Origin of the sequence: Stakelama sediminis (assembly GCF_014199335.1) — a bacterium.
GTDB classification, from domain to species: Bacteria; Pseudomonadota; Alphaproteobacteria; order Sphingomonadales; family Sphingomonadaceae; genus Sphingomonas; species Sphingomonas sediminis.
The window spans coordinates 1011151-1124869 of the sequence record NZ_JACIJI010000001.1 but is presented as its reverse complement, the minus strand read 5'-3'; the positions used below and the strand labels follow the sequence as shown (position 1 = coordinate 1124869).

The 113719-nt window shown below is 62.1% G+C and carries 111 protein-coding genes, 1 tRNA gene and 1 other RNA gene (2 of these 113 running past the window's edge); 51 read left to right on the top strand and 62 right to left on the bottom strand.

What is annotated here, in order from left to right; translation table 11 throughout:
• The 9 genes from FHR23_RS05750 to FHR23_RS05710 form a co-directional block, all read left to right on the top strand.
• Window positions 1-440, top strand: the 3' end of a protein-coding gene (locus FHR23_RS05750; protein ID WP_246359688.1) for a GH92 family glycosyl hydrolase. Its footprint begins 1960 nt before the window's first position; 440 of the gene's 2400 nt are visible here — the last part of the coding sequence; the start codon falls outside the window, past its left edge; its stop codon occupies window positions 438-440.
• A gap of 119 nt (window positions 441-559) precedes the next feature.
• Window positions 560-2518 (top strand): glycoside hydrolase family 2 protein, encoded by a 1959-nt coding sequence (locus tag FHR23_RS05745; RefSeq protein WP_221227350.1) that lies wholly within the window; start codon window positions 560-562, stop codon window positions 2516-2518.
• A 255-nt stretch (window positions 2519-2773) separates the two neighbouring features.
• Window positions 2774-5815: a TonB-dependent receptor gene (locus FHR23_RS05740; RefSeq protein WP_221227349.1), complete on the top strand. Its 3042-nt coding sequence runs from the start codon at window positions 2774-2776 to the stop codon at window positions 5813-5815.
• 98 nt (window positions 5816-5913) lie between these two features.
• Window positions 5914-6990: a glycoside hydrolase family 43 protein gene (locus tag FHR23_RS05735; protein WP_184001910.1), complete on the top strand. Its 1077-nt coding sequence runs from the start codon at window positions 5914-5916 to the stop codon at window positions 6988-6990.
• Window positions 6987-9344 (top strand): GH92 family glycosyl hydrolase, encoded by a 2358-nt coding sequence (locus FHR23_RS05730; protein ID WP_184001909.1) that lies wholly within the window; start codon window positions 6987-6989, stop codon window positions 9342-9344. The genes FHR23_RS05735 and FHR23_RS05730 overlap by 4 nt, the downstream gene beginning before the upstream one ends.
• A gap of 11 nt (window positions 9345-9355) precedes the next feature.
• The gene (locus tag FHR23_RS05725) at window positions 9356-10789 is read left to right on the top strand and encodes a glycoside hydrolase family 125 protein (RefSeq protein ID WP_184001908.1); all 1434 of its coding nucleotides are present in this window, start codon (window positions 9356-9358) and stop codon (window positions 10787-10789) included.
• A gap of 11 nt (window positions 10790-10800) precedes the next feature.
• On the top strand, window positions 10801-13134 hold the full coding sequence (locus FHR23_RS05720) for a GH92 family glycosyl hydrolase (protein ID WP_184001907.1): 2334 nt from the start codon (window positions 10801-10803) through the stop codon (window positions 13132-13134).
• Window positions 13135-13269: 135 nt separating this feature from the next.
• Window positions 13270-14220, top strand: coding sequence for an ROK family protein (locus FHR23_RS05715; RefSeq protein WP_184001906.1), 951 nt, complete (start codon window positions 13270-13272; stop codon window positions 14218-14220).
• A 29-nt stretch (window positions 14221-14249) separates the two neighbouring features.
• Complete coding sequence (locus FHR23_RS05710) at window positions 14250-16631, top strand: GH92 family glycosyl hydrolase (RefSeq protein ID WP_184001905.1); 2382 nt, start codon at window positions 14250-14252, stop codon at window positions 16629-16631.
• A 106-nt stretch (window positions 16632-16737) separates the two neighbouring features.
• Here FHR23_RS05710 and FHR23_RS05705 read toward each other — a convergent pair whose 3' ends face one another.
• From FHR23_RS05705 to infA, 8 genes are all read right to left on the bottom strand, one after another.
• Window positions 16738-17517, bottom strand: a complete 780-nt coding sequence (locus tag FHR23_RS05705; protein WP_184001904.1) for a hypothetical protein — start codon at window positions 17515-17517, stop codon at window positions 16738-16740.
• Window positions 17514-17738, bottom strand: coding sequence for a helix-turn-helix domain-containing protein (locus tag FHR23_RS05700; protein WP_184001903.1), 225 nt, complete (start codon window positions 17736-17738; stop codon window positions 17514-17516). Before FHR23_RS05700 ends, FHR23_RS05705 begins: the two co-directional genes overlap by 4 nt.
• The gene (locus tag FHR23_RS05695; RefSeq protein WP_184001902.1) at window positions 17738-18253 is read right to left on the bottom strand and encodes a DUF2975 domain-containing protein; all 516 of its coding nucleotides are present in this window, start codon (window positions 18251-18253) and stop codon (window positions 17738-17740) included. Before FHR23_RS05695 ends, FHR23_RS05700 begins: the two co-directional genes overlap by 1 nt.
• A gap of 293 nt (window positions 18254-18546) precedes the next feature.
• Window positions 18547-18622: transfer RNA gene (locus FHR23_RS05690), tRNA-Phe, on the bottom strand.
• Window positions 18623-18653: 31 nt separating this feature from the next.
• A complete protein-coding gene (locus tag FHR23_RS05685; protein WP_184001901.1) occupies window positions 18654-18860 on the bottom strand; it encodes a DNA gyrase inhibitor YacG in 207 nt (68 codons plus the stop codon).
• A complete protein-coding gene (locus FHR23_RS05680) occupies window positions 18838-19824 on the bottom strand; it encodes a ribonuclease (protein ID WP_184001900.1) in 987 nt (328 codons plus the stop codon). Before FHR23_RS05680 ends, FHR23_RS05685 begins: the two co-directional genes overlap by 23 nt.
• Window positions 19817-20401, bottom strand: a complete 585-nt coding sequence (locus FHR23_RS05675; RefSeq protein WP_184001899.1) for a Maf family protein — start codon at window positions 20399-20401, stop codon at window positions 19817-19819. The genes FHR23_RS05680 and FHR23_RS05675 overlap by 8 nt, the downstream gene beginning before the upstream one ends.
• Before the next feature lie 34 nt (window positions 20402-20435).
• Entirely contained in the window at window positions 20436-20654 is a 219-nt protein-coding gene (gene infA, locus FHR23_RS05670) for a translation initiation factor IF-1 (RefSeq protein ID WP_003049127.1), read from the bottom strand.
• Between the two features lie 244 nt (window positions 20655-20898).
• On the opposite strand from infA, the gene FHR23_RS05665 reads away from it, so the two are divergent.
• Together FHR23_RS05665 and FHR23_RS05660 are read left to right on the top strand one after the other, a co-directional pair.
• On the top strand, window positions 20899-22536 hold the full coding sequence (locus FHR23_RS05665) for a S10 family peptidase (RefSeq protein WP_184001898.1): 1638 nt from the start codon (window positions 20899-20901) through the stop codon (window positions 22534-22536).
• Between the two features lie 242 nt (window positions 22537-22778).
• Entirely contained in the window at window positions 22779-23042 is a 264-nt protein-coding gene (locus FHR23_RS05660) for a hypothetical protein (RefSeq protein WP_221227348.1), read from the top strand.
• A 28-nt stretch (window positions 23043-23070) separates the two neighbouring features.
• Here the strand turns inward: FHR23_RS05660 and FHR23_RS05655 are convergent, their stop codons facing one another.
• The gene (locus FHR23_RS05655; RefSeq protein ID WP_184001896.1) at window positions 23071-23946 is read right to left on the bottom strand and encodes a LysR family transcriptional regulator; all 876 of its coding nucleotides are present in this window, start codon (window positions 23944-23946) and stop codon (window positions 23071-23073) included.
• An 88-nt stretch (window positions 23947-24034) separates the two neighbouring features.
• On the opposite strand from FHR23_RS05655, the gene FHR23_RS05650 reads away from it, so the two are divergent.
• From FHR23_RS05650 to FHR23_RS05625, 6 genes are all read left to right on the top strand, one after another.
• Window positions 24035-25189 (top strand): isovaleryl-CoA dehydrogenase, encoded by a 1155-nt coding sequence (locus FHR23_RS05650; protein ID WP_184001895.1) that lies wholly within the window; start codon window positions 24035-24037, stop codon window positions 25187-25189.
• A complete protein-coding gene (locus FHR23_RS05645) occupies window positions 25186-25557 on the top strand; it encodes a DUF1801 domain-containing protein (RefSeq protein ID WP_184001894.1) in 372 nt (123 codons plus the stop codon). Before FHR23_RS05650 ends, FHR23_RS05645 begins: the two co-directional genes overlap by 4 nt.
• Window positions 25554-27155: a carboxyl transferase domain-containing protein gene (locus FHR23_RS05640; RefSeq protein WP_184001893.1), complete on the top strand. Its 1602-nt coding sequence runs from the start codon at window positions 25554-25556 to the stop codon at window positions 27153-27155. The genes FHR23_RS05645 and FHR23_RS05640 overlap by 4 nt, the downstream gene beginning before the upstream one ends.
• Window positions 27156-27216: 61 nt before the next feature.
• On the top strand, window positions 27217-27741 hold the full coding sequence (locus tag FHR23_RS05635) for a nuclear transport factor 2 family protein (protein ID WP_184001892.1): 525 nt from the start codon (window positions 27217-27219) through the stop codon (window positions 27739-27741).
• Window positions 27738-28046, top strand: coding sequence for a DUF3088 family protein (locus FHR23_RS05630; protein ID WP_184001891.1), 309 nt, complete (start codon window positions 27738-27740; stop codon window positions 28044-28046). Before FHR23_RS05635 ends, FHR23_RS05630 begins: the two co-directional genes overlap by 4 nt.
• Window positions 28043-29980, top strand: a complete 1938-nt coding sequence (locus FHR23_RS05625; protein ID WP_184001890.1) for an acetyl/propionyl/methylcrotonyl-CoA carboxylase subunit alpha — start codon at window positions 28043-28045, stop codon at window positions 29978-29980. The genes FHR23_RS05630 and FHR23_RS05625 overlap by 4 nt, the downstream gene beginning before the upstream one ends.
• A gap of 145 nt (window positions 29981-30125) precedes the next feature.
• On the opposite strand, the gene FHR23_RS05620 is transcribed toward FHR23_RS05625, so the two are convergent.
• From FHR23_RS05620 to FHR23_RS05605, 4 genes are all read right to left on the bottom strand, one after another.
• On the bottom strand, window positions 30126-30506 hold the full coding sequence (locus tag FHR23_RS05620) for a hypothetical protein (protein WP_184001889.1): 381 nt from the start codon (window positions 30504-30506) through the stop codon (window positions 30126-30128).
• A 259-nt stretch (window positions 30507-30765) separates the two neighbouring features.
• Window positions 30766-31821 carry a ribonucleotide-diphosphate reductase subunit beta gene (locus FHR23_RS05615; protein ID WP_184001888.1) on the bottom strand — a complete coding sequence of 352 codons (1056 nt, stop codon included), beginning with the start codon at window positions 31819-31821 and terminating at the stop codon, window positions 30766-30768.
• A gap of 16 nt (window positions 31822-31837) precedes the next feature.
• Window positions 31838-32110 carry a hypothetical protein gene (locus tag FHR23_RS05610; RefSeq protein ID WP_184001887.1) on the bottom strand — a complete coding sequence of 91 codons (273 nt, stop codon included), beginning with the start codon at window positions 32108-32110 and terminating at the stop codon, window positions 31838-31840.
• A complete protein-coding gene (locus tag FHR23_RS05605; protein ID WP_184001886.1) occupies window positions 32107-32328 on the bottom strand; it encodes a hypothetical protein in 222 nt (73 codons plus the stop codon). The genes FHR23_RS05610 and FHR23_RS05605 overlap by 4 nt, the downstream gene beginning before the upstream one ends.
• An 86-nt stretch (window positions 32329-32414) precedes the next feature.
• Here FHR23_RS05605 and FHR23_RS05600 point away from each other — a divergent pair, with 86 nt between their 5' ends.
• Window positions 32415-32666 carry a DUF2171 domain-containing protein gene (locus FHR23_RS05600; protein WP_184001885.1) on the top strand — a complete coding sequence of 84 codons (252 nt, stop codon included), beginning with the start codon at window positions 32415-32417 and terminating at the stop codon, window positions 32664-32666.
• A gap of 242 nt (window positions 32667-32908) precedes the next feature.
• On the opposite strand, the gene FHR23_RS05595 is transcribed toward FHR23_RS05600, so the two are convergent.
• Window positions 32909-34810 (bottom strand): ribonucleoside-diphosphate reductase subunit alpha, encoded by a 1902-nt coding sequence (locus FHR23_RS05595; RefSeq protein ID WP_184001884.1) that lies wholly within the window; start codon window positions 34808-34810, stop codon window positions 32909-32911.
• Window positions 34811-35262: 452 nt separating this feature from the next.
• Window positions 35263-37563: a TonB-dependent receptor gene (locus tag FHR23_RS05590; RefSeq protein WP_184001883.1), complete on the bottom strand. Its 2301-nt coding sequence runs from the start codon at window positions 37561-37563 to the stop codon at window positions 35263-35265.
• A gap of 177 nt (window positions 37564-37740) precedes the next feature.
• Here FHR23_RS05590 and FHR23_RS05585 point away from each other — a divergent pair, with 177 nt between their 5' ends.
• On the top strand, window positions 37741-39360 hold the full coding sequence (locus tag FHR23_RS05585) for an amidase (protein ID WP_184001882.1): 1620 nt from the start codon (window positions 37741-37743) through the stop codon (window positions 39358-39360).
• Window positions 39361-39387: 27 nt separating this feature from the next.
• Here FHR23_RS05585 and FHR23_RS05580 read toward each other — a convergent pair whose 3' ends face one another.
• Window positions 39388-39807 (bottom strand): DUF4345 domain-containing protein, encoded by a 420-nt coding sequence (locus FHR23_RS05580; RefSeq protein ID WP_184001881.1) that lies wholly within the window; start codon window positions 39805-39807, stop codon window positions 39388-39390.
• 355 nt (window positions 39808-40162) lie between these two features.
• Here FHR23_RS05580 and FHR23_RS05575 point away from each other — a divergent pair, with 355 nt between their 5' ends.
• Both FHR23_RS05575 and FHR23_RS05570 read left to right on the top strand, forming a co-directional pair.
• Window positions 40163-41254, top strand: a complete 1092-nt coding sequence (locus FHR23_RS05575; protein ID WP_184001880.1) for a GNAT family N-acetyltransferase — start codon at window positions 40163-40165, stop codon at window positions 41252-41254.
• The gene (locus FHR23_RS05570; protein ID WP_184001879.1) at window positions 41241-41435 is read left to right on the top strand and encodes a hypothetical protein; all 195 of its coding nucleotides are present in this window, start codon (window positions 41241-41243) and stop codon (window positions 41433-41435) included. The genes FHR23_RS05575 and FHR23_RS05570 overlap by 14 nt, the downstream gene beginning before the upstream one ends.
• 24 nt (window positions 41436-41459) lie before the next feature.
• Here the strand turns inward: FHR23_RS05570 and trmB are convergent, their stop codons facing one another.
• From trmB to lnt, 3 genes are all read right to left on the bottom strand, one after another.
• Window positions 41460-42140: a tRNA (guanosine(46)-N7)-methyltransferase TrmB gene (trmB, locus tag FHR23_RS05565; protein WP_184001878.1), complete on the bottom strand. Its 681-nt coding sequence runs from the start codon at window positions 42138-42140 to the stop codon at window positions 41460-41462.
• Between the two features lie 108 nt (window positions 42141-42248).
• Complete coding sequence (gene metK / locus FHR23_RS05560) at window positions 42249-43472, bottom strand: methionine adenosyltransferase (RefSeq protein WP_184001877.1); 1224 nt, start codon at window positions 43470-43472, stop codon at window positions 42249-42251.
• Between the two features lie 68 nt (window positions 43473-43540).
• On the bottom strand, window positions 43541-45082 hold the full coding sequence (gene lnt / locus FHR23_RS05555) for an apolipoprotein N-acyltransferase (RefSeq protein WP_184001876.1): 1542 nt from the start codon (window positions 45080-45082) through the stop codon (window positions 43541-43543).
• A 59-nt stretch (window positions 45083-45141) separates the two neighbouring features.
• On the opposite strand from lnt, the gene FHR23_RS05550 reads away from it, so the two are divergent.
• Genes FHR23_RS05550 through FHR23_RS05540 form a run of 3 tightly spaced genes read left to right on the top strand, consistent with a single transcriptional unit; the run spans window position 45142 to window position 46213 of the window.
• A complete protein-coding gene (locus tag FHR23_RS05550) occupies window positions 45142-45582 on the top strand; it encodes a VOC family protein (RefSeq protein WP_184001875.1) in 441 nt (146 codons plus the stop codon).
• Window positions 45579-45881, top strand: coding sequence for a polyhydroxyalkanoic acid system family protein (locus FHR23_RS05545; RefSeq protein ID WP_184001874.1), 303 nt, complete (start codon window positions 45579-45581; stop codon window positions 45879-45881). Before FHR23_RS05550 ends, FHR23_RS05545 begins: the two co-directional genes overlap by 4 nt.
• Window positions 45882-45931: 50 nt before the next feature.
• The gene (locus FHR23_RS05540) at window positions 45932-46213 is read left to right on the top strand and encodes a hypothetical protein (RefSeq protein WP_184001873.1); all 282 of its coding nucleotides are present in this window, start codon (window positions 45932-45934) and stop codon (window positions 46211-46213) included.
• Here the strand turns inward: FHR23_RS05540 and FHR23_RS05535 are convergent.
• The 4 genes from FHR23_RS05535 to FHR23_RS05520 all read right to left on the bottom strand — a co-directional run bounded on the left by FHR23_RS05535 (window position 46198) and on the right by FHR23_RS05520 (window position 50256).
• On the bottom strand, window positions 46198-47571 hold the full coding sequence (locus tag FHR23_RS05535; RefSeq protein WP_184001872.1) for a PQQ-dependent sugar dehydrogenase: 1374 nt from the start codon (window positions 47569-47571) through the stop codon (window positions 46198-46200). The genes FHR23_RS05540 and FHR23_RS05535 overlap by 16 nt on opposite strands.
• 158 nt (window positions 47572-47729) lie before the next feature.
• Window positions 47730-48632 carry a hemolysin family protein gene (locus tag FHR23_RS05530; RefSeq protein WP_184001871.1) on the bottom strand — a complete coding sequence of 301 codons (903 nt, stop codon included), beginning with the start codon at window positions 48630-48632 and terminating at the stop codon, window positions 47730-47732.
• 9 nt (window positions 48633-48641) lie between these two features.
• Window positions 48642-49154, bottom strand: a complete 513-nt coding sequence (gene ybeY, locus FHR23_RS05525) for an rRNA maturation RNase YbeY (RefSeq protein ID WP_184001870.1) — start codon at window positions 49152-49154, stop codon at window positions 48642-48644.
• A gap of 94 nt (window positions 49155-49248) precedes the next feature.
• A complete protein-coding gene (locus FHR23_RS05520; protein ID WP_184001869.1) occupies window positions 49249-50256 on the bottom strand; it encodes a PhoH family protein in 1008 nt (335 codons plus the stop codon).
• Window positions 50257-50625: 369 nt separating this feature from the next.
• Here FHR23_RS05520 and FHR23_RS05515 point away from each other — a divergent pair, with 369 nt between their 5' ends.
• Entirely contained in the window at window positions 50626-51102 is a 477-nt protein-coding gene (locus tag FHR23_RS05515; RefSeq protein ID WP_184001868.1) for an RcnB family protein, read from the top strand.
• A gap of 45 nt (window positions 51103-51147) precedes the next feature.
• Here the strand turns inward: FHR23_RS05515 and miaB are convergent, their stop codons facing one another.
• From miaB to FHR23_RS05455, 12 genes are all read right to left on the bottom strand, one after another.
• Window positions 51148-52458 carry a tRNA (N6-isopentenyl adenosine(37)-C2)-methylthiotransferase MiaB gene (miaB, locus tag FHR23_RS05510; RefSeq protein WP_184001867.1) on the bottom strand — a complete coding sequence of 437 codons (1311 nt, stop codon included), beginning with the start codon at window positions 52456-52458 and terminating at the stop codon, window positions 51148-51150.
• Window positions 52459-52513: 55 nt separating this feature from the next.
• On the bottom strand, window positions 52514-52795 hold the full coding sequence (locus FHR23_RS05505) for a hypothetical protein (protein ID WP_184001866.1): 282 nt from the start codon (window positions 52793-52795) through the stop codon (window positions 52514-52516).
• A gap of 12 nt (window positions 52796-52807) precedes the next feature.
• Window positions 52808-53629 carry a lysophospholipid acyltransferase family protein gene (locus FHR23_RS05500; RefSeq protein ID WP_184001865.1) on the bottom strand — a complete coding sequence of 274 codons (822 nt, stop codon included), beginning with the start codon at window positions 53627-53629 and terminating at the stop codon, window positions 52808-52810.
• Window positions 53601-54023, bottom strand: a complete 423-nt coding sequence (locus tag FHR23_RS05495) for a Fur family transcriptional regulator (protein WP_184001864.1) — start codon at window positions 54021-54023, stop codon at window positions 53601-53603. The genes FHR23_RS05500 and FHR23_RS05495 overlap by 29 nt, the downstream gene beginning before the upstream one ends.
• A gap of 107 nt (window positions 54024-54130) precedes the next feature.
• Window positions 54131-54544: a Ros/MucR family transcriptional regulator gene (locus FHR23_RS05490; RefSeq protein WP_184001863.1), complete on the bottom strand. Its 414-nt coding sequence runs from the start codon at window positions 54542-54544 to the stop codon at window positions 54131-54133.
• A 106-nt stretch (window positions 54545-54650) separates the two neighbouring features.
• Entirely contained in the window at window positions 54651-55133 is a 483-nt protein-coding gene (locus tag FHR23_RS05485; RefSeq protein WP_184001862.1) for a GNAT family N-acetyltransferase, read from the bottom strand.
• Window positions 55130-55747, bottom strand: coding sequence for a tRNA (adenosine(37)-N6)-threonylcarbamoyltransferase complex dimerization subunit type 1 TsaB (gene tsaB, locus FHR23_RS05480; protein ID WP_184001861.1), 618 nt, complete (start codon window positions 55745-55747; stop codon window positions 55130-55132). Before tsaB ends, FHR23_RS05485 begins: the two co-directional genes overlap by 4 nt.
• Window positions 55748-55753: 6 nt before the next feature.
• On the bottom strand, window positions 55754-56347 hold the full coding sequence (locus FHR23_RS05475) for a malonic semialdehyde reductase (protein ID WP_184001860.1): 594 nt from the start codon (window positions 56345-56347) through the stop codon (window positions 55754-55756).
• Between the two features lie 30 nt (window positions 56348-56377).
• A complete protein-coding gene (locus tag FHR23_RS05470) occupies window positions 56378-56953 on the bottom strand; it encodes a NifU family protein (protein ID WP_184002200.1) in 576 nt (191 codons plus the stop codon).
• 162 nt (window positions 56954-57115) lie between these two features.
• Window positions 57116-57313: a hypothetical protein gene (locus tag FHR23_RS05465; RefSeq protein WP_184001859.1), complete on the bottom strand. Its 198-nt coding sequence runs from the start codon at window positions 57311-57313 to the stop codon at window positions 57116-57118.
• 31 nt (window positions 57314-57344) lie between these two features.
• Window positions 57345-58367 (bottom strand): SMP-30/gluconolactonase/LRE family protein, encoded by a 1023-nt coding sequence (locus FHR23_RS05460; RefSeq protein WP_184001858.1) that lies wholly within the window; start codon window positions 58365-58367, stop codon window positions 57345-57347.
• An 11-nt stretch (window positions 58368-58378) separates the two neighbouring features.
• On the bottom strand, window positions 58379-59242 hold the full coding sequence (locus FHR23_RS05455; protein WP_184001857.1) for an S-methyl-5'-thioadenosine phosphorylase: 864 nt from the start codon (window positions 59240-59242) through the stop codon (window positions 58379-58381).
• Window positions 59243-59349: 107 nt separating this feature from the next.
• On the opposite strand from FHR23_RS05455, the gene FHR23_RS05450 reads away from it, so the two are divergent.
• The 3 genes from FHR23_RS05450 to FHR23_RS05440 all read left to right on the top strand — a co-directional run bounded on the left by FHR23_RS05450 (window position 59350) and on the right by FHR23_RS05440 (window position 62778).
• Window positions 59350-61710 (top strand): HAD family hydrolase, encoded by a 2361-nt coding sequence (locus FHR23_RS05450; RefSeq protein WP_184001856.1) that lies wholly within the window; start codon window positions 59350-59352, stop codon window positions 61708-61710.
• 83 nt (window positions 61711-61793) lie between these two features.
• Window positions 61794-62369: a superoxide dismutase family protein gene (locus FHR23_RS05445; RefSeq protein ID WP_184001855.1), complete on the top strand. Its 576-nt coding sequence runs from the start codon at window positions 61794-61796 to the stop codon at window positions 62367-62369.
• Window positions 62370-62448: 79 nt separating this feature from the next.
• On the top strand, window positions 62449-62778 hold the full coding sequence (locus tag FHR23_RS05440) for a DUF2171 domain-containing protein (protein WP_184001854.1): 330 nt from the start codon (window positions 62449-62451) through the stop codon (window positions 62776-62778).
• 96 nt (window positions 62779-62874) lie between these two features.
• On the opposite strand, the gene FHR23_RS05435 is transcribed toward FHR23_RS05440, so the two are convergent.
• The 3 genes from FHR23_RS05435 to FHR23_RS05425 are packed head-to-tail and all read right to left on the bottom strand — an operon-like array spanning window position 62875 to window position 65777.
• Window positions 62875-63852: a hypothetical protein gene (locus tag FHR23_RS05435; protein WP_343043013.1), complete on the bottom strand. Its 978-nt coding sequence runs from the start codon at window positions 63850-63852 to the stop codon at window positions 62875-62877.
• On the bottom strand, window positions 63852-64568 hold the full coding sequence (locus tag FHR23_RS05430) for an HAD family hydrolase (RefSeq protein WP_184001853.1): 717 nt from the start codon (window positions 64566-64568) through the stop codon (window positions 63852-63854). The genes FHR23_RS05435 and FHR23_RS05430 overlap by 1 nt, the downstream gene beginning before the upstream one ends.
• 6 nt (window positions 64569-64574) lie before the next feature.
• The gene (locus FHR23_RS05425; RefSeq protein WP_184001852.1) at window positions 64575-65777 is read right to left on the bottom strand and encodes a toxic anion resistance protein; all 1203 of its coding nucleotides are present in this window, start codon (window positions 65775-65777) and stop codon (window positions 64575-64577) included.
• 181 nt (window positions 65778-65958) lie between these two features.
• On the opposite strand from FHR23_RS05425, the gene FHR23_RS05420 reads away from it, so the two are divergent.
• The gene (locus tag FHR23_RS05420; protein WP_184002238.1) at window positions 65959-67173 is read left to right on the top strand and encodes a hypothetical protein; all 1215 of its coding nucleotides are present in this window, start codon (window positions 65959-65961) and stop codon (window positions 67171-67173) included.
• Between the two features lie 19 nt (window positions 67174-67192).
• Window positions 67193-67762, top strand: coding sequence for a fasciclin domain-containing protein (locus FHR23_RS05415; protein ID WP_184001851.1), 570 nt, complete (start codon window positions 67193-67195; stop codon window positions 67760-67762).
• Window positions 67763-67816: 54 nt separating this feature from the next.
• On the opposite strand, the gene FHR23_RS05410 is transcribed toward FHR23_RS05415, so the two are convergent.
• Window positions 67817-69376: a S10 family peptidase gene (locus FHR23_RS05410; RefSeq protein WP_184001850.1), complete on the bottom strand. Its 1560-nt coding sequence runs from the start codon at window positions 69374-69376 to the stop codon at window positions 67817-67819.
• 185 nt (window positions 69377-69561) lie between these two features.
• Here FHR23_RS05410 and typA point away from each other — a divergent pair, with 185 nt between their 5' ends.
• From typA to FHR23_RS05390, 4 genes are all read left to right on the top strand, one after another.
• On the top strand, window positions 69562-71394 hold the full coding sequence (gene typA, locus FHR23_RS05405; protein WP_184001849.1) for a translational GTPase TypA: 1833 nt from the start codon (window positions 69562-69564) through the stop codon (window positions 71392-71394).
• Between the two features lie 82 nt (window positions 71395-71476).
• Window positions 71477-71836, top strand: coding sequence for a carboxymuconolactone decarboxylase family protein (locus FHR23_RS05400; RefSeq protein ID WP_184001848.1), 360 nt, complete (start codon window positions 71477-71479; stop codon window positions 71834-71836).
• 25 nt (window positions 71837-71861) lie between these two features.
• Window positions 71862-72437 (top strand): hypothetical protein, encoded by a 576-nt coding sequence (locus FHR23_RS05395; RefSeq protein ID WP_184001847.1) that lies wholly within the window; start codon window positions 71862-71864, stop codon window positions 72435-72437.
• A 153-nt stretch (window positions 72438-72590) separates the two neighbouring features.
• Window positions 72591-73799, top strand: a complete 1209-nt coding sequence (locus FHR23_RS05390; protein WP_184001846.1) for an MFS transporter — start codon at window positions 72591-72593, stop codon at window positions 73797-73799.
• 153 nt (window positions 73800-73952) lie between these two features.
• Here the strand turns inward: FHR23_RS05390 and FHR23_RS05385 are convergent, their stop codons facing one another.
• Complete coding sequence (locus FHR23_RS05385) at window positions 73953-74354, bottom strand: EVE domain-containing protein (RefSeq protein WP_184001845.1); 402 nt, start codon at window positions 74352-74354, stop codon at window positions 73953-73955.
• 167 nt (window positions 74355-74521) lie between these two features.
• Between FHR23_RS05385 and FHR23_RS05380 the strand changes: the two genes are divergently transcribed.
• From FHR23_RS05380 to FHR23_RS05370, 3 genes are all read left to right on the top strand, one after another.
• On the top strand, window positions 74522-74881 hold the full coding sequence (locus FHR23_RS05380) for a hypothetical protein (RefSeq protein WP_184001844.1): 360 nt from the start codon (window positions 74522-74524) through the stop codon (window positions 74879-74881).
• A gap of 107 nt (window positions 74882-74988) precedes the next feature.
• Complete coding sequence (locus tag FHR23_RS05375) at window positions 74989-75267, top strand: DUF3297 family protein (RefSeq protein ID WP_184001843.1); 279 nt, start codon at window positions 74989-74991, stop codon at window positions 75265-75267.
• Between the two features lie 105 nt (window positions 75268-75372).
• A complete protein-coding gene (locus FHR23_RS05370; RefSeq protein WP_184001842.1) occupies window positions 75373-76041 on the top strand; it encodes a ZIP family metal transporter in 669 nt (222 codons plus the stop codon).
• Between the two features lie 55 nt (window positions 76042-76096).
• On the opposite strand, the gene gyrB is transcribed toward FHR23_RS05370, so the two are convergent.
• A complete protein-coding gene (gene gyrB / locus FHR23_RS05365; RefSeq protein WP_184002198.1) occupies window positions 76097-78592 on the bottom strand; it encodes a DNA topoisomerase (ATP-hydrolyzing) subunit B in 2496 nt (831 codons plus the stop codon).
• A 420-nt stretch (window positions 78593-79012) separates the two neighbouring features.
• Window positions 79013-80329 carry a DEAD/DEAH box helicase gene (locus FHR23_RS05360; protein ID WP_184001841.1) on the bottom strand — a complete coding sequence of 439 codons (1317 nt, stop codon included), beginning with the start codon at window positions 80327-80329 and terminating at the stop codon, window positions 79013-79015.
• Between the two features lie 552 nt (window positions 80330-80881).
• Between FHR23_RS05360 and FHR23_RS05355 the strand changes: the two genes are divergently transcribed.
• Window positions 80882-81166, top strand: coding sequence for a GIY-YIG nuclease family protein (locus FHR23_RS05355; protein ID WP_184001840.1), 285 nt, complete (start codon window positions 80882-80884; stop codon window positions 81164-81166).
• Window positions 81167-81212: 46 nt separating this feature from the next.
• On the opposite strand, the gene FHR23_RS05350 is transcribed toward FHR23_RS05355, so the two are convergent.
• From FHR23_RS05350 to mscL, 4 genes are all read right to left on the bottom strand, one after another.
• The gene (locus tag FHR23_RS05350) at window positions 81213-82310 is read right to left on the bottom strand and encodes an ATP phosphoribosyltransferase regulatory subunit (protein WP_184001839.1); all 1098 of its coding nucleotides are present in this window, start codon (window positions 82308-82310) and stop codon (window positions 81213-81215) included.
• A 19-nt stretch (window positions 82311-82329) separates the two neighbouring features.
• Complete coding sequence (gene serA / locus FHR23_RS05345; RefSeq protein ID WP_184001838.1) at window positions 82330-83907, bottom strand: phosphoglycerate dehydrogenase; 1578 nt, start codon at window positions 83905-83907, stop codon at window positions 82330-82332.
• Window positions 83908-84014: 107 nt separating this feature from the next.
• Window positions 84015-85187, bottom strand: a complete 1173-nt coding sequence (locus FHR23_RS05340) for a phosphoserine transaminase (protein ID WP_184001837.1) — start codon at window positions 85185-85187, stop codon at window positions 84015-84017.
• A 117-nt stretch (window positions 85188-85304) separates the two neighbouring features.
• On the bottom strand, window positions 85305-85757 hold the full coding sequence (mscL, locus tag FHR23_RS05335) for a large conductance mechanosensitive channel protein MscL (RefSeq protein ID WP_184001836.1): 453 nt from the start codon (window positions 85755-85757) through the stop codon (window positions 85305-85307).
• Window positions 85758-85863: 106 nt separating this feature from the next.
• Between mscL and FHR23_RS05330 the strand changes: the two genes are divergently transcribed.
• The 4 genes from FHR23_RS05330 to FHR23_RS05315 are packed head-to-tail and all read left to right on the top strand — an operon-like array spanning window position 85864 to window position 88545.
• Window positions 85864-86448 carry a LemA family protein gene (locus tag FHR23_RS05330; RefSeq protein ID WP_184001835.1) on the top strand — a complete coding sequence of 195 codons (585 nt, stop codon included), beginning with the start codon at window positions 85864-85866 and terminating at the stop codon, window positions 86446-86448.
• Window positions 86449-86453: 5 nt separating this feature from the next.
• On the top strand, window positions 86454-87338 hold the full coding sequence (locus FHR23_RS05325) for a TPM domain-containing protein (protein WP_184001834.1): 885 nt from the start codon (window positions 86454-86456) through the stop codon (window positions 87336-87338).
• Window positions 87338-88009 carry a TPM domain-containing protein gene (locus FHR23_RS05320; protein WP_343043010.1) on the top strand — a complete coding sequence of 224 codons (672 nt, stop codon included), beginning with the start codon at window positions 87338-87340 and terminating at the stop codon, window positions 88007-88009. Before FHR23_RS05325 ends, FHR23_RS05320 begins: the two co-directional genes overlap by 1 nt.
• Window positions 88006-88545: an NUDIX hydrolase gene (locus tag FHR23_RS05315; RefSeq protein ID WP_184001832.1), complete on the top strand. Its 540-nt coding sequence runs from the start codon at window positions 88006-88008 to the stop codon at window positions 88543-88545. The genes FHR23_RS05320 and FHR23_RS05315 overlap by 4 nt, the downstream gene beginning before the upstream one ends.
• A gap of 15 nt (window positions 88546-88560) precedes the next feature.
• Here FHR23_RS05315 and FHR23_RS05310 read toward each other — a convergent pair whose 3' ends face one another.
• The 3 genes from FHR23_RS05310 to FHR23_RS05300 form a co-directional block, all read right to left on the bottom strand.
• On the bottom strand, window positions 88561-88842 hold the full coding sequence (locus FHR23_RS05310; RefSeq protein WP_184001831.1) for an NADH dehydrogenase ubiquinone Fe-S protein 4: 282 nt from the start codon (window positions 88840-88842) through the stop codon (window positions 88561-88563).
• A gap of 37 nt (window positions 88843-88879) precedes the next feature.
• Entirely contained in the window at window positions 88880-91354 is a 2475-nt protein-coding gene (gene hrpB, locus FHR23_RS05305) for an ATP-dependent helicase HrpB (protein ID WP_184001830.1), read from the bottom strand.
• Between the two features lie 70 nt (window positions 91355-91424).
• The gene (locus FHR23_RS05300; RefSeq protein WP_184001829.1) at window positions 91425-92438 is read right to left on the bottom strand and encodes a polyprenyl synthetase family protein; all 1014 of its coding nucleotides are present in this window, start codon (window positions 92436-92438) and stop codon (window positions 91425-91427) included.
• Between the two features lie 107 nt (window positions 92439-92545).
• Here FHR23_RS05300 and FHR23_RS05295 point away from each other — a divergent pair, with 107 nt between their 5' ends.
• Window positions 92546-92830 carry a chorismate mutase gene (locus tag FHR23_RS05295; RefSeq protein ID WP_184001828.1) on the top strand — a complete coding sequence of 95 codons (285 nt, stop codon included), beginning with the start codon at window positions 92546-92548 and terminating at the stop codon, window positions 92828-92830.
• Window positions 92831-92839: 9 nt separating this feature from the next.
• Here the strand turns inward: FHR23_RS05295 and FHR23_RS05290 are convergent, their stop codons facing one another.
• The 5 genes from FHR23_RS05290 to FHR23_RS05270 form a co-directional block, all read right to left on the bottom strand.
• Complete coding sequence (locus tag FHR23_RS05290) at window positions 92840-94594, bottom strand: GGDEF domain-containing protein (RefSeq protein ID WP_184001827.1); 1755 nt, start codon at window positions 94592-94594, stop codon at window positions 92840-92842.
• A gap of 85 nt (window positions 94595-94679) precedes the next feature.
• The gene (gene smc, locus FHR23_RS05285) at window positions 94680-98096 is read right to left on the bottom strand and encodes a chromosome segregation protein SMC (RefSeq protein WP_184001826.1); all 3417 of its coding nucleotides are present in this window, start codon (window positions 98094-98096) and stop codon (window positions 94680-94682) included.
• A 25-nt stretch (window positions 98097-98121) separates the two neighbouring features.
• Window positions 98122-98859: a DsbA family protein gene (locus FHR23_RS05280; protein WP_184001825.1), complete on the bottom strand. Its 738-nt coding sequence runs from the start codon at window positions 98857-98859 to the stop codon at window positions 98122-98124.
• 47 nt (window positions 98860-98906) lie between these two features.
• Window positions 98907-99584 carry a DsbA family protein gene (locus tag FHR23_RS05275; protein ID WP_184001824.1) on the bottom strand — a complete coding sequence of 226 codons (678 nt, stop codon included), beginning with the start codon at window positions 99582-99584 and terminating at the stop codon, window positions 98907-98909.
• Window positions 99584-100120, bottom strand: a complete 537-nt coding sequence (locus tag FHR23_RS05270) for a DUF721 domain-containing protein (protein ID WP_184001823.1) — start codon at window positions 100118-100120, stop codon at window positions 99584-99586. Before FHR23_RS05270 ends, FHR23_RS05275 begins: the two co-directional genes overlap by 1 nt.
• 27 nt (window positions 100121-100147) lie before the next feature.
• Here FHR23_RS05270 and FHR23_RS05265 point away from each other — a divergent pair, with 27 nt between their 5' ends.
• From FHR23_RS05265 to nudC, 3 genes are read left to right on the top strand one after another with little or no spacing between them, the layout of a single operon-like run.
• Window positions 100148-101194, top strand: coding sequence for an NUDIX domain-containing protein (locus tag FHR23_RS05265; protein WP_184001822.1), 1047 nt, complete (start codon window positions 100148-100150; stop codon window positions 101192-101194).
• A gap of 1 nt (window position 101195) precedes the next feature.
• Window positions 101196-102524: a serine hydrolase domain-containing protein gene (locus FHR23_RS05260; RefSeq protein ID WP_246359686.1), complete on the top strand. Its 1329-nt coding sequence runs from the start codon at window positions 101196-101198 to the stop codon at window positions 102522-102524.
• Complete coding sequence (gene nudC, locus FHR23_RS05255; RefSeq protein WP_221227345.1) at window positions 102470-103420, top strand: NAD(+) diphosphatase; 951 nt, start codon at window positions 102470-102472, stop codon at window positions 103418-103420. Before FHR23_RS05260 ends, nudC begins: the two co-directional genes overlap by 55 nt.
• A 9-nt stretch (window positions 103421-103429) precedes the next feature.
• Here the strand turns inward: nudC and arsB are convergent, their stop codons facing one another.
• From arsB to FHR23_RS05235, 4 genes are all read right to left on the bottom strand, one after another.
• Complete coding sequence (arsB, locus tag FHR23_RS05250) at window positions 103430-104497, bottom strand: ACR3 family arsenite efflux transporter (RefSeq protein WP_184001820.1); 1068 nt, start codon at window positions 104495-104497, stop codon at window positions 103430-103432.
• On the bottom strand, window positions 104497-104919 hold the full coding sequence (gene arsC / locus FHR23_RS05245) for an arsenate reductase (glutaredoxin) (RefSeq protein WP_184001819.1): 423 nt from the start codon (window positions 104917-104919) through the stop codon (window positions 104497-104499). The genes arsB and arsC overlap by 1 nt, the downstream gene beginning before the upstream one ends.
• A gap of 12 nt (window positions 104920-104931) precedes the next feature.
• Window positions 104932-105258, bottom strand: coding sequence for an ArsR/SmtB family transcription factor (locus tag FHR23_RS05240; protein WP_184001818.1), 327 nt, complete (start codon window positions 105256-105258; stop codon window positions 104932-104934).
• Window positions 105259-105334: 76 nt separating this feature from the next.
• A complete protein-coding gene (locus FHR23_RS05235; protein ID WP_184001817.1) occupies window positions 105335-106225 on the bottom strand; it encodes a prephenate dehydratase in 891 nt (296 codons plus the stop codon).
• A 116-nt stretch (window positions 106226-106341) separates the two neighbouring features.
• On the opposite strand from FHR23_RS05235, the gene FHR23_RS05230 reads away from it, so the two are divergent.
• Window positions 106342-107028: a c-type cytochrome gene (locus FHR23_RS05230; protein WP_184001816.1), complete on the top strand. Its 687-nt coding sequence runs from the start codon at window positions 106342-106344 to the stop codon at window positions 107026-107028.
• 307 nt (window positions 107029-107335) lie between these two features.
• Window positions 107336-107656 carry a hypothetical protein gene (locus FHR23_RS05225; protein WP_184001815.1) on the top strand — a complete coding sequence of 107 codons (321 nt, stop codon included), beginning with the start codon at window positions 107336-107338 and terminating at the stop codon, window positions 107654-107656.
• Between the two features lie 106 nt (window positions 107657-107762).
• Here the strand turns inward: FHR23_RS05225 and FHR23_RS05220 are convergent, their stop codons facing one another.
• Genes FHR23_RS05220 through FHR23_RS05210 form a run of 3 tightly spaced genes read right to left on the bottom strand, consistent with a single transcriptional unit; the run spans window position 107763 to window position 109816 of the window.
• Window positions 107763-108644: an LOG family protein gene (locus FHR23_RS05220; RefSeq protein ID WP_184001814.1), complete on the bottom strand. Its 882-nt coding sequence runs from the start codon at window positions 108642-108644 to the stop codon at window positions 107763-107765.
• A gap of 58 nt (window positions 108645-108702) precedes the next feature.
• Window positions 108703-109371: an extensin-like domain-containing protein gene (locus FHR23_RS05215; RefSeq protein WP_184001813.1), complete on the bottom strand. Its 669-nt coding sequence runs from the start codon at window positions 109369-109371 to the stop codon at window positions 108703-108705.
• Between the two features lie 13 nt (window positions 109372-109384).
• Window positions 109385-109816, bottom strand: a complete 432-nt coding sequence (locus FHR23_RS05210; RefSeq protein WP_184001812.1) for an RrF2 family transcriptional regulator — start codon at window positions 109814-109816, stop codon at window positions 109385-109387.
• A gap of 47 nt (window positions 109817-109863) precedes the next feature.
• Between FHR23_RS05210 and ssrA the strand changes: the two genes are divergently transcribed.
• Window positions 109864-110204, top strand: a transfer-messenger RNA (tmRNA) gene (gene ssrA, locus FHR23_RS05205).
• A 254-nt stretch (window positions 110205-110458) separates the two neighbouring features.
• Window positions 110459-112096: an ATP-binding protein gene (locus tag FHR23_RS05200; RefSeq protein ID WP_246359746.1), complete on the top strand. Its 1638-nt coding sequence runs from the start codon at window positions 110459-110461 to the stop codon at window positions 112094-112096.
• 186 nt (window positions 112097-112282) lie between these two features.
• Here the strand turns inward: FHR23_RS05200 and FHR23_RS05195 are convergent, their stop codons facing one another.
• On the bottom strand, window positions 112283-112978 hold the full coding sequence (locus FHR23_RS05195; protein ID WP_184002196.1) for an HAD family hydrolase: 696 nt from the start codon (window positions 112976-112978) through the stop codon (window positions 112283-112285).
• A gap of 116 nt (window positions 112979-113094) precedes the next feature.
• Between FHR23_RS05195 and FHR23_RS05190 the strand changes: the two genes are divergently transcribed.
• Window positions 113095-113719: the 5' portion of an ABC transporter permease gene (locus tag FHR23_RS05190; protein ID WP_184001810.1), read on the top strand. 473 nt of this gene lie beyond the right edge of the window; only the first 625 of its 1098 coding nucleotides appear in the window; it begins with the start codon at window positions 113095-113097; its stop codon lies beyond the right edge, outside the window.

The following is a 113719-nucleotide window of genomic DNA, read 5'->3' as shown; positions in this document are numbered from 1 at the left end:
GGGGCGGCGAGCCGTGGAAAACCCAGCAGCTGACACGCCGGATTCTGGCGGAAACCTATGGCAGCGACGCATCGGGCTATGCCTATCCCGGCATGGACGATCAGGGGGCGACTTCCTCCTGGTATGTTTTCAGCGCAATGGGCTTTTATCCCGTCGACCCGTCCAGCCCCGATTATATCATCGGCAGCCCGGTCTTTGACGACGTGAAGATGCAACTGGGTAACGGCCGGACGCTGGAAGTGGAGGCGAAGAACAATTCGCCGACGAACCCGTACATCCAGTCGGCCACGCTGAACGGCCGGCCCTGGAACAAGCCGTGGTTCAGCCATGACGATATCAGAAACGGCGGAAAGTTCGTCTTTGTCATGGGGCCAAAACCGAACAAGGCATGGGGGGCGAAACCCGCGGATGCGCCCCCGTCCATGTCGCGACCGCATTGAATCGAGCACCCAGCCGTGTGTCCTCCCCCAGTATGCACGGCAACTCGAGTCCCGGACGACTTGTCCAGACGGCGTCCGGGACTCCTTTTCTCAACACGGGCCGGGAAGCGAGCCGTATCATGCGCACCATAAAGATCGTGATGACATGCATTGCTGTGGGAATGGCCCTGACGCAGTCGGCTGCACACCCGGTTGCAAAGCCCGCCTCCGACCATGCCTATACCAGCACGTTGATGACGCGCTGGGGCAGGAAGGTGACGCCGCAAAATGCATGGCGCAGCTATCCGCGCCCCCAGATGCAGCGTGCACGGTGGATGAACCTCAACGGGTTGTGGGACTATGCCATCCGGCCAAAGGCGATTGCCGATCCGAAACGGATGGACGGCAAGATCCTTGTGCCCTTTCCTGTCGAATCGAAATTATCGCGCGTGGCGCGCAAGGTGACGCCGAATGACCGGATCTGGTATCGCCGCAGCTTCACGATCCCGGCCGACTGGCACGACCAGCATGTGATGCTGAACTTCGGTGCGGTGGATTATCAGGCTACGGTACTCGTCAACGGCGCGGTCGTGGGTGCGCACAAGGGCGGGTACGACACGTTCAGCTTCGACATTACCGACTATCTGAAACCGGGGGCGAACCGGCTGACTGTCGAGGTGACCGATCCGACCAGTGCGGGGAATCAGCCGCGCGGCAAGCAGATCCTCGATCCCGATGGCATCTGGTACACAGCGGTCAGCGGCATCTGGCAGACCGTATGGCTGGAGCCGGTATCGCCGCTCCACATCGCTGATATCCGCGCCACGTCCGATATCGACCGGGGCGTGGTTGACGTCGATGTCGCGACCAATCGCGGCACCGACGGGACGGCTGCCGTCCGCCTGACCGCCAGTGCGGGCGGCAAGGTCATTGCGCAGACGATCGTGCGCGCGAACCGGCATGCGACGCTCAACATCCCCGATGCGCATCTCTGGTCGCCGGAAGATCCGTATCTCTATGACCTGAAAGCCGAACTGGTGCGGGTGAAAAATCCCTATAGAGGCGCAAAAGATCCCAGGCATGCCGCCTATGACGCCCGGTTCACGGCGGCTGAGCAGCGGGCTTATGCCGATGCGGCAGTCACGGAAACACCGATGGACACCGTCGACGGCTATTTCGCCATGCGCAAGATTTCGATCGGACCGGGCGGACTGCATGGCCAGCCGGTGATGCTGCTCAATAACAAACCCTATTTCGAAAACGGGACGCTGGATCAGGGCTGGTGGCCCGATGGCCTCTACACGCCGCCGTCGGAAGCGGCGATGAAAAGCGACCTCGTCTTCCTGAAAAAGGCCGGGTTCAATATGGTGCGCAAGCATATCAAGGTGGAACCGGCGCGCTATTATTACGATGCCGATCACCTCGGTATGCTGATCTGGCAGGACATGCCGTCTGCGGGCAGTGACCGGGAGGACCAGTTCGTTACCGGCAGCAGCAAGGTGCAGGCGGTGTTTTCGTCCGACGACATGGACGAGCAGCAGAATGAGCTGGCGCATATGATTGGCGATCTGCGCGCTTTTCCTTCCATCGTCTTGTGGGTGATCAACAATGAAGGCTGGGGACAATATAATTCGGCCATGCTGGCGCGCTATGTGAAGGGTATGGACCCCAGCCGACTGGTCGATGCGGATACCGGCTGGCTGGATGTCGCGCCGGGAGTTTCCGACGTGTTCGATATCCATACCTATGAAGATGTCCCGCACACCCCCGCATTTCACGCAAGGCGGGCGATCGCGCTCGGCGAATATGGCGGTATCGGCTACCCGATCCGCGGGCATCTGTGGCGCGAAAACCAGACCTGGAGCTATCAGGTCGCCGGGACGCCGCAGGATTATCTCGACCGGTTCCGCCGCAAGATGCAGCAGGTAATCAAAGAAGCGAAAGAGGACGGACTCAGCGCTTCCGTCTACACGCAGACGAGTGACGTCGAAGGCGAGATCAATGGTCTCCTGACCTATGACCGGGCGCAGTCGAAGGCGCCACCTGAGGCGCTGGCCAGAATTGCGGCGCCGTTATGGGACGATGATTCGCATCCCTGATTCGTTCTGCACCCGGCAATGTAGCGGGTGAAGCCGGAAGCGGGCGCATCGTACCACTGCAACGCCGTCGAATTTCTGATGGGTTTTTAAGGAGGTTTCGGGCTGCCGCACCTGCATTTCTGTTCATCAAACATTTATTTGACAAATTGCTTTTAATATTCTGAAGTCATGAGGCGACGGGTTGGCGAGCATCGCTGAGAGCCGTCTCAGAATAAAAGCCGGAGCGATAAAGCTCCTAAGAATGGGAGGGATTACATGAAAAGGGCACGACAGGTTTATCTGCCAAAAAGCAATGCGCGCGCACGGTTGATCCGCAGTCTGATGGTGAGCGCGAGCATGGTTGTCGGCTTTTCCGGTGTTGCGCATGCGCAGACGACCACGGCGAAAGACCAGACCAAGACACAGCAATCCACACAATCGACGCAGCCAGCGCAGACGCAGGGCGTCGCCGCGACGCAACAGGGCAACGATATCGTCGTCACCGGGTATCGGCAGTCGATCGAGGCCAGCCTGGAGCAGAAGCGTGAGGCCAATGCCTTTATCGATGTCATCACCGCAGAAGATGTCGGCAAGTTTCCCGACAAGAATGTTGCTGATTCACTACAGCGCGTTCCCGGCGTCATCATTTCGCGCGACGGTGGCGAAGGAAGCAGGGTCAGTATTCGCGGGCTCAGCTCCGACCTCACGCTGACCGAACTTAACGGCAATTTCATTGCATCTGCCGATGACGGCGATCCGTCACGTTCGTTCAATTACCTGTTGCTGCCGTCGAACCTGATCGCCAGCGTCGACGTCTATAAATCGCCCGAAGCGCGGCTGGATGAAGGGGGCGTTGGCGGTGTCATCATCATGCACACCCGCAAGCCGTTCGACCTGAAACCCTGGTCCGGCAATATCTCGGTCGAGGGTACCTATTCGGACGTTACCGATAAGGTGGAACCGCAAATCTCCGGCCTGTTGTCCTGGCACAATGCCGACAAGACCCTCGGCTTCCTTGTCGGTGCTACCTATCAGAAGCGCACCAACCGCTCGCTGGGTGCGAATACCGAAAGCTGGCACTGGTGGGCCGATGATCCCAGTGCGACACCGGCGACGGACGTCAACGGCAACACCTATTCCGACGATAACGCGATTTCCTATTGGGGCGGCGGTGGTACGACCACTCAGGATGGTACGCACTATAATGGCTATTGGGCGCCGCAGTCGGTGGACGAGTCGGTATTTATCCAGCAGCGTAAACGGCTGGGCATTCAGGCGACCGCGCAGATGCGGCCGTTCGACAATCTGACCATCACCGCGAACTATTTCCGGTTCCAGCTCGATGGCGACTACGTCAACAATACCCTCAAAATCCCCGAATGGGGATATGGCAACTTCTTCACCAACGCGACGTTTGATCCAAGCGGCACTATCCTTCAGTCGGCCACGTTTCAGGTGCCCGCAGACGGTACGGGATGCCGGACAGCCACGGCGGACCATCCCAACCCATGTACGATGGAAACGCCGGCGATGCAGAGTTCTTACAGCCGCGAAAAAACCGTCTCCAGCACCTATGACGTACATGGGGAATGGAATGTCGGGCGGCTCGACGTTTCCTTCAAGCTGGGCAAGACCAGGGCCACCGGCGGCCCGTCTTTCCAATTCTTTGCGCAGGCGAAACCGCGCATGGTGACCGGTTCCGGCTTTGACGGAAACGTCAACGGCAATCTGTTGAGCCAGTGGTCGTTCACCAACCAGTCGGTGGCAATGCAGTTTTCGCCGGACCTGCAGCAGAATTTGATGAACGGCATATCGCAGGTCGATCTGGGTTCGACCGGGTCGGGCTATACCAACAGTATCATTCAGCAGCGCTATGCGCAGATCGACATTACCCGCCATTTCGACAGCTTCATCGATTCGATTCAGGTCGGGGCCAAATGGCGTGACGGCTTCGTCCAGCGGACGACCGGTGAATTCGACTGGTATTCGGATGATGCCAATACGCTTCGCTATCAGGACACTGCGGGTGCTGCTGTTACCCAGCCCGGATTTTTTCTGAGCCAGCCGATCGGCAATATTGCCGGGGGCTTTACGACGAACGTCTTCCCGGCGTTCAACATGGACAATTATCTGGCCTATCTGAACCAGACCTATAACGGGCCGGTTCGTGTTCCCCAGCCGCAGAATCGATATGATATCAACGAACGGATCTGGGCCGGATATGCGCAACTCAACTACAAAACGGACAGGTTGCGCGGCAATATTGGCGTTCGCTTCGTCAATACCAAGCAATCGGGTGTTTCCACCGACGTCATCTATTATGAAGACGATTATTGTGTGAACACGAACGGGGATCCGTTTGTGCCGCCGCCGGTGGGTCCGGACGGCAACTGTCTGGTGCTTCCGCAAAGCCAGCGCGAACGGCGTGTGTATAGCCCGAACAGCGAGGCCAAGAGCTATTCTGACATCCTGCCGAGCTTTAACATTTCCTATGACCTGACCCGCAACCTGCTGATCCGCGGTGAAGTTTCCAAGGTGATGTCGCGCCCCGGCTATGGCGATCTTGCCGGATCGCGTAACCTGACCTTCAATTCCGACGCATTCGTCTATGACCGTGCGCAGTTCGGGGCCTTACCGGGCTGGTTCGGAAGCGGCGGAAACTTCGACCTGAAGCCGTTCAAGGCATGGCAGTATGATGTCGGTGTGGAATGGTATTTCCATCCCGGTTCGGTGCTGGGCGGGACCCTGTTCCGCAAGGACGTGTCCGACTTCATCGTGCCGCTTGTACTTGATGTGCAGCAGCAGGTCGCTGGCCAGACGGTTACGATCCAGCAATATTCGACACAGGCGAACGGTTCGAGCGCGGTATCGCAGGGCGTCGAACTTTATGCCCAGCACACCCTGCCTTTCGGTCTGGGCGCGCAGGTTAACTTTACCTATAACGATACCTCCGTCGCCGATATCAGCCTGAACGGTACGAAGGTCGGCACCTCGCCGCTCGTTGGCAGCGCCAAGACGCAGGTCAACGCATCGGTTTTCTATGAAAACAGCAAGCTGTTGCTGCGTGCGTCCTATAACCGGCGCGGCGAAGTGGTCGGTGGCATTCAGTCGGGTTTGAACGTGTATCAGGACCCGTATGAGCAGGTCGACCTGAATGCTTCCTACAACTTCTTCAAGAACCTGCAATTGACGGCGTCGGTGATCAACCTGACCAAGTCGGAACAGCGTTCGCATCTCGGCAACGACACCAAAGACCGGTTCATTTCGAACAGCTATTCGGGTCGTCGCTTCTATATGGGGCTTTCCTTCAAGTTCTGAGGAAGGCGATGGGCGCGGTGTCGGCAATGAGAGGCAACTCCTGTCCGGCCCGGCGCTGCGTCCATGCCCATCGACCCGTTGTTTGCCCAAGAGGTTTCATGAGGACGCTTTGCACGATAGTCTTTGCCGCATGGATGCTGGCGTTGCCCGGCAGTGCATCTGCGAAGAATCCGATCGTGCCCGGCTGGTATGCCGATCCGGAAATCCGCATTTTCGATCATCAATACTGGATCTATCCGACCTATTCCGACGATTGGAAAAAACCGGACGTGTCGGCGCATTTCACGCCCGCACAGATGGCGGCGCGTCGCCGCCATCACGTTCGCCCATCCTATGTGAAACAGACGTTCTTCAATGCCTTTTCCTCCCCGGACCTGGTGCATTGGACGAAGCATGAGCATGTGCTGGATGTCGCCAATGTGCCGTGGGCGGCCTATGCCGTCTGGGCACCTTCAGCGATCGAGGTCGGCGGCAAATATTATCTGTTCTTCGGCGCCAATGATATTCAGAACGACAAGGAAACGGGTGGGATCGGCCTGGCGGTTTCGGATCATCCGGGCGGGCCGTTCAGGGATGCGCTGGGCCATCCGCTGATCGGCGCGTTCCACAATGGCGCGCAGCCGATCGATCCCTTCGTCTATCGCGACGATGACGGGCAGATCTACCTCTATTATGGCGGCTGGGGCCATTGTAACGTGGTGCGGCTTTCGCCCGATTTGCGCCATGTCGAGGAATTTCCCGACGGCTCCATCTACAAGGAGATTACGCCGCCGGGCTATGTCGAGGGTTCATTCCTGATCAAGCGCAAGGGCGTCTATTATCTGATGTGGTCCGAAGGTGCATGGACCGGCCCCGATTACAGCGTCGCCTATGCGATGGGGCCGAGCCCGACCGGGCCGTTCAAGCCGATGGGCAAGATCCTGAAACAGGATTTCAGGATCGCGCGCGGGGCGGGGCATCATTCGGTGGTGAACGTGCCCGGCACCGATGACTGGTATATCGTCTATCATCGCCGCCCGCTTGGCGATGACAAGGGGGAACACCGCCAGCTTGCGATCGACCGGATGCACTTCAATCCCGACGGGACGATTGCGCCCGTCAAGATGACAAACAGGGGCGTCATGCCCAGGCCGCTGCCCGCAGCCGCGGCACGAGGGGGAGTTTCGACGAAATGAAGCTGATTGCATCCACCGCGCTGAATTGCGCCGCCGCCGCTCTGATTGCGACAAGCGCGCTTGCACCGGCGGCTGAGGCCCGGACTGCACAGGCGCAGGCGGCGTCGCCGCAACCGCAACTGGTCGATCTCATCAACCCGTTGATGGGCACCGACAACAGTTACGAATTATCCTATGGCAATGTGTACCCCGCAATTGCGGTGCCGTGGGGGATGAACAGCTGGTCGCCGGTGACGGGGAAGATGGGCAGCGGCTGGGGCTATACCTATGAAACGCACAAGATAAACGGCATCAAACAGACTCATCAGCCCAGCCCGTGGATGAACGACTATGCGGCCTTTGCGCTGTTCGCCGAAACCGGCCCGCTGAAAATCAAGGAAGCGGATCGCGCCTCCTGGTTCAGCCACAAGGCGGAAGTCTCTCACCCCTATGATTACAAGGTCTATCTCGCCGATTATGACGTGACGGCGGAAGTCGCGCCGACCGCGCGCGCGGCGCAGTTTCGCTTCACCTTTCCCAAAAGCGATGACGCCCATATCCTGATTGACGGCTATGCGGGCGGTTCGATGGTGAAGATCGAGCCGGAGAAACGCCGGATCATCGGCTATGTCCGCAACAACCATGGTGGCGTGCCGAAGAACTTCCACAATTATTTCGTTGCGCAGTTCGACCATGATTTCACTGTCACGCGTACCTGGGACGATAATGGGCAGGTGACGGCGGATACGTCGCGCGAAGGCGACCATGTCGGCGCGGTGGTCAGCTTCAGAACCACCAAGGGCGAACAGGTGCATGTCAAGGTTGCCTCGTCGTTCATCAGTCCGGAGCAGGCCGAACGCAATCTCGACCGGGAGATCGGCAGCGACAGTTTCGACACGACCGAGGCAAAGGCCAAGGCGGCCTGGGAAAAACAACTGGCGAAGGTGCGTGTCGATGACCCAAATCTCGACAACCGCCGCACCTTCTATTCCGCGCTGTACCGGATGCTGCAGTTTCCGCGCGAATTCTTTGAATATGATGCGCAGGGAAAGGTGGTGCACTACAGCCCCTATGACGGGAAAGTGCACCCCGGCTACATGTATACCGACAACGGGTTCTGGGACACCTGGCGAGCGGTATTTCCTTTCTTCGCGCTGATGTATCCTGAACGCGACAGCCAGATGATGCAGGGGCTGGTCAACACGTATAAGGAAGGTGGCTGGCTGCCCGAATGGGCAAGTCCCGGCTATCGCGACGTGATGATCGGCTCCAACTCCGCCAACATCATCGCCGACGCCTATATCAACGGCGTGCGCGGGTTCGACGTCAACGCGCTGTATGACGCGATGATCAAGAACGCGACCACCGACAAGGGACGACCGACCGACAAGAAGGGCAATGTCATCAGCGCGGTCGGGCGCGAAGGCGTCGATTGGTACAACAAGCTGGGCTATGTCCCCTATGATGTCGGCATCAACGAAAATGCCGCGCGCACGCTGGAATATGCCACGGCCGATTTTTCGATCTCGCAGCTTGCAAAGGCGCTGGGCAAGACGAAAGACGCGGCATTCTATGCGCAGCATGCCCAGAATTACCGCAAGCTCTATGATCCCGCGAGCGGATGGATGCGCGGGCGTAATCGGGACGGATCGTGGGAAACGCCGTTTAACCCGTTCAAATGGGGCGATGCGTTCACCGAAGGCAATGCATGGCATTATAGCTGGGCGGTGATGCAGGATGTGCAGGGACTGATCAACCTGATGGGCGGTCGGCAGAAGTTCGTCGACCGGCTGGATTCGGTCTTCACCACGCCGCCGGTTTTCGATGACAGCTATTATGGACAGGTCATCCACGAAATCCGCGAAATGCAGATTGTCGATATGGGTCAATATGCCCATGGCAATCAGCCGATCCAGCACATGATCTATCTGTACGACTGGGCAGGCGCGCCGTGGAAAGCGCAATATCATGCGCGCGACGTGATGAAGAAGCTCTATTCGGCGACCCCGGACGGCTATCCGGGGGATGAGGATAATGGGCAGACATCGGCCTGGTATGTCTTTTCCGCGCTGGGTTTCTATCCGGTCACGCCCGCCAGCGGCCAATATGCGATCGGCAGCCCGCTGTTCCGCCATGTCACGCTGACCATGCCGAGCGGCAAGACGCTGACCATCGATGCGCAGAATAACAGCCCGGCCAATGTCTACATTCAGTCGGTGACGCTGAACGGCAAGCCGCATGCCAGGACCTATCTGACCCACGATGCACTGGAACAGGGCGGTGCGCTGACCTTCGTCATGGGGCCGAAGCCGAACAAGCAATGGGGGGCGTCGCCCGCCGACGTGCCCTTTTCGATGAGCGCACCGGCCAAATGAAGAAGAGCGCGATGACCCCCAGCCGACGCGAGATCATGGCCGGAACGGGCGTGCTGACACTCAGCGCAGCCCTGCCGTCGATGGCGCGCGCGGCGGCACGGACCAGCAATCGCCCGCCGCTGGCGAAACGCAACTTCACCAGCCCCGCCATCGAGGCGGAAATTGCGCGGGTGAAGGCGAAGATCGCCGATCCCAAACTCGCATGGATGTTCGAGAATTGTTATCCGAACACGCTCGACACCACGGTCGAGCTGGGCATGGTCGACGGCAAGCCCGATACCTTCGTCATCACCGGCGATATCGACGCGATGTGGCTGCGCGACAGTTCGGCACAGGTGCAGCCCTATGTCCATCTCGCGGCGCGCGACGCGAAGCTGCGGCAGATGTTTCAGGGGCTGATCCAGCGTCAGGCGCGCTGCATCCTGATCGACCCCTATGCCAATGCGTTCATGAAGGATCCCGGCGCCATGTCGAACCTCGACTGGTCGCAAAAGGACAGGACCGACATGAAGCCCGGCGTGGCCGAGCGGAAATGGGAAATCGATTCGCTATGCTATCCGATGCGGCTTGCGCACAGCTATTGGATGCGTACGCGCGACAAGACGCCGTTCGACGACACCTGGAGCCGGGCGGCGAAACTGTCGGTGGAAACCTTTCGGGTGCAGCAGCGCCTGCACGGTCCCGGCCCCTATCATTTCCAGCGCGAGGCGTTTGTCCCGTCCGACAGCCTGATGCTGAGCGGCTATGGCCGTCCGACACGCAAGATCGGGCTGATCCATTCGATGTTTCGCCCCTCCGACGATGCCTGCCTCTATCCCTTTCTGATCCCCTCGAACCTGTTCGCGGTATCGGCGCTGCGCAAGGTCGCGCAGCTTCACCGGGAGACGCGCAGGGACGAACAGGCGGCGGCCGATGCCGAGGCGCTTGCCAAAGAGGTGGAGACGGTGCTGCACGCCCATGCGCTGATTCCCGATGGCCAGGGCGGGCAGGTCTGGGCCTATGAGATTGACGGGTTCGGCAACTGGGTATTCATGGACGATGCCAATGTCCCCAGCCTATCGGGTCTGGCGATCATCGATGCGGTCGATGGCGACGATGCCCTGTTCCGCCGCACCGCCGAACGCGCATGGTCGGACCGCAATCCCTATTTCTTCAGGGGCAAGGCTGCGGAAGGAATAGGCGGGCCGCATATCGGCCTGAACATGATCTGGCCGATGTCGATCATCACCCATGCCATGAATGCAAAGGATGATGCCACCGTCCGGCAATGCCTGCACTGGCTGAAGACGACGGATGGCGGCACCGGCTTCATGCATGAATCGTTCAACAAGGACGATCCCACCGATTTCACACGCAAATGGTTCGCCTGGGCGAATGCCTTGTTTGGCCAGCTCATCGTCGAACTGGCGGATCATCGTCCCGCACTTCTTTCCGGCACGATATGAAAGGGATGGCCATGCTCACCACCAACCGCCGACAGCTTCTTGCAGGCACCGGACTGGCCGCAATCGGTGCGGGCGTGCCGCATCTCGCCCGATCGGCGACCACGCCTGCGTCAGGACGCCCCAACCTCTTTGTCGGCACCGGCGGGCACGGCCATACCTTTCCCGGTGCCAGCCTGCCCTTCGGGATGGCGCAGCTAAGCCCCGACACCAATAATTACGGCTGGGATGCCTGTTCGGGCTATCATCAGGACGATGGCTCGATCATGGGGTTCAGCCACACCCATTTGTCGGGCACCGGTGTTGGCGACATGCTCGACGTGCTGGTAGTGCCGACCCGGCAGAAACTGATGCTGACGCCGGGGCCGAAAGAGCATCCAGAACAGGGTTATCGTCAGCGTTTCAGCCAGGAATATGCCGAACCCGGCTATTATCGCGTGGCGCTGGAATCGGGGGTTCAGGCGGAACTGACCGTTACCGAGCGATGCGGCCTGCATCGCTATCGTTTTGCCGAGGGGCCGGGTCATATCCTGATCGATTTCACCCATGCGGTCGTCGATAAATGGGATGCCGGACAGAAAAATGCACTGGTCGAGAACGCAAGCCTTGCCATCGATCCCGACGGAACGATTACCGGCGGGCGTAAGGTCAATCGCTGGGCCAAGGGGCGGCACATCTATTTCGCGATGCAATTGTCGCGCAAACCCGATCGCATCCGGTTCTATGGCGACGACGACAAGCCGATGTCGGCTGAGGCCACCGATGTCACCGGCAATCGGCTGAAGCTTGCCTTGTTTTTCGACAATGCCGGTGGCGATCCGATCCTGATCAGAACCGGCCTGTCGGCAGTCGATGTGCCGGGCGCGCGTGCAGCGCTGGCCGCGGAAGCGCCGGGCTGGGATTTCGACCGTGCCCATGACAATGCGCGCAAGCGCTGGGGCGGTCTGCTTGACCGTATCCGCGTGTCGGGAGGAACACCGGCGCAACGCACCATCATGGCAAGCGCGCTCTATCATGCGTTTTTGGCACCTACGCTCTTCACCGATCGCGACGGGCGCTATGTCGGGCTGGACCGGCAGGTGCATCAGGCACCGAAGGGCGAAGCGGCATTCAGCACCTATTCGACCTGGGATACCTATCGTGCGTTGCACCCGTTGCTGACGCTGGTGCATCCCGAACAGGCGGCCCTGCTGGTGGGCGATCTGTGTCGTCAGACGGCCGAAAGTCCCTATGGTCCGCCGGTCTGGCCGTTGCAGGGCGTGGAGACCGGCACGATGATCGGCTGGCACGCCGCCTCGATCATGGCGGAGGCGAGCGTCAAGGGGATCAAGGCAGACTATAAGGCGGCATGGCCCAAGATCCGGGCGCGCGCCTTCGACCGCAATTTCAAGGATTCCGACAGCTCGCTGGGGCGCGGTTTCTACTACGATCTCGGCTATATCCCCTGCGACAAGGTGTGGGAATCGGTCAGCCGCACCCAGGAATATGCCTATGACGACTGGGCGATGGCGCACCTTGCCGAAGCCGTCGGCGCCACCGAAGACGCACAGGCGCTGCGTAAGCGTTCGCAGAATTACAGGAATGTGATCGATGCGAAGATCGGCTTTGCCCGGCCGCGTTTTGCCGATGGCCATTGGTGGAAAGACTATGATCCCATTCAGCTCGGCCACGATCCCGACAAGTGGCGCGATTATACCGAAGCGAATGGCTGGCAGGCGACCTTCCTCAACCAGCATGACGTTTATGGCCTGATCGAGCATTTCGGCGGCGACGCCGTGTTCGAGAAAAAGCTCGACGGGCTGTTCAACGCGCCCTCGACGCTGCCGAAAAATGCCCCGCCCGACATTTCCGGTCTGGTCGGCCAATATGCCCATGGCAACGAACCCGACCAGCATGTCGCCTATCTCTATGCCTATTGCGGCGCGCCGTGGAAGACGCAGGCGATGGTCCGGCGCCTGCTGACCAGCATGTACAAGGACGATCCTGACGGCGTGATCGGCAATGACGATTGCGGCCAGATGAGTGCGTGGTTCATCCTGTCCGCGCTCGGTTTCTATCCGGTCGACCCGGTAAGCGCAGTCTATGTATTCGGTTCGCCGCTGTTCGATACGGCTAAGGTCAGCCTGGGCAACGGCAGGTCGCTGACCGTCCGCGCCAACGGCAATGGTCCCGACAGCCCGTATGTTCAGTCGGTACGCTGGAACGGGCAGCGTCGGACGCAGAACTGGATTGCCCATGCCGACCTTGTTGCCGGTGGTGAACTGGTGTTTGAAATGGGAACGAAACCATCGCGTTTCGGAAGCGCAAAACGCGACCGGCCGCCATCGTTCGGGATGAACCGGGGATGAGGGCACCCGGCACCCAGTCCACAGCCGTGGAGGAAAACCGGTCGGTGTTGCCGGGATACAGGGCAGGCACTTTGCGCCTGTCCGGTGCAGTTGATGTAATCCGGTATTGCTCCGGCCCGAGTTGGGGGAAAAATTTTGAACGTTGATGCGACCTGGTCCGCTGGTCGGGAAAGACAGCCCCTTGCCGGTGTCGAACTGGGCGGAACCAAATGTATCTGTACCCTGGCCACCGGTCCGGATGCGATTCTGGATCAGGAAACCATTGCCACCACCACGCCTTGGGAAACCCTGCCGGCCATCGTGGAAACGCTTGAAAACTGGCAGCGATCTTCGGGGTTTTCCGCGCTGGGCATCGCCTCGTTCGGTCCGCTAGACCTGAACGAGAGGTCCGACAGTTTTGGCCACATCCTTGCGACCAACAAGGAGCATTGGCCGAATGCGGACCTGCTTGGTACGTTGAAAGCGCATTTCGATCTTCCGATAGGTTTTGATACCGATGTCAACGGCGCAGCGCTCGCGGAAATTCGATGGGGAAGCGGCGTCGGTATGGACGACTTTGCCTATGTGACGGTGGGCACCGGCGTCGGCGTCGGCCTGATCGTGCATGGGCGACCCACACGGGGGCTTGGGCACAGCGAGATCGGCCATCTTCGCGTGCCGCGTTTTCCCGGCGATGATGCGCGAAGCGTCTGCCGTTATCACGCCGATTGTATCGAGGGGCTGGCGTCGGGTACGGCGTTGAAATCCCGATTGGATGGGCGGGAGATTTCCGACCTTATGCCCGACGATCCGATATGGGATGCGATCGTTCATTATCTGGCGATCATGGCGCATGATCTGGTCTGTGCCACCGGCCCCTTGCGGATTGCGATGGGCGGCGGCGTGGTTTCCGGTCAGCCGCACCTGCTGGGGCGGGTTGATGCAGCGCTGAGGGAAAGCATGGCGGGGTATATGCCCTTGCCCGACGATGGACCGTATATCGTGGCACCAAAGCTGGGAACGATGGCCGGGCCGCTGGGATCGATCGCGCTTGGGCTCGACGCCCTTGATGCTGCGGCGCAACCGCTTCGCCGCGCGGCAGAATAAGCGACAGGACAGCAATGCCGGAGATAGGAATGGTACGCACACTGGGTTTGATTGCGCTTTCGGCGCTGATGCCGATGCAGGTCGTTGGCCATGATGTCGATACCGCCGATCCGGCGGCTGAGGTCAATCCGTTCATCGGCACCACCAATGGCGGCAACCTTTATCCCGGTGCGACGATGCCGTTCGGCATGGTGGCGTTCAGCCCGGAAGAAACGCCGCTTCCCGGCAAGCGGTTTCCGATGGCCGCGCCGGGCGGGTATGAATGGCGCGATAATGGCGTGCGTGGTTTCGCGCTGACTCATCTGTCCGGAACGGGCTGTGCAGGGGCGAGCGGCGACATCCCGATCATGCCGGTCACCGTGCCGATCACGACATCTCCGTCGTCCGTTCAGGCGGGGCTGATGTATGCCAGCATTCTGGAGCATGACAAGGAAAGCGCCAGCCCCGGTGCCTATTCGGTCAAACTCGATAATGGTGTTCAGGCCGATCTTTCGGCAACCGACCGCACGGCGGTGGGGCAGTTCGCCTTCCCGAAGGATAAACCCGCGAACCTGCTCTTCCGGACCTCGGACAGTGAGGTCGGCAGCACCGCCTCCACCATCCATATCGACGCAGCGCATCGCACCGTCACCGGGTCCGTGACCAGCGGCAATTTCTGCGGCTATCTGTCGAAGGACAAGCGCCAGAGCTATTATACGCTGCACTTCGTAGCGGTGTTCGACAAGCCGTTCAAAGCGGGCGGTACCTGGCACGACGATCAGGTCGATACAGGTTCGACCGATGGCTCGGGCGGCACCAGCTATGGTAGCGAGGGGCATCCGCCGCTGGGCAAGGGGGCCGGTGGATGGATCAGCTTCGATCCCGACCGGTCGTCGGTGGTCCATGTCCGTATCGGCATATCCTATGTCGATGCAGCCGGAGCCCGCGCCAATCTGGACAAGGAAAGCCCGGGGGGAACCACACTGGCCGCAACCCGTGCTGCCGCGCGTGCCGCATGGAACCGCGCGCTGGGGCAGGTCCGGATCACCGGTGGCAGCGGCGACAACCGCACCGTCTTTTACACCGCGCTCTATCACACGCTGCTCGAACCCAATCTCTATAGCGACAGCGACGGACGCTATCGCGGCTTTGACGGCAAGGTGCACCAGTTGTCGCCCGGACAGCATGCGCAATATGCGAACTATTCCGGCTGGGACGTCTATCGCTCGCAACTGCAACTGGTCACGCTGCTCGATCCGCAACGCGGGTCCGATATCGCCCAGTCCCTGCTTAATCAGGCCGACCAGAATGGCGGTGTGTGGGACCGCTGGACGCATCTGACCGGCGCCACCAGTGTGATGAACGGCGATCCGTCGCCGCAGTCGCTGGCGGCGGTCTATGCATTCGGCGGGCGCAGCTTCGATCTGAAGCGCGCCTATGCCTCGCTGAAACGTGCGGCAACCGTTCCGACACCCGGCGATCTCAGTCATACGGGATGCCCGGTGCTGTGCGTGGGTCAGCGTCCCGGCCTCGATCAATGGCTGAAGCTGCATTACATGCCGGCCGGTGCCCCCGGCTGGGGCGGTGCGGCGGACACGCTGGAAATGACCGCCGCCGATTTCGGCCTTGCGCAACTGGCGCGCGATGCTGGCGACCGGGCAGGTGAGCGCGCATTCCTTCGGCGCTCCGGCTGGTGGCGAAACCTGTTCAATCCGAAGGCGACAGCGCAAGGCGGCTATATTCAGCAGCGCAACGCCGATGGAAGCTGGACGCAGTTCGATCCGGCGTCGGACGACGGTTTCGTCGAAGGCAGCGGCGCGCAATATCTGTGGATGGTGCCGTTCGACCCGGCCGGTCTGGCAAAGGCGCTGGGCGGCAAGCAGGCGATGGCAGCCCGGCTCGACGCGTTCTTCCGTACTCCCGACGGCAAATGGGCGGTGACCAAATCGGGGCCGTTGCATGCCGAACTGGACAATGAACCGTCGGTCGGTTCGCCCTGGCTCTATAATTTCGTCGGTCAGCCATGGAAGACGCAAGCCACGGTGCGCGCCGCCATGCGGCAGATCTGGACCAACCAGCCGGACGGGATTTCGGGCAATGACGATCTGGGTGAAATGTCCTCCTGGTATGTCTGGTCGGCACTCGGCCTTTATCCGCTCTATCCCGGCCGGGCCGAGCTGATCGTCGGCAGCCCACTCTTTCCTTCCGCAACGATCGATCGCCCCGATGGCCGGATCGAAATTCAGGCCGATGGAGCAGCACCCGATTCGCCGTATGTGCAGGCCCTGAAGGTGAACGGTGCATCGAGCGACCGCGCCTGGTTGCCCGCATCGTTCGTTGCGAAAGGCGGTACGCTGCATTTCACCCTCGGCAAGATGCCCGACAAGCAATGGGGGTCCTCGTTCTTACCGCCGTCTTTTAGCGGCAGTTGAGGGTTCGCTATCGAAGTCGATACAACAGCCTTTGCGGTTATGCGCTGCGCGGCGAAGGCAGGGGGCTGTCGGTCATGCCCCTGCCCGCAGTCTTCATTGCAGTCGATCAGACGCGCTGCATGGAAAGGCTGTCGATATGGGGGGCGAGTTCCACGCCTCTGGCTTCAGCGGCGCGACGTGCCCCCAGCCAGATGGGGGCCGTCATGGTCAGGGCGAGAATCCCCACAAGAAATGCATCCACGATGAGCATCGGCCAGATCAGCCAGTTCGGGCACCCCATCGCACCGTAACCGAGTGCATAGTGCACCACCATCAGCGGCAGAACGCCCGTCACCATGTACACTACCGTACGCCAGAAATAGCCGTTCATAATCGCGACCGAGCGCAGCGGACCGATTGTCGCGTTGCCAAGCGTCCAGGCAATGATCCATGCCGACAGATAGACGCTGAGAATCGACCATCCCCCTGACACGGCGGTTCCGAAATAGGTGCCGACCGATCCCGTCAGCCCAAGCGCTTCGCCCAGCGGCGGTCCGAAAAGAGAATAGAGTGAGAGGGTCAGATTGAGCGTGAAGAGGATCGACCATAAAGCCAGCCCGACCGGTTCGATCCGCCGGGCGGCGTGCGGGTCATTGCCGGCGGCAAGATAGCGGACGAACCAATAGCCGGGCAGCATCAGGGCGATGATCTTGGCTACCGCAAAGGTCATGCGCAGCGGTGAATCCGCCACGGCCCGGGCACTCGCAAGGCTGTGATACATGCCGATATGGATCTCGGCCACATGCTGAGCCATCTCGACAAACACCGGGATCAGAAACAGCAGTGGACAGGCAATCATGAACGTCCATGCGCTGCGATAGATGGATTTAATGTCAGTCCACATCATACTGCCCCCTCTTCCTCATCATCTTCGAACACGATCAGATCGCCCGGCTGGCACTGCAGGACACGGCAGATCGCTTCGAGCGTCGAAAAGCGGATCGCCTTGGCCTTGCCGGTCTTCAATATGGAAAGGTTGGCCAGCGTAATGCCCACGCGTTCGGACAGTTCGGTGAGCGTCATGCGCTGTTGGTGCAGTTGCTCGTCGAGCCTGATCTGCAAGGGCATTATACAGTGCCTTCAAGGTCGTCGCGCATCGCGACACCTTCGGAAAAGATCCGCGCCAGCACGAACAGCAGCAGTGCCAGCAGCCAGCCCATGAGCGAAGGGGTGGATCCTTGCCAGTCGGCGTGCAGGCTACCGGCATAGATGCCAAGCGCTGAAAATATAAGGTCGGCCACCTGCAGGCCGAGAACCAGCCACCCCATCAGACGCAGGCGCTGCGCATTGATCGCGACGAAGGGCGTACCCGCCCGCACTGTTTCGATCATACGCAACAGCATCGCCAAAATCATTCCGACCGGAGCAGCCGTAAGAATGCCAAGGAGAAGCGCCGCTTGCATCAGTTCGCGTATCTCATTCGCTTTACCGGAACCATATTTTGCGCCGAGGATCGACTCGATCCAGTGCGGGCTGACACTCCACCACAGGAGCAGCGCCACAAAAGCAGCGGCGAGAACGATATTCAGCCAGAACAATATACGAACCAGCAAGCGCGATAGCGTGAGAGCATTGAGTTTCATATCGTTCCTCAATGAATGTCTTATTGAATAACGATATGTTTGATCATGCTCGCAGTCAATGATTTTATCGAATCTCGATACATACCAGTCGACGCATCATGACCTGGATATGGATAAAGCGGGATAGCTGCCCGTTTTGATTGCACTTTGGGTCTGGGCTTTGCAGCCGGCATAGCTCCGGGAACGCATGCCTTCTGGCATGGGCCATCCATCAATATGGAGCAGTTCAGCGCTTGTGTGTCGCCGAAATAGCGAAAAGGTCAGCGCATGCTGATGACTTCGAAAGGGAAAAATGGTGCCCAAGGGCGGAATCGAACCACCGACACTGCGATTTTCAGTCGCATGCTCTACCAACTGAGCTACTTGGGCACGCCGACATATCTGCCGGAGAGGGGGCCTCTTAATCGGGCAGGTCGTCGCTGTCCAGCCCGCTTTCGCGATTGAGGTGTGATTGTGCGTCCGCGGTTGTGCCGGGCAGGCGATAGCCTTCGCCCAGCCAGTTCAGCAAATCGCGGTCGCGGCATGCGCGGCTGCAAAAGGGGGCGTGATCCGCCACGGCGGGATCGCCGCACAGCGGGCATTTTTCACGGGAAACGGGCCTGGACATGGCCTGCGGATATGGCAAGTGCCGGATCGGCCCGCAAGACCGCCTGTGCCCCCATTCGCTGTTCCAGCGCCCCGCGCCAGTCGGGAATCGCCTCGATTGCCTCCAGCACCGCCGGATGTGCCGCAAGGATGCGTTCACCGGTCCCGGTGCTGCGCTCCGCCTGTCGCAGCAGTGCGCGGGCGTACCAGCCCTGCGGGTCGCCAGCATGAAGTTCGGGCAGCGACAGGCGCGCGCGCCGCCGCACAATCTGGACGAAGCCGAAACCGTTGACCGCGGTTCGCTCGAACGGTTGCGGCAGGTTGGCGTCGATCGCATCGGCAATCGCGAGCCGCTGTGCCTTGTCGGCGACGGTGGGCAGGTCGATGCCGATCGACCCGCCGATATCGAGGCGCCGGATTGCCCGTGCCGCCGCAGCCGCGCCCGCTTGCGCCAGCTCAAAGGCGGGCAATTCGCCGTCCACATCGAACAGCGTCATGGCAGGCGTCAGCGACAGCGTCAGCCCCCCGCCGGGAAAGGCAATGCTGCGGGTTTCCGCCTCTTCGCATAATTCCGCCCAGCCATGGCCATCGAACAGGGCGCTGTCCTGCCAGGCGAGTATCCGTACCGGCCCGTTCAGACCGGCGAGCGGGTCGGGCCGGCCGCCGGGTTTTGCGTCCGCCGCCGCCGGACGTGCCAGCGCGCGCTTGGGCTTGCCCGGTTCGGGCAGCGGCGGGCGGGTGATTTCGATGGGGAGCGTCGCGCCTTCGGTCACGCTGCGGGGCAGCGGTGACAGCAGCGCTTCGCCATCGGGCCATGCGATAATGCCCTGATTGCGCGCGGGGATGCGCCGGACGAGGCGCGCCTCCAGCACGCTTCCGGCAAGCAGCATCGTGTCGGGAAGGATGCGCGCTTCCGCAATCCTGCCCTGTTCGACCAGCACGGCGCGGGCTTCCCCGATCCCGCGCTCGACCCACCATTCAGCCAAGACGGTATCCGCTTGCTTGCAGCAGCGCGCGCGTTTCGAACAGCGGCAGGCCGACGACACCCGAATGGCTGCCGGATAGGAAGCGTACGAACACTTCGGCGCGGCCCTGAATGGCATAGCCACCCGCCTTGCCCATGCCTTCGCCGCTGGCGGTATACCAGTCGATATCCTGTGCCGTCAGCCGCTTGAACGCGACGACAGTATCGCTCAATCGCACCCGGACGCGACCCTCGCGGTCGATCACGCACACCGCCGACAGGCAATGGTGCCGCCGCCCGGAGAGCAGCGCCAGCATCCGGCGCAGATCGCCTTCATCCTCAGGCTTGCCGAGGATTCTGCGGCCCAGCGCAATGGTGGTGTCGCCGGCCAGCACGATTTCACCCGCGTCGCGCTGCACGGCCTGCGCCTTTTCGCGGGCCATGCGCAGCACATAGTCGCGCGGCCGTTCGCCGTCGTGCGGGTCTTCGTCGATATCGGGGGCGGCAAACCGGTCGGGCGGCGCGCCGATGCGCGTCAGCAGATCGTAGCGGCGGGGGCTGGTGGAGGCGAGGACGAGCCGGACGGGGGTATAGGCCATGGCAGGGGCGCTCCCTGACGCCGGTCCGCGCGGATCACTTGAAGCGATAGGTGATACGCCCCTTGGTCAGATCATAGGGCGTCAGTTCGACGAGCACTTCATCGCCCACCAGCACGCGGATGCGGTTCTTGCGCATCTTACCGGCGGTATGACCAAGAATTTCATGGTCATTTTCCAGCCGGACGCGGAACATCGCGTTGGGCAGCAGCTCAACGACCTGTCCGCGCATTTCAAGCAATTCTTCCTTGGCCAAGAAAACCTCTTCAATATCTGTCAGAAATACGCAGCGGAGCCTTACTCCGACTCCGCCGGAAAGAAAAGCACCGGTCTGTACCGCTTCGGCCATGGCCAAACGGCAGATTGCATGCACCGATGCTGTTTCGAATACCGAGGATATGGGGAGTGATCGGCATTCCGACAATATTGCGCTGCGGCATTGCCTGTCCGGAGCGAATATGTAACATCGTAACATTATTGCGCATCAAGGGAGAACGCAAATGAAGGGGTTCAGGCTGGCATTACTGGGAAGTGCGATGGCGATGGCGATCGCTATTCCGGCACAGGGCGAGGCAAAGGATACGCCGCCGCCTGCGAAGCATGATGAGGCGCATGCCGACGGCCCGCCTTCGCTTTTCAAACCGCACAGTGTTACCAGCAACGGAACCGTCACGGTCGGCGGGCAGCGGATCGATTATCGCGCCGAAGCGGGAACAATTGTCGTGCATCCGAAGGGATGGGATGATTCCGACTGGCGTAGCAAGTCGCCAAAGGATCTTGCCGATAAATCCAATGCTTCTCCCGAAGCGTCGATGTTCTACGTCGCTTATTTCAAGAACGGTGCGCCGTCACCTGATCGTCCGATTACCTTCCTTTATAATGGCGGCCCCGGTTCCTCGACCGTATGGCTGCACATGGGTGCGTTCGGTCCGCGCCGGGTAGTGACAAAGGATGACAGCCACACTCCCGCCGCGCCGTACAGCGTCGTCAACAACTCCGACAGCCTGCTCGATGCGTCTGATCTGGTGTTCATCGATGCGCCGGGTACGGGGTTCAGCCGGATCGCGGGCAAGGACAAGGAAAAGGCATTTTACGGCATCGATGCCGACGCCCATGCTTTTTCCGAATTCGTCAAGGCGTTCCTGACCAAATATAATCGCTGGAACTCGCCCAAATATCTGTTCGGCGAAAGCTATGGTACGCCACGCTCGGCGGTGCTGATCAACGACCTGACGACCGACGATGATATCGATTTCAACGGTGTCATCCTGTTGTCGCAGATTCTCGACTTCCACCTGTTCGCCGGACTTCAGGCGGGCAATCCGGGCGCGGTCGAAGGCTATGTGGTGCAGGTGCCGACCTATGCAGCGACGGCCTGGTACCATAATCTCGTCCCCGGCGGCCGTCCGGCGGAACTGGAACCCTTTCTGAAACAGGCGGAACAGTTTGCGACCACCGAATATGCGGCCGCACTGGCGCAGGGGTCGGAAATCGACCCCGCCACCAAGCAGGCAGTGGCGAAGAAACTCGCCTATTTCAGCGGCCTGCCGGTCGATTACATTCTGAAAGCAGATCTGCGTGTCGACGGACCGGAATATTCAAAGGAACTGCAACAGGCGCGCGGGCTGACCACCGGGCGGCTGGATACGCGCTTTTCCGGCCCTGACATGGACCCGCTGTCCAAAGATGCTGAATATGACCCGCAGTCGGCGGCGCTCAGTTCGGCCTATGTTTCGGCCTTCAACCAATATACGCGCAACAGCCTGCATTATGGCGAGCATCAGGCGTACAAGCCCAGCATCAACGTGTTCCAGTATTGGGACTGGAAACATGATGCGCCGGGCGTGCCGTCGATTCCCGCGATGGGCAGCAGCGTGATGCCGGATCTCGCCACGGCGATGAAATACGATCCGCAGCTCAAGGTGATGGTCAACGGCGGCTATTACGATCTCGCCACGCCCTTCTATCAGGGCTGGTATGAGATGCATCACCTGCCAATCCCCGACAGCCTGCGCGGCAATATCGAATATCATTATTATCAGTCGGGGCACATGGTGTACGCGCACGCCGAGTCGCTCAAGAAACTGCACGACAATGTCGTGGCATTCATTCGCAAAACGGACAATCTGAACAACTGATCCAGACTGACCACTCACGCCGGAGATAAAATGGCACTTTTCACCTATAACAGGTGAAAAGTGCCATTTTTATTTGTGCAGGACTAAGGTGGAATATTTCTAAAATAAGAAACATACAATAAAACAGTAGCTTATAGTGTATGGCATACATAATGCACCAATACGGGGGCGGGCAATGATGCTCGCGACAAAATCTGACCTCGGGAGGTTGTATGTCTGTTTTTGCCCCTTCACTCCGTACCTTGTTTATTGCATCCGCTGCGGCACTTGCCTGTCTGTCGGCGCCCGCGGCCTTCGCGATGGATCGCGGCGACCTCAGTAACCAGCAGACTGCAAAGGTGACTGTCGAGCATCGCGACGGGAAGACGCTTTATTGCGTGACGCAGGAAGCTGTCACCGGTTCGCGCATTCAGCCCCAAACCTGCCTGACGAAGCAGCAATGGGCGGATCGCGGTGCGGTTATCCATGTGCGCGGCAAAGCGCCGGGCGCTGTCGGAGAAAAGTGATTGCGCCTAAGCCGACACCATCCCCGCGTTAGGGGATGGTGTCGGCATACGCCGCGCACAATGCGGTGCCGATTGCGGTGAGCGAGTCCGAAAGTTCCTGCGCCGCCGTGCGCGCGCCATGGAGGATGCCGATGGTTCGCACCGGATCGAACCCCGCCAGCCGCGGCATGGCCACGCCTTCGCCGCAATAGCTTGCGGGCATTACCGTTACCCCCAGTCCCGCCCGCACACAGGCCAGCGCCTGCGTATCGCTGGTAACGCGGGCCGCCATGAACGGTCGCACGCCATGCGCGGTGAAATGGCGGCTGGTCTGGCTCAATACCTCACAGTGGCGCCGGACGATCATCGCATTATCCGCCAGTTCTTCCGGAGCAACGCTTGCACGCTTCGCCAGCGGATGCCCGGGCGGCATGGCGAGTCGATACCCTTCTTCGAACAAGGCGAGGCTGCCGCCGGGGCTATCGGCGCGGACCAGTCCCAGCACCGCATCCAGCCGCCCCCGGTCAAGGTGTGCGAGCAACCGGCGTTCCGCTTCAAACACCACCTCGATCTGTATCGACTGCCCCGATGTCACGTTCAGCGCCCGTTGCACCAGAGCAAGCGGGATCGTCGACAATATGCCCAGTCGCACGATATTCGTCTGCATGGCGCCGCGGGCTGCCTGCTCCGCCAGTGCAAATTCCTGTTCGATCCGGCGGGCATGTTCGGCGAAACGCACGCCTGCTGCGGTCAGTTCGGTGCGCCGGTTGGTGCGAAGGAACAAGGCCTGCCCCACCTCCGTTTCCAGCTTGGCGATGCCGACCGACAGCGTCGGTTGCGATACGCTGCACGCGGACGCCGCGCGGGAGAAATTGCCCTGGTCGATGACGGCGAGGAAATAGCGCAGAAGGTAACGGTCGATCATAGATGATATCTATACAATGCTTTTGCCGACTTCCATTTTTCAATTGATGGCGGATGCGGTAGCAGCGTGGGGAACAAGGAGAGGCTGAATGAACCCCGAACTCGATTTCGCGCTGGGCGAAACCGCCGACATGATCCGTGAAACGACCGCGCGCTTCACCGCCGACAAGATCGCGCCGATCGCTGCAAAGGTCGATGCCGAAGACTGGTTTCCGCGCGACCTGTGGCCCGAAATGGGCGCGCTCGGCTTGCACGGCATCACCGTTGCCGAAGCGGATGGCGGGCTGGGTCTGGGCTATCTGGAACATGTCATCGCGTGCGAGGAAATCAGCCGCGCCTCCGCCTCGGTCGGGCTGTCTTACGGCGCGCATTCGAACCTGTGCGTCAATCAGATCGCACGCTGGGGCAATCCTGAGCAAAAGGCGAAATATCTGCCCAAACTGATTTCGGGCGAGCATGTCGGATCGCTCGCCATGTCGGAGGCCAATGCCGGGTCGGACGTGGTCGGCATGAAGCTGCGCGCCGAAAAGGTGCAGGGCGGCTATGTCCTCAACGGCACCAAATTCTGGATCACCAACGCGCCCTATGCCGATACGCTGGTCGTCTATGCCAAAACGGGTGAGGGGTCGCGCGGCATCACGACCTTCCTGATTGAAAAGGACATGGGCGGCTTCTCCATCGGGCAGAAGATCGAAAAGATGGGAATGCGCGGATCGCCCACTGCCGAACTGGTGTTCGACGATTGCGAGGTGCCCGATGAGAATATCATGGGGCCGGAAAACGGCGGTGTCGCGGTGCTGATGAGCGGCCTCGACTATGAACGCACGGTGCTGGCGGGCATTCAGCTCGGCATCATGCAGGCGTGCCTTGACGTCGTGCTGCCCTATGTTCGTGAGCGCAAGCAGTTCGGCAAACCGATTGGCAGCTTCCAGCTCATGCAGGCGAAGATCGCCGACATGTATGTCGCGCTCAATTCTGCGCGCGCCTATGTCTATGCCGTCGCGCGCGCTTGCGACAGCGGCAAGACCACGCGCTTCGATGCGGCGGGCGCGATCCTGCTGGCCAGCGAAAATGCCTTCCGCGTGGCGGGAGAGGCGGTGCAGGCGCTGGGCGGTGCGGGCTATACAAAAGACTGGCCGGTCGAACGCTATTTGCGCGATGCCAAGCTGCTTGATATCGGGGCGGGCACCAATGAAATCCGCCGGATGCTGATCGGCCGCGAACTGGTGGGGGCGGCCGGGTGAGCGACGTGCAGGCGTATCTCGATGCCCTTCCGTCGGTGACACGCGATTCCATCGACGCGCTTCGTTCCATCGTCAAGGCGGCTGGTCCCGACCTGCACGAATCGATCAAATGGAACGCGCCGAGTTTCGCACTGGACTGCGAAGATCGCATTACCTTAGGCGTTGAGCGCAAGGGCGGTGTACGGGCTGTTCTGCACCGCGGGAGCAAGCGTGTCGAAGATCATTTTACGTTTGACGACCCCGACGGACTGGCAAAATGGCCTTCGCCCGATCGGGGTGTGCTTATCTTTGCGGATGCTTCGGCGGTAAATGCGAATCGGCAATCTTTGAAGATACTTTTCACCCGATGGCTGGAGGCAACCCATTGACCGCCCCTGTTCTCGATACGAAGCTGTCGCCCGACAGCGGCGATTTCCGCGCCAATGCTGCGCACAATAAAGCGCTGGTCGAACGGTTGCGCGCGGATGTCGCGACGGCCGCACTGGGTGGTTCGGAACGCAGCCGCGAACGGCATCTGTCGCGCGGCAAACTGCTGCCCCGCGATCGTGTCGAACGCCTGCTCGACCCCGGTGCGCCGTTTCTGGAAATCGGCCAGCTTGCCGCCTGCGACCTGTATGACGGACAAGTGCCCGGCGCCGGGCTGATCGCCGGTATCGGTCGCGTTTCGGGCCGCATGGTGATGATCGTGTGTAACGACGCCACGGTGAAGGGCGGCACCTATTACCCGATGACGGTGAAGAAGCATTTGCGCGCGCAGGAAATCGCGCAGCAGAACCGCCTGCCGTGCATCTACCTCGTCGATTCGGGCGGCGCCAACCTGCCGCATCAGGCGGACGTGTTTCCCGACCGCGACCATTTCGGGCGCATCTTCTTCAATCAGGCGCAAATGTCGGCACAGGGCATCCCTCAGATCGCCTGTGTCATGGGAAGCTGCACCGCAGGCGGTGCCTATGTCCCCGCCATGTCCGACGAAAGCGTCATCGTGCGCAATCAGGGCACGATTTTCCTTGCCGGACCGCCGCTGGTCAAGGCTGCGACGGGCGAGGAAATCAGCGCCGAGGATCTGGGCGGCGGCGACCTGCACGGGCGTAAATCGGGCGTGGTCGATCACGTCGCCGAAAATGACGAGCATGCGCTGACCATCGTGCGCGATATCGTTTCGACACTGCCTGCCGACCGTACACCGGACATCAACATCGCCGATCCGCGCGCGCCCAGATTCGCCGCGGAAGAGTTGTACGGCATCGTGCCGCAAGACGTCCGCGCGCCCTATGACGTGCATGAAATTATCGCGCGCCTTGTCGACGGCAGCGAATTTCAGGAGTTCAAGGCGCTGTACGGCACCTCGCTGGTGTGCGGTTTCGCGCATATATGGGGGATGCCGGTGGCGATCCTCGCCAATAACGGCGTGTTGTTCAGCGAGGCGGCGGTCAAGGGCGCGCATTTCATCGAACTCGCCTGTCAGCGGCGTATCCCGCTGCTCTTTCTACAGAACATCTCCGGCTTCATGGTCGGCGGCAAATATGAAGCGGAAGGCATTGCCAAGCACGGCGCAAAACTGGTGACGGCGGTTGCCACCGCGACCGTGCCGAAGATCACCGTGCTGATCGGCGGCAGTTTCGGCGCGGGAAATTACGGCATGGCGGGACGCGCCTATTCGCCCAATTTCCTGTTCACCTGGCCCAACAGCCGGATCAGCGTGATGGGCGGCGAGCAGGCCGCGTCCGTGCTGGCCACCGTCCATCGCGACGCCGATAGCTGGACGCCGGAAGAGGCAGAAAGCTTCAAGGCGCCGATCCGCCAGAAGTACGAGGATGAGGGCAATCCCTGGCACGCCACTGCGCGGTTATGGGATGACGGTATCATCGACCCGGCGCAGACGCGCGACGTGCTGGGCCTTGCCTTCGCCGCGACGTTGAACGCGCCGATACCAGAACGCCCGCAATTCGGCGTGTTCCGGATGTGACGGAACAGGTTGCACACCATAGCCCCACCGGCATCGGTGAGGGTGCTGACGGAGTACATCAATGAAACGCTACTTCCTGCTCTCCGCACTGGCGCTTGCAACGCCCGCTTTCGCTCAGAACGGGCCGACCACGCCGGTGCCCCCATTGCCGCCCGCGCATCTGGATGCACCCGCCTTTGCAGGGCCGGAGGTTTCGGCGGTGATGCAGCCGATCAACGCCATGCTGGCAGGGCTGTCGTCAGGCGATGCCGCCGCGATCCGCGCGCAGATCCTGCCCGAAGGCGGCGCCACTGTGGCGCTCGAAAAGACCGGCGGCATCCACACCATCCGGCACATGGGCTGGGATCAGTTTCTCGCTACCGTGAAGCCGGGTGCGCAGAAGCTTCAGGAGACGCTCCACGACCCCGCGGTCGAAATCGACGGCGATATCGCGATGGTCTGGGCGCGCTATACCTTCACCGTCGACGGCAAGCCCGCCCATTGCGGCTATGATCATTTCGATCTGGTGCGTCAGAATGGCGCGTGGAAGGTGCTGAACGTCACCTGGTCGCAGCGCACGACCGGCTGCATGATGGAGGAACGATGACCCGCGACCGCCTTTATCTGCTCGACCGGGAATTTGACGATGCGGTGCTTCCCGGCCGCAGCTTCTATTGCAAGGATTGCGTAACGGTGGAGGGCCTGCTCGCCCTGTTCCCCGAACAGGCAAAGGCGCTCGATGTGATCCGCGTGCCGTATCCCCGCCCGCGCGCGCAAGTCGTGGAGGCGATCGGGGAGGAGAACCAGAACCTGCCCGCATTGGTCTTTGCAGGCGGCGGGTTCGTCAACGAAATCGAAGCATTGCTGGCCGCGCTCCACACGCGCCACGGCTTCCCGGAGCGCCATCCATGATTACCAGGCTGCTGATCGCCAATCGCGGAGAAATTGCCTGTCGCGTCATGCGTACCGCGCGCCGGATGGGGATCGCTACGGTCGCGGTCTATTCGGATGCCGATGCCCATGCGCTGCACGTGCGGCAGGCGGATGAGGCGGTGCATATCGGCCCCAGCCCTGCGCGCGAAAGCTACCTGCAAGGGGACAGGATCATTGCCGCCGCGAAGGAAACGGGCGCGCAAGCCATTCATCCCGGCTATGGCTTCCTGTCCGAAAATGCCGATTTCGCGCAGGCCGTGCTCGATGCGGGGCTGATCTGGATCGGCCCCAAGCCCGACAGCATCCGCGCGATGGGGCTGAAGGACGCGGCAAAGAAGCTGATGCAGGATGCCGGTGTGCCGACCACGCCGGGCTATCTGGGCGAGGATCAGACGCCCGAAACGCTGAAGGAAAAGGCGGACGCAATCGGCTATCCCGTCCTCATCAAGGCAGTCGCGGGCGGCGGCGGCAAGGGGATGCGCCGCGTCGATGCGGCAGGCGATTTCATGGACGCGCTGGCATCGTGCAAACGCGAAGCTGCGTCGAGCTTCGGCGACGACCGCGTGCTGATCGAAAAATATATCCTCTCACCCCGCCATATCGAAGTGCAGGTGTTCGGTGATGCCCATGGCAATGTCGTCCACCTGTTCGAACGCGACTGCTCGCTGCAACGCCGCCATCAGAAGGTGATCGAGGAAGCGCCCGCCCCCGGCATGGACGAAGAGACCCGCGAAAGCGTCTGCGCGGCCGCCGTCCGCGCGGCGAAAGCGGTGGACTATGAAGGCGCGGGCACCATCGAGTTCATCGCCGACGCCAGCGAGGGCCTGCGTTCGGATCGTATCTGGTTCATGGAAATGAACACCCGGTTGCAGGTCGAACATCCGGTGACCGAGGAAATCACCGGCGTCGATCTGGTCGAATGGCAGCTGCGCGTCGCGGCGGGCGAGCCGATTCCGGTGCAGCAGGAAGACCTCTCGATCAACGGCTGGGCAATGGAAGCGCGCCTCTATGCGGAGGACCCGGCCAAGGGATTTCTGCCATCCACTGGAACGCTCGAAAGATTCAACCTGCCGGCTGCAATTCGTCCATTGCGGTATAGAGCGGAACGCAGCGGAACACGTACGCAACTCGACCTTCCCGGAGAGGGTAGAATCGAAACGGGCGTTGAACAGGGGTCGGAAATATCGCCGTTCTATGATCCGATGATCGCTAAGATTGTCTGCCATTCCGATACGCGTCAAGCGGCTGCCTTAGGGCTGGCGCATCTTGTAAGCGATGCGGAAGTCTGGCCGGTGCGAACCAACGCCGGTTTTCTCTGGGCGCTTCTCGTTGATCCTGACTTTATGGGAGGCAAGGTCCACACCGGGTTTATCGATCAGCATCATGACGATGTTGTGTTTGCCATGAATCCTCCAGAGTGGTTGCTTACTCTCGCTGCGCGTCATCAGTTGGCTGATGTCCAGCCCAAACTTGCAGGGTTTCGGTTGAATACTTCGCGCCATACGGACGTGCAGCTAATGGATCGTGACGATAGCTTCACGGCCAACTTTGCCGCCGAGGTAAGCTATGATCAGGAAAATTATCCGGTTCTCCATGCTGACCATAACGCCGTATGGGCAACGTTGAATGGCAAGACTTGGCGTTTCGTGGCTGCTCGTACCGACGGCGGCGGTGCAGGCGCCGCAGGCGACGGCGCGATCCTGTCGCCCATGCCGGGCAAGATCATCGCGGTGGAAGTGGCCGAGGGCGATACCGTCACCAAGGGGCAGAAGCTCGTCACGCTGGAGGCGATGAAGATGGAGCACACGCTGACCGCGCCGTTTGACGGCACCGTCTCCGAACTGCCGGTGGCCAAGGACGGACAGGTCAGCGAAGGCTCCCTGCTGGTGCGGGTGGAAGCTGCTGAGGAGTGATATAGGCGCGTTTTATTGCGCGACCGGGAGCGGATAATGCTGCGACTCTCCCGCTCGCTATTGTCGTCGCCTTGCAATGGGACGAAACGCGATATCGGGAGGGGCGGCCTGCGACCGCTCCTCCCGCATTTACCGACTAGACGTTTTAGCGGCTGGGATAGACCATACGGCCGTCATCCATGGTGACGATCCCGCGCCGGGGGATCATGCTGTCGGGCACGTCAATGCCCTTTTCCGCCATTTCCTTGCGAAAATCCTTGCGGGCGTCGGCAACCTCCGACTTGTATTCGGCATAAGCGTCGATGCGGTCGTCGGCGTCGTGTGCACGGCGCAGGTCGCTGGCAAGTTCACGCCGCGCCTCTGACAGGTCGGTCTTGTAATCGAGATAATGCTTGTTGCTGTCGGTGAAGATGCTCCGCGCATTCGACGGGTTAGCCCGCACCAGCGTGGCGTGCCGTGCAAAAGCGGGACCAGCGGTCAGCATGGCCGCACCGGCGACCGCAACGGCGATCAGGGTCCTGGACATGATACGCACTCCTTTGTTCCTCATTGAACCGGGGCAAAGAACGGGCATCTTGGCCGCCGGGTTGCGTCGGAAGAACATCCGACAGCCCCTCGCGCACGCGTAGGGCGGGGTGGACCGTGCGCCAGAAGCGGTCAGTGGAAATGGCGGAAATGCTGGATTCTTGTGAACCCGAAATGAATGGTGGGACATTCCATGAAAAACGGCACGCGGCTTTGGGGACCGCGTGCCGTTGAAAGGGGACCTTGTGGTCTGTCGGTTCTTATTCGGCCGCGACCCCGGCTCCGGAAAACATGTCTGCACCGCCATCGTCGTCGGGGCCGTCGTCATTGCCCACCTTCGCCTTTTGACGGCGGTCGAAGCTGTCCCATACCTCGTTCCAGTTGCCGCGCGTCGCGGCCTTTGAATATTCGGTGGCGCGGGTTTCAAAGAAATTGGCGTGCTCGACCCCGTTAAGCAACGGCGTCAGCCAGGGCAGCGGATGCTCCTCGATCAGGAAGATCGGTTTCAGCCCGAGCTGCGCCAGCCGCCAGTCGGCGATGTAGCGGATATATTTCTTGATATCCTTGGGCGTCATGCCGTTCACCGGCCCCATTTCAAAGGCCAGATCGATGAACGCATCTTCCAGCTGAATGGTGGTGTGGCACTGATCCATAATGTCCTGCTTGACCGATTTGGTCAGGCAGTCGCGTTCCTGGCAAAAGGCATGGAACAGGCGGGTGATGCCTTCGCAATGCAGGCTTTCGTCGCGCACCGACCAGCTGACGATCTGGCCCATGCCCTTCATCTTGTTGAAGCGCGGGAAGTTCATCAGCATCGCGAAGCTGGCGAACAGCTGCACGCCCTCGGTAAAGCCGCCGAACATGGCGAGCGTGCGGGCGATATCCTCATCATTGTCGACGCCGAATTTCTGAAGGTAATCGTGCTTGTCCTTCATTTCGGCATATTCGAGGAACATGCCATATTCGCTTTCGGGCATGCCGATCGTGTCGAGCAGATGCGAATAGGCGGCGATATGGACCGTTTCCATGTTGGAAAAGGCGGTCAGCATCATCTTGACTTCGGTCGGTTTGAACACGCGGCCGTATTTTTCGTGATAACAGTCCTGCACCTCGACATCGGCCTGGGTGAAGAAGCGGAAAATCTGCGTCAGCAGGTTGCGCTCATGGTCCGACAGCTTCTGCGCCCAGTCGCGGCAATCCTCGCCCAGCGGCACTTCCTCGGGCAGCCAGTGCACCTGTTGCTGACGCTTCCAGAAGTCATAGGCCCAGGGATATTCGAAGGGTTTATATTGTTTGCGGGCTTCGAGAAGAGACATGGTTGTGCCTTTCGGATTAAAACTGAATTGTCTGAATGCCCTGCACCGGGCCGAGCAGGCCGAAGCAAAGCGCGCACAAGAACAGGAAAAATATCGGGGCGATAATCATTTGAAGCCGACCGATCCGACGAATGCGGTCCAGCGGTACGTCGCTACCTTTTACCGACATACCCAAGATATGTTTGCCAGACCATGGATTCGATGTTTTGTGCGCGAACCGCAAGCCATTAGCAAATACACCAATGCTGATCAGCGTACCGATTGCCAGAAAGACACGACCGTCAGTCACGCCACGCCTCCCGCCAGCCGGAAGGCGAGCGCGAAACCGCCGAGCAGCAGGCCGAGCGCGGTCAGCATCATGCCGATAATGCGCAGGGCATAGGTCGTGCGCTCCGGGTCGGCCGCGCCCATCGCGCGGCGCACGCTGTCCGGTCGCGCGAGCAGCGTGCCCCCCGCGAGCAGTGCACACAGCGCCACGCCCGACTGGATGGTCAGCGCCCGCGTCATGCCGCCGCGCTTTCGGGGTGCGCCGATGCATCGTTTGCGGCCATCGCGCGTTGTTGTGGCAGAACTTTACCGACAGGAGGCAGATCATGGCCGATGCAAGTGACATCAAGGAACATATGAATGTGGTCGGCGCCGACGGCGTCCATCTGGGCACCGTCGACCATATGAAGGGCGACCGCATCAAGCTGACCAAGACCGACAGCCCGCAGACCGAGGACGGGAAGGGTGCCAGGCATCACTATATTCCGCTCGGACTGGTCGCCGAAGTCGAAGGCGACACGGTGCGTCTGTCCGCCACCGCGCAAAACGCGCAGGACATGTTCGAAACGGCGGATTGAACCTGCCGAAAGGCAGACGTCCGAACGCAACGTAGCCCCGGCCCGCATCGCGCGGTCCGGGGTTTCGTTCGTTGAGACGTCGTTTACGGCGATCATAGCTTCCACGTTGCTCCCGCAAAACGGGGGCTTTTCACTTGTTTCGCATGCGCCTCCCAAAGTGGAGACACGAACCCTGCCTTGCGCAGGGCACACATTTTACTGACAGGCCAGAGTGTCGGGCACCAAGCCGGTGATGCGGGGCATCACTGGCATGCCAGACACTCATCATAATCGGTGCTGGGCAGTTCATATTTGGGCTTGTCGATCGTGTTGTCGCTTTCGACGCCACCGGCGAAACCGGCGCGCTGCACGCTCTTCGAGCGCAGATAATAAAGCGACTTGATACCCAGTTCCCAGGCGCGGAAATGGAGCATCAGCAGATCCCATTTCTCGACATCCGCCGGAATGAACAGGTTCAGCGACTGCGCCTGATCGATATAGGGCGCACGATCACCCGCCAGTTCGAGCAGCCAGCGCTGGTCGATCTCGAAGCTGGTCTTGTAGCAGTCTTTTTCTTCCTGGCTCAGAAAGTCGAGATGCTGCACCGATCCGCCCTTTTCGAGGATCGAGTTCCAGATGCTGTCGGCATTCTTGGACTTTTTGGTCAGCAGCTTTTCAAGATACGGGTTCTTGACCACGAAGCTGCCCGACAGCGTCTTGTGGGTATAGATATTTGCCGGGATCGGCTCGATACACGCGCTGGTGCCGCCGCAGATGATGCTGATCGACGCGGTCGGCGCGATCGCCATCTTGCAGGAGAAGCGTTCCATCACGCCCATTTCGGCGGCGTCGGGACACGGCCCGCGCTCGACGGCCAACTGCATCGACGCTTCGTTCGCCTGTGCGTTGATATGCTTGAAGATGCGGGTGTTCCACGATTTCGCCATCGCGCCTTCGAACGGCAGGCCGCGTGCCTGCAGGAAGGAGTGGAAGCCCATCACGCCCAGCCCGACCGAGCGTTCGCGCTCAGCCGAATATTTGGCGCGCGCCATTTCGTCGGGTGCACGCTCGATATAATCGGTCAGCACATTGTCGAGGAAGCGCATGACATCCTCGATAAAGCGCTTGTCCTTGTTCCACGCGTCCCAGGTTTCGAGGTTGAGCGACGACAGGCAGCACACCGCAGTACGATCGTTGCCGAGATGGTCGAACCCGGTCGGTAGCGTGATTTCGCTGCACAGGTTCGAGGTCGATACCTTCAGCCCCAGATCGCGATGATGCTTGGGCATGTTGTTGTTCACATGGTCGGCGAAGACGATGTACGGCTCACCGGTCGCCAGCCGGGTTTCGACCAGCTTCTGGAACAGTGCGCGCGCGTCCACCTTGCCGCGCACCGACCCGTCCTTGGGGGATTTCAGCTCCCATTCGGCACCGTCGCGTACCGCTTCCATGAACGCATCGGTCAGCAGCACGCCATGGTGCAGATTCAGCGCCTTGCGGTTGAAATCGCCCGATGGCTTGCGGATTTCGAGGAACTCCTCAATTTCCGGGTGGCTGACGTCGAGATAGCAGGCAGCCGAACCGCGCCGCAGCGAACCCTGCGAAATCGCGAGCGTCAGCGAATCCATCACGCGGACAAAGGGAATGATGCCGCTGGTCTTGCCGTTCAGGCCGACGGGTTCGCCGATGCCGCGGACATGGCCCCAATAGGTGCCGATGCCGCCGCCGCGCGACGCCAGCCAGACATTCTCGTTCCATGTGCCGACAATGCCGTCCAGGCTGTCGGGCACGGAGTTCAGATAGCAGGAAATCGGCAGGCCGCGTCCCGTGCCGCCGTTCGACAACACCGGCGTCGCCGGCATGAACCACAACCGGCTGATATAGTCGTAGAGCCGCTGGGCGTGGTCGGCATCGTCGGCGTAAGCCGACGCCACGCGCACGAACAGATCCTGGTACCCCTCGCCGGGCAGCAGATAGCGGTCCTTCAGCGTCTCCTTGCCGAATTCGGTGAGCAGTGCGTCACGCGAATGATCGACCTCGATCGGATAGGGCTGCGGCGCGACCGATTTCGTATCCTGAACCTTTTCGGTTTTGGATTCGATGGTCGGTTCGGCGATATCTGCGGTCTCGTTCACGTTTGAATCCTGCGTATCCCTGAAATCCATGACGATCCCCGTTTCTGATCCGTTCGACTCGGGGGCAAACCCCGATACTAGCATTCCTGCCGCGGCACGGGGAGAACAAAAGAGGGTCATTTGCCCGGTTCACGGCACAAACGATCCCGTCCCGTGATATAGCATCACAGGTGGTTCATACCAGCGCTTGTGGTTTCCCCCCGAAAGCGACCACTACAGATTGTGCCTAATCGCCACAGGAAGCAATACCGTAAATGCCGTAGTAGGGATTCGGTTCGTCGCTGAAAAGACTCGGTTCGTGGAGGCGCAGGGTGCGCGACGCGTGGACCTTCCTTGGGTGGACGCGCGCGCAAGAGAACGAGCGGGGAACAAAAAATATATTTTGGCGATGCCGGTTGTGCCTGTGCGCGGTGCGGCGCATCCAGACGCGCGAAACGCGTCCGACCGGGCGGCGCAAGGGCGACCCGGTCGGAATACAACAATCAGAAGCGCGCCGTCAGGCGGATGCTGTAGAGCCGGGGTTCGGCGGGAATATAGGTCGGATAGCCGAAGCCGCCGCCGGTATTGCCCGCATCAAGCAGATAGTGGCGGTTGAGCAGATTATGGGCAACGCCCGCAATTTCGAACCGGTCATTGTCGAAGCTGATCCCGGCGCGGATATTGACCAGCGTCACCGGACCCTGGCTGGTGGCTTCGCTGTTCGGCACCTCGAAATAGATTTTCGAGCGATAGGTGATGCTGGGCGTGGCGAAGAGGCGCATGCCGTTGCCCACCGGCTTGTCGACGGTGAGGCCGCCCGCTGCCTGCCATTTGGGCTGAAGCCGGAACTGATCGCCCGCATAAACCCCGTTTTCGGGCTTGTTGTCGATGCCGCCGGAAATGAAGCCCATATTGGCGAACATGCTGAACCAGTCGGTCGGGCGGACATTCAGTTCCGCCTCGACACCCAGATTCTTTGCCGACCCGGCGCTTTGGGTGATGGTGGTGCCGTTGCTCTGAATCACGGACACCTGAAAGTCCTTGTAATCGTCATAATAGACGCCGAGCGAGCCGGAGACGATGCCCGCCGAACCCTTGATGCCCGCTTCATAATTCCACACCGTTTCTTCCGGCACGATGTCGAGCGTCGACAGCGGGCCGGTCAGTTGCACCACCGGCGAGCGGCGGCCCTTTGAAATTGTCGCGTACAGGTTCAGATTGCCGTTAAGGTGATAGAGGGCATTGAAGCGCGGCAGCAGCGCGACGAAGCTGCGCTGTGCCTGTACCGTCTGACCGTCGGTATTGCCCACGGGCAGCAACGGTGCGCCTGCCAGCACGGAATTGGGCTGGGTGGCGGAATAGGTGCTGATCCGCTGTTCGATGATACCGCGCGCTCCGGCGGTCAGTTCCAGCTTCGGCGTCGGAATCCAGGTCATGTCGCCGAACACCGAATAGCTGTCGTTCTTGCCGCCGTTCTCAAAGACGGAGGCATAGGGGAGGACGGTTGCCTGCCCGCCGGTCAGGATGCCGGTTGCCTGCGATGCCGGGACCGAACCGTCGGCGGCGACACAGCCCAGCCCCGGAATCAGGTGCAACGTACATTGCAGATAGGTGCCCTCCTCGGTGGAGAAGGGAACGCGTTGAAAGCCCTGTTCATGGAAGACGTTGAATCCGAATGCGCCGCGAAACGTATCGCTGGTGTAGTTGAAGCGCGTTTCGTGACTTGCCTGCCAGCCCTCGGCGTCCTCGGCGAATTCCAGATACCAGGCGGCCGAGCCGTCGGCATCGAACACTTCATTGTCCAGGAATCGCCGATAGCCGTTGACCATCGTCATCTTCCAGCCGTCGCCCATGTCCCAGTTGATCGTCAGATTGGTGTCATAGACATGGCGACGCAGGCCGAGATGCGGCGCGCCCAGCACCTGTGCCGAATAGGGCGAGCCGCCCAGATCGGCTACATCGCTCAGCGGATCGGCAGGACCGGCGGGCGTGGCGAAGTTGCCGGAGACAAATGCGGTGCCGGGATTGCGCTGACGGTCATAGGTGCCGATCAGGTCGACGGTGACCGCATCCGACGGACGCCAGCGCAGCGACGCGCGGATGCCAAGCTGATTCTGGCCGTTCAGATCGCCCTGATCGGGGGAAAGGTTCTTCACATAGCCGTCGCGTTTTTTCCAGGCGAAGGCGATGCGCCCCGCCAGCGTGTCCGATCCGGCATTGATATAGCCGCGCACCAGCTTCTGATTGTAATTGCCATAGCCGATGGTCAGTTCGCCCGAATAGCCGGGCTGCGGTTTGTTGGAGATGATGCTGATCGCACCGATTGCCGCGGCGGTCCCGAACAGCGTCGCCTGCGGTCCCTTCACCACCTCGATCCGGTTGATGTCGTACAGATCCTGATAGGCGCCGCGTGCACGCGATATATCGACGCCGTTATAATAGACGGTGACGCGCGCCGACTGCTGGGCCGAACCGCTGTCGGAGGTGATGCCGCGAATCACGAAGCCGGGATTGTTGGGGCTTTGATCCTGAATATTCAGGCCGGGAATATAGGCCGAAATGTCGTCGAGATCGGAAATGCCGAGGCGTTCCAGATCCTTGCCGGTCTTGACGCTGATCGTGATCGGTACGTCGATCGCGCGTTGTTCGATCTTTTGCGAGGTGACGATGATGTCGGTGTCGTTGCCGGTCGCCGGCGTGTCGCCAGTACCACCGCCGGTGTCGGGCTGAACGGTTTGGGCAAAGGCGGCGGGAGAGGCGGTGACGAGCAGGAGAGCGGTGAAAGTCCGGGCGACGTGGCGCATGATTGAAATTCCCCTTTGATGGTTCCCACGCCGCCTGCATGATGGTTGTTGCACTGCAACGAAGTTTTGATGACAGTTTGATGTTGGCATTCGGGTCCGGCCCGGAAGGTACGGCTTGGCAGGCGCGCAAAAGCATTTAGGCTGACCGGTTGCAGCTGAACGGGGGGGGGGGGCGATATGCGCATTGCAATGCTATTGGGAACAGCGGTTCTGGCGGCCGGGTTGATGGGCGGCATCAGCGCATCGGCAATCGGACAGGCTGTGCAGGAAGCGCCGGTCGTGCCCGCCGATGTGACCGAACGCTCCATTTCCGAATTGCAGGCGATGCTTGCCGATGGGCAGACCAGCAGTGTCGCACTGGTACGCGCCTATCTGAGCCGGATCGCGGCGATGGATCGTAAAGGCCCCGATCTGCGCAGCATCATCGCGATCAACCCGCAGGCACTGGACGAAGCACGCGAGCTGGATGCCGAGCGCAAGGCGGGCAGGCTGCGCGGGCCGCTGCACGGCATTCCGATCGTCATCAAGGACAATATCGAGCTGGCCGGGCCGTTGCCGACCACGGCGGGAAGCCTGGCCCTGCGCAACAACGTCACCCATCGCGACGCACCGGTGATCGCGCGGCTGAAGGCTGCGGGCGCGATCATCCTCGCCAAGACCAATTTGTCGGAATGGGCGAATATTCGTTCTACCCGTTCGATGAGCGGCTGGAGTGCGGTCGGCGGGCTGGTGCGCAATCCTTATGCGCTCGATCGTACAGCATGTGGTTCCTCAAGCGGGACAGCGGCGGCGGTGGCGGCGAGTTTTGCTGCTGCCGGACTGGGAACCGAAACCGACGGGTCGGTGACCTGTCCTTCCTCAATGAACGGACTGGTGGGCCTGAAACCCACGCTTGGACTGGTCAGCCGTACCCATATCGTGCCGATCAGCCATAGTCAGGACACCGCCGGGCCGATGGGCCGCAGCGTGCGGGACGTGGCGATGCTGTTCTCCGCCATGGTGGGCAGCGACCCTGCCGATCCTGCGACAAAGGATGCCGACCGCTATCGCCAGAATTATGCGGCCGGATTGTCGAAGGACGCGCTGAAAGACGTGCGGATTGCGGTGCTGATGCCGAATGCCTCGCCTGCGCTGATGGCCAAATTCCATGCGCAGCTCGATGTGCTGAAAGCCGCAGGAGCCACGCTGGTGACGGTGAAGGAGCCTGACACGAAGGGATTGAGCGCCGCCGAGTTCAAGGTGCTGCAGATGGAGTTGAAGAGCGATCTCAACGCCTATCTCGCCACCACACCGGATGCGGTGAAGACGCGCACGCTGGCGGATGTGATTGCCTTCGATGACGCGCATAAGAAAGAAGAAATGCCGTTTTTCGGGCAGGAAATCTTTCAGATGGCGGAAAAGACGGGCGGCGCGGACGATCCCGGCTATGCCAGGGCGCTGGCGACGTCACGCGACGGTGCCCGCAAGGCACTGGACACGATGCTGAAAGAGGCGAATGCGACCCTGTTGGTGGAGCCGACGTCGGGCATGGCCTGGCTGTCGGACCCGATTTACGGCGATCAGGCGGAAGGCCCGAGTGCCAGCGGGTTACCGGCAAAGGCTGGCTGGCCGCACCTGACCGTGCCGATGGGACTGGTAAAGGGGTTGCCGGTGGGAATTTCCTTTATCGGCCGTCGCTATCAGGATGCTGCCGTGCTGGATGCGGGCTATGCCTATGAACAGGCGTCACTGGCGCGGATGCCGCCGGGATATCGCGCGCATGTCGATACCGGACCGGCGATCGACGGCTTCCAATAGAAGGTTTGTTGGGCTGGTGCCGATTTCTTAGAACATCGGCATGCGCAGGCGGCGCCAGCGACTGGCGAGCGCTGCCTGCCAGATCATCAGCGTCGGCATCAGCACCAGTTCCAGCACCAGCCCGACCAGGTGACCTGTCGAAGGGGCGCCCACTTCGATCAGCGACCAAAGCCGGGCGAGCCCCCCCGCAATGATGATGGTGCCCAGCAGGCGAAAGCGAGGCCCTTCCGCCTGAATACGGGGAATGCAGCTTAAAAAACCAATGCCGATGGCTAGAAAGATACCCGAAAGATAGCGAAACTGGCTGTCCAGATCGACGGCCACGCCGCCCGGATAGCCCAGCCAGTCCGGCCCCTTGAAAATACTGACCGTCGCGGCCGTCAGCGGCACAAGGGCTGCGAGCGCGATAATCAGTTGTAACAGTCGGCGTTCGCCGTCGAGGTTCATCCGGGACTCCGTTGAAACTGGGTATTGCGCATGTTCAACCCCCGAAACACAGTTTCGGCTGCATCTTCACGGCACGGACTCGAAGATCCGGCGCAAAGACCGGCCTCAGGATTCTGACATCCGCAATAAGCGATCATGCCGGGCTGCAGAGGGCCGGGCCTTGATCAAAACAAGCGGTCGCCGCCGGGAAAAGGAATGTGCGCACGCAAAGCATTGATCCAGATTATGACGTGTCTTGCTCGCCCGCTTCAAGGGGCAATGCGGAGAAGGGAGAATAAATTTCCCGAACCGGCACAGAAATTCAGGTCGGCACGACGCTACGACTCGGTAACTCCTTGCCGCTACACAGCTTGCTATGACCAAACCGATGCCGCTTTCCAGCTTTGAACGTCTATCGCCGGTATATACGGCACAGGTGCGTCCCGGCCTGTCGGGGACGATCGACCATGCGGCGGATGCGGCGCTGCCCGCCTATCGGTTTTTGCGTTATGGATGGTTTGCTGCGGCGCTTGCCGCCTATGGGGGGGAAGCGCGCACCATTACGATCATGCGGGAGGGCGAAGTGATGGCGGCGTTGCCGCTGGTGCGTACCGGGCCGGACTGGCTGGGTATGGCGTCGGTGCCGGGCTGTTACTGGCCGTTTCGCAGCTTTCCGGTCGCCGCGGATGCCGATGCGGGGGTATTCGATACCTTGTTGAAGGCATTGCCGGTGCGCGCGTTGCGGATCGGTCCGGTCTATGACGATGATCCCGCGCTAAATCGATTGCGCGATGCGGCGCGGGCGAAGGGCTGGGCCGTGCTCCCGCGTTTCATTGCCGACAGCTATCTGCTCGACATGGCGGTATTGCGCGAAGCCGGGACCTGGCCGCGCAATTCGACGCTGCGCAAGAACCGGTTTCACGAAAAGCACCTTGGCGAACATGGCGTGCCGGACTGGTCGTTCGTGTCCGGTGCAGAGTGGAACGACGGGATGTTCGATGCCCTTGCCACAGTCGAGGAAAAGAGCTGGATTGCCGCACGTACCGATGGCAGCGACGCCAAATTTACCCGCGCCGGCCATGGTGCCTTCTGGCGTGCTGCAGCAAAAGATCCGGTCATTGCTGATATGCTGTGGGCAGCGGTGCTGCGTATTGACGGTGAACCTTCCGCCTTTTCCTTCGACATCAATGCGGGCGCGCTGAAATACGCCATTGCCAACAGCTATGATCCGAATTTTGCGAAACATTCGCCGGGAAAGTTGCTCTATTATCGCAATCTGGTACGCGCACTGGACGACGGTATGGCACGGGTTGACTGGGGGGCAGGCGACAGCGGGTATAAACGCGTCATCGGCGCCGAAAAGGGACCGGGGATCCGCGACTGGCTTTTTGTGCGTCCGGGGTTGTCGGCAATGGTCGGGCGCCTGTTCGCCAGCCGCTGGCAGGCATCGGGAAATGAAGAAGGCTGAGCGGGACGATCAGGCTTTAATCTTGATCGTAGCTGCGTCGCTCATGCTTGCGGCGATCCGGACCGCTATAGTCGGGGCTGTTGATATGGCGCCGGTCTTTGCCCGAGCGGCGTTCTTCCTGAGGCGGTTGATCTTTCTTGGTATTCGACATGAGTATTCCCTCCTGCCGAAAGGAAAATAACAGCACTTATCGATGAAATGAAATTTATTTTCTTAGATAGCGGAAATACCAGACTTCATGGTTATGGCGGCGGGCCTTGCGTTCATAGCGGGTTTGCGGCCAATCATCCGGGCGGTTCAGGAAATCGGCAGGCGTTTCTGCCAGCCATTTAAAGTCATCGCGTGCTGCCATGACCATCATCGACCAGCGGCAATAGGTCGGGTCATCGGTGCCCAGCCGGAATTCGCAACCGAACTTCAGTTTCTTCGCAATCAGGTCGAGCGGGCCGTGATTCATCATTCGCCGCTTGGCGTGGCGCGCCTTGGGCCATGGGTCGGGGTGGAGCAGATAGATGCGGTCCAGTGAGGCGTCCGGGAGCCGGGCGAGCACTTCCAGCGCATCGCCCATATGCAGCCGGATATTGGTCAGACCATTGTCGCGAATATGGCCAAGCGCGCCGACCACGCCGTTCAGAAACGGTTCGCAGCCGATAAAGCCGTGCTCCGGCCGGGCGGCAGCCTGCGCGGCAAGATGCTCGCCCGCGCCGAAGCCGATTTCGAATTCCAGCGGACGTGGGTCGCCGAACAGGGTTGTTGCGTTCAGGGGGCCTTCCTCCGGTACGCTGAGGCCGGGGAGCATGTCATCGACCAGCGCCTGTTGGCCGGCGCGCAGTTTGTGCCCCTGACGGCGGCCATACAGGCGACGAAGAATGATGGGATCGTTCATGGCCGGGTGCGCATAGGCCGGACGGCGGCACTTCGCAAATGGATGTGTCGGAAATGAAAATGGCGGCAGTCCTCCGACCGCCGCCACTTCATCGTTCGGACAGGGCAATCAGGCGGTGGCTTCCGCCGTCAGCGCAGCCTTCAGATCCTCGACCAGATCGGTGCGTTCCCACGGGAACAGATCGCCGGTCGGCTTGCGCCCGAAATGGCCATAGGCTGCGGTCGTGCTGTAAATCGGCTTGTTGAGGCCCAGATGCGTGCGGATGGCGCGCGGGGTCAGGCCGCCCAGCTTCGGGTTGGCGCGAATCGCATCCTCGATCTTGTCGTCGGCCACGGTGCCGGTGCCGTGCGTGTCGACATAGAGCGACAGCGGCTTCGACACGCCAATGGCATAGGCAAGCTGGATCGTGCAGCGCTTGGCAAGACCGGCTGCGACGATATTCTTGGCCAGATAGCGGGTGATATAGGCCGCCGACCGGTCAACCTTGGTCGGATCCTTGCCGCTGAACGCGCCGCCGCCATGCGGGGCGGCGCCGCCATAGGTGTCGACGATGATCTTGCGCCCGGTAAGGCCCGCGTCACCATCCGGCCCGCCGATTTCGAAGCTGCCGGTGGGGTTGATGTGATATTCGGTGGCGTCCGACAGCAGTTCAGCGGGAAGGATGTCGGCAACGACCTTCTTCACATAGGATTTCAGTTCGGTTTCTTTCTCGCCGCTGTCATAGCCCGGTTTGTGCTGGGTCGAAACGACGATTGCGGTGGCAGCCGCAGGCTTGCCGTTTTCGAAGCGCAGCGTGACCTGACTCTTGGCATCGGGTTCGAGGAAGGGCGCCGTGCCCGAATGACGGTCGGCGGCCATGCGCTGCAGGATCTTGTGGCTGTAGTCCAGCGTTGCGGGCATCAGGTCGGGCGTGTCATCGACGGCATAGCCGAACATGATGCCCTGATCGCCTGCGCCTTCATCCTTGTTGCCGCTGGCATCGACGCCCTGGGCGATATGCGCCGACTGGGCATGCAGGTTGTTTTCAAACTCGAAGGTTTCCCAATGGAAACCGTCCTGCTCATAACCGATACGCTTTACCGTATCGCGCACCGTCTTTTCGATCTCTTCCAGAGCGCCCGGCGCCCATTCACCGTTTTCATATACGCCCTTGCAGCGGATTTCGCCCGCCAGCACGACGAGCTGCGTGGTGGTCAGCGTTTCGCATGCAATGCGCGCCTCGGGGTCTTTGGAAAGGAAAAGGTCGACGATCGCGTCGGAAATCTGGTCGGCGACCTTGTCGGGATGACCTTCGGAAACCGATTCGGATGTGAAGAGGTAGCTTGAACGCATGCGAAACCCTCAAATTGGACATGAAATACCGGACTGCACCGGATATAAAGAATTCCTTATATCGTGCCCTAGCGACTGCGGCGACGGAACGCAACGGCCCCGATAAGGAACAGGACGCCGACGATCAGCGCCATCCGGTTTCCGACCCGCGAAAACAGGGTCGGGGGCTTTTTCGCTGGAATGGGAACGTCGATCGCTCCGGCCACGCCTTGCGGAATATGAGCGACGAGCTTGCCGTCCGCGTCGATTACCGCCGAAATGCCGGTGGGCGTGGAGCGCAGGATCGGCAGGCCTTCCTCAATCGCGCGCATCCGGGCCTGAGCAAGGTGCTCGGGCGGTCCCCATTTGCCGAACCATGCATCGTTCGACGGATTGAAGATCATGTCGGGGCGATGCGCTTCATCGACGACATGGCCGGAAAAGATGATCTCGTAACAAATCTGCATGCCGATATTGCCGAAGCCCGAAACCGCGTAACTTCGCGGGCCGGGGCCGGGTATGAAATCAATGTCCCCCATGACAAGGCGAGCGACCCCCAGTCGGCCGAGCAGCCACCGCATGGGCAGATATTCACCATAAGGAACCAGATGCGCCTTGTCGTACCGTCCCTGCAGCTTCGCGGCGGGATCGACAATGAAGACTGAATTGCCTGCGCCGGTAATCTGTTGCTGCTGATTGAAAAACAGCGCGGTTCCACCCACGAGCGCCATATCGTGCGGGCCGAGTATAGAGGCAATCGCCGCGCGGACGCTGCGCGGATCAATGCCGCCATACCATTCGACCGGATAGCCGTCCTCGATATAATAATTGACCATGCCTTCCGGCCAGACGACGAGACGCGGAACCGGGCCGGGGCGTCCGCTTAGTGCCAGCAGCTTGCGCAACACCCGCCCTGCATAATCGTCTTCATGCACGGCTTGCTGGCCGATATTCGGCTGGACCACGTGGACATGCGGGGCATTGGCGGCGGGCGGTGGAGCGTGCGGAATGATAATGCCACGAACGATCAGCAGGACCATGACGACAGCAGGCAACCGCCATTGTCGATACACGGCGGCAAGAATCGCAGCCGCCACGACGATCGTCACGCCTGACAGCGCATAGGTACCGATCCAGCTCGCCAGATGCGCAACACCGCCGACCGGCAGCCAGATTACCGCCATCGGGTTCCACGGATAGCCGGTGAACAGCGTTCCGCGCAGCCATTCGGTCAATATCCATGCAGCGCCAGCCACCAGCGCGAACCGGGTGCCCGGTACTGGTCCCTCGCGTCCGAACCGCCAGATCAGACCACCTGCAATCGCCGGATAGACGGCGAGATACAGTGCCAGCAGAACGACGGCGATATAGCCCAGCCAGGGCGGCATTTTTTCCTGAAAGTCGAAGGCGTGCTGAATCCAGTTGTCGCCGACGGTAAAAAGCCCGACGCCGAACACCCAGCCGCGCAGCATAGCCGATTTGAGCGTCGCAGCATCGTTGGTCAGCCATAGCCAGACGGTAAGGCAGATGAGCGTGACCGGCCACAGGTTGAGCGGCTCGAACCCGGTGGCGGAGGCAAGCCCGGCGATCAGGGCAATCCAGCAGGGATGGCGTTTCAGAAAAGCGAACATCGTCCGCTGCCTATCGCCGGGATGGCGCACAGAGGCAAGCCGGTGCTATAATCATCGGCATGAACCAGCTTCGCCCCTTTCATCTGGCCTTTCCCGTCCATGATATTGCCGCAGCGCGCCGTTTCTATGCCGACATACTGGGGTGTCGGGAGGGGAGGAGCGCCGAGCACTGGGTCGATTTCGACCTGTCTGGGCATCAGATCGTCGCGCATTATGATGCGAACGCCCGCCCCGTTTCCGTCACCAATGCGGTGGACGGCGATGCGGTGCCGGTGCCGCATTTCGGACTGGTGCTGACGATGGCGGACTGGAAGGCGCTGGCCGAGCGGTTGCGCGGCGCGGGTATCGACTTCGTGATCGAACCGCATATCCGGTTCGCCGGGCAGGCGGGGGAGCAGGCCACGATGTTCTTTTACGACCCCAGCGGCAACGCGCTGGAGTTCAAGGCGTTTGCCGATGACGCTATGTTGTTCGCAACCGATGATGCAGGTGCAAAATGAGCGATCCCGTCGAAGCCGATATTCCCCACAAGCTGGGCCGCGAAGAGGCGAGAGCGCGGATTGACAAGGGCATCGGCAAATTCGGCGAGCTGATCCCCGGCGGCGCGGTCGTCAACCAGACCTGGGAGGACGACCGGTTGCGGTTCACCGTTCAGGCGATGGGCCAGTCGGTCGACAGCACGCTGACCGTATTTGAGGACAGGGTGCATGCGGCGGTGTTTCTGCCGCCGTTCCTTGCGGTTTTTGCGGATAAATTGCGCGCCAAGCTGGCAAAAGAGGGACCGAAACTCCTCGAATAGGGAACCGGCCGGATGTCGTTCCGTTACAAAGGGACACAACAGGACATCCGATGAACCGCAAATTTTTCATGCTCGTCGCAGGAGCGGCAGTGTTTTGTTCCGTTCCGGCAGGCTGGCTGCTCGCCGACAATATAACGGCACATATGCGCCACGATTATGGCGGCGGCTACACGCTTGCCGCCCATAGCAGCCCGGACGGAACGCAACTTGCCGACGGCGACAGCGGCTCCACCTCGGACGGTCCGCTTGCCGACGAGCATTATTATGCGGTCGTCCCGGCCGGTTCGGACCAGAGCGCGAAGACGAGCGACGCGAATTACTGGGTCGAGTGAGGTGCAGGCGTTGCGGCAGATGCTTGTGGCGGTGCGGCTGAACTGACCCGCCAGATGGTGTTGCCGACATCGTCCGCCACCAGCAGCGCACCGGTCGCACTGATCGCCAGCCCAACCGGCCTTCCCTGTGCCTGCCCTTTGGCATTCAGGAACCCGGTGAGCAGGTCGACAGGCTTGGAATTCTTTACCGGAAATCCGTCCCCGGCGAATGGGACATAGACGACCTTGTACCCCGAAGGCGGTCGCCGGTTCCACGACCCATGTTCTGCGACCGCCGCGCCCTGTGCAAAGGAGGGGCCCAGCTTCGCATTTTCGGTAAAGACCAGCCCCAGCGGCGTGACATGCGCGCCCAGTGCATAATCGGGCCGCGCGGTATATTCGAGCAGGTCGGGCCGGAACGGGGTAACCCGGCGATCCTCATAGCCGCCCCAATAGGCCCAGGGCCAGCCGTAGAAATTGCCGAAATCGACCTGCGTCAGGTAATCGGGCGGCATATCCGACCCCATCTTGTCGCGTTCATCGACCACCGCCCACAGATTGCCCGATTGCGGATTGATCGCCATGCCGACGGGATTGCGCATGCCGGTTGCGAACAGCGCATGCTGCCCGGTTTGCGGATCGACCGACCAGATGGCAGCGCGCGTCTTGTCCGCCTCCAGCCCGTTATCGGCGATGTTGGTGCTTGACCCGATTCCGACCAGCAGATGCTTTTCCTTGGGATCGTAGATCAGGCTGCGCGTCCAGTGTTCCCCGCCGGAGGGAAGGGCGGTAAGTTTGCGCGGCTTGGCGGTGATCTGCGTCTCCCCTGTCTTATAGGGAAAGGCGAGCAGGGCGTCGGTATCCGCGACGTACAGCGTGTTGTCGAGCAGAACCATGCCGAAAGGCGAGTTGAGGCCGGTGATGAACGGGGTCTTCAGATCGGCCACTCCGTCACCATTGGTATCGCGCAACAGCGTGATCCGGTTGGCGGAGGGCGTCGCCGCGCCCGCACGCTTTTTCAGGAAGCGTGCGATCATGCCGGTAATTCCGCCGCCCTTGCCCGGCGGGGCATTGGTTTCTGCGACCAGAATATCGCCATCGGGCAAACGATAGATCCAGCGCGGATGGTCCAGACCGGTCGCGAACGCATTGACGTTCAGCCCCTTGGCCGGGATGGGGTGCGCGTCCTTTGCCCAGCCCACTGCCTTTGCAACGTCGACCGTCGGGATCGACTGGTTGCGCGGTCGGGTGAGTTCGGGAACGCGCCCGGCAACGGCATTGACGGAAAGGCGGGCAGTGTCCGGCCAGGCGGCCCAGGCAAGCACCCCGATCAGCACGATGACGAGGATGGTGCCCAGAATCTTCACATGTGTGCGCATGGCCCCTCAATAGGCGGTCGGAGCGAACAGGCAAAGGCGCAATAGTGCGCAGACCCTGATTTGGGGGCCACAGTCCGGATTCGTATTTTCAGCAATATCTGTCTGAGAATCCCGGTCGCGTCGCGGCATAGCCATGGCTGCGGGCCATTCCCTAAATCCTATTCCTCGTGCGCGTCGGCGGGCGGGTGCAGGCGCATCCGGGTGACGCGGCGCGGATCGGCTTCGGTGATTTCCAGCCGCCAGCCGCTGTCATGGTCCAGACATTCGCCCGGTTCGGGTACATGGCCCGCTAGCACGAAGGCCAAGCCGCCCAGCGTATCGACATCCTCCTCAACCTCTGACAGTCGCGGGTCGATCGCCTCGGCAACATCCTCCAGTTCGGCACGCGCATCGGCATCCCACATGCCGTCGTCAAGCGGCACCAGCATGGCAGGCGGTTCCTCGTCATGCTCATCCTCGATCTCGCCGACGATTTCCTCGACCAGATCCTCGATGGTGATCAGCCCCTCGGTACCCGAATATTCGTCTAGCACGATGGCCAGATGGGTATGGCTGGCCTGCATCTGTGCGAGCAGGTCGAGCGTACCCATGGATTGCGGGACATAAAGCGGCTGGCGGATCAGCCCGGCCAGACTGGTCGGGTGCGGTCCGCCTTCTGCCAGGATCGCGAACACGTCCTTGACGTGGATCATTCCGATCACGGTGTCGAGCTTTTCGCGATAGACGGGCAGGCGGCTGTGCCCGGCCTCGGCAAACAGCTTCACCAGGTCGGTAAAGCGCGTTTCCTCCTCCACGGCGATAACGTCGGCGCGCGGTACGCCGACATCGCCAGCATCGCGTTCGCCGAAATGCAGCAGGTTGCGCAACATCTGAAGCTCGATCGGCGACAGGTCGCCCGCCACCGGCGCTTCGGCTTCCTGCTCATGCTCATTAATGGTCGCTTCGATGCGTTCGCGCAGCGTATCCGCGCTTTCGCTGCCCGTGAACAGCGCGCGGATGCCGCGCCAGATACTGCTGCCTTCTCCATTGCCGTTACCGGCGCTACTTCGTCCCTCGTCCATCGGGTCGGTCTAGTCCTCGCATATGGGGTAAGGGTCGTGCAGGCCAAGCGCGGTCATTGCCGCGCGCTCGATATCCTCCATGGCCTCCGCTTCCGCTTCCCCCTGATGATCGAACCCCAATAAATGCAGGCACCCGTGAACAATCAAGTGGCTGGCGTGGTCTGCCACCGAAATTTCCCGTTCTTCGGCTTCTTCAGCGCACACGTCATAGGCAAGCACAATGTCGCCCAGAATGACTTCGCCGTCGTCACTGTTGCAGGTGACGGTTTCCAGCAGGTCGGGTTGAATCATCGGAAAGGAAAGCACGTTGGTCGGCTTGTCCTTGTCACGATACTGGCGGTTGAGCGTCTGTACCTCGCCATTATCGGTCAGCCGGACAGCGATTTCCATCTGCGCGGGATGAGTCAGCCATTCGCCGAAAGGGGTGCGCTCGATCGCGGCGCGCGCAGCCGTGCCCGCCAGATTTTCCCAGTCGATGGTGGATGACCAGGGCGATTCGCGTTGAACGGAAACATCAAGCATCGGACCTCCTTATTTCCGGTGCAGTGTCATGAAAACAGGACGTGAAGGCGAACAACGCATCGGTCCCGCGGTCGATCCGGATGGAAACACCATGTCAGACCGATCCTCCGGTGCCTTCATAGGCATCGACGATGCGCCCGACGATCGGGTGGCGCACGACGTCGGCGGCGGTGAAGCGGCAGACCGCGATACCTTCGACCCCTTCCAGTCGCCCGACCGCATCGGCAAGGCCGGATGCGGTGTCGCCGCCGGGCAGATCGACCTGTTTCGGGTCGCCGCACACCACCATGCGGCTATTCTGGCCGAAACGGGTGAGGAACATTTTCATCTGCGCCGGTGTGGTGTTCTGCGCTTCATCGAGAATGACAAAGGCATCGGCCAGCGTGCGCCCGCGCATGAACGCGATCGGCGCGATCTCGATCTCGCCGGAGGCGATCCGGCGTTCGACCTGTTCGGGCGGCATACAGTCATACAGCGCGTCGTAGAGCGGGCGGAGATAGGGGTCGACCTTCTCCTTCATATCGCCGGGCAGAAAGCCCAGCCGCTCGCCCGCCTCGACCGCAGGGCGCGAAAGAATCAGGCGCTGGACTGAACCGGTGATGAGCTGCGCCACGGCCTGCGCGACGGCCAGATAGGTCTTGCCGGTACCCGCCGGGCCTAGCGCGAAGATCATGTCGTTCGACACCAGCGCCTTCATATAATGGGTCTGGGCGACCGAACGCGGGACGATCGTCTTGCGCCGGGTACGGATCATGATCGACGGCGGTGTCTTTTTTTCCACCTGGATAATGCCGTCCAGCGTCGGCTCCTCGGCCATGGCGATCACCGCGTCGATCAGGCCGGTATCGATTTCCTCGCCGCGAATGACGCGCGATTGCAGTTCCTGAAGCACTTCGCGGGCATGGGCGACCGCCTCAGCAGATCCTTCTATCCCCACCTTGTCGCCACGCGCGGTGATATAGACGCCGAGTCGCTCCTCCAGCGCCAGAAGATTGGCGTCGAATTCCCCGAACAGCCGGGGCAGAAGCTGGGGCCGGTCGAAACTGACTTCGACCCGGCTGCGTTCGCCGGCATGGGCGGCGGCGGTGGGTTTTCGGCTCATGCAATCCTTTCGAACAGGCGTCCGAGACGCGCGGGGCGGGCAACGAAAAAGCGAAAACGGGCGGGATGAGCGACAACAGTGCGCAACGGGCGGGCAAAGGGTCCGCCAAACTCGGTCGAGAGAGCGACAACGGTCATCCGAAACAGACTTTGGCAGAGCAGATGCGCGGAGGACAGCCTGTTTTTTCGCTATACCGCGCTTTGACGGAGATCGTTGCCGCGATGCCGCACCAGAAAAGGGGAGCCTTCGCCCCAGGTTGCTTACCCATTGCTTTCGGGTTGGTTTTTCGTGCGTTCAGAATCGGAGGCGCAAAGTTCGACCCTGTCGCGCGTCGGATGTGCGACAGGTGAGTCGAGCAGGAGAAGTTGAATGCGTATCCCGTTGCTTGCGGCAGTTGCCGCCATTGCCTTGCTTCCCGGAATTGCCAGTGCCCAGAGCGCACGCGAAATACGACACGATCAGAAGGAAGTCCGTCAGGACAAACGCGAGGTTAATCGCGACGTGCGTCGGGGTGACTATCGGGAGGCGCGACAGGATCGCCGCGATCTGCGTCGCGACCGCCGGGAAACGCGGGAGGACTGGCGTGACTATCGCCGGACTCATCGTGATGTGTACCGTCGTCCGGCCTATGTCGGTCCGCACGGCTATCGCTATCGCCCGGTCGCGGTGGGGTATCGTTTCGCAGCGCCTTATTATGCCCGCCGCTACTGGATCAGCGACTGGGCGACCTATCGGCTGCCGCGCCCGGCGGCCTATCATCGCTGGGTCCGCTACGGCAATGATGCGGTACTGGTGAACATGCGCACCGGCCGCGTGTTGCGGGTCTATACCGGGTTTTTCTGGTAAGATTTGCAAGGAAGGGTCCGTGCCGGCATCGCACGGACCTTTCTTTCAGGCGGCTGCCTGCAGAATTTGGATGCCGCCAAGGCTGTTCGGGCCAGCACTTTCGATTTCGACCTCGATCAGATCGCCGACCTGTGCGTCGGTGATGAGGTGCACCGATTGCAGCCAGGGGGACTTGCCGACCATCTGCCCCGGACGACGGCCCTTGCGTTCGATCAGTACGGGACAGCGTTTGCCGACGGTCGCCTGATTGAAGGCAAGCTGATGCCGGTTGAGTGCGGCCTGCAGGCGTTGCAGCCGCTCGTCGGCGACTTCCGCAGCGATGAAGTCCCCGGTCATCGCTGCCGCCGGAGTGCCGGGGCGGGGCGAATATTTGAAGCTGAAACAGTGCGCATAGCCGACTTCCTCGACCAGGCTCAGCGTGTCTTCGAACTCGGCATCGGTTTCGCCGGGAAAACCGACGATGAAGTCGCCTGACAGCGCGATATCGGGTCGTACGGTTCGCACACGATCGAGAATGCGCAGATAAGAATCGCGATTATGGCTGCGGTTCATCGCCTTCAGCACGCGATCATTGCCCGCCTGTACCGGCAGGTGAAGATAGGGCATCAGCTTTTCGACATCGGCATGCGCGTCGATCAGTCCCTGCGTCATGTCGTTGGGATGGCTGGTGGTATAACGGATGCGTGCCAGCCCCTCGATCCGGTCAAGGGCGCGGATCAGGGCGTCCAGTCCGCGCCCGTCGGCATCGGTCCAGGCATTGACGTTCTGTCCCAGCAGGGTGATTTCCTTCGCCCCCGCATCGACCAGCGCCTTCGCCTCATCGACGATCGCGGCAAAGGGGCGCGAAACCTCCGCGCCGCGAGTATAGGGCACGACGCAATAGGTGCAGAATTTGTCGCAACCTTCCTGCACGGTCAGGAACGCCGACGGGGCGACCTTGCGGCGACCCGGCAATGCGCCGAATTTGGAATCGACCGGCATATCGGTATCGAGAGCCGCTTGTCCGGTGACGGCCTTCGCGATCAGCGCGGGCAGATTGTGATAAGCCTGCGGCCCGACCACGACATCCACCTTGGCGCGGCGCACAATCTCCTCACCCTCGGCCTGCGCGACGCAACCGGCCACCGCGACCATCGGTGCGCGGCCGTCCTTGCGTAGCCGCCCGATCTCCGAATAGACTTTCTCGGTCGCCTTTTCGCGAATGTGGCAGGTGTTGAGCACGACCAGATCGGCCGATTCCGCATCGGTCGCGGTCAGGCCCTGCTGAGCCATCAATTCGCCCATGCGCTCGCCGTCATAGACATTCATCTGACAGCCATAGGATTTGACGTGATAGGTCTTGGGAGTGGTCGCCATAATGTTCGCGCTATAGGGATTTGTGTTGTCTGGGTCGAGAGCGGGGTAGCGCTGTTCAGATCAACAAGGCGATTGCGGCGATAATGAACGAGGCAATTGTCATCGCTCGGTAGAGCGTGTTTAACTTTCTGCATTTTGAAGCCGGGAAAATACGACGATGATGGTTGCGAATTGCGGCCGCTTTGCCTGGATAGAATCCGACGTCGGCTGTTTGCGCACTGCCCTTTGAAGACGCATTAATCTCCGAAATCATCCTCACGGTGTTATGGGCGCTCAGTGTCCCGCAAATTACCCCAACAACGGCCAATTGAAGTAATGCAAGTATTTTCCAGTCCACCGATCCACGCCGTCAATAGGGAAAGGGGCGTAGCGGTTCGCCCAGTACCTTGACCAGCGCTTCCTCGATCCGCTTGCGGCTTTCGGCGGCGATGGCTTTGCGACCGGGAAATTCCGATGGGTAGAAGGGTTCGAGATAGTGCACCGTCACCGGGAAGCTGCCCTTGCGCGACAGGACGCGGATGGCGTTGTCCTTGCCCGACTCGATGCCGACCCAGCCGATTTCCTCACCCACTTCGCGCTGATATTCAAGCAGGACCGGCTGCACCATCACGCCGGGCGGCGGGGGTTCGAGCACACGCAGCATCGACGTCTTGAAGCGCAGCAGCGACAGCCCGTCGGTGGTGGTGCCTTCGGGAAAGACGGTCACCGACCAGTTATCCTCCAGCGCGTCGCGAAGCTGGTTGATCTGTTCGGCGACTCCCATCCGGTCTTCCCGTTTCACGAACACGGTGCGGTTGAGCGTCGACAGCCAGCCGACCACGGGGGCGGCGCGAATCTCCGCCTTGGCGACAAAGGCGGTGCCGCTTGCGCCCGCCAGTGCCAGAATGTCGATCCACGACAGATGGTTGGAAATATAGAAGACGTCGCGTTTCAGCGGCACGCCCTTCACCCGGACCCGTGCCCCGGAAATCCGGCCGCAGGCCCGCAGGAACCAGCGCGGCCAGGGCGAGGGCAGGTGCAGCAAGCGCCAGAGATAGTGAAACGGCACGCAGATGAGGACGCACAGGATCATCAGCGCGGCGCGGATAGAGAGGCGGACCCAGCCGATCCTGCTGACCGGCGGCGGATTGCCTGTAGCGGCCTCAGCCCTTGCGGTTGAGCGAGACTCCATACAACTCCATGCGGTGATCGACGAGGCGGAAGCCCAGCCGTTCCGCGATCTGTTTTTGCAGTTGTTCGAGTTCGGGATCGACGAATTCGATCACCTTGCCGGTTTCGACGTCGATCAGATGGTCGTGATGCGCTTCAGGCGCGGGTTCATAGCGCGCGCGGCCGTCGCCGAAATCGTGACGGTCGAGAATACCCGCTTCTTCGAACAGGCGGACGGTGCGATAGACGGTGGCGATGGAGATGCCGGGGTCGATCGCGGAGGCGCGCTCATAAACCTTTTCGACATCAGGGTGATCTTCAGCTTCCGACAGGACTCGCGCAATCACGCGGCGCTGCTCGGTAATGCGCAGCCCCTTTTCCTGACACAGTGCTTCCAGATCGATTTTACGCGGCATTCCCTTCCTTCCTAAACGCCGATGTAGCCATATCGGCCGGGATAGGGAAGCCATTGCATGGCCGGGGGTGGCGCGTGACGCGCTCCCCGGCCTGCGACTTGCGCGATTCAGCGCTTGCGGCGTTTGGTGCCCAGGCCGATCTTCTTCGCAAGATTGCGACGCTGCTCAGCATAATTGGGTGCGACCATCGGATAGTCCGGCGACAAATTCCATTTGGCGCGATATTCTTCCGGCGTCATGTCATAATGCGTCATCAGGTGACGCTTGAGCATCTTCAGCTTCTTGCCGTCTTCGAGGCAGACAATATAGTCCGGTTTCACCGAAGCGCGGATCGAAACAGCAGGCTCCTGCTTGACTTCGGGTTCTTCCGGTTCACCGTTCAGGCCCGAAAGTGCACCATGAACATTCTGAATCAGCAGGGGGAGATCGGAAACCGCAACACTGTTATTGCTGACATGTGCGGCCACGATGTCGGCAGTCAGCGTGACCAGCGTCTCGTGCATGTCCGACTGATTTTCCATTATTTTCCTTTCAAACAACTTATTTGCAACAGGACTTCAACCCCCTGAGGGCGTTGCCTATCCTATTGTTGCGTTATTTATTCAAGGGTAAAGTTGTTCAAAAGGGCTATTCATGCATTAATTTACAGCGGAAACTATGTGCATCGAATAACTTCCCGTTCATCCCACAGTAATATTTGGGACGTTCACCGACTTTTGTGAAACCTTCCCGATGATATAAAGAGGTAGCGGGATTATTGGCGCGCACTTCGAGATGAAGCGTTTCAACGCCACGACTGAGGCAATCCTGAATGACAGACCGCAGCAGTGCACCTCCGACGCCATGGCGACGCATTGCCGGTCGTACCGCCAGCAACAGCAGTTCGGCATCGTCGAAAATTGCCCGGCTGAGCGCGAAGCCCGCAGGCTGATCGTCAAGCACGGCGATTGAAAGCCAGGTGCCGGGTAGCGCCAGAATGCCGGTGCACTGCGACGGCGTCCATGCTTCGCCATATTGCGGGTCGAACGCATCGGCCATGATCTGATTGACCGTCGGAATATCGCCTTCGCCGCCGGGGCGGATATTGGCGATGCGCAGGCGCGTACTCATGGCTTCGGCTTTGCATCGGGTGCACGGCCGTATATCGGGCGCGGCGCCAGCCGGACGAATTCGGTCGGCAGCAACAGCGCATCGACAGCGCGCGGCAAAGCTTCGGTCGCATGCACTGCCGAATCCAGCGCAGTCAGATGGCGCACGCCACTACCGATTGCAGGCAACTCTCCCAGCGTAATAAGCGCGGCGTCGGGACGCTGGGAGGAAAGATCACCGAGCGTCCGGAATGGAGAGGTGGCGAAATGCTGCATGAAGACTTCACCGTGCCCGCCTTCGAGCACAACCGCAAGCGCCTCGCAGTCCGGATGGTTCGAAAAATGCGCTGCCGCCAGCAGGGGAAGCGAAGAATAACCGTGCACCGGCACTTCCCAGCCCAGTCCCAGTCCGCGTGCCGCGGCGATGCCGACCCGCACGCCGGTAAAGCTGCCGGGACCGCAATCCACCAGGATCGCGTCCGCGCGTCCGCTTTCCGCCAATTCAGCGACCATCGGCAACAGATGTTCGGCATGGCCGCGCCCGACAACATCGTGCCGGGCGTCGACAATATGTCCGTCCTCGATCAGCGCGACGGAACAGGCAGCGGTGGCCGTATCAAGGACGAGCGTGCGCAAGGATAATCAGGCGATCCGGTTGAACTTGTCGAATTCGGGACGCGGGCTGCGATCGAAAATGGTCGACGGGTCGCCATAACCCAGCGTCGAGATGAAATTGGTTTTCACATTCGGGGTGTCGGCGAAAAATGCCTTGTTCACCGCATCCGCATCAAAGCCGGACATCGGACCGGTGTCGAGGCCGATCGCGCGCGCAGCAATGATGAAATAGGCGCCCTGAAGCGAAGAGTTACGGAACGCATGGTCCTTGCGCATCGCAAGATTGCCCTCAAACCAGCTCTTCGCATCGGCATGGGGAAACAGCCACGGCAAGTGTTCGTGAAACTCTTCGTCCATGCCGATCACCACAGCGGCGGGGGCCGCACGTATCTTGTCCGGATTATTCCCGCCTGCGCAATCAGCAAGCCTGTTCTTTGCATCGTCGCTCAGGCACCAGACGAATCGCGCTGGTTGCTGATTGGCCGAGGTCGGCCCCATTTTCAGCAGGTCGTAAATCTGCCGGATATCCGCTTCGGTGACCGGCTGATCGGTGTAGCCGTTATAGGTGCGGGCGGTACGGAAAATGGTATCGAGCCCGGTGTCGTCGAGCGGCTTTCCCATAGCGATAATCCTTGTTCGTTTGAGGCCGTGTTATACAGCGCGGACTTCGGTGACTTCCGGGACGTAATATTTCAGCAGTTGCTCGATCCCGTTTTTAAGCGTCGCAGTGGACGACGGGCAGCCCGAGCATGCGCCCTGCATTTGCAGATAAACCTTGCCCTGATCAAAGCCGCGATAGACGATGTCGCCGCCGTCATTGGCGACCGCAGGACGTACGCGCGTGTCGATCAGATCGCGGATTTGCGCGATGATATCGGCGTCTTCGGGATTATCGGCGAATTCCGTTTCCTCGCCCGGTACATTGATCCCGGCGGCGGTGCCGGGTTTGAACAGCGGCATGTTGGCGGAGAAATGGTCGAGCATCGTCGCCAGTACATCGGGTTTGAGCTGCACCCAGTCCACCCCCGGCGCGGCGGTGACCGACACGAAATCCTTGCCGAAGAACACGCCTGTAACATCGCACAGCCCGAACAGGGTTTCGGCAAGCGGAGAGGCTTCGGCCTCTTCGGGTGTCGCGAAATCGCGGGTTCCCGCCTCCATGACCGTACGGCCGGGAAGGAATTTGAGGGTTGCCGGATTCGGCGTGGTCTCGGTTTCGATCAGCATGATCGCCATGTGGGCCGCCGCCTGCGCGGGATCAAGCCTGTATGAGAGAAACGGTTCGTTTCACGTATATGCGAAAGGTACAGTCGGCGCTTTATGCTTCAACATTCAGGGAAAAGAGGCTGACCCTAGGCCGTAAACCCATAAACGGCATCGTCGAAGCGTTCAAAGGGCGAACAGATCGGGCCGAACGACGCGCGGCAAAGGCTCTTTGCCTTTGCAAGCGGCGTTCGGTTCGAGATGGAAGCCATTTGGACGTCCCTGCGGGATTTGGCCAAAACGGCCCGGTGCGGCGTCGAAAATTCTGGAAATATTGACATATTCCTGCGTCTTTTCTCCTTGCACCACGCCATTTTGGCTCAAACCTCGACGATGCCCTTTATGGGTTTACGGCCTAAATACCCGCCGCGCGGACCGGCATTCGGAGCACCATGTCGCTGGAGGTCATATACAGCATCCTGCCGTCGCTGCCGCCGAAACAGCAATTCGCGATTGGTTTTCCGGTGGCGATCAGGCCCAGTTTCGCGCCCTGCGGCGACAGGATGTACATTCCGCCAGGACCGCTGGCGAACAGCCATCCGTCTTTGTGCACCGTCATGCCGTCCGGCAGGCCGGGGGCGCCACTGTCTGCTTCCTGCGCAAAGTTGCGCAATGTGGCCGGCGCACCGGAGGGCAGCCCGTCGGCACCCAGCGGATAGGTGAGGAGGACCGGGCGTTTTTCGTCGGAGACGGAGATGTAGAGCGTCCGCTCATCGGGCGACAGGCCCACGCCGTTCGGTCGGGTCAGCTTGTCGATCAGGGTTACCTGCCCATCGGGCGTCAGGCGATAGACGCCGTTGAAATCCAGTTCCTTGAGCGGGGACTTGTCGCCGTCGGTCAGGCCATAGGGCGGATCAGTGAAATAAATCGCGCCTGTCCGCGACAGCACCAGATCGTTGCAACTGTTGAACCGCTTGCCCTGATAGCGACCGGCCAGAATGGTTTTCTTTTTGGTGGCGAGATCCAGCCGTGCGACCGCGCGTGTCCCGCTGTCCGCCATCAGCACTGTGGTGCCGCCCGCATAATATAGACCGTTCGACCCGGCCTCGCGAACCGTGGGTGGAACGGGACCGGCAAGGCCCGACGGTTGCAGGAACAGCGTGTCGCCACTGCCTTCACTCCACCGCCACATCTGGTTCTTCGGAACGTCCGAATAGAGCAGATAGCCGCCATCGCCGACCCAGGTCGGACCCTCGACCCATTGATGCCCGGTCGTCAGCACTTCGATCGGTGCGGACGCATCGAGGATCGCATCCAGCCGTGGGTCGAAACGCGTTACCTTGCCCGTCGTTTTGTGAGGAGAGCCGGCCAGACCGGCAGCACAGGCGGCAGTGGGGAATGCGGTGGCGGCAGCGAGCAGGGAACGGCGGTTCCACATGGCATGTTTCCTCAAACTACCCGGCCCGCAACCGCGTCGAGCTTGCTTAGCAGGTCGGGATCGCGGACTTGCGATGCGGTGATGAGGGCGGTGTCGAGACAGGTGTCGATGGGGGAGGCAGGGCGCTCTTCCGGCAGCGCGCGCAGCAGGTTGACGACCATCGCGCGCGCTTTTTCGGCGTTGGCGGATAGCTGCGCGATCACCTGTGCCACGTCGACGGCGGCTTCCTCTTCGCGCCAGCAGTCATAGTCGGTGACCATGCCGACCAGCGCATAGGGCAGTTCGGCTTCGCGCGCGAGCCTGGCCTCCGGCATCGCGGTCATGCCGATCAGGTCGCAGCCCCATTGACGATAGAGGTTGCTTTCGGCGCGCGTCGAAAATTGCGGTCCCTCCATGGCCAGATAGGTGCCGCCTTCCTGCACCGTAGCACCCGCATCGCGTGCGGCCTGTGCCGCCAGCGCGGACAGGCGCGGGCAGACCGGATCGGCCATCGAGACATGCGCGACCATGCCGGTGCCGAAAAAGCTCGACGGGCGCCCTTTGGTGCGATCAATGAACTGATCGACGATGGTGAAGGTGCCCGGTGCGCGTTCCTCCGTCAGCCCGCCGACCGAGGAAACCGCCAGCACATCGGTGACGCCCAGCCGCTTGAGCACGTCGATATTGGCGCGTGCGTTGAGGTCCGACGGGCTGATGCGATGGCCGCGCCCGTGGCGGGGAAGGAAGGCGACATGCGCATGGCCGATGCGCCCGGTAAAGATTTCGTCGGATGGCGCGCCCCAGGGGCTGTGCACCTCCACCCATTTGCCGTCCTCGATCCCTTCGACGTCATACAGGCCCGATCCGCCGATAATTCCAATCGTCCAGCCGCCCATTGCCTGCTCCTTTCGGTTCTCGCCAGCGGGGACGCTAACGATTTGCTAACCCTTGTCGTCAATAGGTTGGTCACGGAATTTCGCGCGCGAACAAGGGGAATGCGCTCATGAAGACCAGCATCCGGGCCTATGACGTTGCCAGTCTGCTAGAACAGGTGCCGAGTGAAGTCACCACGCTGTCGCTCGACTGTTTCGATACACTGCTGTGGCGCGATGTGCAGGCACCGCGCGATGTGTTCGCCCGCATCGATCTGGAAGGCGGGGCGGTGGAACCGCGTATGTGGGCCGAACGTGCCGCGCGACAGGCGGCGAAGCTGCACCGCAAGACGGTCGAGGTAACGCTGCCCGAAATTTACACACGGCTGATGCCGGCGGCGGATGAGGATGCCATCGCCGCGGCGGTCGCGCATGAATGCGCACTGGAGGCGCGGCACTGTTTCGCCTTTGCGCCTACGGTCGAGCTGATCCGTCGCGCCCATGCCAGGGGGATGCGCGTCATCATCGTGTCCGACATCTACTTCTCGCACGCCGAACTGGTGGCGCTGCTGAAGGCGGTGGCGGGCGAAGAGGTCGTGGCGATGATCGACCGGGTGTTCGTGTCATCCGAATATGGCATCGGCAAAGGGGATGGCCTGTTCAAGACGGTGATGGCGGAGCTGGGTGCGGCCCCCGAAACCATCCTGCATGTGGGCGACAACAAGGTCGCCGATGTCATTGCGCCACAGGCTGTCGGTATTCATGCCGCGCATCTGGTGCAGTTTGACGAGGAAAGTGTAACGCGGCTGCGGCTCGAATCGGCGGCGGCGACGCTGATCGACCCGGAAGCGCGCGTTGCGGTGCCGGTCAGTCAGAACCATCGCGCGGCGGTGGCGCTGCGGCGCGAGGACAGCGATGTCGCGCGGCTGGGCCATGATGTGCTGGGACCGCTGTTCCACGGTTTTGCGTTGTGGGTACGCGATGAGGTTGCAGCACTGACCGCGCAACACGGCAGGCAGGTCAAGCCGCTGTTCCTGATGCGTGACGGTTTTTTGCCGCTGGAGGTGTTCCGCACCGTCTTTTCCGACGCCGGCGACGCCGCACCGATCGAGATCAGCCGCTATGTGGCGGCCTGTGCCAGCCTGACCGATGCCGAACGGCTGAAGGATTTCGTGACCGAGGCAGTGCATCGCGCGCCGCTGTCGGTGGTCGCGCGCCAGTTGCTGCTGTTCGGGCATGAGGGGGCGAAACTGGCCAAGATGAAGCCCGCGCAATTCTGCAAGGCGGTGCTGGAGCCGAAAATGGCGAAGCGCATCCTCGCACGCTCAGCGAAATTTACCGACCGGGTGCTGGCGCATCTGCGTCAGGCGGGCGTGAACGATGGCGACACCGTGATGTTTGTCGATCTGGGCTATAACGGATCGGTGCAGAATCAGATCGCACCGGTGCTGGCGGAAAAAATGGGGCTGCATGTCGTCGGCCGTTATTTGCTGCTGCGCGAGGAAGTGCGCTCGGGACTGGACAAGAAGGGTTTCTTCGACGTTCGTCATTATGAAACGCGCATGCTGCACGCGCTGTGCACGCAGGTAGCGGTGATCGAACAGCTGGCAACGGTCGCGCAGGGTTCGACCGTCGATTATGAAGAGGACGGCGCGCCCATCCGCAAGGAAGCGGATATCAAGGGTGGCCAGAGCGCGATCCGCGACAAGGTGCAGGCGGCGTGTATCGCCTATGCCCGCGATGCCGAAACCGGTGTGATGCGGGTAACGCAGGTGGAGGATGCCGACGACCGGCGGCGCAGTGCTGCTGCCGCATTGGCGCGGCTGATGTTTTTCCCCAGCGCCGAAGAGGTAACGCTGCTCGAAGCATTCGATCATGATGTCAATCTGGGCACGACCGAAGTGGTCAGGCTGCTCGACCGCGACAATTCGGCCGAGGGGCTGAAACGGCGCGGGCTGTCCTATATCAACGAAACCGACCGGATGTTCGTGCCGGGCGAGTTGCGCGGACACGGTCTGCCGCTCAACCTGTCGCTGCTGGCGTCGACCCGCTTCGCGCTCGATATCCGCAATGCCGATTTTCAGAGCGGTGGAATCGAACTGCCGGTAATTTTGATGAGTGCGCAGGGGCAGGGCGTGCATAATTTCGACGCCTATCCGACCGCGCAGGGATTTTACCGGATCAATATCCCGATGGGGCAGGAACGCTGGACACCGGCAATCCAGTTCGGGGTGCCGTTCGGCTGGGTACAGGTCGAATCGGCGATGTGGCACCGGCTGGCCGATTTCGATGCGAGCGCCCCGGTGTGCGGTGCAAATGCCGTGACCGTTACCGACGGTATGACGGATCATGGTGATGCGCTGTACCAGTGCAGTCCGAGCGGCTTTGTCATGGCACCGCCGCCCAAGGGCGACGAGCCGATGGTGTTGTCGGTGGTATTCCGTCCGGTCGTATGGCGCAAGGAAGCGGGCAGCCGCAAACAGGTTGCATAGCAACCCATAGCGCCCTCTATTCGCTGCTTGTGCGGGAACCGCTGTTGTTCTGAAACATTCGTTCAGGACAACAGGAGGAAATCATGGTTCAGCTACGCAGCGTGGGGATTGCGTTAATTGGGGGTGCCGCACTGTCGCTGATGGCTGCCGGGTGCAGCACAATGGCCGGTGTGCATCCGGCAGATGCCGAAACCACTCCGGCACCGGCAAGCCAGGAAGCGATTGCCACGCTGCGCACCGGCGATGGGGCGCAGGTAGGGACCGCGACGGCCACCGAACTGCCCGATGGCGGCGTTCGGATCGCCATCGATGCGCATGACCTGCCGCCCGGCGTGCATGGCGCGCATGTGCACACGACCGGTCGTTGCGCTCCGCCCGATTTTGCCAGCGCGGGCGGCCACTGGAACCCGACGGGCACGCATCACGGGATCAGTAACCCCGAAAACCCGAAGCCGCATGCGGGCGATATGCCCAATCTGATGATCGGCACGAACGGCGAAGGCTCGCTGGCGGTCAATCTTCCTGCAGGCACCTTTGCCGGGCTGATGGATGCCGACGGTTCGGCGCTGGTCATCCATGCCGGTGCTGACGATCTGAAAAGCGATCCGTCAGGCAACAGCGGTGCGCGAATCGCCTGTGGTGTGTTCATGGCGGCGTGATTCGAATTTTTGGGAATAGAATGGAAATTGCCGGCGTGACGGGCGTTCTCCCTGCGTAAGCAGTAGTGAGGATCAAGGCATGAACAAGGATCAGATCAAGCCGAATATGCGTGTTGTCGATACCCACGACCATGCGGTCGGGACCGTCGACCGGATTGAGGGCGATATTATCGACCTTGCGCGCAAGGATTTCGCGGACGGCCTGCATCACTTCGTACCGCTGGCTGCGGTAAAGCAGGTCGATGGCGATACGGTGATCGTTGAGCCGGGCGTAGCGACCACTGTCGAGGCCGTCACTGCGTCGATAGAATATGCGCATGCGCACCCGGCGGTATCGTCGCGGATCGGTGCGCTGTTCGGAGTCAGCGGCCACGGAACCGGTTTTGGCGGTTCGGGTATCGGCGACTGACCGGGTCGGTATGCTATACCGGTAGTCCGTTGACCATTTCCGGTCGGACGGAAGACAGGTTGAAAAGGCGGGCGCTGGGTGAGGCATCCGCCTTTTTCATTGCGGCGACTGTTTCAACCATGGTGCTGCCCGGGTCCAGAAGAGGATGTCGGCGCCCAGATAATCGGTAGCGAATGCCGTGATTGCCGCACGCGTGAAGGGCTTTCCGGTTTTGGGGTCGGTATAGGTGAGCGTCGGTCCCTGAATGGCCATTGCCACCAGCGGCAGGCGGTCGTGATCGGCGTGGAAGAAGGGATAACTGTTCTTCATCTGCGTCTTGCGCCAGGGCACGACGTCGGGACCACCCAGCCCGATATGATGCTGAATGGCGAAGGCAAAAAGACGGCTCATATAATGGCGGCTGTCATTCCATTCGCAGGGCCAGAAATTGACATATTGAACGACATGACTGTGCGGAAATGCCGCGCGGGCAGCCGCCATGTTCGACAGTTCGGCGTGGAAATAGCCGTCGCAACTGAACCCGGCGGGCGGATGCTTCTCGTCCATATCAAAGGCGGTTTCCGGAAGGTTCAGGCCGTATATTCGCCCGTCGAAGCGCTTGCCGAGAGCCGTCAGGAGGTGTTGAAACCGGTCGCGGACTGCCGGATCCCATTGACGCGTCACCCAGCCATGGCCCACCGGTCTGCCTTCGCCGGCATGATCGGTCTGCGGCGCAAGCCCGCCATGATAGGCGGGGTCGTGCAGCAGATACTCCGGAACGTTGCGTGCGCTGCGGCTGAAGAAACGATCCTGCACCTGCACGAACAGCTTTTTATGCGCGGCGTCGGCGCGCTTCAGATCGGCATCGATCGCCGAAAAATCATAGTGATCCTTTTGGGGTTCAAGCTGCCGCCAGCTATAGACGACCTGAAATCCGACAATGTCCGGGCGCTTCAGCAAATTGCCTGCGCTTGCCAGCCCCTCGCCGCCCAGGAATATGAAATTGACGGGGCGGGCGGCGGCAGAGCCGAGCGACATCAGCCCGGACGCGAACAGCGCACCGCAGGCCAGCAGGCGGAAGACACCCCGGCGCACTATTCGCCGCCCAGCGTGTCTTCTTCCTTGTAGCGGATTTGCAGATAGCGTCCGCGCGTCGCCAGCAGGTCGAGATCGCCCTGCGCCAGTTGTGACGACATCTGGCCTATTTCTTCGTCGATGACTTTCAATCCGTCGACCAGTTGCTGGTCGGGTGTGCGGCCATTGCGTTCGACCCGGCGCAGCGGTTCGGGCACGCGGGCATAGCCCTTCACCAGTTCGGGCAGTTGTTCGCCGACCAGCTTGCGTACCTCGGCGGCGGCGGGCTGGTTTTCGTCGAGCGTGGCAAGTTGCGGCGTCAGGGTTTCCAGCTTCACGCCGATCGAATCGGCCAGCAATTGCGCGGGGGCGGGAAGCGCCGGACGCTGGCGTTCCAGCCATTGTTCGGTTTGCAGCGGTAAGGCTTTGAGCGGAGCTTGTGTCAGCTTTTCCGCCGTGACCTCAGGGGAAAGCGGGAAGATCGCAAACAGCAGTGTCGCGGCGATCAGCGCCGCCATCACCGCCAGCGCGCCGCCCATGCCCAGCGGCACGATCCAGCCGATCACCAGTGCGGCGATGATGATGGCGATATCGGCGGCCGCGATCCGGCCCAGCCGGTGCAGAACCGCATCGCCGCGCCGTTTGCGCGCACGGTCACGCAGCGAGGCGTAGCGCTCACGCGAGCGGTCCAGCACTTCGCTGGAACGCGCAATCTGCCGGTCCACCTCGGTCGCCATGGCGGGTTACAGTGCCTCCAGTTTGAATGTGTCGTCGGCGCTGCCGGTATTTTGCGCAGCCCCTTCGGCCCGCGCGATATAGCCTTTCGACTTTTCGACCTCGTCCGACAGTGTGTTGACGGTGGTCTTCATCGAATCGAGCGCCTTCATCTTGAACGCGTCGATCGAATCCATGGTATCATAGATATTCTGAAACGCACGTTGCAGTGTTTCGACCGGTACCGTCGATCCGGCAGCCTGTTCATGAATGCGCGCGGTATTGTCCTTGAGCAGCTTGCCGGTCGAATCGATGATATTCGCGGTCGTGGTGTTGAGCGCGGTGATCTGATCGAGCACCAGTTTCTGATTGGTCATCGCCTGCGCGACGGTGACGGCAGTACGCAGCGCAGACACGGTGGTGGTGGATGCGCGGTCGACGCCCTTCACCAGCTCGACATTGTTTTTCTTCACCAGATCAAGGGCCAGATAGCCCTGCACCGTCACCGCCATCTGGGTGAGCAGATCCTGCGAACGCTGGCGGACATAGAAAAGCGCGGTTTCGCGGATGGCCTTGGCCTTGGCCGGGTCGGTAGAGTCGAGGTCGTTCGCCTTGTCCTCCAACTTTTTATCCATTTCCTTCGAGATATGGATCATCTGCTCCAGACGCCCCATCGCCGCCCACAGATTCTGCCGCTCCACGTCGATCGCGGCATTGTCCATCAGCAACTCGTCCTTGCCCGACGACAGGCTTTTCAGGATCGAGGCAATGTGCGTTTGCGAGGATTTGTAGCTGTCGAAATAATCGCGCATCTTGTTGCCGAACGGGATGATCCCGAACAGCTTTTTGGGTGCGAGCAGGTTGCCCTTCTTGCCGGGGTCGAGATCCTCGATCGTACGGCGAAGCTGGGCAAGGTCGGCGCCGACGCCCGATTCCTGATCCATCGCCTTGACCGGACGGTCGAGAAAGCGGTTCGACTGTCCGGCTGCGTCGCGGATTTCCTTCTGCCCCATGGCAGTGATCGCATCGACGCGCTTGCCGAATTCGGGACTGTTGACGTCCTGCGCGACCAGATCGTCGATGAACGCATCGACGCGGCTGTCGAGCTGGGTCTTTGTCTTTTCATCGACCGGCACCAGCCCGGCCGCCTTTTCGGGCGAAACAGGGGCCACCGGCTCGGGCGGGGTCAGTGTCAGTTCCTTGTCCGCCGTATCGGTCGCGGTCGTTGCCATGCTTGCCTCCAGAAAAGAGTCCTCCGGTTCAGAATGGAGCGGAATGCCGCCGCCATCAAGTGTATTAATTCAACCATACACATAGGGAATGCCCCCCGTACCATGCAAGGATTCCGAACGAGATCGTGCCGACCTGCGTTCGGCACCCACATTGAGCATGGTCGCGATCAAGGGAGATGTGATGCGTACGCTGTTACTTTCGGCCGGGGTGGCCGCTCTGGCGCTGGCTGCACCATCTGTTGTCGATGCCCAGGCGCATGGTAACGGCCACGGCCAGAGCAACCAGCACGACAATCCCGGCGATCATGGCAAGGGCCAGTCGCACGATAGCGGCAAAAGTCAAAGCCATGCTGCTACCGATCATGGCAAGCCGGCCACGCATGGGAATCCGCATACTTCGCAGTCGCACGGCAACGCCCAGATGCACGGTAATGCCTCTTCGCACGGGAACGGGAATGTCGGGTATGCTACGGATCATACTGAGCAACAGGCCCACGCCCGCGCCGATCAGGCCAAGCAGCAGCAAAAGGCCGATCACGGGCATTCCCAATGGGCCGGACAATCGTCCGACCATGGTCACGCAACGCCATCGCAGGCGCACGCGTCGGCCGACCAGCATGGACGCGCGCAAAACGGGCAGGGGCAGCAGGGCAGGGCGCAGAATCAGCACGGCAAATCCGGTGAGCAAGCTCAGATCCGGACCTATAAAAACCCCGACATCCAGCGGCAGACCGTCTGGAAGGCACGTTCCGACGTGCATTATGACAGCCATAACTCGCGGCAGTATTTCGGGGATCGCGACGTCCGTCGCGTTGATTATGTGCAGGGTTGCCCGCCGGGACTCGCCAAGAAGAATAACGGCTGCACGCCGCCGGGACAGGCGAAGAAACTGCGCGGCTATTCCAACCCCTATCAGAACTGGTACGGCTATGACCGCTATCGCGACAGTAGCGACTGGCGCTATTCCAACGGATATTTCGTTCGTACCCAGCCGACGACCAACCTGATCACTGCCTTCGTGCCGTTGCTGGGCGGCGCGCTTTATGACGGCAATAGCTGGCCGAGCAGCTATTCGGGCTATTCGGTGTCGCCTTATTATGACAGCTATTACGGCTATGACAGCGGCAATTACGATTATCGCTATGCCGATAATGCGATCTTCGCCGTCAATCCGCAGACGCAGAATATTCAGTCGATCGCAGGGCTGCTGACCGGCAATGACTGGACGGTCGGGCAGGCGATGCCCGCAGGGTATGACCTGTACAATGTCCCGCCAGCCTATCGCAGCCAATATTACGATACGCCCAGCGAAATGTATCGGTACAGCGACGGCTATGTCTATCGGGTCGACCCGACGACGCGACTGGTGCAGGCCGCAATTCAGTTGCTCAGCTAAAACAGACAGGAGGTTGCACATGCGCACGATTGCAGTCGCCATGACGGCAGGTTTACTGATGCTCGCGGGATGCAGCGGGAATGATAACGGCAATAGCGCGGCCACCAATAACAGTGCTGCAACGACGGTTCCGTCGGACAATCTGGTGCAGGCACTGGATGGTGCCGACAATCTCGACAGCTTTTCCGATCTGGTCAAAAAGGCCGGACTGGACAAGGCGCTGAGCGGCAATGCGAGCTATACCATTTTCGCGCCCACCGATCAGGCGATCGATGCCCTTCCCAAGGATGAGCGCGATACTCTGAACAGCGATGCCGGACGGCCGAAACTGATCGCATTGCTGCGCCAGCATATCGCCACCGGCTATGTCGAGATGGGAGACCTGCAAAAGGGGCTGTCGTCCGACAAGGGTAAGGTAACGCTGGCGACGATGAGCGGCAATGCGATTACGCTGGACAAGAGCGGCAACGCCATCGCCATCGGATCGGGCAGCGACGCGCCGCAGATCGCCGGTGATCCGATCCGCGCAAGTAACGGCGTGATCTATCCGATCAGCAAGGTCATCCCGCCGCAGGCCGACGCGAATTAATAATATCTGTCGCTATCGTCGGGCGCGTGTGAAACGCGCCCGACGGTTCGGCAATCAGCTTCCCTGTGCGTAGAAACGTTGCAGGTCGAGGCGCATTTCATGGCGCGCCTTCGGGTTCAGATAGATCATGTGACCCGCAGGATAATATTTGAATTCCAGATTCTTATCGAGCGTACGCGGGATCATCATGTGTTTGAGATCGCGTTCGGTGGAGAAGAACGGCGTCGCCATATCGTAATAGCCGTTGAGCGAAAGCACGCGCAGATGCGGGTTGGTGCGCATCGCCTTTGACAGATCCTGTGCGACATCGACCATTTCCTCCTTGCGACCATTCGGGCCGACATGGCTGAAATCCCAGTCGAAATCGCGGGAGTCCCAGACGGACAGGCGATAGTTGAGGTCGGTCTTGTAATCGAATTCGCGCGTTAGCCGATCCATGAAGCCGCTGACATAGGCCTGATTGATGCTTGTGTCGGACGCGTCATAACCGGGGCGTGCACCAACGGAATCGGTGTCGGTGCCGATATAGCGACCGTCGAAACGCCCGACCGTTTCATACTGGTTACGCAGCAGTTCCTTGCGGAAATGGCTGAGCGTCACGCGCAGATTGGCCTGTTTCAGATAGGCGACCGGCAGGCCGATGAAATCGTGCAATTGCTGCGCAATCTGGTCTTCTTCCTGCGGAGAAATGTCCTGTCCTTTGGCCAGCGCAGCAGCATAAGGGCCACTGGCGAACTGGCGCGCCCGTTCGACGAAACCGGCAAGATCCGAGGGCTTGTTGGGCACCATGTTGTGATACCAGGCAACGGCGGCGAAGGTCGGCAGATAGCCGATATAAACCTCGTCATAGCCCGGCTGATCGACACCGTAATTCAGGATGGTCGATTGCAGCATCACCCCGTTGATGGCGACACCCGCATCCTCCAGCGCCAGCGAAAGACCGGCGGCGCGGGTGGTGCCATAGCTTTCGCCATAAATATATTTGGGGTCATTCCAGCGCTTGTTGATGGTCAGATAGCGTTTGATCGCTTTGGTGAAGGACTCGATGTCCGCATCGGTGCCATAGAAATCCTTGGCCGGCGCGTTACCCAGACGGCGCGAATAGCCGGTGCCGACCGCGTCGAGAAACACCATGTCGGTGCTGCCGATCAGCGTGTCGGGGTTGGACTTGATCGGCAGCGGTGCAGGCGGCACCGTCACCGGATCGGTGGTGTTGAGGATTTCCGGCGCGAACGATCCCATGCGCAGCCACAGTGTCGCCGAACCCGGACCACCGTTCCAGAAGAATGTCACCGGACGATGCTTCCCGGGCGAGGTATAAGCGGTGTAGAAAAAGCTCGCTTCGGGCTCACCCTTGGCATTGCGGATGGTCAGCGTTCCGGCGGTCGCGGTATAGGGGATGGTGCGCCCGTCGACGACCGCCTTGCCGGTATGGGTTTTGGTGATTTCCTTGACCGGTGCATTGGCCCAGTGATCGGCAATATCCTTTGCCTGATCCTTGCCGTTGATATCGGACGCGCTGGACGAATCGTGATCCCCTTGTTTCTGCTGCGCCAATGCCGGGCTAGAGAGGGCGAGGCAGGCGGCAAGGGTGATGGCGGCAGAAAGACGCATGGGGGCTCCTTGAGAAGACTTGGGGAAACTGCGTAGGTGACGTTACCATATTACATCAGCGACACAGTGCAAGGCATTCGCGTTGCGTTGCGGCATGGTTTTCGCTAAGGGCACGCTCACGCACCAGAGCGGCAGGGGACGCCGCGGGGCCGTTAAGCCAAGTTTCAGCAGATCAGAGAGTTTTCATGAGCCTCCGCAACGTGGCGATCATCGCCCATGTCGACCACGGCAAGACCACGCTTGTCGACCAGTTGTTCCGTCAGTCCGGCACGTTCCGCGACAATCAGCGCGTCGAGGAACGCGCGATGGATTCGAACGACCTGGAAAAGGAACGCGGGATTACCATTCTCGCCAAATGTACCTCGATTGAATGGACACCCGAGGGCGGTGAGGCGACTCGCATCAATATCGTCGATACGCCCGGCCACGCCGATTTCGGCGGTGAGGTGGAGCGCATCCTGTCGATGGTCGACGGGGTCATTCTGCTGGTCGATGCCGCCGAAGGCGCGATGCCGCAGACCAAGTTCGTCACCGGCAAGGCACTGGCACTAGGGTTGAAGCCCATTGTCGTCGTCAACAAGATCGACCGGTCGGACGCGCGCGCGCAGGAAGTGCTGGACGAGGTATTCGACCTGTTCGTCAATCTGGACGCCAATGAGGAACAGCTCGATTTTCCCGTGCTGTTCGCTTCGGGCCGCAACGGCTATGCCAGCGAGGATGCTGATGCGCGCGAAGGTACGCTGACGCCGTTGTTCGAAAAGATCGTCGGCCATGTGCCTGCGCCGGATGTCGATCCCGATGCCGCGTTCAAGTTCCTTGTCACGCTGCTCGACCGCGACAATTTCGTCGGTCGTATTCTGACCGGCCGAGTCGAGCAGGGCACGGTCAAGATGAACATGCCGATCCATGCGCTCGACGCGTCGGGCAAGGTGGTCGAACAAGGGCGCGCGACGAAGATCATGGCGTTTCGCGGTCTGGAACGTGTGCCGGTGGAAGAGGCGAAGGCCGGCGACATCATCTCAATGGCCGGGCTTGAAGTCGCGACGGTGGCCAACACTATCGCCGATATTTCGGTGCGTGAACCGATCGAGGCGCAGCCGATCGACCCGCCGACACTCAGCATGCGTTTTGCGGTCAACGACTCGCCGATGGCGGGCCGCGAAGGGTCCAAGGTCACCAGCCGGATGATCCGCGACCGCCTGTTCCGTGAAGCGGAATCGAACGTCGCGATTCGCGTTACTGAAAGCGACGACAAGGATAGTTTCGACGTCGCCGGGCGCGGCGAGCTTCAGCTTGGTGTGCTGATTGAAACGATGCGTCGCGAGGGCTTTGAACTGGGCATCAGCCGCCCGCGCGTGCTGTTCCGTGATGGTGAAGGGGGTCGCGAAGAGCCGTATGAAAGTGTCGTTATCGATGTCGATGACGAATTTTCCGGCACGGTCGTCGAGAAGATGAACCTGCGCAAGGCGGAGATGACCGATATGCGCCCGTCGGGTGGCGGCAAGACGCGCATCACCTTTTCCGCGCCGTCACGCGGCCTGATCGGCTATCACGGCGAATTCCTATCCGATACGCGCGGCACCGGCATTATGAACCGCGTGTTCGAGAAATACGGGCCGTACAAGGGCCAGATCGAGGGCCGCAAGAACGGCGTGCTGATTTCCAACGGCAATGGCGAAGCCAATGCCTATGCGCTCAACGCGCTGGAGGATCGCGGCATCCTGATGGTCGGCCCCGGCGAAGCGCTCTATGAGGGCATGGTCATCGGCGAAAATGCCAAGACGGATGACCTGGAAGTCAATCCGATGAAGGCGAAGCAGCTCACCAATATCCGCTCTTCGGGCAAGGATGATGCAATTCGCCTGACCCCGCCGCGCAAGCTGACGCTGGAACAGGCGATCGCCTATATCGACGATGACGAGATGGTCGAGGTGACGCCCAAGACGATTCGGCTGCGCAAGCGCCATCTCGATCCGCATGAGCGTAAGCGCGCCAAGCGAAAGGCCGATGCGGCCTGATCCACTTCATTCAGTGCGGACCATTGCGTATCTTTGCTGTCCATAGGGCATGAAGCTCTCCTGACAGTAAGGAGGAATGGTCATGGTGAAAGACTATACTGAGATCGTCGGTAATATTTCCGAATATGTCGGTGAACTGCGTAAGGCAGAACCGGATGCGCTAAGCGGATTTTACGCAATGGTCGAAGGGGCGTGTGCCGACGGCGCGCTCGACAAGAAGACCAAGGAACTGATGGCGATGGCGATCGCCGTGGCGCTACGGTGCGACGGCTGTATCGGATTTCACGCTAAATCGCTGGTCGAACAGGGCGTGACGCGTGAGGAATTGACCGAAGCGCTGGCGACCTGCGTCTATATGGGCGGCGGTCCGTCGCTGATGTATGCTGCCGATGCCTTACGTGCTTATGACCAGTTTGTTCGGTTGAAGCCCGTACCGGTCTGAGAGTACATCCGAAAAGGGGAAAGTCATGGCGGTCGTTTCGGCGTTGCTGCTTGCACTGGCGCAGGGGGCGGTGAAGCCGTCCTGTTCTCCTGCCCATCTGGAGCAATGTTCAGATACCAACCAGTTGATCTGGTCGGATGCGTTCACGGCCGAACTGAAGGCGTTTCTGGGCGGGATGCGCGGCAGCTATCTCTTCGATGATGCGCCGGTATTCGACCAGCAGCGCGAAGTGCTGGGCGGCCCGCCGGATGTGCCGCAGCGCCTGACCAACGGCGACTGGCTGTTCACCGCCTGCCGCGCCCATAGCTGCGAGGAAAAGGGCGCCGTGGTGCTATCGCCTGAAGGCCATATCCTTGCCACCGGGATGCTGGACTTTCATTGCCATAAGACACCGCCCTATCAGGCCGGATGCGAGCGGGGACCGACGCTGGATGTGTTCGTCGCACATCACGGCGACCACCGGGATGCCGTGGCGGCAATGCGTCGCTGGGCCGAGGCGAAGGCGGTGGAGTTGTATCGTGCCGAGCCGGAGAGTTTTGCGCCGTTTCAGGGGGTGGAGGAACGCGGCGTGCTCGACGAACGGGCGATGCGTGACAAATAGAGCCGGGCCACGGCTTCTTCGTCACAAAACGGATTGCCCGCCATGTTGTGGCGGTACGAGTGTCGCGATCGAAAGCATTTCATATGGCGGGTTGCCGTTGGCGGCCGGAACGCCGATATTGCTGCGCTGCAACACGAGCCGTCGGAGATTATCATGGCATCCCATCGTTCAGGGGCGCATCCCGCCCTCGTTCTGTTTGCGCTTGCCATGGGCGGGTTCGCGATCGGAACGACCGAATTCGCGACGATGAGCCTGTTGCCCTATTTCGCGCCGGATCTGGGCATCGACGCACCGACCGCGGGGCATGTCATCTCCGCCTATGCGCTGGGGGTGGTGGTCGGCGCGCCGTTGCTGGCGGTGGTGTCGGCCCGAATGGGCAGGCGCAAGCTGCTGATCGCGCTGATGGGCCTGTTCGCGCTGGGCAACGGACTGAGCGCAATTGCACCCGATTATCATGCCATGTTGCTGTTCCGCTTTATCAGCGGATTGCCGCATGGCGCCTATTTCGGCATCGCGTCGCTGATGGCTGCATCTCAGGTGTCGGCGGATCGGCGGACATGGGCAGTTTCGCGCGTTATGCTGGGACTGACCGTCGCGACGATCATCGGCGTGCCGCTGGCCGACTGGCTGGGCCAGCTTGCCGGATGGCGCTGGGGCTTCGTCACGGTGTCGGTACTGGCGCTGACCACCGCGCTCCTGATCGCCTTGTTCGCGCCGGCCCAGCCTGCGCAGGAAGGGGCCAGCCCGTTACGCGAACTCAGTGCGCTCAAACGCTCGCAGGTGTGGTGGACGCTGATGGTAGGCGCGATCGGGTTCGGTGGCATGTTCGCGGTCTATACCTATCTGTCTTCGACGCTGCTCAACGTCACCCATGTCTCGCCGTTGATCGTGCCGCTTTATCTCGGCCTGTTCGGGCTGGGCATGACGATCGGCAATCTGGTCGTGCCGGTTTTTGCCGACCGCGCACTCATGCCGACGGCGGCAGGAGTGCTGATATGGAGCATTGTCGCCATGATCCTCTTCGCGCTGGTCGCGGGCATAGCCTGGGCGGTGGCGCTGGCGGTGTTCCTGATCGGGTGCGGCGGCGCGCTGGGGACAGTGTTGCAGACGCGGCTGATGGATGTGGCAGGCGATGCACAGGCGCTGGCGGCAGCACTCAATCACTCGGCATTCAATACGGCCAATGCGCTGGGGCCGCTGCTGGCCGGGATTGCGCTGGCGGCGGGCTATGACTGGCCGTCGGTGGGATGGGTTGGTGCGGCGCTTGGTGGGGGCGGCCTGTTGCTCTGGCTCGGGGCGGTACTCGATACGCGGCGCAAGCATGGCGCTGAAGGGGATGGGGTGACCTGCGAAGCGGCATGAGGCGTATATGGGCCGGCCCGCCGCCCCAATGGGAGCAAAAGCGGCGGGCCGGTAATGCGAACCCCTCCCCCCTGAGGAGTGCTTACAAATCCGACAATAGGACAGAGGATTGAAGCATAGCTAAATCGTCGCCTACGGGTTTTCCGTCAGGTTTCAGCTTTCCGCCATGGCCATGATCTTTTTCCATTCGGTATCTGTGACGGGACTGACCGAAAGCCGCGACTGGCGCAGCGTTGCCATGTCGGCAAGCGCAGGTTCGGCCTTCATGGCTTTCAATGGGACAGCGCGGGGAAGCGGGGAGAGCGGTTTTACTTCAATCGAAACCCAGTTGCCTTCATCGCCATCGGGTTGGGCGGTGCGGCTGACCTCCATGATGCCGACGATCTCCGGACCCTTGCCGCTATGGTAGAAAAAGGCGTGGTCGCCGACCTCCATCGCGCGCAGGTTTTTGGCCGCCGCATGGTTGCGCACGCCCGTCCATTCGGTGCTGTGGTCGCGGATCAGATCGTCCCAGCCATATTCCTCCGGCTCCGATTTCATCAGCCAATACGCCATGATGCACCTTCCTGTTCAGTTCTCGCCAAGTCGAACTTGCCTAAACCATAGCTTAACGCCCAGTTCCGGGGTCGTTCAGATGGGTTTTGCTATACCAATATCAATCGTCGGGTCTTCTGCCTGTTCTTTGGCGAAAGGTTCTTGACGATGGAAGTCAGGAGGACGCCATGAACAGATTGATTACCAGGGCGGCGATGGGGCTTGCGCTCGGCGCGACTGCGCTGACCGTCGCAGCACCTGCAGAAGCCCAGCGCTATCGCCATTACCGTCACCACGACAATGGTGCCGGCACGGCGATCGTTGCGGGGATTGCGGGGCTGGCCATTGGTGCTGCCATCGCATCGTCGAACAATGACCGCCGCTATTATGACAATGGCTATTACGATAACGGATATTATCGGAACGATTATTATCCGCGTGATCGCTATTATAACGATTATCGCTATCGGGACGCCCGCTATTGCTCGGTTCGCCGCGTATGGGATCCCTATCTCCATCGTCACGTAGCGGTCCGCTATTGCCGCTGATGCGGCGATAGCGCCCGCAACGGGCCTGATGAAAAGGACCGGTTTACGCCGGTCCTTTTTCTTTACCCCTTTTCCCCGACGTGATTCTGCGGCAAAGGCCTGCGTCTATGACTGATACGCCCCCCGACCATCTGTCGATCAATCCGCGCAGCCCCCATTTCGATCAGGCCGTCCTCGAACGCGGCATCGGCATCCGCTTCAAGGGCAAGGAGCGCCGCGATGTTGAGGAATATTCGGTATCCGAGGGCTGGATTCGCGTCGCACTGGGCAAGAAGGTGGATCGCCACGGTCAGCCGCTGACGATCAAGCTGAGCGGACCTGTCGAACCCTATTATCAGGACGCTGAAAGCGATACCGGCCCGCAGGACGAAATCGACGAAGCCTGAACGCATTGCAAGATAGTGTCTGTTTGCAGGATTGCGATATTGCAGTTGATAATGTAACGTTATATCATAAGTCCATTGTGGGTTTTGTGAGTGTGGGAGAGAGGCATGGTGCCGTTAATGCTTGGTGTCGCATCAAGCATGTCGATCGCTGCGGGCGGCATCGTTGCCCTGCGTCTTCAGCGGCATCGCGCATTGCTGGTCGCATTCGCGGCCGGTACGATGTTGATGATCGCGCTTCTCGACCTGTTTCCCTCTGCATGGCGGCTGATGTCCGGTACATTATCCCTGCCGTTGCTGGTGGCGATGGCACTGTTCGGGATCGTTGTCGGGTCGCGTTTTGATGAGGGCGGAGCGTCGGGTCGATGGACACCGGGCTGGCTGTTTCTGCACGCCCTGATCGGCGGACTGGCAATTGGTGTCGGCTTTCACATTTCGTGGCAGACCGGTGTTATTCTCGCGGTGGCATCCGCGACGCACGGTCTGGCACATGGTGCCAATGCCGTGGTGCTGAGCGATCCCGCAAACCGCCCGTTAAGCGCCAAAGGCTGGCTGATCGTCAATATCACGGCGCCGGTGCTGGGGGTTTTGCTGTCGCGCGGGATTACGGTACCGCCGACGCTCTTGGCGCTGATGCTGTCCTTTATTGCCGGAGCATTTGTTTCTGTCGCCGTCCGGCATCTTCCCCGGCGCTGGTCGGCGCAGGGCGCGTATCAGTGGCAGGCGGTACTGGTCGGCGCGGTCGCGGTGATCGCTTTTCAGTGGATCATGCCCTGAACGACACCCCATGCGGCGTGCGGGGAGGGCGTCGTAGCGCCGTCCCCCATCCATATCACACGTCCAGATTGGCAACGCTGAGCGCATTGTCCTGAATGAACTCGCGGCGCGGTTCGACGACATCGCCCATCAGCCGGGTGAAGATTTCGTCCGCGACGTCCGCCTGCTGAATCGCAACCCGCAGCATCGAGCGGTTCTGCGGGTCGAGCGTGGTTTCCCAAAGCTGCTCCGCGTTCATCTCGCCCAGCCCCTTGTAGCGCTGGATCGACAGGCCCTTGCGGCCCGCCGCGAGGATCGCGTCGAGAAGCTGCGAGGGACGCGCAATCAGTATTTCGCCCTTGATCGCGGTAGCCGTCTCTTCGCCATCTTCGTCGGTATCCGCCGCCGCTTCCTGCTTCTCTGCTGCCTTGATCGGAATGAGCTTGGCGAGCTTTTGATAGCTGGCGGCCTCTTCGGCGGCGAGGCCGTGGAGCTTGCGCCCCTCGGCAGAAGCCAGGAACGCGGCGTCGATCGCAAAATGGTCGGTCACGCCGCGCCACAACCGTTCGAACCGGAAACCGCCATCTTCGGTCATGCGCGCCGTCCAGCGTGCTTCGCTGTCGGTCATGTCGAGCCGTTCGGCCACCGCCTGCAACCGCGCGGCACGGTCTTCGCGCGTAGCGGTCGGGTCAAGCGCGCCCGCCATGGCCAGTGCCTCGATGATATGAGCATCGTAACGGCGCGGGACATAGCGCATCAGCGTGCGCATCCGCCGCGCATGATCGACCATGGTGCGCAGGTCAGCGCCGGTGCGTGCACCTTCGCTGGTTTCGAGCAGGCTCGATTCGACGCCGTTGACGACCAGATATTCATCGAGCGCGTTGTCGTCTTTCAGATAGACTTCCGAACGCCCGCGCGTTGCCTTGTAGAGCGGCGGCTGTGCGATATAGAGATGCCCCTTCTCGATGATCTCAGGCATCTGGCGATAAAAGAAGGTGAGCAGCAAGGTGCGGATATGCGCGCCATCGACATCGGCGTCGGTCATAATCACGATCTTGTGATAGCGCAGCTTTTCGATGTTGAAATCATCGCGGATGCCGGTTCCCATCGCCTGAATCAGCGTACCGATCTCGCGGCTCGACAGCATCCGGTCGAACCGTGCGCGCTCAACGTTCAGGATCTTGCCGCGCAACGGCAGGATTGCCTGAAAATGCCGGTCGCGGCCCTGTTTCGCTGAACCCCCAGCGGAATCACCCTCGACCAGAAACAGTTCGGACTTGGCCGGATCGCGCTCCTGACAATCGGCGAGCTTGCCGGGCAGTGAGGCGATGTCCATCACGCCCTTGCGCCGGGTCAGCTCGCGCGCCTTTTTCGCTGCTTCGCGTGCGGCGGCGGCGTCGATCACCTTCTGAATGACGACTTTGGCCGCCTGCGGGTTTTCCTCCAGCCATTCGGAAAGCTTGTCCGCCATCAGGCTTTCAAGCGGCTGGCGCACTTCAGAGGAGACCAGCTTGTCTTTGGTCTGTGACGAGAATTTAGGATCGGGCAGCTTGACCGACACGATCGCGGTTAGTCCTTCGCGCATATCGTCGCCGGTCAGGTTGACCTTTTCCTTTTTCAGCGCGCCGGACTTGTCGGCATAGGCGTTGATCGTACGGGTCAGCGCCGCGCGGAACGCGGCCAGATGGGTGCCGCCGTCGCGCTGTGGAATGTTGTTGGTGAAGCACAGCACATTTTCATAATAGCTGTCGTTCCATTCCAGCGCGACTTCGATGGTAACCTCGTCACGGTCGCCGACCACCGCGATCGGTTCGGGGATCAGCGCGGTCTTGTTGCGATCGAGATATTTCACGAAAGCCGCGATACCGCCTTCGTAGAACAGCTCGACCTCACGCGGTTCCTCACTCCGGCTGTCGCGCAGGAAAAGACGCACGCCCGAATTGAGGAAAGCGAGCTCGCGATAGCGATGTTCCAGCTTGTCGAAATCGAACTCGGTAATCTTGAACGTGGTGGGCGAGGGCAGGAAGGTAACCCGCGTTCCCTTCTTGCCGTCGGCGTCACCCGTGACCTTCAGCGGCGCTTCGGCATCGCCGTGACGGAAGCGCATCGAATGTTCCTTGCCGTCGCGCCAGATGACGAGGTCGAGATATTCGGAAAGCGCATTGACCACGCTGACGCCGACACCGTGCAGACCGCCCGAAACCTTGTACGCGTTGCCGTCATTGGTGTTTTCGAACTTACCGCCGGCATGCAGCTGGGTCATGATGACTTCGGCCGCCGACACGCCCTCTTCCTTGTGGATGTCGGTCGGAATGCCGCGGCCATTATCCTCGACCGAAACCGAACCATCGGGGTTGAGTTCGATCAGAATCCGGTCGCAATGCCCCGCCAGCGCTTCGTCGATCGCATTGTCGGAAACTTCGAACACCATGTGGTGCAGGCCCGATCCGTCATCGGTGTCGCCGATATACATGCCGGGACGTTTGCGGACCGCGTCCAGTCCCTTCAGAACCTTGATCGATTCCGCGCCATATTCATTCTTCGCGGGTGTGTTTTCGGGTGTGCTTGCCATGACGAGGATATAGGAATTCGGGCGGGTCAAAGAAAGCAAAAACGCCTTTTTCGACCCGCCCTACTCGCTGTCCGTTTCTCCTGGCCCGTATCGGTGCCGCGCCCTGCCTCCACGCCGGCAACGGCACCGTTTCGTCGGCGCCCGTCGGAACGCCCCCCAGCGTTTCCAAGGTCGCCCTTGCGACAGCCCGCGAGGCTGTCTTCCCCCAGAACCACCTCCCCCCGGAAGCGGTCCATCCTTTCGGGCCGGTATCCGGGGCGCCCCTCAGGCCCCGGTCAACGGTGAGGCAGGTACTACAGCGATTCGCTCTGCGCGAAAATCCGGTCGATTACCTAGGGCGGTCATTAACCATCGTAGGTAGAGGGCGGTTCGGCGCTAAAATGGCGGCGTTGCCACAAATTCGGAGCTGTTTCGGTCCTGTCAGCCCTGTGCATTCGCGTTCGCGCGGCGGTTGTTGCGGCGTCCGCGATTGCCGCGTGGAGCACCGGCGGGCTTGGCCGCATGCGTCTTGCGCGGCGGACGGGGGCCGCGGTCGCGACGCGGTGCGCGCTCATCGCGGCCGGGTTCGATCCGCTTGCGGCTGGTCTGAATGCGTTCTGCTTCGGCAAGGAAGTTGGCGGGCAGGGGCACGACGTCCACCTTTTGCCGCGTCAGCTTTTCGATGCTGCGCAGATAGGGGCGCTCGTCATCCGCACAGAAGGCAAAGGCGACGCCGTCATTGCCCGCACGCGCGGTGCGGCCGATGCGGTGAACATATTGTTCGGCGACATTGGGAAGATCGAAATTGATGACATGGCTGACGCCCGACACGTCGATTCCGCGCGCGGCGATATCGGTGGCGACGAGCAGCTTCACCCGGCCTTCGCGAAAATCGCCCAGCGCCTTTTCGCGCTGCGGCTGGCTCTTGTTACCGTGAATGGCATGGGCGCGGATGCCGTTGCCCGCAAGCAGGCGGACAATGCGGTCGGCACCATGTTTGGTGCGGCTGAAGATCAGCGCGCGATCGATTTCGTTGTTTTCGAGGAACAGCGTCAGCAGCGCCTGCTTTTCCTTGCCGTTGACGAAGGTCACATACTGCTCGACGCGTTCGGCGGTGGAGGCGACCGGCGTGACCTTCACCTCGACCGGATCGGTAAGAAATTTGCCCGCCAGTTCGCGAATCGCCTTGGGCATGGTGGCGGAGAAGAACAGGCTCTGCCGGTCGACGGGCAGCATCGCGACGATCTTCTTCAGCGAGTGAATGAAACCGAGGTCGAGCATCTGATCGGCCTCGTCGAGGACGAGAATTTCGAGATCGGCGAGGCTCAGGCACTTCTGATCGATCAGGTCGAGCAGACGCCCCGGCGTGGCGACGAGAATATCGACGCCCGCGGCAGTGTCGCGGCGGTTGCGATTGATCGGCACACCGCCGAACACGGTCGCGACGCGCAGTTTGGAATAGCGGCCATATTCGGTGGCCGACTGAGCGATCTGGCTGGCCAGTTCGCGCGTCGGCGCGAGCACCAGCATGCGGCAGCGCATCGGCTTTACCCGGTTGTTGGCGGCGACGAGGCGCTGGATCGAGGGCAGCATGAAGGCCGCCGTCTTGCCGGTGCCGGTCTGCGCAATGCCGAGCAGATCGTTGCCGTCGAGCAGCGCGGGAATGGACTGGGCCTGGATCGGTGTCGGCGTTTCATAGCCCTTTTCGGCAAGCGCATCGACGAGCGACCGGTTGAGGCCGAGTTTCTGAAAAGACATGGTTTTCCTGCAATAGATTAGGCGCGCCAGACGCAATCATGGCGCATGGCGGGCGGGGTTGAATGCACCCCGCGTGATATGGGAAGCCTTGAAAAAATGGACGACGCGGAGCCGAGGCCGAAGCCCGATCACGCTGCATGACGCGTCGATTGGGGCGGCAGATGGGCGCGAACGCGGCATTTGTCAAGGAAAAGCGCGAATCGGCGGTGCCGGGGCGATTTGCTGCGCGCCGCGCGAACGCGCAATTTTCGTTCGAAGTTGTGGAAGTTGCGACTACGTCCCCCATGGTTCTCCCTTCCCGCCGATCCGTATGGACGCCTTTTGGGAAGAGGAACGGGTAAGCATGGCGCGACCCTGACAGAAGCGGCGCGTGTAGGACAGGGGGGAGAAGGGTTTGCCAACGGACCATGGGTGCAGCGTTCAAGACAAGCGTTTTGCATCCCGCCAGCGATCCCAGCTTTCGCTGGGATGACGGGTGGGGAGAAGGGGGCGCAAAATACGTCATCCCAGCGCAAGCTGGGATCGTCGGCGACCTGATGCTATGTCAGGAATATGGGCGGCTGGGTCTATATCCTGACCAATAAACGCGATGGTGTTCTGTACATCGGTGTCACCGCCGACCTTGCCGCGCGGATGATGCAGCATCGCAACGGCATCGGTTCTGCCTTTTGCCGACGCTACGGCCTGAAACGCCTCGTCTATGCCGAGCCGCATTCAGATATTGCAGCGGCAATTGTACGCGAAAAAGCGATGAAGGCGTGGAAGCGGGTTTGGAAAATCGAGCTGATCGAGACCAATAATCCGCATTGGGATGACCTGTTCGAAAGGCTCGTGTGACGTCAGCGATCCCAGCTTTCGCTGGGATGACGGGTGTGTATGCAGGTTAGACCGCCCGTGGTTCGCCGTCTTCCAGCACATGGGTGCATAGCTGCGCTTCGGGGCTGTCGCTGTCCTCCAGCGCGGCGACGGTGACCCAGCCTTCGTTGCGCAGGCGGGCCGCCCGTGCCGGGTCGCTGCCCAGCGGCACGAACAGGCGGCGGCGGGCGTCGCTGCCGAAATCGCAATCGACCAGCGTGTCGGCGTAGAGCGAGAAGCCGATGGCGGGTTCCTCCTGCCCGTCGCCGCGCAGGATGGTGTAGCTGCCGCCGCGGCCGATCGCGTCGCGTGCGCCCTGCGCATAGAGCGAGAAGCCGATCCAGCTTTGATATTCGAAGCCGTGGCGTTCGGTGGGGTCGAGGGTCATCGCCACCTTGCCTTGCACCGCCCCGGCAATCGCGGCCAGCCCGTCGAGGCGGCTGGTGAGCGCGTCGCCGGTATGCTCGCGCAGCCGCGCCATCGCCCGGTCGAACGGTCCCGCCGCCTCGATCAGCGGGAGATATTGCGGGGCGATTTCCGCGACGCCACCGGCATCCTTGGCATCCAGCCGTTCGCGCAACAGCGCCAGCCGGTCGGGGGAGAGGGTGTCGCCCGCCAGCGTATCGATCAGGTCGGGCAGGGTGAAGTCGATCGACACGCCGGGGACGCCCGCTGCGTCGAGCGCCTCGATCGCCACGGTGACGACTTCGCGCGCCGCCGCGACGCTGTCGAGGCCGATCAGCTCGACGCCGATCTGGCGCGCGGCGCGTTCGGGGTGGAGCTGCGACGCGCTGAGTTTGAGCACCGGCCCGGCATAGGACAGGCGCACCGGGCGCGGATGGTGCGCCATGCGGGTCGCCGCGATCCGCCCGACCTGCGCCGTAATGTCGGGACGGATGGCGAGCGTGCGCTGCGACACGGGATCGACGAAACGCACGGCATTGTGCGCGCTGCCCGCCTTCAGCCGCCCGGCAAGCGCGTCGACATATTCGGCAAGCGGCGGATCGACGCGTTCATAGCCATGCGCATAGGCGCTGGCGAGCACGCGGCGTTCCAGCCGCGCCGCGGCATCGGCCACGGGCGGCAGACGGTCATGAAAGCCCTCGGGCAGGAGTCCGGTCGTCATGTCCGGCCTCCTAGCCCGATCAGAACGCAAGTGCCATGGCGGTTTTCACGCCCGGCAGCGCCTTGACCTTGTTGAGCAGGTCGGGACCGGCATTGTCGTCGATCGACAGCAGCAGCACGGCCTCTCCGCCCGCGGCGCGGCGGCCGAGGTGGAAGGTGCCGATATTGATGCCTTCCTCGCCCAGCAGCGAGCCGAGGCTGCCGATGAAACCGGGCCGGTCTTCGTTGACGACATAGAGCATATGACCAACCAGATCGGCCTCCACCTTGATGCCGAACAGTTCGATCAGGCGCGGGGCGGCGTCGCTGAACAACGTGCCCGCGACCGAGCGGTCGCCCTCGTCCGTGTTGACGGTGACGCGGATCATCGTGTGGTAATCGCCTTCGCGGTCATGGCGCACCTCGCGCACGTCGAGGCCGCGTTCCTTTGCCAGAAAGGGGGCGTTGACCATGTTCACCGTGTCCGAATAGGAACGCATCAGCCCGGCGAGCACGGCGCCGGTGATCGGCTTCTGGTTGAGTTCGGCGGCCGCGCCCTCGGTCTCGATCGCCACCGATTTGAGCGGGCCATGGGCAAGCTGGCCGACCAGCGAACCGAGCTTTTCGGCCAATGCCATATAGGGTTTGAGGCGCGGTGCCTCTTCCGCCGACAGGCTGGGCATGTTGAGCGCGTTGGTGACGCCGCCCGAGACCAGATAGTCGCTCATCTGTTCCGCGACCTGAATGGCGACATTGACCTGCGCCTCGGTCGTCGACGCGCCCAGATGCGGGGTGGAGATGAAGTTGGGCGTGCCGAACAGCGCATTTTCCTTCGCCGGTTCGGTGGCGTACACGTCGAGTGCAGCACCGGCGATATGGCCGGATTCGAGGCCCTGCTTCAGCGCCGCCTCGTCGATCAGGCCGCCGCGCGCGCAGTTGATGATGCGCACGCCCTTTTTCGTCTTGGCGAGATTTTCCGCCGACAGGATGTTGCGTGTCTGATCGGTGAGCGGGGTGTGCAGGGTGATGAAATCGGCCCGCGCCAGCAGGGTTTCGAGATTGACCTTCTCCACGCCCAGTTCGATCGCGCGTTCCTCTGTCAGGAAGGGATCATAGGCGATGACCTTCATGCGCAGGCCGAGCGCGCGTTCGGCGACGATACCGCCGATATTGCCCGCGCCGATCAGGCCCAGCGTCTTGGCGGTCAGCTCGACGCCCATGAATTTCGACTTTTCCCACTTGCCCGCCTGGGTCGAGGCATCGGCCTGCGGCAGTTGGCGGGCGAGCGCGAACATCAGCGCGATGGCGTGTTCGGCGGTGGTGATCGAGTTGCCGAACGGGGTGTTCATGACGACCACGCCCTTGGCCGAGGCAGCGGGGATGTCGATATTGTCAACGCCGATGCCGGCGCGGCCGATCACCTTCATATTGGTGGCGGCGTCGAGAATTTCCTGCGTCACCCTGGTCGAGGAGCGGATGGCGAGGCCGTCATACTCGCCGATGATCGCTTTCAGTTCTTCCGGCGTCTTGCCGGTGATTTCATCCACCTCAACCCCGCGGGCGCGGAAGATTTCGGCGGCTTTCGGGTCCATCTTGTCGGAAATAAGTACCTTGGGCATGGGTGTTTATCCTTCGTCATCCCGGCACAAGCCGGGATCTCGTGCCGCAAAGGGCACAGAAATTGGGAAACGACCCCGGCTTTCGCCGGGGTGACGCGCGAAAGGGATTAAGCGGGTTTGACCTGTTCCCAGGCCCAGTCGAGCCAGGGGCCGAGCGCTTCGATATCGCCGGTGTCGACGGTGGCGCCGCACCAGATGCGCAGGCCCGGCGGCGCGTCGCGATAGCCCGCAATGTCGTATGCCGCGTCTTCGACTTCGAGCAGCGAGGCCATTTTCTTGACCATCGCGGCCTGTGCGTCGGCATCGGCGTCGGTGACGAGCTTCAGGCAGACGCTGGTGTTCGAGCGGATGGCGGGATCGGCGGGCAGATGGTCGAGCCAGTCGCGCGCCTGCACGATGCGGTCGAGCGCGGTGGCGTTCGCCGTCGAGCGGGAGATCAGCGCGTTGAGGCCGCCGATTTCCTGCGCCCATTCGAGCGCGAAGAGATAGTCTTCGACCGCCAGCATCGAAGGCGTGTTGATCGTCGCACCTTCGAAAATGCCCTCGATCAGTTTGCCGCTTTTGGTCATGCGGAAAATCTTGGGCAGGGGCCGGTCGGGCGTGAAGCTTTCCAGCCGCTCGACCGCGCGGGGGCCGAGGATCAGGACGCCATGGCCGCCTTCGCCGCCCATCACCTTCTGCCAGGAGAAGGTGGTGACGTCGAGCTTGTCCCAGGGCAGTTCCATCGCGAACACCGCGCTGGTCGCGTCGGCGAAGGTCAGTCCTTCGCGGTCGTCGCGAATCCAGTCGCCATTGGGGACGCGCACACCGCTGGTCGTGCCGTTCCAGGTGAAGATCACGTCATGGCTCTGATCGACGCTCGCCAGATCGACGATTGCGCCATAGTCGGCGGTCAGTACCGTGGGGTCGATCTTCAACTGCTTGACGGCATCGGTCACCCAGCCCTGACCGAAGCTTTCCCAGGCAAGCGTGGTGACGGGGCGCGCGCCCAGCATCGACCACATCGCCATTTCGACGGCGCCGGTGTCGGACGCGGGCACGATGCCGATGCGATGCGTATCGGGAATGCCCAGCACGTCGCGGGTCAGGTCGATCGCGCGTTTCAGCCGGCCCTTGCCGAGCTTCGAACGGTGCGAGCGGCCGAGCGAATCGAGAAACAGTTTTTCAGGGGACCAGCCGGGCGGCTTTGCGCAGGGACCGGAGGAAAAATGGGGACGCGCCGGTTTGATGGCGGGTTTGGCAGGCGCAACCGTAGCGCCGGGTACAGTCGTATCAGTCATATAGACTCTCCTTACAGAGAGCACGCGCGGCGTTGGGACCGCGTGGCCCGCCGACGGCCCTAGCGATGCGGGCCACGCTGTCAAGCGAAGATCGGCGGGCGGAGAGCGGAAACGTCGTCAGTCGGTATTGCCGCGGCGCGCCCGCAGTTCGTCGCGGATTTCGCGCAACAGCACGACATCGGTCGGCTCTGCGGCGGGAACTTCGGGCTTCTTCTCTTCGAATTCGGCCAGCATCTTGTTCACGCCGCGCACGATCAGGAAGACGATGAAAGCGAGGATCAGGAAGTTGATGGTGACGGTGATGAACTCGCCATAGCCGAACAGCGGCACGCCCGCTTCCTTCAGCGCGGCATAGTTGGTGTGCGATCCCTTATAGGTGGCGGGAATCGGGCCGAGGCGAATGAAATAGCTGGAAAAGTCGAATCCGCCGAACAGCCAGCCGACGACCGGCATGATGATGTCATTCGTCAGCGATTTGGTGATGGTGGTGAAGGCGCCGCCGATAATCACCGCCACCGCCAGATCGAGCACGTTGCCGCGCATGATGAACTTCTTGAAATCCTGCCACATGAGAACACCTCCTTTTCACGGCATGGCCGAGCCTGTGCGAATGGGTTCGCAAAACGATCTTTGCGTCGTTACAAGGGAGCAAAGCAAGGTCTGGAGGACGATCGAGATGCGGATTCGTGCGATTCTGGGGGTGATGCTGGCGATGACGCTCGCCGGGTGCGGGCTGAACAGCGTGCCCACCGCGCAGGAAAATGTGAAGGCGAAATGGGGCGAGGTACAAAACCAGTATCAACGCCGGGCCGACCTGATCCCCAATCTGGTGGCGACGGTAAAGGGCTATGCCAAGCAGGAAAATCAGGTGTTGACCAATGTGACCGAGGCGCGAGCGCGCGCGACGTCGATCAACGTCACCACCGACGACCTGTCGAATCCCGAACGGCTGAAACAGTTTTCCAGCGCGCAGAACCAGCTGACTCAGGCGCTGGGCCAGTTGCGCACGGTGGTGGAAAGCTATCCCGACCTGAAATCGAACACCAATTTCCTGGCGCTGCAATCGCAGCTTGAAGGCACCGAGAATCGCATCGCGATCGCGCGGCGCGACTATAATCAGGCGGTACAGGCGTATAACACGCGCATCCGCACCTTCCCCGACGCGATCGGCGCGAAGGTGTTCTATGGCGCCAAGCCGATGACCCCGTTCGAGGCACAGGCGGGAGCCGACAAGGCCCCGACCGTCAATTTCGGTAGCTGATCGTCATGGCGATGCTGCGCCGCTTTTTCCTGATCTGCCTGTTGTCGCTCGTCGCCCTGCCGGCGAGCGCGCAGACATTCCCCAAGCTGACGGGCTTCGTCGTCGATGCCGCCAACGTCCTGCCGCCGCAGGTCAAGGCGGACCTGACCGCGAAGCTCGACAAGCTGCAACAGACCACGCACCGGCAACTGATCGTCGCGACGATTCCCAGCCTGCAGGGCTATCCGATCGAGGATTACGGCTATCGCATGGGGCGCGCCTGGGGGGTCGGGCTGAAAGGGGCGGACAACGGCGCGATCCTGTTCATCGCACCCAATGAAAAACCCGGCCATCGCGGCCCGCGTATCGAGGTGGGATACGGGCTGGAACCGGTGCTGACCGATGCGCTGTCGAGCGTCATCATCAATCGCGACATGATGCCGAAATTGCGTGCGGGCGACATTCCCGGCGCGATAGAGGCGGGCACGGACGCGATCATCAAACAGCTCAGCGCATCGCCGGAAGAGGCACGCGCGGCGACGCAGGCGGCGGTGGCCGAATATGACAAGACGCACAAGCGCAGCAGCAAGGGCGGTGGCGGCGTGCCGGTCGGGCTGATCTTCTGGCTGGGCATATTGTTCTTCTTCTTCATCCTGCCGATGCTGCGGCACCGGCGCGCGCGGCGCGGGCCGTGGGGGCGGCGCTATCGTCGCCACGGCATTCTGGGCGATATCCTGTTGTGGAGCGCGATCGACGCGATGAGCAGCGGATCGCGCGGCGGATCGTCCTGGGGCGGCGGTGGCGGCTGGGGCGGGGGTTCGTCCGGCGGTGGCGGCGGCTGGGGCGGCGGCGGTTTCACCGGCGGCGGTGGCGGATCGTTCGGCGGCGGCGGCGCGACCGGGGGATGGTGATGCAGATCAGCGCACAGGATCGTCAGCGCGTGTCCGAGGCCGTGACCGCGGCGGAGCGCGACACCGATGGCGAAATCGTCACCATCGTCGCGCGGCAGTCCGACGGCTATACCGATGTCGCCTTGCACTGGGCGGTGCTGGCGAGCTTTTTCGTCGGCGCGCTGGCCGCCTGGTATTATCCGGTGATCGAGTGGCTCTATGCGCCGTTTGCGGATCGCTGGGCCAGTTCGGTGCCGCTCGACGGGTTGCTGACCACGCTATTGTTGCTGATGGCGCTCGTTTTCCTGCTGATGCGTGTGGCGATGGTGTCGATGGCGGTGCGGCTGGCGCTGACGCCGGGCTTTATCGAGGAGCGGCGCGTGCGGGCAAAGGCGCTGGCGCTGTTCCGTACCTCGGCCGAACAGCGCACGGCGGCATCGACGGGCGTGCTCCTATATGTCTCGCTGGCCGAACGGCGGGCGGAGATCGTCGCCGAAGCAGGGATTCACGAACGCGTGGCAGAGGATGTCTGGGGCGAGGCGATGGCGGCGCTGGTCACGGCGATGAAGGACGGCAGGCCGGGCGACGGCATGGCCGATGCGGTGACGCAGATCGGCGCGGTGCTGGCCGAGCATTTCCCCAAAAGCGACGGCAACCCCAATGAACTACCGGATCGCCTGATCGAATTATGAGCAACCATGACAGCGACAAGCCCGTCGAGACCCTGTGGGCCGGCGACTGGCTGACGATGAAGCGGCAGGGCCGGTGGGAATATGTTTCACGCGCACGCGGGATTCGCGCCGCCGTCATTCTGGCGGTGGTCGATGGCGACGTGCTGCTGGTCGATCAGTATCGCGCACCGTTGCAGCGCCGATGCCTCGAACTGCCCGCCGGGCTGGTCGGCGATCAGGATGCGGGGGAAACTGCCCTTGCGAGCGCGGCACGCGAGCTGGAGGAGGAAACCGGCTATCGCGCGGCGCAGGTCGAATCGCTGGGCGAGTTTTTCTCCTCCCCCGGCATGGCGTCGGAAGGCTTCACGCTGGTCCGTGCCACCGGCCTGACGCGGGTGAGCGAAGGCGGCGGGGTGGAGGATGAGGATATCCGCGTCCATCGCGTGCCGCTGTCCGGCATCGCCGACTATGTCGCCGCGCGCCGTGCCGAAGGGATGGCGATGGACGTCAAATTACTGCTGTTGCTGGGCGCGGGGATATTGGCGGAAAAGCCGTAATCCGCCTTCACCAACTCAACGGAAATTGTCGGCGTAGGCCTGCAGCTTCAGCTTGCGTTCGGGGGCGGGGACGACGTGGTAGCTGTGCCCTTCGCGGTCGCAATAGGCCTGTGCGGCCTCCAGCGTCGGGAACAGCATCCGCACCTGAGCGGCGGTGTTGCCGTGCCCGGCCCAGCCGGTCAGCGGATCGGGTTCCTGCCGTTCGGTCTGCTCGAACTCGACGACCCAGCGGTCGGTGCGCGCACGGCCCGACTGCATTGCGTTTTTGGGGCGTTGATAGATTCGCGCGACAGCCACGGTGTTCCTTTCCAAAGTTGCGCCTGATCGAGTCCCTCTAGCCATTTTTTTGCGCGCGTGCATCTGCCTTTTTCGTGCGCAGTGTCGGGGCGGCGTTCGCGGGATCGTCGGGCCAGGGATGTTTGGGATAGCGGCCGCGCATTTCCTTTGCCACCGCCTGCCAGCTTCCCGCCCAGAAACCGGGCAGGTCGCGCGTGGTCTGAATCGGGCGTCCGGCGGGGGAGGTGAGGCTGAGCACCAGCGGCACGGCACCGCGCGCGACGGTGGGATGGGTGGCGAGGCCGAACAGCGACTGCACGCGCAGCTCGACCTTCGGCCCGCCCTCCGCGCCATAGTCGATGGCATGGCCGGACCCGGCGGGGGTGGTGAAGCGTGCGGGGGCGAGGCGGTTGAGCGCCTGCATCCCGTTCCAGCCGAGCAACCCCTCCAGCGCCGTCGTCAGCGCGGGAGCGCGAATCGCATCGAGCCGCCGCGCGCTGGCCAGTAGCGGTTCGAGCCATGCATCGGCACGTTCCAGCAGGGCGGCATCGTCGAGCGCGACCTCCGGCCCGCCATGACCGGCGGCGAACGCGGCGCGGGCGCGCAGGGCCAGCGCTTCGGCGGGCCATGGCAACAGGTCCAGCCCATGGTCGCGCACGCCCGCCAGCAGCGCGGCGGCGATTTCGGCTTGCGAGGCGTCGCTGTCGGGACCGCCGGCCAGCCGGATCGCGCCCAGCCGCTTTTCGCGCGCCGCCGTCACCGCGCCGGTAGCAGAGTCGAAACGGACATGGCGCTGCGTGGCGATGCGGTCGGCGAACCAGCGTTCGACGGCCTCGGCAGGGATGGGTGCCGCCGACAGGATGCGCGCGCTCGCCGCCGCGCCCTGCGTCTCCGCCACCGCCAGCCATTCGTGCCGGGCAAGGCTGGAGGCGGGATCGAGCCGGAAGCGTCGCCCGCTTGCCGCCGTCCAGCGTTCGCCGTTGCTGTCCTGTCGCCGGGCGATCCGGTCGGGAAAGGCAAGGGCGACCGCCTGCGCCACCGCGTCGGGATCGGGCGCGCCGGATTGCGGTTCCGCGCCGACCGATCCGGCCCAGCGCGCGGCGAGCCTGCGCGCGGCGTCGGCGCGGCGTCCGCGTTCGCTGCCCCAGCGGCGCAACCGGTGTTCGAGGTCGGCGTCATTGCCGCCCAGCCCGCGCTCGCCGAGCAGCACCGCGACCTGCGCAGCAGTGCCCGCAAAGCCCCGCTCGGCGGCGCGCAACAGCATATGGCCCAGCCGGGGCGGCAGCGGCAGGCGGGCTATCGCTTCGCCATGCGAAGTCGGGCGGCCGCTGTCATCGAGCGCATCGAGCCGTTCGAGCCGGGTGCGCGCTTCGGCAATCCCGGCGGCGGGCGGCGGATCGAGCCAGCGCAGGCTCTGCGGATCGGTGACGCCCCAGCGCGCGCAGTCGAGCACCAGCGGCGACAGGTCGGATTCGAGGATTTCGGGCGGGTCGAAACGCGGCAGCCCCTTGGTCGCCGCTTCCTCCCACAGGCGATAGGCGGTGCCCGGCCCCTGCCGCGCGGCACGGCCCGCGCGCTGCGTCACCGCCGCCTGACTGGCGCGTTCGGTGACGAGGCGGGTCATCCCGGCGGCGCGGTCGTAGCGGGGCCTGCGCGCCAGTCCCGAATCGACCACCACGCGAATGCCGTCGAGGGTGAGCGAGGTTTCGGCAATCGAGGTGGCGAGGACCAGCTTGCGCCGCCCGTCGGGATCGGGGGCGATGGCCGCGCGCTGGGCAGCGGGGTCGAGGCTGCCGTGCAGGCGGTGGAGGGCGATGTCGTCCCGTAACCCCGTCAGCCGTTCGGCGGTGCGCTCAATCTCCGCCACGCCGGGCAGGAAGGCGAGGATGCCCCCGGTTTCTTCGCGCAGCGCGGTGCGAATCGCGCCTGCCATGGCATCCTCGATCCGCTTTTCGGGGCTGGTGCCGATATGGCGCAGGGTGAGCGGGTGGCTGCGCCCTGCGCTCTCGATCACGGGGGCATCGTCCATCAGCCCGGAAAAGCGCGCGCCGTCGAGCGTCGCCGACATGGCGATCAGCCGCAGGTCAGGCCGCAGCGCGCCCTGTACGTCGAGCGCCAGCGCCAGCCCGAAATCGCTGTCGAGGCTGCGTTCATGCACTTCGTCGAACAGCACGGCAGAGACGCCCGCCAGTTCGGGGTCGGACTGGATACGGTTGACGAAAATCCCCTCGGTCAGCACCGTCACGCGCGTCGCGGACGAGCGTTTGCTGTCCATCCGCGTCGCATAGCCGAAGTGCTGCCCCACCGGTTCGCCCGCCAGTGCCGCCATGCGTTCGGCCGCCGCGCGTGCCGCCAGCCTGCGCGGGGAGAGCAGCAGCACTTCGCCCGTGCACCAGGCGCGGTCGAGCAGGGCCGGGGCGACCGCAGTGGTCTTGCCCGCGCCCGGCGGCGCGACCAGCACCGCGCTGGCCCGCGCATCGAGCGTGGCGAGCAGGTCCGGCAGGACGGCGTGGATGGGAAGGCGCTCAACCATGGCTCGCGGCTTTAGGGTCACGACCGCGCAATTAATGGGTCTTGACCCTGGCGGCGCATGGCGGGTGCGCTCAATAGGCGCGCGCGACCGCGAACTCGACCGCTTCGATCATCGCGCGCTTGGCGGCACCGTCGGCAAAGCCGCCGATCGCGTCGATCGCGCGCTGGCCGTAATGGCGCGCGCGAGCCAGCGTATCGTCGACCGCGCGGCTGTCGCGGACAAGGGCGACGGCGTGCATGAAGTCGTCATCGCTGATCCGGCGTCCGGCGACTGCTTCTTTCCAGAAGGCGCGGGCGTCGTCATTGCCGCGCGCATAGGCGAGGATGACAGGCAGCGTCATCTTGCCCTCGCGGAAATCGTCGCCGGCATCCTTGCCCATCGTGCCCGCGTCGGAAACATAGTCGATGGCGTCATCGACAAGCTGGAAGGCGATGCCGAGATTGCGGCCATAGGCGTCGAGCGCCATTTCCTCCGACTGGTCGCGTTCGGCCACTACGGCGGCGATCCGGCAGGCGGCGGCGAACAGCGCGGCGGTTTTTGCGCCGATGATTTCGAGATAGCGCTCCTCGCCGATATCGATGCGGCGCGCGGCGGTGAGCTGATTGACCTCGCCCTCGGCAATGATCGCGCTGGCTTCGGAGAGGATTTTCAGCACCTTCAGGCTGCCGTCCTCGACCATCAGTTCGAACGAGCGGGAGAAGAGGAAGTCGCCGACCAGCACGCTGGCCGGATTGCCCCAGATGATATTGGCGGTGCGTCGCCCGCGCCGCAGGTCGGAGCCGTCGACGACATCGTCATGGAGCAGAGTCGCGGTGTGGATGAACTCGACCGAGGCGGCGAGTTTGTGATGGCGCGTGCCTTCATACCCCAGCAGCTTTGCGCTGGCGAGCGTCAGCATCGGGCGCAATCGCTTGCCCCCACCCGCGATCAGGTGTCCGGCAAGCTCGGGAATCAGCGGAATTTGCGACTGCATGCGGTCGAGGATCACGCTGTTGACGAGGTTGAGATCCTGCGCGACCAGCGCCATGAGCGGGTCGAGCGACGGGGTGCCGTGCGGGTTCAGCCGGTGGACAGTTGCGGTCATCGTGACGCGATGTGGCCGTCTGCGCGTCCGGACGCAAGTGTTTTGCGGGTTGCATGGAGTGAAAGGGCAGGCGAGAAGCCGAATCGACCGGGCAAATGGAGGGCTGAATGGCCGACGACATGCTGGCGCGTTATCGCCAGAGCATCGACAATATCGACGCGGCGCTGATCCACATGCTCGCCGAACGGTTCAAGATTACGCAGGAAGTGGGCCGCTACAAGGCGGAAACCGGGCTGGCGCCCGCCGATCCGGGGCGCGAGGCACGACAGATCGCGCGGCTGCGGCAACTGGCGCAGGATGCCGATCTGGACCCTGAATTTTCAGAGAAATTCCTGCGGTTCATCATCGATGAGGTCATCCGCCATCACGAACGGCTGCGCGACGGCGAATAAGCGCCGATTTCAGCGGCTGGCGACCAGCGGCGATTCGACGAAACCGGGCGAATCCGCCTGAATCATTGTGGTGGCAGCGACCTGATTGCGACCCTGATGCTTCGCGGCATACAGCGCTTCGTCCGCCTGTTGATAGAGCGTGCGAAAATCGGCCGCACCGTTCATCCGGGCAATGCCGATACTGACCGTGATTATAACATCTGCACCGAGAGTCGCGCTATGGTCGCAGGCAGCGATTTCGCGGCGGACATTTTCGGCGAAATGGGCAAGGGCGATCGGTTCGAGGTCGGGTAGCATCACGGCAAATTCCTCTCCGCCCAGCCGCGCGACGGTGCACAATTCGCCTTCCCACTGTTTGAGTCGCAAGGCGATGGTGGTCAGCACCTGATCGCCGGCATCATGACCATATTGATCGTTGACTCGCTTGAACCGATCGACGTCGAGCAGGATCAGCGCGACCGCTGTTCCGTTCGCTGCCGATTGTTCGAGCATCGGCGTCACCGCCTCCATGAACCCGCGCCGGTTGCGCAGGCCGGTCAGCGGATCGCGCCGCGCAAGTTCATGCGCCTGCGCCTCGGCACGCAGGGCATGGTCGCGCTCTATGCGCAGGCGCCCATAGGTGAACGACACCGCAATCGATAGCCAGATCGTCTGCCATGCGGCGGCAAACAGCACCAGAAGCTGCGAACCGCCGCCCCAGAACAGGTGATCGGTCGAAATGAACGTCGTCGAGGCCAGCACGATCATCGGCAATGCCCAGGCGCCGGCAAAGCTGCGCGCTTCGGAACTCCCCGCCCGCCAGGCCAAGGTCAGGCAAACGGCGACCGCGATCAGATCGGCCAGAATCAGCAGGCTGAGGAATGTATCCATCAGCATGATCGGACCGGTACGCATGAAAGACAGGGGAATGCCGAGGATGCCGATCGCTATACCCATCAGCAACGTCGTCCGCCGGAGAAGCGCGGGAACATGGTCGCGCTTCAGTGCGGTGACCGCGCTCATGGTGGCAAGCGTGATCGCCAGACACGAAAGGCCGGTACAGAGCTGGGCGGAAAAACTGCCCGCCAGCGACGGGAAAAGAAACAGGTGCAATTGCGCCCATACCGCGCCCCAGATGAACAGGCAGGCCGCCCATGCGCTTTGCCATGCCGAAAAAGGCGCACGAATGGCGATGGCCAGCGACGCGTTATAGATGGCGCCGATCAGCAGCAGCATGAGCGCAGCGCCGACCGCCGTGGCCAGCGCCGCGAATTGCACGTCGCTTGTGCCATTGTCGGCCAGCCGGATACGCAGCAGGTCGGCACTGGCGAGCCGGTCGAACCGCAAGGTGATTGCCGTCAGAGGAACGTCGCGCTTCGGCACCTGAAAGGCGATCTGGCCGCCCGGTCGCCAGTAGGAACCGAAATCACCGCCCCGCACCTGTTCCTGTCGCACCTGGCCGTCGGCATAGGAAAAACGCACGGCCAGACGGTCAAAACGTGAATTGCCGACCACCAGCGTCAGGTCGCGCAGGTTCAGTCCCAGCCGCTGCGGGTCGACGCGCAGCCACAGGCTGCCATGCTGATACCCCGTCGGCTTGCCATGGCATTGAAAGGCGCTGTCCGGCGGAACTTCCGCCGATATCGTACTGACCGCATGACAGAAATCGCCGTCCAGCCAGCGCTGATGCGCGGCGGCGAGCGCAGGGCAGCCGACGCACAGCAGGGCGGCAAAAAGCACCAGCCCCCTGATACGCAGTCGAACAATTCCCCACTTACCGGTCATGGCACAGTATGTGCCACATCATGCCTTCCAGAAAGTTACCGGCGGGCAGTTCCGCAAGCGGTTTTTGCGAGGCCGGTCAGGCGCGCTATTCCGCTGCCAGTAAATCTTCCGCGCCGCCCAGATCGACCGAGACGAGGCGGCTGACCCCGCGTTCGACCATGGTGACGCCGAACAGCCGGTGCATCCGGCTCATCGTCGCGGCATTGTGGGTGACGATCAGATAGCGGGTTTCGGTTTCGCGCGTCATCCGGTCGAGCAGGTCGCAGAAGCGGTCGATATTGGCGTCGTCGAGCGGTGCGTCGACTTCATCGAGCACGCAGATCGGTGCCGGGTTGGTGAGGAACAGCGCGAAGATCAGCGCCACCGCCGTCAATGCCTGTTCACCGCCCGAAAGCAGGGTGAGCGATTGCAGCTTCTTGCCCGGCGGCTGCGCCATGATTTCCAGCCCCGCCTCCAGCGGGTCGTCCGAATCGATCATTTCCAGATGGGCCGCGCCACCATTGAACAGGGTTGAAAACAGCCGCTGAAAATGCCGGTCCACCGCCTTGAACGCGGCGAGCAGACGCTGACGGCCTTCGCGATTCAGCGTGCCGATCGATCCGCGCAGCCGGTTGACCGCCTGACCCAGTTCCTCGCGCTCGGCGGCGTTGGTGGCACCCGCGTGTTCCAGTTCCTCCAGTTCACGCTCGGCAATCAGGTTGACCGGGCCGATGCGTTCACGGTCGAGCACCAGCTTTTCATGCTGGCGCGATTCGCCCTCCGGCGTGCCGACGCCATCGCTTTCGAACCCCGCCTTTTTGGGCAGGACCGGCGGCGGGCATTCGAAACGTTCGCCCGCGACGCGGCCCATTTCGATGCGGCGGGCATCCTGATTTTCGGCACGCGCATTGGCACCGGCACGCGCTTCACGCGCCTGAGCCAGCGCCTCGGCAGTGGTGCGCACCGCCTCTTCGGTTCTGCGCAATGCCGCTTCAGCCTCCGCCTCTTTCGCCTGTGCCGCGTCGGCGGTTGCGCGGCTGGTGATCTGCGCGGTTTCCGCGGCGGCGATGGCGGTTGCGAGCGTGTCGGGGCGCTCGCGGATCGTTTCGGCTTCGGCGTCGATGGCGGCGGCACGCTTGTCCATATCGGTGATGCGGCGCGCGGCCTCTCCGGCGCGGGCCTTCCAGTTCCGAACCTCGGTAGCGACAGCGGCGGCGCGTTCGCGATCCTGCGCAATCTGGCGATCGAGCGTGGTACGGTCGGCGCGTGCTGTGGCGGCTGCCGCCCGGCGCGCTTCGGCGGTCTGGCCCAGCGTTTCCACGCGCGCGCCGGTCTGCGTATCGTCGGGCAGTGCGGCGGCATTGGCCTGTGCCACGGTCAGTTCGGCCTGTGCGGCGTCATGATCTTCGCGCACGCGGGCCAGCCGCTGTTCGAGGTCGCTGCGTTGCGCGGCAATGCGCTCCAGCGCGGCAGCGGCGCGGTCCTCGGCACGGATCGCATCGCGCAGTTGGGTTTCGGCCGTGGCGATAGCGTGGCGATGGCGCTCGATCGCCTGACGCGCGGCGGCAATCGCCTGGCCGATCGTCTCCAGCGCGGAATCGGCGGTTTCGAGCGCCTGTTGCGCGGCGGGGCGTGCCTTTTCGAGCGCGGTCAGCCGGTTGCGGCGTTCGAGCCGTTCGGCGGCGGCGGCACCGCCCGATCTGGCGACATAGCCGTCCCAGCGGCGCAGCGACCCCGCCAAAGTCACCAGCCGTTGCCCGACCGCGAGCGGCTGGCCGTCATCGGTTTCGGCGACCACGATCTGCCGCAGCCGCCGGGTCAGCAGGGCAGGAGCATCGACATGCTCGGCCAGCATGGTCAGGCCGGGCGGCGGAGCGGGGTCGTCGGGGCGCGGCTGGGTCATGGCCCAGAAGCGTTCGGCGGTGCTGTCCTGTCCGGCCTCCAGATCGTCGCCCAGCGCGGCCGCAAGCGCGCGTTCATAGCCCGGCTCCGCGGTCAGCGCGTCGAGCAGCTTGTCGCCGCCTGCGGTGCGGTGCAGTGCTTTTTCGAGCGCTCTGGCTTCGCTGTCGAGGGCCGCGAGTTCGGCATGGGCGGCGGCACGGGCCGATTGCGCGGTCGATTGCTCCGCCACGGCGGTTTCGCGGGCCTGTTCGGCCTGTTCGAGGGCGCTCTGGGCGGCGGCGATCCGGGTTTCGGCATCGGTGCGTGCCTGCCGGGCGCCGGTCAGTTCGGTTTCGAGCGGACCCGGCTGGGCCAGTGCATCGAGTTCCGCCGTGCTGCGCGCCAGATCGCGGTCGGCGCGGTCGAGGCGCGCGCGCGCGGCGGTGAGCGCTGCTTCGGCGACGCGCTTTTCGGCGGCTTCCCTTGCCTGTTCGGCCAATGCCTGTGCCAGTGCAACCTCGGCATCGCGTGAGGCGCTTTCGGCGGCGGCCAGTGCCTGATCGAGGTCCGGGATACGCGCCGATGCCTCATCGATCCGCCGGGTGAGCGCTGTGCCCTCTTCCTCCAGCCGGGCGATTGCCGCCGCCGCATCGCTGGCCAGTTCGCCCTCACGCGTGCGGTCGTCGGCCAGCCGTTCGCGGCTCGAGTGCAGATCGGCGATGCGGCGCGTGAGCGTATCCTGCTCGGTGCGCAGCGTTTGCAGTGTGTGGGCGCTTTCCGCCGCGGCGTCACGGGCCGCCAGCGCGGCGCTGCGTGCTTCGCCCAGCGTCTGCGTTGCCGCATGCTGATGGGCGACCGCCGCGCGTTCGGCCTCGGCGCGTTCGAGCACCCGTTCCTCAGCCTCTGCGGCTTCGCGTTTTGCGATTTCAGCCGCAGCGGCGGCATCGCGCCAGCGGGCATAGATCATGCGTGCTTCGGCCACGCGAATGTCGTCGGTCAGGCGGCGATAGCGCTCCGCCTGCCGCGCCTGCCGCTTGAGGGCTGCGGCGCGTGCCTCCTGATCGGCGATGACCTCGTCGAGGCGGGCAAGATTGGCTTCGGTTGCGCGCAGCCGTTGCTCGGCATCCCTGCGCCGGACGTGCAGGCCGGAAATTCCGGCGGCTTCTTCCAGCATCTGCCGCCGTTCACCGGGTTTGGCGGCGATGACGGCGCTGATCCTGCCCTGGCTGACCAGCGCGGGCGAATGCGCGCCGGTGGCGGCGTCGGCGAAGAGCAGCGCCACGTCCTTCGCACGAACGTCGCGTCCGTTGATGCGATAGGCGGAACCGGCGCCGCGTTCGATGCGGCGGACGACCTCCAGTTCCTCATCCTCCTCGCCGCCGGTTTGTTCGGCGAGAATCTGGACTTCGGCGAAATCGCGGCGCGGGCGGCTTTCGGTGCCCGCGAAGATGACGTCCTCCATGCCGGCGCCGCGCATCGACTTGGGCGAGTTTTCGCCCATTGCCCAGCGCAGCGCCTCCAGCAGGTTGGACTTGCCGCAGCCATTGGGGCCGACAATGCCGGTCAGTCCCGGCTCGATGCGCAGATCGGCGGCGTCGACGAAGCTTTTGAAGCCCGCCAGTCTCAGCCGTTTGATCCGCACCCGATGTCAGCCCCCCATGACGCGATCAGGCGCCCGCGCGTTGCAGGGCGGCGCGGATGTCTTCCCAGTTGATCGCGTTCTTCACCTGTTCGCCGTTGATGAAGAAGCTGGGCGTGCCGGAAACACCCGCCTGAGTCGCCTTTTCCATCCGGTCGGAAATCTTCTGGAACTTGGCCGGATCGTTGATGCACGACTTCGCCTTGTCCTCGGTCATGCCATGCTGCTTCATAAAGTCGATAATGCCCATTTTCTGGCCGAGCATCAGCGCCATCTGGGTCGGCTTCATCGACTGCATCTGCTGCTGCTCCGCCCTGGACATTCCATCGAGCTTTTTGAGGAAATCGGGCTGGGCGTCGAACATGTCTTCCAGAATCGGGAAGAAGGCCTGATCCGATACGCATTCGCCCAGCATGGTGGGGGCGATGTCGATCGGACCATGGACCAGGAAGTCGCGGAATTCGAGGCTGACCTTGCCGCTGTCGACATAGTCGTTGATCAGCGGTTTATAGCCCGTCTGTTCGAAATGACGGCAGGCCGGGCACAGGCGTGAGCCATATTCGACCAGCTTGATCGGTGCGTTCGGGTTGCCCATCACATGCCCGCCCTCCGGCGTGGCCGATACGACGTCGCTCCATTGCTTGCCGGCAGGCGGTTTCACGCTTGCAACGGGGGTTGCCGAGGAACCGTTACCGATGGCGGAACCGTTGCCGCCGGAACAGGCCGCCAGCAACAGCGCCGGGAACAGGAGTAACAGAAAACGCATCGGGGATATCCTTATCATCTGAAAATCGTGGGGGAATGAATGCGGGTTCAGGCACCGGCCTGTTGCAGCTTCGGCTGCAATTCCTGCCAGTCGAGCGATGTCACGGGCTTGTCGTTGATGGCAAAGGAAGGGGTGCCCTTGATAATCGACCATGCCTTTTTGGTCTGTGCCTTTACCTGATTGAGCAACGCCGCGTCGCTGTAGCAGCGGTTGATCGCGGCATCATCCATTCCGGCCGCTTTTGCAAAGACCGACAGATCGGTATTTTCGGCCATGCTGCGAACGTCCTTCAACGTAAGCTGATCGGGCCTGATCTTCAGCGCAGGCAGCATTTCGGCCTGATACAGCAGCCCCTCTTGCGACTCCATCAGGGCGACATGCGTGGACAGCAGCGCATTGTGCGGGACGCAGCGCACCAGCATCGCCGCCGCGAAATCGAGCGCGTCGCGCGTGGCCGCGTGCATTTCTATCTGCACCTTGCCGTCGCGGACCAGTGTGCCGACCAGATCGGTTTCGGATTCGTTGGTGAAATGCGCGCAGTGCGGACAGGTATACGACAGATATTCGGCCAGCTTCACCGGCGCGGCGGGGTTGCCGACCAGAATCGTGCCCTGCGTATTGATCGAAATGTCGGTGCGCCAGTCCTTTGCCTCGTTCGCGGATAATGCGCTGGCTATGCCGAGCGTCGCCAACAGTGCAAATACCGCAAACACCAGACGCTTCATCAACGAACCTTTCCGATTTTCGGGACGTCCTGTCCCTCTATGCTGGAAGCAAGCGCACCCAGTACCGCGCGCAGTTCAGGATCGGCAATGGCGCGCAGTTCCTTTGGCGAGGCGTCCGCTTCCGTCGGGCGCACGGGGGCGGAGCGTGTCTGCGGCGTCTTGCGGCGCGCGACCTCCCCCTGCCGGAACTGCACGCGCGCAACGGCCGGATAGCCGAAGAAGCGGTTGACGCGTTCGATGATTTCAGGGGCGATATGCTGCATCATCGTGCCGTGCGCGCCCGCGACCGTCAGGGTCAGCACCCCCTGCGACCGTTCCCCGTGCGGAAAGCGCAGCGATTCGGGGGCTGAGACGCGGGCATAGCGTTCGCCGACGATTTCCGCCCAGCGGCTGACCACCGCGCTTTGCACGAAGCCGAAGCGCCGGAATGCCGCGCGCCCGACATTGGGCAGCAGTTCGGAAACCGAGCGGGCATGACCGATCCGGCGGGATTCTTCCGCCTTTGATGGAGTCGATGCGCGCGGGGCTTTCGTCATTGCCGTCCTCCATGCCATAGGCAGTGCGTGCCCGCCAAGCTTCCTTTGACAATCGCATCCGACCTGCTCGCCTGGTATGACGTTCATGCCCGGCAATTGCCCTGGCGCGCGCCACCGGGAACGCCCGCGCCCGACCCTTATCGGGTGTGGCTGTCGGAGGTGATGCTGCAACAGACGCAGGTTGCCACCGTCATCCCCTATTTCGAGGCATTTACGCGCCGCTGGCCCGATTTCCGGGCGCTGGCGGCGGTCGAGGACGGCGAGCTGATGGCCGCATGGGCGGGGCTGGGCTATTATGCCCGCGCGCGCAACCTGCTTGCCTGTGCCCGCGTCGTGGCGAACGATTATGGCGGGGCATTGCCCGATACCGAAGAAGCGCTGCGGAAACTGCCGGGAATCGGCGCTTATACCGCCGCTGCCATCGCCGCGATCGCGTTCGGCAGGCGCGCGGTGGTGGTCGATGCCAATGTCGAGCGCGTGGTCGCGCGGCTGGCAGTGCTCGACACGCCGCTGCCCGCCGCCAAGCCGGAGATTGCGGCGCTGACCGATGGCATCACGCCGGACGATCGGGCGGGCGATTTCGCGCAGGCGATGATGGATCTGGGCGCGACGATCTGCACCGCGCGCGCACCCCGCTGCATGCTGTGTCCGGTACGCGGAGAGTGCGCTGCCTTTGCCCGTGGCGCGCCCGAACAATGGCCCCAAAAGGCACCCCGCCGGGTCAAGCCGCAGCGATACGGGACGATGTTCTGGATCGAGGCGGAGGGCCATGTGCTGCTGGTGCGCCGACCGGACAAGGGGATGCTGGGCGGAATGCTGGCGCTGCCCACCGGGCCATGGGAAGAGGCGCCGCCGGGATTGACGGACGCGCCGATAGAGGCGGACTGGCAGATTGCCGATACGGTGGTTCGTCACGTCTTTACCCACTTCGCACTGGATTGCGCCCTTGCAGAGACGCGGCTGGACCGGCAAACCGATGCTGTTGCGGACGGGCAGTGGTGGCCCCTCCGGGAGATGGATGCGGCGGGCCTGCCGACCCTTTTTGCCAAGGCCGTCGCGAAAATGGAGAAGTAATATGCGTTTCAGCGCGCGAGCCGGTCTGGTTGCATTGATGCTGGCGGGCGCGACCTGTGGTACGGTTGCGAACGCGGCACAGGCGGATCAGGGCTCGCCTGCGGGCGGACCGGACAAGGCGGTCGAGCTGCCGCGCACGGCGGCCTTTGCCAAACAGTTCGTCAATGACGGGCGCGCACCGGGTATCGTCATCGCCGTGGGCAAGGACGATTCGGCGCCGACCTTCATCGCCGACGGTACGCTGGCGCAGAACGGCAAGACGCGGGTGAATGCCGACAGCCTGTGGCGCGTCTATTCGATGACCAAGCCGGTCACCGCGATGGCGGCGATGCTGCTGATTCAGGACGGCAAGCTGAAGCTGGACGAGCCGGTGAGCGATTTCATCCCCGGCTTCAAACAGATGCAGGTGCTCGATACGCCCGACAGCGATTCGCTGGCCAGCCATCCGGCAAAGCACCAGATCACCATTCGCATGCTGATGACGCATACGGCGGGGCTGGGGTACAGCATCATCACCAAGGGGGCGCTGCTGAAAGCCTATGAGCAGAAAGGTATTCTGCCCGGCGCGGTGAATGCGCAGGTCGAGACGAAGATGCGCGCGGTCCGGCCCAAATCGCTGAAAGACTTTGCCGACCGGGTGGCGACCCTGCCGCTGATTGCCGAGCCGGGGACCAAATGGAGCTATTCGATCGGTCTCGACGTGCTGGCACGCGTGGTAGAGGTGGCGAGCGGGGAGCCGTTCGAACAGTTTGTGAAAACGCGCCTGCTCACCCCGCTGAAGATGGAATCGACCTATTGGACGGTGCCCGAGGCACAGGTCGGCCGCCTGACCACCAACTATATGTGGATGGGCGATACGATGGTGCCGATGGACCCGGCGGCGACCTCGGTCTATCTGCAGCCGCCCAGCTTTCCCTATGGCGGCGCGGGGCTGGTGATGTCGGCGCGCGATTACGACCGGTTCCTGCACATGCTGGAAAATGGAGGTACGCTGGACGGGGTGCAGGTGATGAAGCCGGAAACGGTGAAGCTGGCCATGTCCAACCTGTTGCCGCCGGGCGTGACGTTCGATCAGGTGCCGGGGGGAACCGGTGGCGGTGCCGACGCGCCGAAAATGGGTTTCGGCGCGGGCGGTTCGGTCTATCTGCAGGATGTGCCGGGCGGGCCGGGCAAGGGCACCTATGGCTGGGGTGGTGCGGCGGGTACGATCGCCTGGGTCGATCCCGAACATAAGGTGCGCGGCACGGTGATGGTCAATTATTTCCCCGCCGACAAATGGCCGCTGCGGCAGGAAGTGGTGAAGGCGGTTTATGCCGACCTTGCCAAGTGAAGCAGCCCGGCTTTACCGGCGGCACGCTGGATCGCGCCGACCGCCTGCGCCATGACGCCGATGCGCTGGCCGCGGCGATCGCCGACCCGCGTGCCCGATTGCTGAAACTGACGGCGTTCGAGCCGGAGCTGGATGGCGAAGGGCGGCTGGTGTGGTTGCCGATGGACGCGGTGCCGCAAGGAGCGGAACTGGCGCTGCTGGGGCTGGAGGGAGAGGAACCGCGCTTTGCCGCGCGCCTGCCCGATGATCCGGCAGCGGGGCCGCGCACGCCCGAACTGTTCGCGATGCTGGCGGCGATACGCGCGGAGGATGCGGCGCATTATGCCGCCGCGCGCAGCCTGCTCGACTGGCATGCGCGCCATCGTTTCTGCGCCAATTGCGGGTCGATGACGCAGCCGTTCCGCGCGGGCTGGGGACGGCATTGCGGGCAGTGCGGCGCGGAGCATTTCGGCCGGGTCGATCCGGTCGTCATCATGATTGCCGAACATGACGGGCGCGCCCTGCTGGGACGTCAGCCGAGCTGGCCCGCCGGGCGCTATTCGGCGCTCGCCGGGTTTCTGGAGGTCGGCGAATCGATCGAGGAAGCGGTCGCGCGCGAGATCGAGGAGGAAGCGGGCGTGCGGGTCGACAATGTCCGCTATATCGCCAGCCAGCCCTGGCCGTTTCCTTCGTCGCTGATGATCGCCTGCGTCGCGCAGGCCGAGGGCGATGCGATCACGATCGACGCGCATGAGCTGGAAGATGCCCGCTGGTTCACCCGCGATGCCGTGCGCGCGGCGCTGGCCAAAGACCCGGATGCGCCGTTCGGGGCGCCGCCGTCTTACGCCATTGCCCACACGCTGCTGAGCGCATGGGCGGAGGAAGGGGTTGGTGCCGAGAGCGAGCCGGTAGCATAGCGCGCGGGTTCAGGCGCTGGCACCCGCCTCATACCAGCGGCGGGTGCCTTTGACGATCGACACCACCGACAGCATCACCGGCACTTCGACCAGCACGCCGACCACGGTTGCCAGCGCCGCACCCGAATGGAGGCCGAACAGCGAAATCGCCGCCGCGACCGCCAGTTCGAAGAAATTGGACGCGCCGATCAGTGCCGCCGGGGCGGCAACGCACCAGGCGACGCCGAACCGCCGCGACAGCCAATAGGCCAGTCCCGCGTTCAGATAGACCTGCACGATGATCGGCACTGCGATCAGCGCGATGACCAGCGGTTGCCGGAGGATCTGCTCGCCCTGAAACCCGAACAGCAGCACCAGCGTCGCGAGCAGGGCAACGAGCGACACCGGCCCGAAGCGGTGCAGCAGGCGGTCGAGCGCGGGCTGACCGCCGGAGCGCAGCAGTACGCTTCGCAGGATCTGCGCGGCGATGACGGGGATGACGATGTAGAGCGCGACCGACAGCAGCAGGGTGTTCCACGGCACCGTGATGGAGGCGACGCCCAGCAGCAGCGCGACCAGCGGCGCGAACAGGAAGACCATCAGGACATCGTTAAGCGCGACCTGGCTGAGCGTATAGGCGGGGTCGCCGTCGCACAGGCCGGACCACACGAAGACCATCGCGGTGCAGGGTGCCGCGGCAAGCAGGATCAGTCCGGCGATGTAGGAAGTGGCCTGCCCGCCGGGCAGCAGGGGCGCGAACCACCAGCCCAGGAACAGCGTGCCCAGCGCCGCCATCGAAAAGGGCTTCACCGCCCAGTTGACGAACAGGGTGACGCCGACACCCTTCCAGTGCCGGCGTACTGCCCCCAATGCACGGAAGTCGATCTTCAGCAACATGGGGATGATCATCAGCCAGATGAGCACCGCGACGATCAGATTGACGTTGGCGACTTGCGTCGCGGCGATGGTGGCGAAGACACCGGGCAACAGATGGCCAAGTCCGATTCCGGCGATGATGCACAGTACGACCCACACGGTCAGATAGCGTTCGAAAGTGCCGATGGCGGGGCGTTGCGGTTCGGTTGCGAGCGTCGCCATCAGCCTATCCGCTGCCCGACGGTGTCGATCACGGCCTGGCCATCCTCTTTAGTGAAGGCGCCCTGTTGCGGTGTGGGCAGAATGTCGAGCACCTGCTCCGACGGGCGGCAGAGGCGCACGCCGAGCGGCGAAACCACCAGCGGGCGGTTGATCAGGATCGGATGCGCCATCATCGCGTCGATCAGTGCCGTGTCGTCGAGGCTTTCGTCGTCGAGGCCGAGTTCGGCATAGGGCGTGCCCTTTACGCGCAGCAACCGGCGCGGGGTCAGCCCGGAACGCTCGATCAGTTGCAGCAGCATCGCGCGTGTCGGCGGGGTCTTCAGATATTCGATGATGTGCGGCTCGATCCCAGCATTGCGGATCATCGCCAGCGTGTTGCGTGACGTGCCGCATGCGGGATTGTGATAGAGGATGATGTCCATGGCTTGCTCCGTTCAGCAGGCAAGGTCGGCGAGCAGGGGCTCGCACAGGTCGGCGCGCCCCTGACAGCAATCCGTCGCCAGAAACAGGATGAGCGCACGCAATGTGTCGATATCGGCGCATTGAAGATGATGGCGCCCCTGTTTGTGCGAGCGGACCAGCCCGGCCTTTGCCAGCACGGCAAGATGGGTGGAGAAAGTGCTCTGGCTCAGCCCCGTCGCTTCGACCAGTTCACCCGTGGTGCAGCCCTTCGGTGCGTGGCGAACCAGCATACGAAAAGTGTCGAGCCGTGTCGGATGCGACAGCGCGGCAAGGGCGGTGAGAGCCTGTTCCTGATCCATGCATCGGAAATATCCGATGTATTCCGGCCGGTCAATTCCCATCGGAAATTGCCGATGGATTGAGAGGCCGTGGAGTCTATCCGCGTTTACGGGCCTGCGGATAGCTGCCGAGGAGGCGGAGCCATTTGGTCTGGAAGGCGAGTTCCTCCAGCGCCTGATCGACGGCCGGGTCGCCCGGCTTGCCCTCGATATCGCAATAGAATTCGCTGGCCGCGAAGCTGCCCTCACGCTGATAGCTTTCGAGCTTGGTCAGGTTGACGCCGTTGGTCGCAAAGCCGCCCAGCGCCTTGTAGAGAGCGGCAGGCACGTTCTTCACCGCGAACATCAGCGTCGTCATCATCGGGCCGTCATGGTCCTGCCCGGCGGCTTCTCGCGCCAGCACGACGAAGCGGGTGGTGTTGTGGTCGGCATCGGCAATGTCGGTTTCGAACAGCGTCAGGCCGTACAGTTCGGCGGCCTTTGGCGGGGCGAGGGCGGCAATGGCCGGGTCGTTCAGTTCGCGGACCCGTGCCGCGGCCCCCGCCGTATCGGGATAGGTCAGCGGCCCGATCCCCTGTTCGGCGAGCCAGTGGCGGCACTGGCCCAGCGCCTGCGGATGGCTCATCGCCTGACGGATGGCGGCGCGGTCGCCCACGCCCATCAGCGCATGGCGGATCGGCAGGAAGTGCTCACCGGTGATGACCAGACCCGATTCGGGCAGCAGGAAGTGCATGTCGGCGACGCGGCCATGCTGCGAATTCTCGATCGGGATGATCGCGCAGTCGGCGCGTCCTTCGCGTACCGCGTCGATGGCATCGCCGAATCCGAAACAGGGCAAGGGCAGGCCGTCGGGAAAGGCTTCCGCGGCGGCGATGTGCGAATTGGCGCCGGGCGCGCCCTGAAAGGCGACGGCACGATGGGGAGCATCGGCGGCGGCTTTGCTCATGCGCTCGATCAGGGGGCGCGCGGGGGCGGGAAATTCCTGCATGGAAGCGGGCGCTTACCCCCGCTGACCCGTTCAGGCAAGCGTGGCTTGCGATGCGCGGATCGTGCCTCTAAAGGAAATAGTCATAATAAAACAGGACGGGATGATCGGCGGGGGCAATGGACAACCGGACCAATACGATCGCAGGGTGGATTCTGGCGGCTTGTGTGGCGGCCCTGGGCCTTTCCATCGCCAGTGGCATGATCTTCCACGAAGAAAAGCCCGAAAAGATGGGCTATCCCGTCAAATCCGCCGAACCCGAAGGCGGCGGTGCGGCCGCGCCTGAAGTGCCGTTCGCGACGCTGCTCGCCAGTGCCGACCCCGACAAAGGCAAGCAGGTTTTCAACAAATGCGCGGCCTGTCACACGATCAATCAGGGCGGTCCCAACGGCATCGGTCCCAATCTCTATGCCACGGTCGGCGACCCGATCGGGCATGGCAAGCGCGGTTTCGCCTTTTCGGACGCGCTGAAGAACAAGGGTGGAAACTGGACGTTCGACCAGTTGAACGAATGGCTGACCAGTCCGCGCAAGTTCGCGCCCGGCACGAAGATGACCTTTGCCGGATTGCCCAAGGCGCAGGACCGCGCCGACGTCATCGCTTATCTGAATGCGCAGGGATCGAACCTGCCGCTGCCCAAGGCACCCGAAAAGGCGATTGCGGGGGCCGACAATGCCGATGCCCCGGCCAATGATTCGGGGCCGTTGCCGACGGCGGGAATCCAGAACCGGGCGACACTGGCACCCGGCGCGCCGTCCAACGACCCGCAGGCAGCGGTGCAGGCGGCCAAACATCCCGGCGATTGAGGGGGCCTGATCCCCAGCAGCGCGGACCGATTCCGAAATCGGAAACGGTGTGTTCTCGCGGCCATGCGGGCGGAATGCAGACTTTCCGCTAACGTCAAACTTGTGGGCGATAACTAGACGCCGCATTGCGTACTCGGTTGGCATACGCGAGGTACTGATGGCATCTAAGTTTGTGAGGGCGACTAATAGGCCTGTTCTAATCGCGGCTGGAATGGCATTTCTATTTCTTGCCATACGTGACGCACGTGTAGCTATGACGTTCGCCAGACTCTATCGGATCCCATTGCCCATGGTCGCAGGGGCGGTCGTGAAAGATGTCATTTTAGGGGTGGCGCTTCTTTTTGTTTCGATTGGCAGAAGCCAATTCGCAGGTGTTACAGCCGTCATCGCTGCAACTATCTTGATCTTCAGCGTTACACTTAAAATCTTCATTTCACTGATGGTCGAGGGAGGAATTCCTTTATCTTGGTGGAACGGAATTTATCTGGCGCTCGCATTCGCCATGTTGTGGCCTTCGTTTTTTCCTTGGAGCCGCAGTGCTAACAAGCCGGCGCTCTTTTGGATGGCAATGACATTCGGGTTGCTCACGGTTCTTTTGGGCGGCCTCGCCCTTCTTGCGAGGTTATAAGAAAGGGTCCGGAAAAACCCCTGTTCTGTACCACTAACGCTGGCGGCACGATTTTTTGCGCGACTATGCCGCCGCTCGGAAGAACGGTATTGTTATTGGCGAGGGCTTAGCCGAGGTCGATTTCGCCCTTGCGGTTGCGATAGAAGTCCTGGATGATTTCCCAGCCTTCCTCTGCCGTTTCGACGAAGGTGATGAGGTTCAGGTCGCGCGGGCTGATGACGCCTTCGTCGCACAGTGCCTCGAAATTGACGACGCGGTTCCAGAAGTCCTTACCGTAGAACAGCACCGGCATGGGATCGATCTTGCCGGTCTGAATCAGCGTCAGCAGCTCGAAACTCTCATCGAACGTGCCGAAGCCGCCGGGGAACACCGCCACCGCGCGCGCGTGCAGCAGGAAGTGCATCTTGCGCAGCGCGAAGTAATGGAACTGCATGCTCAGCCCCGGCGTGACATAGGGGTTGGGCGCCTGTTCATGCGGCAGGACGATGTTGAGGCCGACCGATTCGGCACCGACATCGGCGGCGCCGCGATTGGCGGCTTCCATGATCGACGGGCCGCCGCCCGAACACACGACGAAATGCCGCTTGCCCGCTTCGTCGAGCGGGAAGTGGCTGGCCAGTTGCGCGAGCTTGCGGGCGACATCGTAATATTTCGACTTGGCGACCAGATTTTCGGCGATCCGCTTGCCCTGATCGTCCTCGGCCATGTCGAGCAGCGCCTGCGCCTTGTCCGGTTCCGGGATGCGGGCCGATCCGTACATTACCAGCGTCGAGGCGATGTGCGCTTCATCGAGGATCAGTTGCGGTTTGAGCAGTTCAAGCTGGAAACGGACGGGGCGCAGATCTTCGCGCAACAGGAAGTCCATGTCCTGAAAGGCGAGGCGATAGGCCGGATCTTCGGTCTGCGGAGTCTGGAGCTGGGTCCGCGCGGTTTCCGCTTCCTGCTGGGCAGGGCGGAAGAGGCGGGACGGAACACGGGTTTCAGTCATTTGCGAGGGGCTTAGCGATTCTCGCCAAAGGTGCAAGCGTCGCGGTGCACGAAGCGGGTCAGCGGCAGAACTTTCCCGGCCCCATGTCAAGGTGCAGATGGTTGTGATGCGCGGCGTTGTAATCGGGGCTGAGGACCGTATCGAAATCGTTGCAGGCGGCGGCATGGATGGTGGTGAGGAAGGCGCGTTCGTTGCCGTCGGACGACCGCCATCCCTGTTCGACGGTGATTCGCCTGCCGTCGCGCAGGACGAAGCCGGAAACGTCGACGGCATTGGCAAAGGCATGTTGCGAAAGGCGACGGGCCGAAGCTGCGCTGCCGCCGATAATGCCGCGACAGGCATAGGTGCCGAAGGTTTCGACACGGGCCACGTCGCTGCCGAAATAGCGTTGCGCGGCCGGGCGCACGGTCTGATTGACCCAGTCGGCAAAAGCAGCGGCGAGCGGGCAGCGCATGGCTTTCAGTCCTGTCACCGGCACCCCGATGTCGAGCAGTTGCACCGCCCCGCGAATCTGGCAGCCGCCGGGATAATCGCGATCCGGCAGCGGCCGGAAGCTGTATCCCGCCCGGGAGAGGTTGGCATAGCATTGGCGCGTCTGGGCGGTAGTGGGCGTCAGGCCGGACTGTGGCGCACGGCGTTCGGGGATCACCCGGCCGCCGCCGAATATACAGCCCGCCAGCAACAGGATCGCCAGCAACGGCGGTATGATCCGGAGCTGTCGGATCATGGCCATGATGCGATCAGGCCGCCGCGCGTTCATCGGCCAGCGCGTCGGCCAGCGTGGTTCCGTCGAGAATGCGTGCGGTTTCGTCGCGCACGCGCGCCATGCTGATGCGGATCGCGCAGCTTGTCTCATCCCTGCAATCCTTGCAGGGCTTGTAGGCGGTGCGGCTGACACAGGGGACCAGCGCCAGCGGCCCTTCGATCACGCGGATCACTTCGCCCAGAGAAATCAGCCCGGTGTCGCGCGACAGGCAGTATCCGCCCGCCTTGCCGCGATGCGAGTGGATCAGGTCGGCGTCGCGCAGATCGGCGAGAATGAGTTCGAGGAATTTGCGCGGAACATTGGCGCTCGCCGCGATCCGGTGCATCGGCACGGGCGGGCCGCCCGCGGGCTGTTCGGCCAGATGCAGCATTGCGCGGAGCGCATAGCGGGAACGCTGGGTCAGCATCGACTGTAGCACCTGCCAGTGAATGTTGCCGATGGGAAGGGCCGCAACCGCTTTTATTTTTGTGCCGGATCCCTATATGCGGTTGTGCCGGTTCGTCCGGCTATGGCGATAAACTGCGGCGTGCAATAGGCGCAGCGGACCCGGGGGCAGTACCCGGCGGCTCCACCACCATCCGCCCGTCCGGCGGTTGATGACGGGGCCGAACCAGGATCGACGTGTGTTGAAAAGCGCAGCTTTCGCCCGGAATGGGACCACCGCAAATGGCCCATATTCACAAGTGCCAACGATAACGAGGCGCTCGCGATTGCGGCCTAATCCAAGACCTCACGGTCTAGATTAGAACGACAAAAGCGCGGTTGGACCACACCGGGCAACAGAAGTGGATTCCAGCGGTTCGGAGGGCACCGGGCAACAGAAGCCCTCCACTTTCGTCAGGGTCGGTCCGCCCTAAATCGGTTACATGCGCGTGCGTTCTGCCGATTGCACGATTGCCGCGCGTCGGCCCGATAGTATTCCAAAACGATATTTTTACTTCCTGTTGCCATAGTCTTCGGCGGACCAAAAGGAAGTTTGATGGCGGACATGCAGACGATGCGCGACTTCGCCCCGACATTGTCGGGCGGAGGTAGCGGTAGCAGCGGAATGGAGGTGCCCGCGGATGCGGCGCGTCCGGCCGTCGCAGCGGCTGATCCCATCGGCATCGTCACCGATGTGGCAGGTGCGTCCAGCCGCGTGGTGCTGAGCCGTGAGCGGATCGAAGCTTTTGCCGATCATGCCGATGACATGCTCGTCAATGCCGGGCGCGTCGGCTCGTTGCTCAAGATGCGCAGCGGGGGCGTCTGGTTGATCGCCAATATCCGCACGCTCAAAATGGCGGAAGGGTGCGATGACCGCATCATCGCCGATATCGATTTTCTGGGCGAAGGGGATGAGGAACGACTGACCGGCAAACTCTACCGCTTCCGCCGCGGTGTTACCCGCTATCCAGTGCCCGGCGCAGAGGTGTATCCGCTCGCCACCGGCGATATGCAGCAGATGTACGCTGCCGACGGGCGGGCGAATGTCGAGATCGGCACCGTCTATCCGACCCGCGACATCCGTGCGGGGCTGTATGTCGATGCCATGCTGGGCAAGCATTTCGCGCTGCTGGGATCGACGGGTACGGGTAAGTCGACGGCGGCGGCGCTGCTGCTGCATCGTATTTGCGACATGGCACCGCGCGGGCATGTGGTGATGATCGACCCGCACGGCGAATATGCCGCCGCGTTCAGCGAAAACGGGGCGCTGTATAATGTCGATAACCTCGCCATGCCCTATTGGCTGATGAATTTCGAGGAACATTGCGAGGTGTTCCTGACCACCAGCGGCGCCACGCGACAATCGGATGCCGATATTCTCGCCAAATGCCTGCTCGCCGCGCGGGCGAAGAACCGGCTGGCGCAGGAGATCGGCAAGCTGACGGTCGATGCGCCGGTGCCCTATCTGTTGTCGGACCTGCTCAACATCCTGACCAATGAAATGGGTCAGATGAACAAGGCGACCGACACCGCCCCCTATCTGCGGATCAAGAGCAAGGTTGAGGAAATCAAGGCCGATCCGCGCTTTTCCTTCATGTTCTCCGGTATGCTGGTCGGCGATACGATGGCGACCTTCCTGTCGCGGATTTTCCGGATGCCGGGGGACGGCAAGCCGATATCGGTGATCGACGTATCCGGCGTGCCGTCCGAAATCACCTCCGTAGTGGTGGCGGTGCTGAGCCGGATGGTGTTCGACTTCGCGATCTGGTCGCGCAACGAACCGCAACACCCCATCCTGCTGGTGTGCGAGGAAGCGCACCGCTATGTTCCCAACGAACGCAACGCCGATAAATCCTCGGTCGGGCGCATCCTCAGCCGGATTGCGAAGGAAGGCCGCAAATATGGCGTTTCTCTCGGCCTGATTACCCAGCGGCCCAGCGATCTGGCCGAAGGCGTGCTGTCGCAATGCGGCACCATCCTTGCCATGCGCCTGAACAACGACCGCGACCAGGCGCATGTCCGTGCGGCCATGCCCGAAGGTGCGCGCGGGTTCCTCGACACCATTCCGGCGCTGCGCAACCGGGAGTGTATCGTCTGCGGCGAAGGTGTGGCGACCCCGGTCCGGGTGAGTTTCGATACGCTGGAAGAATCGCGCCGACCCGCTTCGAGCGACCCGCTCTTCTCCGACTTGTGGCGTCAGGGCGGCGGTGAGGAGCAGATCATCGAACGCACGGTCAAGCGCTGGCGCGCGCAGGGGCGCTAGGACGGATCGCCATTCAGCCCTGATGGCCTGCAAAAGGCGGCTTTCCGTGCTTCCGGTGCTCACCTACTGAAAGTACGCTGCGCGCCGGGTCACGAAAATTCACCATATTGTTCTACGAACGTCTGCGACTCCGTCACATCATCTTCTGAATGTCGATCCGTCTTAAACCGTCCGCCTCTGTTTCTTTCAGGAGCGTTTCGACCCGCCCCGCCAGTCAAGACAGGTCCAGCCGCGTTCGCCCGCGAGCCGTTTCAGCGGGTCATGCGCGTTGACGGCAAAGGCTTCATCCGCCCATGCCAGTGCCGGTGCATCGGACACATGGTCGCTGTAAAAGCGGATATGGGCGTTCGCCCGGTCGATCCCTTCCGCTGCCATCCAGTCGCGGATCATCGCCAGCTTGGCATGGCCATAGCAATTTTCGCCCTCGATCTTCGGCAGGAGGTCGCCGTCGGGCGCGTAGCGCGATTCGGTGGCGACCACGTCGTCGAAGCCCAGCCGTGCAGCGATTTCCGCCGCGTAAAAGCGGTAGGATGCGGTTGCCAGTACCAGCCGGTATCCCGCCGCGCGATCGGCACGAATACGGTCCAGCGCACCGGCCAGAATGCCTTTTTCCATGACCGTATCGGCGAAAGCGCGGGCAAGCGCCTGACGATCCTCCGGGCCAATCCGGCCGCCGACGATCAGCCGTTGCGTGATCTGCTTGAGCCGTGCCCGGTCAATGACCTTCAGCATATAGCCGGCGCTTGCCAGCATCGCCATCGGCAGCAGCGCCAGCCGCCAGGGCGCGCGGGCGCGGGCGGTATGGATCAGAAACGGCGTCCAGGTGGGCGCGCGCGTGATCGTCTTGTCCATATCGTAAATGGCGAGTTTGACGGACGGCATGGCGGTGCTGATCACGGGTTTCGCGGATATTGTCCAGTGCTGCGAAGCGGAAAATAAACGCTTCCGTTTCGCTATCGTCTTGCTGTCGCGACGTAAATGCCCGATGGAGGGCGACGATGACCGCAATGGCCGACTTTCAGATCGACGGGAGCGTGCTGCGTTTCAGCGGCGACGTGTCGCTCGCGCATATCGGCGATTTGCCGGAACGGCTGAATGCCGTCGATTCGCCGATCGAGAGTATCGACCTGAGTTCGACACAGCGACTGGATACGGTCGGCGCATGGGTGATCCACCGGTTCGCCGAGCAGCATCAGGCACGAATCGAAGGGCTGGAGCCGGATCAGGAACACCTGATGGCACAGGTGGTGAAAGCCGATCAGCCGGTGGTGAAGCCCCGAAACGAGCTGCCCCCGTTTCTGCGCGTCCTAGATGAGATCGGTGAGGCAACCGCAACCGCGCTCAAAACACTGGTCGGGCTATTGGGCTTTATGGGCGCTACGGTGCTCGCGTTCCTGAACGTCTTGAGGCACCCCAGCCGTTTTCGATTCAACGCCACGGTACAGCGATTCGAGGTCGTCGGCGTGTCGGCGCTGGGCATTATCGGGCTGATGAGTTTCCTGATCGGTATCGTGATTGCGCAGCAGGGCGCGGTGCAGCTTCGCCAGTTCGGTGCCGAGGCGCTGACGATCAATCTGGTCGGACGGATTACCCTGCGGGAACTGGGCGTGCTGATGACCGCGA

Coding starts and splice junctions, on each gene's coding strand:
- FHR23_RS05440 (WP_184001854.1), top strand. CDS start 62,449: ATGAACAAGGATCAGATCAAGCCGAATATGCGTGTTGTCGATACCCAC.
- FHR23_RS05325 (WP_184001834.1), top strand. CDS start 86,454: ATGGCGATGCTGCGCCGCTTTTTCCTGATCTGCCTGTTGTCGCTCGTC.
- FHR23_RS05475 (WP_184001860.1), bottom strand. CDS start 56,347: ATGGGAAAGCCGCTCGACGACACCGGGCTCGATACCATTTTCCGTACC.
- FHR23_RS05630 (WP_184001891.1), top strand. CDS start 27,738: ATGACCCGCGACCGCCTTTATCTGCTCGACCGGGAATTTGACGATGCG.
- FHR23_RS05495 (WP_184001864.1), bottom strand. CDS start 54,023: ATGCCGCGTAAAATCGATCTGGAAGCACTGTGTCAGGAAAAGGGGCTG.
- FHR23_RS05485 (WP_184001862.1), bottom strand. CDS start 55,133: ATGAGTACGCGCCTGCGCATCGCCAATATCCGCCCCGGCGGCGAAGGC.
- FHR23_RS05470 (WP_184002200.1), bottom strand. CDS start 56,953: ATGCTGATCGAAACCGAGACCACGCCGAATCCGGCAACCCTCAAATTC.
- FHR23_RS05520 (WP_184001869.1), bottom strand. CDS start 50,256: ATGAGCCGAAAACCCACCGCCGCCGCCCATGCCGGCGAACGCAGCCGG.
- FHR23_RS05235 (WP_184001817.1), bottom strand. CDS start 106,225: ATGCAGGAATTTCCCGCCCCCGCGCGCCCCCTGATCGAGCGCATGAGC.
- FHR23_RS05740 (WP_221227349.1), top strand. CDS start 2,774: ATGAAAAGGGCACGACAGGTTTATCTGCCAAAAAGCAATGCGCGCGCA.
- FHR23_RS05490 (WP_184001863.1), bottom strand. CDS start 54,544: ATGGAAAATCAGTCGGACATGCACGAGACGCTGGTCACGCTGACTGCC.
- FHR23_RS05595 (WP_184001884.1), bottom strand. CDS start 34,810: ATGGATTTCAGGGATACGCAGGATTCAAACGTGAACGAGACCGCAGAT.
- FHR23_RS05370 (WP_184001842.1), top strand. CDS start 75,373: ATGGTGCCGTTAATGCTTGGTGTCGCATCAAGCATGTCGATCGCTGCG.
- FHR23_RS05585 (WP_184001882.1), top strand. CDS start 37,741: ATGCGCATTGCAATGCTATTGGGAACAGCGGTTCTGGCGGCCGGGTTG.
- FHR23_RS05355 (WP_184001840.1), top strand. CDS start 80,882: ATGGGCGGCTGGGTCTATATCCTGACCAATAAACGCGATGGTGTTCTG.
- FHR23_RS05350 (WP_184001839.1), bottom strand. CDS start 82,310: ATGACGACCGGACTCCTGCCCGAGGGCTTTCATGACCGTCTGCCGCCC.
- FHR23_RS05665 (WP_184001898.1), top strand. CDS start 20,899: ATGAAGGGGTTCAGGCTGGCATTACTGGGAAGTGCGATGGCGATGGCG.
- FHR23_RS05385 (WP_184001845.1), bottom strand. CDS start 74,354: ATGGCGTATTGGCTGATGAAATCGGAGCCGGAGGAATATGGCTGGGAC.
- FHR23_RS05710 (WP_184001905.1), top strand. CDS start 14,250: ATGGTACGCACACTGGGTTTGATTGCGCTTTCGGCGCTGATGCCGATG.
- mscL (WP_184001836.1), bottom strand. CDS start 85,757: ATGTGGCAGGATTTCAAGAAGTTCATCATGCGCGGCAACGTGCTCGAT.
- FHR23_RS05380 (WP_184001844.1), top strand. CDS start 74,522: ATGAACAGATTGATTACCAGGGCGGCGATGGGGCTTGCGCTCGGCGCG.
- FHR23_RS05280 (WP_184001825.1), bottom strand. CDS start 98,859: ATGCGTTTTCTGTTACTCCTGTTCCCGGCGCTGTTGCTGGCGGCCTGT.
- FHR23_RS05580 (WP_184001881.1), bottom strand. CDS start 39,807: ATGAACCTCGACGGCGAACGCCGACTGTTACAACTGATTATCGCGCTC.
- typA (WP_184001849.1), top strand. CDS start 69,562: ATGAGCCTCCGCAACGTGGCGATCATCGCCCATGTCGACCACGGCAAG.
- nudC (WP_221227345.1), top strand. CDS start 102,470: ATGGCCGCTGCGGCAGGAAGTGGTGAAGGCGGTTTATGCCGACCTTGC.
- FHR23_RS05275 (WP_184001824.1), bottom strand. CDS start 99,584: ATGAAGCGTCTGGTGTTTGCGGTATTTGCACTGTTGGCGACGCTCGGC.
- FHR23_RS05215 (WP_184001813.1), bottom strand. CDS start 109,371: ATGATCCGACAGCTCCGGATCATACCGCCGTTGCTGGCGATCCTGTTG.
- FHR23_RS05615 (WP_184001888.1), bottom strand. CDS start 31,821: ATGTCTCTTCTCGAAGCCCGCAAACAATATAAACCCTTCGAATATCCC.
- FHR23_RS05550 (WP_184001875.1), top strand. CDS start 45,142: ATGAACCAGCTTCGCCCCTTTCATCTGGCCTTTCCCGTCCATGATATT.
- FHR23_RS05390 (WP_184001846.1), top strand. CDS start 72,591: ATGGCATCCCATCGTTCAGGGGCGCATCCCGCCCTCGTTCTGTTTGCG.
- FHR23_RS05635 (WP_184001892.1), top strand. CDS start 27,217: ATGAAACGCTACTTCCTGCTCTCCGCACTGGCGCTTGCAACGCCCGCT.
- miaB (WP_184001867.1), bottom strand. CDS start 52,458: ATGGCGACCACTCCCAAGACCTATCACGTCAAATCCTATGGCTGTCAG.
- FHR23_RS05195 (WP_184002196.1), bottom strand. CDS start 112,978: ATGCCGTCCGTCAAACTCGCCATTTACGATATGGACAAGACGATCACG.
- FHR23_RS05395 (WP_184001847.1), top strand. CDS start 71,862: ATGGCGGTCGTTTCGGCGTTGCTGCTTGCACTGGCGCAGGGGGCGGTG.
- FHR23_RS05295 (WP_184001828.1), top strand. CDS start 92,546: ATGGCCGACGACATGCTGGCGCGTTATCGCCAGAGCATCGACAATATC.
- FHR23_RS05340 (WP_184001837.1), bottom strand. CDS start 85,187: ATGACTGATACGACTGTACCCGGCGCTACGGTTGCGCCTGCCAAACCC.
- FHR23_RS05575 (WP_184001880.1), top strand. CDS start 40,163: ATGACCAAACCGATGCCGCTTTCCAGCTTTGAACGTCTATCGCCGGTA.
- FHR23_RS05720 (WP_184001907.1), top strand. CDS start 10,801: ATGCTCACCACCAACCGCCGACAGCTTCTTGCAGGCACCGGACTGGCC.
- FHR23_RS05545 (WP_184001874.1), top strand. CDS start 45,579: ATGAGCGATCCCGTCGAAGCCGATATTCCCCACAAGCTGGGCCGCGAA.
- FHR23_RS05695 (WP_184001902.1), bottom strand. CDS start 18,253: ATGAAACTCAATGCTCTCACGCTATCGCGCTTGCTGGTTCGTATATTG.
- FHR23_RS05700 (WP_184001903.1), bottom strand. CDS start 17,738: ATGCCCTTGCAGATCAGGCTCGACGAGCAACTGCACCAACAGCGCATG.
- FHR23_RS05705 (WP_184001904.1), bottom strand. CDS start 17,517: ATGATGTGGACTGACATTAAATCCATCTATCGCAGCGCATGGACGTTC.
- FHR23_RS05420 (WP_184002238.1), top strand. CDS start 65,959: ATGCGTACGCTGTTACTTTCGGCCGGGGTGGCCGCTCTGGCGCTGGCT.
- FHR23_RS05450 (WP_184001856.1), top strand. CDS start 59,350: ATGAAGACCAGCATCCGGGCCTATGACGTTGCCAGTCTGCTAGAACAG.
- arsC (WP_184001819.1), bottom strand. CDS start 104,919: ATGGACATCATCCTCTATCACAATCCCGCATGCGGCACGTCACGCAAC.
- FHR23_RS05650 (WP_184001895.1), top strand. CDS start 24,035: ATGAACCCCGAACTCGATTTCGCGCTGGGCGAAACCGCCGACATGATC.
- FHR23_RS05735 (WP_184001910.1), top strand. CDS start 5,914: ATGAGGACGCTTTGCACGATAGTCTTTGCCGCATGGATGCTGGCGTTG.
- FHR23_RS05590 (WP_184001883.1), bottom strand. CDS start 37,563: ATGCGCCACGTCGCCCGGACTTTCACCGCTCTCCTGCTCGTCACCGCC.
- FHR23_RS05360 (WP_184001841.1), bottom strand. CDS start 80,329: ATGTCTTTTCAGAAACTCGGCCTCAACCGGTCGCTCGTCGATGCGCTT.
- FHR23_RS05445 (WP_184001855.1), top strand. CDS start 61,794: ATGGTTCAGCTACGCAGCGTGGGGATTGCGTTAATTGGGGGTGCCGCA.
- FHR23_RS05600 (WP_184001885.1), top strand. CDS start 32,415: ATGGCCGATGCAAGTGACATCAAGGAACATATGAATGTGGTCGGCGCC.
- FHR23_RS05430 (WP_184001853.1), bottom strand. CDS start 64,568: ATGGCGACCGAGGTGGACCGGCAGATTGCGCGTTCCAGCGAAGTGCTG.
- FHR23_RS05400 (WP_184001848.1), top strand. CDS start 71,477: ATGGTGAAAGACTATACTGAGATCGTCGGTAATATTTCCGAATATGTC.
- hrpB (WP_184001830.1), bottom strand. CDS start 91,354: ATGGTTGAGCGCCTTCCCATCCACGCCGTCCTGCCGGACCTGCTCGCC.
- FHR23_RS05230 (WP_184001816.1), top strand. CDS start 106,342: ATGGACAACCGGACCAATACGATCGCAGGGTGGATTCTGGCGGCTTGT.
- metK (WP_184001877.1), bottom strand. CDS start 43,472: ATGCGTTCAAGCTACCTCTTCACATCCGAATCGGTTTCCGAAGGTCAT.
- FHR23_RS05540 (WP_184001873.1), top strand. CDS start 45,932: ATGAACCGCAAATTTTTCATGCTCGTCGCAGGAGCGGCAGTGTTTTGT.
- FHR23_RS05415 (WP_184001851.1), top strand. CDS start 67,193: ATGCGCACGATTGCAGTCGCCATGACGGCAGGTTTACTGATGCTCGCG.
- FHR23_RS05300 (WP_184001829.1), bottom strand. CDS start 92,438: ATGACCGCAACTGTCCACCGGCTGAACCCGCACGGCACCCCGTCGCTC.
- FHR23_RS05530 (WP_184001871.1), bottom strand. CDS start 48,632: ATGGACGAGGGACGAAGTAGCGCCGGTAACGGCAATGGAGAAGGCAGC.
- FHR23_RS05425 (WP_184001852.1), bottom strand. CDS start 65,777: ATGGCAACGACCGCGACCGATACGGCGGACAAGGAACTGACACTGACC.
- FHR23_RS05535 (WP_184001872.1), bottom strand. CDS start 47,571: ATGCGCACACATGTGAAGATTCTGGGCACCATCCTCGTCATCGTGCTG.
- FHR23_RS05745 (WP_221227350.1), top strand. CDS start 560: ATGCGCACCATAAAGATCGTGATGACATGCATTGCTGTGGGAATGGCC.
- FHR23_RS05315 (WP_184001832.1), top strand. CDS start 88,006: ATGAGCAACCATGACAGCGACAAGCCCGTCGAGACCCTGTGGGCCGGC.
- FHR23_RS05730 (WP_184001909.1), top strand. CDS start 6,987: ATGAAGCTGATTGCATCCACCGCGCTGAATTGCGCCGCCGCCGCTCTG.
- arsB (WP_184001820.1), bottom strand. CDS start 104,497: ATGGCGACGCTCGCAACCGAACCGCAACGCCCCGCCATCGGCACTTTC.
- FHR23_RS05320 (WP_343043010.1), top strand. CDS start 87,338: ATGCAGATCAGCGCACAGGATCGTCAGCGCGTGTCCGAGGCCGTGACC.
- FHR23_RS05200 (WP_246359746.1), top strand. CDS start 110,459: ATGGAGGTGCCCGCGGATGCGGCGCGTCCGGCCGTCGCAGCGGCTGAT.
- FHR23_RS05620 (WP_184001889.1), bottom strand. CDS start 30,506: ATGTCCAGGACCCTGATCGCCGTTGCGGTCGCCGGTGCGGCCATGCTG.
- lnt (WP_184001876.1), bottom strand. CDS start 45,082: ATGTTCGCTTTTCTGAAACGCCATCCCTGCTGGATTGCCCTGATCGCC.
- FHR23_RS05290 (WP_184001827.1), bottom strand. CDS start 94,594: ATGACCGGTAAGTGGGGAATTGTTCGACTGCGTATCAGGGGGCTGGTG.
- FHR23_RS05260 (WP_246359686.1), top strand. CDS start 101,196: ATGCGTTTCAGCGCGCGAGCCGGTCTGGTTGCATTGATGCTGGCGGGC.
- serA (WP_184001838.1), bottom strand. CDS start 83,907: ATGCCCAAGGTACTTATTTCCGACAAGATGGACCCGAAAGCCGCCGAA.
- FHR23_RS05330 (WP_184001835.1), top strand. CDS start 85,864: ATGCGGATTCGTGCGATTCTGGGGGTGATGCTGGCGATGACGCTCGCC.
- FHR23_RS05605 (WP_184001886.1), bottom strand. CDS start 32,328: ATGACGCGGGCGCTGACCATCCAGTCGGGCGTGGCGCTGTGTGCACTG.
- FHR23_RS05455 (WP_184001857.1), bottom strand. CDS start 59,242: ATGGGCGGCTGGACGATTGGAATTATCGGCGGATCGGGCCTGTATGAC.
- FHR23_RS05685 (WP_184001901.1), bottom strand. CDS start 18,860: ATGTCCAGGCCCGTTTCCCGTGAAAAATGCCCGCTGTGCGGCGATCCC.
- FHR23_RS05240 (WP_184001818.1), bottom strand. CDS start 105,258: ATGGATCAGGAACAGGCTCTCACCGCCCTTGCCGCGCTGTCGCATCCG.
- FHR23_RS05210 (WP_184001812.1), bottom strand. CDS start 109,816: ATGCTGACCCAGCGTTCCCGCTATGCGCTCCGCGCAATGCTGCATCTG.
- FHR23_RS05500 (WP_184001865.1), bottom strand. CDS start 53,629: ATGGAGTCTCGCTCAACCGCAAGGGCTGAGGCCGCTACAGGCAATCCG.
- FHR23_RS05220 (WP_184001814.1), bottom strand. CDS start 108,644: ATGACTGAAACCCGTGTTCCGTCCCGCCTCTTCCGCCCTGCCCAGCAG.
- FHR23_RS05515 (WP_184001868.1), top strand. CDS start 50,626: ATGCGTATCCCGTTGCTTGCGGCAGTTGCCGCCATTGCCTTGCTTCCC.
- FHR23_RS05460 (WP_184001858.1), bottom strand. CDS start 58,367: ATGTGGAACCGCCGTTCCCTGCTCGCTGCCGCCACCGCATTCCCCACT.
- trmB (WP_184001878.1), bottom strand. CDS start 42,140: ATGAACGATCCCATCATTCTTCGTCGCCTGTATGGCCGCCGTCAGGGG.
- FHR23_RS05655 (WP_184001896.1), bottom strand. CDS start 23,946: ATGATCGACCGTTACCTTCTGCGCTATTTCCTCGCCGTCATCGACCAG.
- FHR23_RS05675 (WP_184001899.1), bottom strand. CDS start 20,401: ATGGCCTATACCCCCGTCCGGCTCGTCCTCGCCTCCACCAGCCCCCGC.
- FHR23_RS05625 (WP_184001890.1), top strand. CDS start 28,043: ATGATTACCAGGCTGCTGATCGCCAATCGCGGAGAAATTGCCTGTCGC.
- FHR23_RS05270 (WP_184001823.1), bottom strand. CDS start 100,120: ATGACGAAAGCCCCGCGCGCATCGACTCCATCAAAGGCGGAAGAATCC.
- FHR23_RS05570 (WP_184001879.1), top strand. CDS start 41,241: ATGAAGAAGGCTGAGCGGGACGATCAGGCTTTAATCTTGATCGTAGCT.
- ybeY (WP_184001870.1), bottom strand. CDS start 49,154: ATGCTTGATGTTTCCGTTCAACGCGAATCGCCCTGGTCATCCACCATC.
- gyrB (WP_184002198.1), bottom strand. CDS start 78,592: ATGGCAAGCACACCCGAAAACACACCCGCGAAGAATGAATATGGCGCG.
- FHR23_RS05410 (WP_184001850.1), bottom strand. CDS start 69,376: ATGCGTCTTTCTGCCGCCATCACCCTTGCCGCCTGCCTCGCCCTCTCT.
- FHR23_RS05375 (WP_184001843.1), top strand. CDS start 74,989: ATGACTGATACGCCCCCCGACCATCTGTCGATCAATCCGCGCAGCCCC.
- FHR23_RS05725 (WP_184001908.1), top strand. CDS start 9,356: ATGACCCCCAGCCGACGCGAGATCATGGCCGGAACGGGCGTGCTGACA.